We start from the raw sequence: 115,343 nt of genomic DNA on the forward strand, positions 1-115,343 counted from the left end.
AGAGAGGCGTGTGCCCTGACTCTGCCGGCGTTCGGCGAGGTTCGGGAACATCTCGTAGATCTCGGCTTCGCTCATCGGCTGCCGGGCCTCGGCACCCTGCACCTTCAACTGCGGCGGCAGCAGCAGGTTCTCTTCGCACGAGAGGCTCGAGAAGATGGCCCGCTCTTCCGGGCAGTAGCCGATGCCGTAGTGCGCGATCTTGTGCGTGGGCAGGCCGATGGTCTCGTGCCCGTTCACCTGGATCGAGCCCTTGCGCGTGCCCGTGAGGCCCATGATCGCGCGCAGCGTCGTGGTGCGGCCCGCGCCGTTGCGGCCCAGCAGCGTGACCACTTCACCGTGGTTCACGGTGAGGTTCACGCCGTGCAGGATGTGCGATTCGCCGTACCACGCGTGCAGATCGCGGATCTCGAGCGCGGCGGTCTTGTTGGTCGTGTCGTTCGCCATGTCGGGTCCCGTTGATCAGTGCGCGCCCTGGAGCTCGGCGTCCGCCGTGCCCATGTACGCTTCCATCACGCGCGGGTCCTTCGACACCTCCGCGTACGGGCCTTCGGCGAGAATCGCGCCACGCTGCAGGACGGTGATCTTGTCGGCGATCGACGAGACCACGTTCATGTTGTGCTCGACCATCAGGATCGTGCGGCCCGCGGAGACCTTCTTGATCAGCTGCGTCACGCGGTCCACGTCCTCGTGGCCCATGCCCTGCGTGGGCTCGTCCAGCAGCATCATTTCCGGTTCCATCGCGAGCGTGGTGGCGATCTCGAGCGCGCGCTTGCGGCCGTACGGCAGGTTCACCGTGACGGTCTCCGCGAACTCGGTCAGGCCGACCTGCTCCAGCAGTTCCATCGCGCGATCGTTCAGCACGTCGAGCGAACGCTCGCTGCGCCAGAACTGGAACGCGGTGCCGAGCTGGCGTTGCAGACCGATGCGCACGTTCTCGCGCACGGTGAGGTGCGGAAACACGGCGGAGATCTGGAATGAACGGATGACGCCGCGGCGCGCGATCTGCGCGGGCTTTTCACGCGTGATGTCGATACCGTTGAACAGGATCGTGCCCGTCGTCGGTTCGAGGAACTTCGTCAGCAGGTTGAAGCACGTGGTCTTGCCGGCGCCGTTGGGGCCAATCAGTGCATGGATCGATCCACGCTTCACGCGCAGGTTCACGTCGCTGACCGCGGTGAACCCCTTGAATTCCTTGGTGAGGTTCCTGGTCTCCAGGATGTTGTCCTCGGTATTGTCCGGCCTCATAAGTCTCCTGCCCGCCCTCTTGCTGCGTCACCGGGTTGTGCCCGGCACTGACAATGGTTGGATCCGCGGCGCGCTGTCGTCACGCTGTCGCCATGCTTGTCGCCATACTGCCGCTTCTAGTCCTTTCGGATTGTTTTTTTGTGCGGTGCGGCTACCGCCCGCATACGGTGGCATCCAACGCGCCGCACCACGTATGTGCAGGCTTGGGCACCGTATACCGGCGACTATTGTGTGCGCCTGCTGCGTCGCAAAACATCGGGGTTTGCACTAGGCGTAAGACACGCCTGTGGGATGCGACGCAGCGCCGCGCGAGCGCGCCTGGCGGTCGGCGCGAATCATGTCGCTCGCACGCTCCGCGATCATGATCGTGGGCGAGTTGGTATTGCCCGATGTGATCAGCGGCATGACCGATGCATCGACGACGCGCAGGCCGTCGATCCCGATCACGCGCAGGCGCTCATCGACCACGGCATCGCGATCGTCGGCGCGGCCCATGCGGCAGGTGCCGACCGGATGGAAGATCGTCGTGCCGATCGCGCCCGCGGCTTCGGCCAGTTGCTCGTCCGTCTCGAACGCGGCACCGGGCAGCCATTCCTGCGGGCGATATGGCGCGAGCGCCGGCGATGCGACGATGCGCCGCGTGAGCCGGATGGAGTCGGCCGCGACCTTGCGATCCGCTTCCGTCGACAGGTAGTTCGGCGCGATGAGCGGCGCGCGGCGAAAGTCCGCGTCCTCGATATGCACGCTGCCGCGCGACGTGGGGCGCAGATTGCAGACGCTGGCCGTGAATGCGTTGAACGCATGCAGCGGATCGCCGAACTTGTCGAGCGAGAGCGGCTGCACGTGGTACTCGAGATTGGGCCGTGCCTGGCTCGCATCGCTGCGCGCGAACGCGCCGAGCTGCGAGGGTGCCATGCTCATCGGCCCGCTCTGGTTGAACGCGTACTGCAGCCCGATGCCGAGCTTGCCCCACCAGTTGGCGACGCGCGTGTTCAGCGTGCGCACGCCCTCGACCTTCATCACCGTACGCAGTTGCAGATGGTCCTGCAGGTTCTCTCCCACGCCGGCCAGTGCGTGTCGCACGCGAATGCCGAGTGCCTGCAGCCGCTCCGGCTGTCCGATGCCGGATAGTTCGAGCAGCTGCGGAGAATTGATGGCGCCGGAAGCCAGGATGACTTCTTCGGTCGCGCGCGCTTCGCGCTCGACGCCGCCGCCCACATAGCGCACGCCCGTGCAGCGGCGGCCGCCCGCATCGTCGTCGAATGTCAGCGCGCTGACCTGCGCGCCCGTGACGATGGTGAGGTTCGGCCGGTCGGCCGCGCGGCGCAGGAACGCTTTCGACGTATTCCAGCGAATGCCGCGCCGCTGATTCACCTCGAAGTAGCCGACGCCGAAGTTGTCGCCGCGATTGAAGTCGTCGGTGCGCGGAATGCCGGCCTGTTCGGCGGCATCGATAAAGCGTTCGAGAATGTCCCAGCGCAGCCGCTGCGCTTCCACGCGCCACTCGCCGCCCGCGCCGTGGAACTCGCTATTGCCGCGGTAATGGTCCTCGCTGCGCCGGAACAGCGGCAGCACGTTGTCCCAGCGCCAGCCGTCGTCGCCCGTGATCCGGGCCCAGTCGTCGTAGTCCTCGCGCTGGCCGCGCATGTAGATCATCCCGTTGATCGACGACGAACCGCCGAGCACGCGGCCGCGCGGATAGCCGAGCGAGCGGCCGTTCAGCCCCGCTTCCGCCACGGTGCGGTACAGCCAGTCCGTGCGCGGATTGCCGATGCAATACAGATAGCCGACGGGGATATGGATCCAGTGATAGTCGTCCTTGCCGCCCGCCTCGAGCAGCAGCACGTTGACGTCGGTGTCCTGCGTGAGGCGATTCGCCAGCACGCAGCCGGCGGAGCCGGCACCCACGATGATGTAGTCGTATGTCTCCATGTCCCTTTGGTCCAGCATCGGTTTGTTTTCGGAATGCGGAGATCATCGCACGACTGGACCGGGGCGGCCGTCAGGGTCTTAACGGAGGGGCACGAGGTGCTGCCCCAGCCAGTCCGTCAGCGCCGCGAAGGCCTCTCCGCGGCGTGGCTCCGTTTCGTTGAACAGCTCGTGGTAGCCGTCCGCGAACCATTCCATGCGGCACAGATCGTCGGGCGCGTGGTCGTGGAAGGTGCGGCTGCCGGCGGGATCGACGATGCGATCGGCGCCCGCGACGAGCATCAGCGTCGGCACTTCAAGCCGCGCCGCATCGGCCTGCGCCTGCGCCATGCCGCGCACGAACGTTTCGAGCACGCCCGCGCTGATGGTGGACTGCACGAGCGGATCGGTCCGATATGCGCGCACGACCTCGGGGTCGTGCGACAGGCCGCTCGCATCGAGTTGCGTGGGCACGCGCAGACGTGGGGCCAGCGCCATCAGCACGCGCTGGAACGTAAGCATGCGCGGCGAAAGGAACAGCGCAAGCGCCGGCGAAGACAGGACCAGTGCGCGAATCGGCCGCACCCGTGCCGTCGCGAAACGCGCGGCGACGAGCCCGCCCATGCTGTGTCCGAGCACGATGGGAAGTTCGTTCCACTGGCGCACGGCGCCGTCATGGATCTCGGCCAGATCGTCGACATAGGCATCCGCATGGGGGACCACCATGCGCGGGCCGCCGCTGTGGCCATGGCCACGGTGATCGTAGGCGCGCACGCGCAGACCCAGTCCGCAAAGCACGTCGGCCACGTGCTGGTAGCGGCCGCAGTGCTCGCCAAGGCCGTGTACCAGCAGCAGCGTACCCAATGGTTCGGGGTAGCGGCGGGGATCGGGCGCCCACGTGCGCAGCGACAGCTCGGTGCCGTCGCGCATGCGCTGGCGGCTTTCGGTCGGGAGGATCGCGCCCGCCGTGGCAGCGCTCGCGGCCGCATTTGCGGCCACGCCATCTTCATTCGCCGAATGAATGTCGCGCTCGGTAATCGTCACAGGTTCATCCATCCCATTGTCTCCTCGCCGGGTGTGCCTGCTTTGGGTTATGACCGATACGTGTTACGGCTGCGTGTGACAACACGACGCCGGCGCGCCGTCCTCCCGTGCGAAATCGGTGAGGATCGGGCAATCGGGCCGATCGTCGCCGCTGCACGACTCGGCGAGCCCGCGCAGCGTATCGCGCATGGCCGTCAGCTCCGCGATGCGCGTCTCCAGTTCGTCGAGATGACGCAATGCGAGCGCTTTCACATCCGCGCTCGCGCGGGCACGATCGTGCCACAGCGACAGCAGCCCGCGAATCTCGTCGAGCGAGAATCCGAGATTACGGGCCCGCCGCACGAAGCGCAAGGTATGGACCGCGCGCGCATCGTAACGGCGGTAGCCGCCCTCCGTGCGCGGCGGGGTTTCCAGCAGCCCGATCGATTCGTAGTGCCGGATCATCTTGGCGGTGACGCCCGAGGCGTCGGCGGCTTCTCCGATATTCATGATGTGGCCTCCTGTACGGGGGACGAAGCATTGGGGGACGCGGCCGCCGCGCGCCAGCGGCGCAGCAGCAGCGCATTGCTGACGACGCTGACGCTCGAGAACGCCATCGCCGCGCCGGCCACCACGGGATTGAGCAGACCGGCCGCCGCGAGCGGGATGCCGATCACGTTATAGATAAAGGCCCAGAACAGGTTCTGGCGGATCTTGCGGACCGTGCGATCGGACACGGCGAGGGCATCGGGGACGAGCAGCGGATCGCCACGCATCAGCGTGATGCCGGCGGCGTGCATCGCCACGTCGGTACCGGTGGACATCGCGATACCCACGTCAGCGGCGGCGAGGGCGGGCGCATCGTTGATGCCGTCGCCGACCATCGCCACGACCGCTCCGCCCTGCTGCAACGCCTGCACGCGCGCGGCCTTGTGTTCGGGCAGCACTTCGGCCTGTACCTCGTCGAGACCGAGCGCATCGCCGATATGGCGCGCCGCGCCCGCGTTGTCGCCGGTCAGCATCACGGTGCGGATGCCCGCGGCGCGCAGGCGCGCCACGGCGGCGGCGGCCGTGGGCTTGAGCGCGTCGCCAAAGGCGACCAGGCCGAGCACGCGCCGCGCGCGCGCATCGAGCAGCCACGATACGGTCCGCCCTTCGCTACGCAGCCGGGTGGCCGACGCCTGGAGCGCATCGCCCGGTTCGGCGCCGAGCGATGCGCGGAGCCCCTCGCTGCCCAGCTGCAGCGCGACGCCACCGACCTGCCCTTCGATCCCGCGACCGGGCAGCGCACGCACATCGGTGGCGGCCGGCGCGGCGATGCCCCGCGCCTGCGCGGCCGCGAGCACCGCCCGCGCGAGCGGATGTTCGCTGCCGGCCTGCAGCGCGGCAAGCTGGGCCAGCAGGCCCGCCTCGTCGCCGTCCGCGGCTTCCAGCGCGACAACCTCGGGCTTGCCGATCGTCAGCGTGCCCGTCTTGTCGAAGGCGACCACCGAGACGCGGTGCGCCACTTCAAGCGCCTCGGCGTCCTTGATCAGAATGCCCGCGCGCGCGCCGGCACCGGTACCCGCCATGATCGCGGTGGGCGTGGCGAGCCCCAGCGCGCACGGGCACGCGATCACGAGCACGGCTACGGCATTGAGCAGCGCCGCGGACCAGTCGCCGCCCACGAATCCCCAGCCGAGCAACGTGGCCAGCGCCAGCACCAGGACGACGGGGACGAACACCGCGCTGACCCGATCGACGAGGCGCTGGATCGGCGCCTTGGCGGCCTGCGCATGCTCGACCATGCGAATGATGCGCGCGAGCACGGTTTCCGCGCCCACGGCCGTCGTGCGCGCGACGAGCAGCCCCTCGGCATTGATGGCGCCACCGGTGAGCGCATCGCCCACGCCGCGCGCAACGGGTACGGACTCGCCCGTGAGCATCGATTCATCGACGTGGCTGCTGCCTTCGATGATCCGCGCATCCACCGGCACGCGTTCGCCGGGGCGCACCACGATCTCGTCGCCCACGCGGACCTCCGCGAGCGGCACGGTGACGACCTGCCCGGCACGGCGCACCTGCGCGGTATCGGGCCGCAGCGCCGCCAGCGCGCGGATCGCGTCGGCGGTCTGGCGCTTGGCGCGCGTCTCGAGCCACTTGCCGAGCCGCACGAGCGTGATCACCACGGCCGCGCTCTCGAAATAGAGATGCCCCGCGTGGTGTTCGCCCGCGGTCGCCATCATCCACAGCGACAGGCCGTAGGCCGCGGACGTGCCGAGCGCCACGAGCAGGTCCATATTGCCGGCGCCCGCGCGCACGGCCTTCCACCCGGCCTTGTAGAAGCGCCAGCCGAACACGAACTGCACCGGCGTGGCCAGCAGCCACTGCACCCATGCCGGCAGCATCCAGTGCACGCCGAACCACTCGAGCACCATCGGCGCGACGAGCGGCAGCGACAGCAGCGCGGGAATCGCGACCGCATAGGGACTCGACCAGAAATCGTGCCGCGCCGGCGCCTCGGTGCCGACCGGCGCGGTGACGGCCGCGGCGCCGTACCCGGCCCGCGTCACCGCCTGGGTGAGCGCGTCGGTGGAGACCGCATCGCGCAGCACGGTCACGGCCGCGCGCTCGGTGGCGAGATTGACCTCGGCCCCGACGACGCCGGGCACCGCGCGCAGCGCGCGCTCCACGCGGCCCACGCACGACGCGCACGTCATGTCGGACACGGACAGTTCGACGGTTTCTCGCGGCACCTCGTAGCCGGCGTCGGTGACGGCCTGCGCGGCCGCCGACAGCGCGGCGCCCGCATCGGCACCGGGCGCGGCGCGCAGCGTGACATGCTCGGTGGCAAGGTTGACGGAGGCATCGCTGACGCCGGGCACTTTGGCCAGCGCGTTCTCGACGCGGCGCACGCAGGACGCGCACGTCATGCCATCGACGGGAAAACTCCACTCCGCGCCGGTGGCGGCGTCAAAAGCGACAGAAGGTTCGGCGGAAATCGACATGATGGACGGGCAATTGGCAGTGGCGACCACTGCATCGTGGACCTTACCATCATTGGAAGGTCAAGGTCGGCCCCCCACAATTTTCCGCTTGCGCTTCCCACGGTGGGAAGGTTCACACTCCATTCCGTGCAATCCCTCCATCTCAATCCGGAGCTCAAGATGATCCAGTTCGAAGTCGAAGGCATGTCCTGCAACCACTGTGTCGGCGCGATCACCCGCGCGGTCCAGGCAGTCGATCCGGCCGCCAGCGTCTCCGCCGATGTGCCCACGCAGGCCGTGAAGGTCGATAGCCAGGCCGACCAGGCCGCCCTGCGCAAGGCCATCGAGGAAGCCGGCTACCCCGTGAAGGCGGCCAGATAACAGGAAAGGGGCACCGAATGGTGCCCCTTCTTCCTTGCCGATGCCCCGCGGGTCGCGTCAGAAGCGGTAGCCGACGCTCAGGTACGTCACGACCGGATCGATGCTGATCTTGGTATGCGACTTCACGACCGCGCCGTTGGCCAGCGTGGTTTCGAAGTTGCCGCGCGTCGAGATCGGCACGTACGAGACCGACACCCCCACCGACCAGCGGTCGGTGATGTTGTAGTTGGCGCCGACGTTGAATACGGGGTTCCACGACGGCGTGGCGCTCGCGGTCATGCGCGAGCCCGGTCCGAACTCGTTGTTCACGAAATTCTGGTTCGTGACCGTTTCGCCCGTGAACCACGTGTAGTTCACGCCGACGCCCACGTACGGACGGAACTTGGTCTTGGCGTCGAAAAAGTGCCACTTGAACACGACGGCCGGGCTCCACTGGCGGACTTCGCCGAGCTTGCCGTACTTCTCGTATCCGCGATCGCCGCTCACGTCATGCTTCGGCGGCACGCCCAGCACGAACTCGGCCGAGATGTTGTCCGTGAAGAAGTGATCGAGCGCGAGACCCAGCGTATCGGCCGAATCGATCTTCGCGCCCGTGTTCGGACGCTGCTGGCCGACCGGACGGCCCGCGAGGCTGTCGATGGTCAGGTTCTCGCTGGACCCGGTGGGCATGACGCGGAACCAGCCCATGCTCACGACCGTGCTGCCCGCGGATTGTGCCTGGGCAAAGCCGCCGAGCGTCATGGCCGCGGCCGCCACCAGCATCTTTTTATAGATGTTCTTCATAGCTCCTCTTTACTCCTCTTGATGTGACCTACTCCAAGGCACGCATTATCCCGTGACGGAAGCGCCGACTGTTTCAAACATGAAAACGATGCGTAGAAGGAACGCCCTAAAGCCCGGGTTAACCCAATAAAACATCGGAAATTACCGGGTCTTTCTTAAATATCCGCTGCGTGCGCGCAACGGTTTTTGTCGGAAACGCAAAGACCCCTTCGGGTGAGGGGGTTTGCTGCATACGCACATTTGAAACGAAATGCCGGTCACGTGCGGAGCAAAAGCCATGTCAGGGCCGGCGCGGCCGGGCCGCCGGTGCCGCGTCGCGCACGCTTGCGCCACGGACCTCGATGGCGACGCGGTCCACGACGCGGCCGGTCCCATCGACGAGTTCCACCTGATGCCGGCCCGGCCAGGGCAGCCAGGCCACTTCGCCACCGCGTCCGAGCGGCTTGCCGTCCAGCCGCCAGCTGACGCCGGTGGCCACCTCGCCGGTGGAGGCCGACGCGTGAAACCACACGCGTTGCGCGCGTGGCGGGATATCGGGATCGAGCGCGAACACGGTGCCGTTGGCGGGACTGGCGATGGCCGGGCGGGCGCCGGCATCGCGGGGCGCCGCCGCGGCGACGCTCACGCGCGACATCTCGGTGCCGTCGAGAAACACCTCCTCGCGCGCGGGCTCGAGGTTCTGGTCGAACGTCAGGCCGATGCGCCGCACACCACCCGGCATGGCCGGCGCACGGCTCGGCATGGCGCCGTGCAGCGCCTCCATCACGTCGTGCCAGACCGGCGCGGCGCCGGTCACGCCCGAGACATCGTGCATGCTCGCGCCGCTCGCGTTGCCGACCCAGACGCCAACCGTGTAGCGCTGCGACCAGCCGATGCACCAGTTGTCGCGCATGTCCTTGCTGGTGCCCGTCTTCACGGCGGTCCAGAAACGCGTGGTGAGCGGGCTGTCGAGCCCGAACGTGCGCGCGCGCGCATGGCGGTCCGAGAGCACGTCGCCGATCACATAGGCCGCGGCCGGTTGCATCACCGCGCGCGGCGTGGCGCGAGGGTCGCCCGCGCGGAGCCTTGGCGCGCTATAGGCACCGCCATTGGCGAACGCGCGATAGGCATTCGTCAGCGACAGCAGCGAAACGTCGGCGCTGCCGAGCGCGAGGCTGTAACCGTAATAGTCGCCCGACTGCGTGAGCGGCAGGCCCAGCGCCACGAGCCGGCGATGAAAGCGATGCGGCGTGACCATGACCAGCGTGCGCACAGCGGGCACATTCAGCGATGCGCCCAGCGCCGCGCGCAGGCTGACCCAGCCCGCGTACTGGTGATCGTAGTTCTGCGGGATATAGAGCCCGCCGCCCGTCGGCAGATTGACGGGACGATCGTCGAGCAGCGACGCGGCCGTCACGCGCCGCTCCTCGAGCGCCTGCGCGTAGAGAAACGGCTTGAGCGTCGAGCCGGCCTGCCGCAGCGCGGCCGCGTGATCGACCTGCGCGGCCGCGGACAGCACGCCCGACGAGCCGACGTACGCGAGCACGTCGCCGCTCGCGTTGTCGATCACGATAACCGCACCATCCTCGACGTTGCGGCCCGCGAGTTCGCGCAGATGGCGGTCGAGGCTCGTCACCGCCACGCGCTGCACGCGCGCATCGAGCGTCGAGTCGATACGCGACACCGTGCCCATCGCCGCGTTGCCCATCGCCGCGTTGCCAATCGCCGCGTTGCCAATCGCCGCGTTGCCACTCGCCGCATGCTTGCCCGCCGCAGCCTGCGCCACGAGCAGCCGGCCCAGATGCGGTGCCAGACTCGCCCCAGCCGGCTTCATCGCGCCCGCACCGCTTGCGCGCAGCAGTGCCAGCTGCGTGAAGCCGTCGAGGCCATCGCACTCGCGCGGCAGCTGCATGTCCCGCAGGATGCCGCACGCGCGCCGCGAGACTTGCGCGGGGGTCGCGTTGGGCGCGCGCACGAGCGCCACCGCCACGGCCGATTCACGCGCATCGAGCCCGCTCGGCACCTTGCCGAACAGCGTCTGCGACATCGCCGACAGGCCGACCAGTTCGCCACGGAACGGCACGAGGTTCAGATACGCCTCGAGGATCTGGTCCTTGCTCCAGCCGCGCTCGAGCGACGCCGCGCTCACCGCCTGGCCGACCTTCTGCGTCATGCTGCGTCCGCCGGTCCGTCCGCCCCCCGCGCGCAGATCCTCGTCGAGCAGCCCCGCCAGCTGCATCGTCAGCGTGGACGCGCCGCGCGTGCGCGTGTTCCAGAGGTTCGCCCATGCGGCGGCGGCCACGCCCTGCCAGTCGACACCGCTGTGCGCATAGAAGCGGCGATCTTCGGAGAGCACGATGGCCGTGCGCAGCGCCGGCGAGGTATCGGCAAGGCCGACCCAGTCTCCGCGCCGCGCGCGGAAGTCGTCGCGGATGCGCGCGATCGTCTCCCCATGCCGATCGGCGACCACCACGTCCGCACTGCGCCATGCATCGCGCACGGCGCCGAACGTGGGCACCGCGAACGCGGCGGGCACGGCCAGCATCATCGCCACCGCAAGCACGGCGCGCCAGCAACGAGGGGACGATGACGCGCCGCGCATCGCCGGCTACACCTTTGCGTCCATCGGTTGCACACCGGGCGTCTCCCGCCCGCCCACGATGCCCGCGACGATCAGCACCTGCGCCGCGGCATAGAACCACCAGATGCCGAGCTGATACGTATCGAACGCGGAAAGAAAGCGCGCGGTGCCGATCAGCGCGTCCGAGATCACGAAGCAGATGGCACCGAGCGCGGTCAGCGGCGTCGGCAGGCGCGCGAGCAACGCCGCGCACGCCATGGCCGCCAGCACGCCGATATAGGCCACCACCGGCCACGCGAGCTCGCCGAGATTCGGCCAGAAGCGGCCGAGCAGCGCGCCGGCCGCGCCGATCACGAGCCCGCAGGCGACGAGGCGATGCGCGCGCAGGTCCGCGCCAAGCGGCGCGAACAGCCGCAGGTACGCGAGATGCGCGAGCAGAAACGCGCCGAGCCCGCCGATAAACGAGATGCGCAACGCGGGCAAGGCCAGCAGCAGGTCGCCGATCGCGGACAACACGAGCGCGATGACGAGCCACCGGCGCTCGAACAGCGGCCGGTGGAACCATGCCGCGCGCGCGAGCAGCAACGCCATCGCGCACTTCCACAACGGCTGGTACGAAACCACGCCGATCAGCGGCGCGCCGGGCGGGAGCACCATCGTGGCCTGCAGCAGCAGCACGCCATAGATGACACCCGCGATCGCACCCATGAACCACCATTCGCGCACGCGCGCGGGCATCCTGACGGCAAAGCGGATCACGGGCGCGCCCCCACGGTCAGACGTTCGACCGGCAATGCACCGAACACGTCGGGCGCATACATCGCCTCCGCGCGCACCGGGGGCAACGCGAACTCGCCCGCGTTGTTGAGCCGCACCGTGTATTCGACGGTGAAGCCGCCCTTCGGCACATAGTCGTAGTACGCGCGATAGGCCTCGGGCGTGCGCTCGACGAACGTCGCGTACGTGCCACCCTGCTGGCCACGCGTCGCGATGTCCGAATCGCGGCCCAGGCCGCTGCCGAGGATCGTCGCGCCGGTCGGCACCGGATCGCTGACCACGACCCACGTCATGTCGGCCTGCGCATCGACGTCGAGCTTCACGCGATACGTATCGCCGCGCGACCACTTGCCCGCCACGGCCTGTTCCACCGGCGTGACCGTGCGGCGGATGCGATAGCCCGCTGCAATGGGTTCGCGCAGCGGCACCGCCGCCAGCGCGCGCACCGTCGCCCACGGACGTCCGCCGCCCGCATGCTCGACCTGCAGCGCGGCCGGTGCGGCCACAGGCGTCGGCGACAGCTTCGGGGTCGCGCCCGCGGCGCCTCCGGGCCACGGCAGATCGACGGCGCCCGTCGCGATGCCGTCGCGCGTGGTCGCGCGGGCCCAGTCGAATGCGCGCGACTCGGCGCCGAGCGTGGCACGCGTGGTGCCGCTCACGGGCGTGCGCTCGTATGTCTGCGCGTAGCGCGCGATCGCGAGCACACCCCAGGCGTTGGCCGTCGTCGTGCTCCACGCGCCCCGCGCCTGCCGGCCGAGCAGACCCGTCACCAGCTGCGGCACATCGTCCTTCCATGCCGGCAGCTGCGAGGCCACCGCCAGCAGCCGCGCCGCGTTGACGTCACCGTTGGCCATGAGCCACCACCAGTTGTCGTCGCGCTCGGTGGAGAACACCAGGCGCGTGCCCTGCACCGTCAGCCGGCCACGCAGCAGCTGCTGCGCTTCGGCAACGCGCGCCTCGTGCTGCGGGATGTCGGGCATGCGCGACAGCAGCGACAGCCAGTCGATCAGCGCGGACGTGGGCCATTGCGCGGGCAGGATCTGGATGGAGCCGAGCATGCGCGCCTGCGCATGGCCCGTGCGCGAGAGCGCTTCGAGCGCGGCAAGCTTGCGCACCTCGAGGTCCATCGTCGCGGACTGCGGCGCCCAGCGCGGCGGCGTGATGCGGCCCTCCACGAATGCGGTGAGGCCACGCTCCATCTGCGCGCGCAGCGCATCGGGCACGCGCATCGGCAGTCCCGCGCGCGCGGCTTCGTCCGTCAGCGCAAGCAGGTACGCGGTCAGCGTCACGCTGCCCTGCGTCGCATCGCTCGACAGCGGGAAATACGACGCGAGGCCGTTGCTGTCGAGATACGACGGCAACTGCGCCATCAGCGCATCCCATGCGGCCGTATCGTTGAGGCCGATCGACTTCGACGTCCGCTGTTCGAGGCACGAGAACGGATACGCGCGGAACCACTCGCGCACGCCAGGCATGCCGCCCGCGAGCGACGATTGCAGTGACACCTGCAGGCCGCCGCGCAACTTGCCTGCGGGATCCGCCAGCGCATCGGCGGGTGCCTGAACCGGAATCGACAGCGAGGGCGACAGCTGCGCAAGCGTGGCCTGCTGGACCGTCACCGGCACGGCGGGCACGATCTGCTGCGACACCTTGAGGCGATCGCTCGCGTTGCCGCCGCCTTTCTCCACCGCCTGCACCTCCCATTGAATCGTTCCGCTGCGGCTATACGCGAGCAGCGCGGGCGCGGTCACGTCCCACCCGATCTCGCGCGACTCGCCCGCGGGCAACTGCACCGTCTGCGTCGGCAGTGCCTGGGTGTCGACGAGCGTGGCGCGCGCGCTCGCTTCCACCGTCATCGCGCGCTGCGTCGTATTGCGCAGCGTGAACATCGCGCGATAGCGGTCGTCCTCGCGCACCAGCAGCGGCAGGCCCGCGATCATCTGCAGGTCCTGCGTGGCGGCGATGCTCGCGCTGCCGGTACCGAAGCGGCCCACGCCGAGGTCCGCCACCGCGACGATGCGGAAGCTCGTCAGCGAATCGTTGAGTGGCACTTCGAGCGAGGCCTTGCCCTCGGCATCGAGCTGCACGCGCGGATTCCACAGCAGCAGCGTGTCGAACAGCTCGCGCGTCGGACTCTTGCCGCCGCCGCCGCCCGCGGGCACGGCCTTGCGCCCATAATGGCGCCTGCCGATGATCTCCATCTGCGCGGTCGATGTCTCCACGCCGTAGCTGCGCCGCTGCAACATCGCATCGAGCAGGTTCCAGCTCGTGTTCGGCATGAGCTCGAGCAGCGACTGGTCGACGGCGGCGAAAGCCACCTCCGCGTTCGCGGCGGGCTTGCCGTCGGGCAGCTTCACCTGCACGGCCACGCGCGCCTTGCCCCGCACGGGATACGTGGCCTTGTCCGGCGTGACGGTCACGTCGAGCCGGTGCGCTTCGTTACCCACGCGAATCTCGGCGAGGCCCAGCCGGAACGCGGGCTTGGACAGATCGACGAGCGGCGACGGCGCGACATACTCGCGCCCTTCGGTGCGGAACGCGCGCCACCAATCGACGGGCTGGCGCCATCCCCAGGTAAAGAACGAATACCAGGGCACGTCGCGCAGACGACCGCGCAGCGAGAGCACCGATACGTACACGTTCGGTCCCCACTCGGGCTTCACCTTCAGGCGGATCGACGGATCGTCGCCGCGCAATTCCACGACCTGCGTTTCGATCACACCCTCGCGCTCCACGGCCACGAGCGCGGTGGCGCGGCGGAACGGCATGCGCACCTGGAACACCGCGGTATCGCCGGGCGCGTACGACTTCTTCTCCGGAATCACGTCCATGCGGTCGTGGTTCTCGCCGCCGAACCATAGCTCGCCGGCACGCGTGACCCACACGGTGGTGGCCGCGCGCGACATGCGGCCGTCGCCGTCGCGCACGATGGCCACGAGCTCCACTTCGCCCGCCTGCGTCAGCGCGACATTGCAGTGCGCGCGGCCCTGCGCATCGGTGCGCGCCTCGCACACGGTACCCAGGTCCTTCATCTCGCTGCGGTTGTCGTACTGGTAGAAGCCGCCGACCACGCGCTTGCGTGCCGACGTATTGATACGCAGCCGCGCCTGGATCTGCACGGGCGTATCCGCAAGCGGCTTGCCCTGCGTATCGAGCGCGAGACCCTGCACGGCGATCTTCTGTGTCACCGATACCCAGCTGCCCGCGCGAATACCCGCCACGACGCCGGCCGGCCATACGGGCACGGTCTGCCGCAGCGTCTGGATCTCGCCGTTGGGGTCCGCAAAGCCCGCCTCGAGCACGAGGTCCGTCGGCAGGTCGATCTTCGGCAGGTCCTTGAGCGTGGTCTTTGCGTTGCCGTTGCGGTCGAGCGTGACGCGCACCTTGTCCGCGACGAGCCGCTCCGATTGCGCCGACGCGTCCTCGTCGTCGGCATCCTCGTCGCCGCCGCTGCCGGCCTGCTTGCGCTGGCGAGGCGCGTCGAACGAGAAATCGTCGTAATCGGCAAAGTTCACCGACTTCTGCCGCAGCAGCGCGGAGAGCTGCACGGGCAGTCCCGATGCGCCGCCACCGGACAGGTAATGGATCTCCATGCCCACCGGCACCGACGACGGCGCAATGAGCGCGTTGCCCTTCGCCTTCGGGTCCTTGTCGGCCTGCAGCGTGCCCGCGAGCACCGGCAGGCGAAATGCCTCGACGCGGAAGCCGCCGGTATCGAGCGACTGGCCGCTCGCATAGACGAGCGCCGTGCTGTACTGGCCAAGCTTGGCGGCCGGCGGAATCTGGAACGTATTTTCGGCACTGCGGCCGCCCGTTGCCGTGGCGCGCCATGCCAGCGGCATCTCGTAGGTCTGGCCGCTGCCCTCGTGCGTGACGACGAGTTTCGCGGGCATCGCGTTCTCGCCCGATGGCAGTCCAAAGCCCTGCAGCGTTTCGGTGCGCAGCAGATGCTTCATCGACACGGTCTCGCCCAGGCGCAGCAGCGTGCGATCGAATACCGTGTGCGCGCGCAGCGTCTGCGAGGCGCTCATATTGGTCGGCACGTTGAAGCGCCACGTCTCGATGCCGCGATTCCAGTCCGACATCACGAACGCCATATCGGCCTTGCCGCGCGCCTGCGGATGATCGGCCGCGATGCGCGCGGAGGCAAAGTAGCCGGACAGGCCGTTCGCGCAATCGTCGTGACGCGACGCGGGCAGCTTGTCGAAGCGTGCGACGCCCGTGGCATCGGTACGCGCTTCGCCGTAGAGCTTGCCGTTGCAATCGCGCACGGCCACCGCGGCGTTCGCCACGGGCTTGCCGTCGTCGAGCGTGGTGACCCAGACCAGCCCGCTCATGTCGCCATCGGTCGCCGCGCGCGCGATCTTCAGATGCACGCCGAGGTTCGTGACCAGCGCGGCGGTACGCACGTACATCGGCGCCTGCCGGCCGAGCAGCGCGGCACCGAGGCGCGGCGAGGCGATCTCCACCACGTGGAAGCCGGGCTCGGGCAGCGGAATGCCCACGACCTCGAACGGACGCGGATCGCCACCGGTCGGCTTCGGGATATCGAGCTTGCGCACACCGGCGGCCTTGTCGAGCAGCGAGACCGAACGCGTTTCGATCGACGGTGCATTGCGCGGATTGCGCACCTCGTAAGGTGACCTGCCAGCCAGCACGGCATCGAGTTCGCCGCGCGTCCATGAGGTCTCGTGCATGCGCTTGACCAGCCCGAGCCAGCGCAGCACCGCGCCGTCGTCATCGACCTTGAGCCGCGCCACGGTACCCGCCTGCGCGCGCACCGCGGTTGCCGGCAGATCGGCCTCCACATTGCGCAGCGTCACGGGCAACAGCGGCGGATAGTCGCCATCGGACTTGTTGCGCGGAACGTCCGCGAAGCGCTCGACCACCCCGAACGGCGCCGCCGCGAACTTCGCGAGCGGCGGCAGCGCGGCCATGGTGACCTTGAGCGGAAAGAGATCGGCGTTCGTCAGCGTACGGCCCGCATCGTCCTTCAGATCCTTCGGCGCCTCGATCGTCAGCGCGGCGTTCTCCGCGAACGGCGGCGGGAACGACACCGAGTCGACGGCGGCATCGGGGGAGAGGTCCGGATCGAACGTGGGCGCGCGGTCGCCCGACGGCGTCTTCAGCACCACGCGTTCGGCAACCTTGCGCGGCACCGGTGCCGTGAACGTGACGCGCAGCGGCCGCAGCGGCGTGCAGGGTGCCTCGGCGCGTTCGCGCTCGCAGGTGAAGCCGGCCGCGAAGGCCTCGCGTACCGTGAAGTCGAAGCGGCGCGCATCGCGGGTGGCCACGCCGGAGGGCGTGGCGATACCGGCGTCGAGCACGAGCTGCATGCGCGCGCCCGACGGCAGGCGCTGCTGGCAGGCAAGCAGATGGATCGCTTCAGGCGTCTGCTTCGCGAAGTCGGACCAGCGGATCGCCCCGAGCACGGTGTCGCGATCCTTGCCGGAGAGCAGCCGCACGGGGATGCGTTCGCCGAGGCCTTCGGCCTGGCACCATGCATGAGACTGGATGGAGCCCGCCGTGGCCGCACCGTTAAAGCGCAGCGCGAAGACCTGGTCCTCTTCGATCTGGCCACCCGACGGCCGCGCCGAGAGCACGGTGGGCCCCCCGGTCTCGAAGCGGTATTCGGGCTTGCCGCTGTACGCCTTGCCGGCCACGCTCTTGAGCCCGTTGGCCATGCGCACCGTGCAGCGCACGCCCGGGGGCAGGTCCTGCTCGAAGTCGAAGACCCAGTTGCTGGCATCGACCCAGCGGCCCTGGCCTGCCGAGCCACCGCCCTGGCAGGCCACCGCGGCGGGCGCGGCGGCCTTGAGGTCGCCCATCGGGACCATCGGTTCGTCAAAGCGGATGGCTACCTGCCGCACGCGCGGCACCACCCCTTCTGGCGAGAAACGCGTGATCTGCGCGGCGAGCGCCTGCGCGGCGCTCAGCGCGGCCAGCGACGCGAATCCGATGGCGACGATTCCCCTCATCCCTGCCTCTCCCGGTTTTGGCACCCGGCGAGCGTGACATGGGCCGATGGCAAGCGCAAGCCTGCGCACATTTCAGCCGCGAGGAGCTTGCTTTTCAGCGCAAATGCGACAGCGGCAACTGGCCTTCTCGCTTTAGCGCGGTCAGCACGATATTCGAGCGCACGCTTTCCACGCCGGGCACGCGCATGAGCTTCTTCATCGTGAAGTCCGCCAGCATCGGGAGGTCCGGCACGACCACACGCACCAGATAGTCGGCCTCGCCGGCCACGGCATAGCACTCCTGCACTTCCTCGAGCAGCAGGATTTCCTCGCGAAACCGCTCGACGGCGGTGTCGCCGTGGTGGGCGAGCTTGATACTGATAAAGACGACGACCCCCAGCCCCAGCGACTGGTGCGACAGGTTCACGCGGTAACCGGTGATCACGCCGTCCGCTTCGAGCCGCGCAATGCGCCGGCCTACCTGGCTTGGCGAAAGATGGACCCGGTCCGCCAGCTGCTGATGGGTCGAGCGACCGTCGTGCTGCAGCGCGGCAAGCAGCGCCAGATCGTACGCATCGAGTTCAACCATACGTGATTTCCGCACCGAATATTTATCTGATGCGGATTATATGCATCCTCGCCGCCGCCAGCGTCGATTTTGCGGCCTTATTGCGAGTGCGACTCCATAAACTGTGCAGTATTCCCGCATCGCTGGAGCGCACATGATCACCATGACCGAGAAGCTGAAGGAACAGTTCGACGCCGGCCTGCTGTCGGGGCAGGCGTTGCGCGACGACTTCACCATCGCACAGCCCGTGCATCGCTATACCGAGACCGATCATGCGATATGGCGCACGCTCTACGAGCGGCAGGCCACGATGCTCAAGGGCCGCGTCTGCAACGAGTTTCTCGCGGGACTGGACACCCTCGGCATGGACAAGCACCGCGTGCCCGACTTCGACGCGCTCAACGAACGGCTGATGCGCGCGACGGGCTGGCAGATCGTGGCCGTCCCCGGCCTCGTGCCCGACAAGGTGTTCTTCGAGCATCTGGCGAACCGCCGCTTTCCGGCCAGCTGGTGGATGCGCAAGCCCGAGCAGCTCGATTACCTGCAGGAGCCCGATTGCTTCCACGATGTGTTCGGGCACGTGCCGCTGCTGATCAACCCGGTCTTCGCCGACTATATGGAGGCGTACGGCAAGGGTGGCCTGAAAGCGCACGGACTGGGCGCGCTGGACATGCTCGCACGCCTCTATTGGTACACGGTGGAGTTCGGCCTGATCCGCACGCCCGAGGGCCTGCGCATCTACGGCGCGGGCATCCTGTCGAGCCAGGGCGAGTCGATCTACAGCCTCGACGCGGCCAGCCCCAACCGGATCGGCTTTGACGTGCGGCGCATCATGCGCACGCGGTATCGCATCGACACGTTCCAGAAAACGTACTTCGTCATCGACAGCTTCGAACAGCTGTTCGACGCGACGGGTCCCGACTTCACGCCACTGTACGACGCGCTGCGCGCGGAGCCCACGCTCGGCGCGGGCGATATCGCGGCGGGGGACGATGTGATCCATACGGGCACGCGCGAGGGCTGGGGCGACAGCGAAGACATCTGAAGCTGAAGCGCGCCCCCCTTTGTGGAACAATCACCTTCTCTTCCCTATCGATCGAGCCCACCATGACTCCCCTCTCGCAAGAGGCGCGCGCGAGCCTGCTCGCCGGCCTGCCCGGCTGGACCCCCGTGGACGGCCGCGACGCCATCCAGAAATCGTTCCGCTTCGCCGACTTCAATGCGGCATTCGGCTTCATGACGCGCGTGGCACTGCATGCGGACAAGGCGGACCATCATCCCGAATGGTTCAACGTGTACAACCGCGTGGACATCACGCTGTCCACCCACGATGCCGACGGCCTGACCCAGCGCGATATCGACCTGGCCACGTTCATCGAGAAGGCGGCGTCGGGGCTCGCGCGCTGATTTCCTCCGATTCCCTGTTAGGTCGCTGAAAGGCATGGCCCTGTACAATCGGCAGCATTGCCGACTTGCATGATGGTTGGCCCGAACCAGACCCTACATACAGAGCCATGCGCATCCTGCTGATCGAGGACGACCGTCAAATCGCCAGTGGCGTGGAAGCTGGCCTGTCGCGGGCAGGCCACCAGGTCCGCGTCGTGCACGACGGTGTCTATGCCACGGACCACCTGCTGCGCGACCAGCACGACCTCGTCATCCTCGATCTCGGCCTGCCCGGCATCGACGGCATGACGCTGCTGGCACGCTACCGCGCGCGCAACCGCACCACCCCGGTGTTGATCCTGACCGCGCGCGACGAACTCGAAGACAAGCTCTCCGGCCTCAATGCCGGTGCCGACGACTACCTCGTCAAGCCGTTCGCGCTGCCAGAACTGGAAGCACGCGTGCGCGTGCTGCTGCGCCGCAGCCAGCACGGCGAGGCCGCGCCGGAACGCGACGTGCGGCTCGGCCGTCTGCGCCTGTCCGGCAACGACCGCCGCATGTTCGTCGATGGCCGGCCGCTGGAGCTGTCGCCGCGCGAGTTCGCGGTGCTCGAGCTGCTGCTGCAGCGCCAGGGCCGCGTGGTCAGCAAGGCGCAGATGCAGGATCACCTCGCGACGTTCGCGCACCCCGCCGGCGAAGGCGGCGACACGGTCGGCGACACCGCGATCGAGGTGTACGTCCACCGCGTCCGCAAGAAGCTCGAGGACAGCGATGTGGAAATCGTCACGGTGCGCGGCTTTGGCTACCTGCTGCAGATCCGCGCCGGACACTGATGCCGCGGCGCGGCGCGCCGTCATCATGAGCATCGTCCGCTTCGCCTGAGCCGCCACCGCCAACACCGATCATGTGGCCGCGCCATCAACCGCCTCCGTCCACCCCACCCTCCACGCCGGGTGCCGGGCAACGCGCGCGCGGCGGGGTGCGCGGCACGTCCAACCCAAGCCTGCGCATCCATCTGCTGCGGGCGCTGGCCACGCCGCTATTCGCGCTCGTGCTGACCAGCGGTTCGCTGTCGTACTGGCTCGCCGCGCACTACACCACGCAGGTATTCGATCGCGCGCTCTATGGCGTGGCCAACAATATCGCGCAGCAGATCCGCATTGCGGGGCCCCGGCTCGAGCAGGACATTCCGATGATCGCGCAGACGCTCGTCGAGGCCGAGGGCAGCGATCGCATCTACTGGCGCATCCATGGTCCCGACGGACTGATCGGCGGCATGGACACCTGGCTCGGCTACGGCACGGGCCAGACCTCGCTGCATGACGCGCGGCTGTTTTATGCGTGGTTCAGCGGACGACAGGTCCGCGCGGTGCGGCTGCCGGTCACGCTGCCGAGTCCCGCCAACGATGAGTACGGGACGTCCACCAATGCCGCCGCCGGCAGCGGCACGCCAGAGACCGCCGCACCGCGCGGGCCCATCGTGGTCGAAGTGGCGGAGTTGCTCGATCGCCGCGAGACGGCCGCCAACGAGATCCTGCTGTCGGTGTCGGTACCGCTGCTGCTGTTGCTGCTGCTCGGCAGCCTGATCCTGTCGCACGTGCTCAAGGAAGAACTCGTGCCGCTGCAGATCCTGACGGACAAGCTCAACCGCCAGACCGCGCGTTCGCTGGCGGCGCTCGACGAGACGCAGGTGCCGGCCGAGGTCGAGCCGCTGATTCGCGGCCTCAACGCCTTGCTGTCACGGCTGCGCGACGCCCTCGATGCGCAGCGCAAGTTCATCGCCGATGCCGCGCATCAGCTGCGCACGCCGCTCACGGCCGTCAAGCTGCATGCCGACCGCGCGATGGAGGCGGACACGCTGGACGTGGCACGCCATGCGCTGCGCGAGGTGCAGACCGCCGCGGACCGCGCGGTGCGATTGTCCAACCAGCTGCTGTCGCTTGCGCGCGCGGAGCCGGGCCTCTCGCTCGAGCGGCTCGGGCCCGTCGAGCACTTCGACCTGGCCGAGCTCGCGTTCGAGATCGGCGCCGAGTGGGTTCCGCAGGCACTGGCACGGCGCATCGATCTTGGCTTCGAGGTATTGCCGGGCCCGACGTTCACGGGCGGCGCGCCCGCGCATGTGCGCGGCAACCGCCTGCTGATGCGCGAGGCGCTCAGCAACCTGATCGACAATGCAGTGAAGTATGTGCCGGCCGGCGGGCGCATCACGGTGCGCGCCGGTGGGGAGACCATGGGCCATCGCGGCATGGCCGTGGTGATGATCGAGGACAACGGGCCGGGCATTCCGCCCGCGCGCCGCGACGAGGTGTTCAAGCGCTTCTTCCGTGGCGACGATACGCCCGGTGTCGCGCGCCAGGCGGCGCCGAGCGGCGCGGGCCTCGGCCTGGCCATCGTGCATGAAATCGTGACGCTGCATCAGGGCACGATCCGCATCGAGGATGTGCCGGCACCGGTTCAGCCGCCCGCCGCGGCGGAAGCCGATCGGGTGCATGGGCGCGAGGCGGGTGCCGATGGCGTCGGCGCCGACGTCGCCAGCGTCGTCGACACCACCGTTCAGCGACGGCCGTCGATGCGGTTCGTGATTCGCATCCCGTGCGAGCCCGCGCCCGCGCCGACGGGCGTGCCGTTATCCCACGTCACGCACCGCGCCTGACGTCCCGCTTATTTCTTGCCGCCTTTTTCCTTCGGGGCCAGCATCGTGCCGCGGCACTCGGGGCTGCCGCAACGGCACTCGAACTCTTTCTTGAGCTTCTTGGTGTATCGCGCGTCGAGCACGAGGCCGTAGTCGTAAAAGAGCTCTTCGCCCTCGGCGATATCGCGCAGCGCGTGGATAAACACGCGGCCCTTCTTCTCGCGTGCCTCGCAGTTGGGCTCGCACGCATGATTGATCCAGCGCGCGCGGTTGCCGCCGTGCTTGGCATCGATCACGCTGCCGTCGTCGAGGCTGAAATAGAACGTGTGGTTGGGATCGTCCGGATCGTGCGGATGACGCTTGAGCGCCTCCTTCCACGAAATGTGTTCACCCTTGTATTCGATGATGCGCTCGTCCTCGGCGATATGACCGATGGCATAGACACCGCGGCCATGCACACCCGACTGCCTGACCTCGATACGATCGCTCGCGGTCTTCTTCTTCCCGCCTTCCTTCTTGTCGCTCTTCTTCACCTTCGCGTTGTCCGCCATATTCCTTCCCGAATGGAGAAATGCCGGGAGTCTCCGGCGCGAACGGAATGATACCCGCGTGTCGTGACAAAGAACGCATCGCACGCGCATTCACCATGCGTAAGTCACGCCCGCGCGCACGGCGGCCTGATGGAAATCGTTCGCGCCCCAGCTGCCCGCAACATGGGCCCAGCCCGTCCATCGGCGTCCGAACGCCGCGTCGACGCCGAGCTTCACTTCGTAGCGGCTCGACGGAAACAGGCTGCCGACCGGCACCTGGTTGAACGCGACGCCGCCGTCGGTGCGGCCATGCCACCAGTTCAGCGTCAGCGAGGGTTCCAGCCTGCTGCCGGCCGATCCTGGATGCGAGGGCGACCGACGCGCGATCCGCGCGCCTAGGCGCGTCACGACGCCATCGCTGCCCGTACCCTGCACGCGCGTGCCGTTGGGCTCGGTGATGTCGTCGTCGGTGACGCTCGCGTAGAGCCACTGCACCTGCGGCTGCACGATCCATCCCGCCGCCAGCGGCAGCGCATAACCCGCTTCGGCCGAGACGTTCCAGCCGCTGCCATCGTAGTGGACCGCGGGCAGCCGGTCGCCCTCCACGCGCTGGCGGAACCACCCGTGGCCGAACCAGCCATCGACGTAGGCACCGAGGCGGCTGTCGTCGTGCTGGTACCAGGTGCCATAGGCGCCGACCTGCCAGCCCTCCACGTTACCGCGCGCATGGGCCGCGTTGCCCGCCGCGTCGGCGTGACTGGTGGTCTGGCCATAGGCGGCCATGATGCCGACGTGCAGGGCACCCCCATCGGTTGCCGCGGCGGACGACTGCGGCCAGCGTGCCAGTTCGGCGCCACCGTGGAGCAGGAAGCCGTCGGCCCTGACGTGCAGGCTGGCGTCGCTGCTGGTGCCGCCGCTCCATTGGCCCGCCGCGCGCAGCCAGGCGGGACCCCGACGGCCTTCCGTGGCCGCTGTGGTCACAGCGGCCGTTGCCATCCCGGTGGGGCGATCGTGGAGACTGTGCACGAACATCGTTCCGGCAATGCGCTGGTTCGCGAGATAGGCGCCGACCTCGGGCCGGTAGAGCGGCACGGGCACCGCCGCGGGGGCGAGCGTGCGCGAGGGGGCCGGCTCGGCCGGAGCAGGCGCTGGGCCGGGTACGGGGGCCGGCGATGGCGCAGGGGTAGGTACGGGAGTCGGCCCGGGTGCGGGTGCGGGCGTGGGTGCGGGAGTGGGTACGGGTACCGGTGTGGGCGCAGGGCTGGGTACGGGAGCTGGCGCAGGAGTGGGTACGGGGGCAGGTGCCGGCCGCGCCGAGCGCAGGTACCACTGGCCGTCCGCGGGGTCGGCCACCCCGCCCTGATAAAGCAGGTACTCGTACGCCCCGGCCACCACGCGGCCATCGAGCACGAAGGTACTCGCCGCCGAACGATCGCGGCCGCCCACGGCAATCACGCGAATGCCGTCGCCCGGCGTCACGGCGCCGGCCCCGCCGGCCGACTGCACGCTGAGGCGCGTCGGCCCTCCACTCCCAAGCGCCGTCGCATCGGCTACGAGCAGGTCGCTGCGCGAACCCGCGCCGCCGGCATCGAGCACGCTTTCCACGCGCATCGTCCCGCCATTGGCCACATACGGCCCGCCAACGACAACCAGCCGATCCTCGGCGACGCCGTTGATCATCGTCACGATGCCGCGATGGTCGAGCGAACCCGCGATCGTGAAGACCGCATCGGGTCCGCCCGCCAGCGCGGGCAGCGCATTACCGACGCCGATCAGCCCCGCATTGACGACAGGCCCCGTGACCTTGCCATAGCCTCCCAGCGCGCCGTTGGCCCCCACAGACACCGGCCCGCCGCCGGACAGCTCCGCCGCCACGTCCGGCCGGTCGCCCACCACCAGCGTTCCCGCCTCGACCGTGGTGCCACCGGTATAGCCATGCGTGCCGCGGAACACGAGCTTGCCGGTACCGGCCTGCGTCACCGTACCCGTGCCGCTGATGATCGCTGCCTGGACCACCGTATCGGCGCGCCGGTACACGAGCGCCGCGTGATTGACGATCGGCCCCGCCACACTGCCGCTGGTCCCGCCGTTGCCCATCTGCAATACGCCACCGAGAATCGTCGTGCCGCCCGTATAGGTGCTGTCGCCCGTCAGCGTCAGCGTGCCCGCGCCGGTCTTGGTGATGCCGCCCGCGCCGGTCATCGCGCTGCGCAGTTCGGTCGAGAAGCCGTTGCTGTCGAACGTGCCGCCGCCGGCGCGTACCGTGATCGGCCGGCCGATGAAACCGAAGGATCCATTGAGGTATCGCAGCGTGCCGCCATCGAAGACGATGGCGTTGCCGAGTGTGCCGAGGTTGTTCGGGCTAGAGAACGCCAGCACGCCGCCTTCGAGGATCGTGGCGCCCGTGTAGGTGTTGCTGGCGGTCAGCCGCAGTTCGCCCGCACCACGCTTCGTCAGCGTGCCGCGGCCGCTGATGACGCCACCGACGGTCAGGGCGTCGCCGCGATCGAACACGAGCGAGGCATTGTTGGCGATATTGCCGGACAGGCTGCCAAAGTTCGCGCCATTGCCCACGCGTAACGTGCCCTCGGCAATCGTCGTGCCACCGGTATGGGTCGCCGCGCGCGAGAGCTGGAGCGTCCCCGCCCCGGACTTCTGCAGCGATCCCGCGCCATTGATGCCGCTGATCAGCTCGAGCGTGTCGCCCGTCGCCACGTCAGCGGTCACCGCACCGGTCAGCACGAGGTTATGCGTGTTGGCCAGCGTCCCATTGCCCGCGAGCCTCGCACCGCCCTGCAGCTCCGTCGCGAGCGCGTCGAGCGTGAAACGCCCCGCGGTCACGGCGATTGTGCCGCCGTCCTGCACGGTAAAGCGCCGCCCACGCAGTACGGCTTCATTGCCACCGCGCATCGTGGCGCCGCTCCCTATCGCGACCAGCCCCGCCGTCGTCCCGGAAATGCCGTCGGTGCGGCCAAAGCGCACCCCGTCGGCCAGCGTGAACATGCCGCCCGTGACAATCGTATTGGCGTGGATCGCGGAATCGAACGCGCCCTGCCCCGCGTTGCCATGGAACACGACCTCGCCCGCGCCGGACTTGGTCACGGTCACCACCGCGTCGTCCGCCGAATCGATCGGATCGCGAAACACGATGCGTTGCCCCGACGCGGCCTGGAGCACCAGGTTCGCGTTCCCCGCGAAGTGGATCGCATTGGGACGCGGTGCCCCGGCGGCCGCGCGGTCCCCGTTGCCGGCGAACTCGATCGGCCCGCCCTGCGCATCGAGCACGAGCGTCCCCGCGCGGACAAACATGGCGCCACCGCGGCCGGTGGCCGTATTGCCCGTGAACATGCCGCCGCCGGGTCCGGCGACGACACGCATCGCGGTGCCCGCGATATTGCCGGCCAGCGCCACGGCGGTGCCGTCGATGCCGCGCAGTCCCGTCATCGTTACGCCGCCGAGTCTCACCTCCGACGCACGGTCGCTGCCGAAGTCGTGAAAGACGGCATCGGCAGGCGCGCCGGCCTGGGTCAGCGTGAGTCCGGACAGCGATACGACGCTGCCCGCGACGGTCGCGCCATCGTAGTAGACCGCGGCATTCCGCCCACGCGTGACCGTATGACCGTTCCCCTGAATATCGAGATTCACACGCGCTCCGGTATTGGACTGCACCGGTATTTGCCATGTGACATCGTTTTGCAACGAGAAACTGAATCGTGCGGCATTCCAGTTCGGGATACCGCCGGACGTCCCGTTCAAATAGCCCCCGAGATCCTCGCCGGCCGGTACCACGACCTGGGCCGATGCCGTGGAAGCCAGCAGGCATGCGCCAAGGCGCGGCAGCAGGCCTGCTGTCGTGCGCGTATTCATCAATACCCTCCCGACGATAATGATCAGGGGCGTGAAGGGTATTAAATACGAAAATCCATTTCACACGCCATCGTAATGCGCGCCAATATCAGCCGAAAATAGATATCAAGTTTTCAGATATTTACGATGCACTTGACGCGTGACGGGGGCGACGCGGGCCGTTCTGTGGATAACCCCGCCTCTGACGGTGGATAAGCCTGCGTTTACGGTGTGGGTTTGCTGGGGCTGAGTTGGGGACGTATACGGAACAAGTCGGAGGTATACGTCGGGGGTCCTCATGCAAAAGGCTGAGTCATCCCCACGCGCCAACATGTCGTCCCTGTGGTTTCTGTATACCTAACCCGCTGATTCGATTGACGTATACGTGGTTATCCACAGAAAAAGGGGTCGTTTACCTATCACTACTATCTGTATACATGAAAGAAAGATGTAAACCCGGAAGCATGGGCATTGCCCCGGGTATCCCAGACCCGATGGGAAAAACCGAACCCAGTGCTGCGCACCGGGTGAGCGGCCGGGTGGGCCGTATACGCCTACGACAGCCACGACGGCCCCCCGATGGGTCCCAGACACGTCCAGAGGCGCTCAGGAGCCCCCAGGGCGCGTATACGGCGCAGGCACGCCCCAGCACACGTCCTGGACGCACTGAGGGCGCTCAGGCGCGTATACCGCCTTCCTGATCGCTCCACGGTCCACCAAAACCGCCCCCAAACGTATGGCAAACCGGACCGCTCCAGAAGGGCCGGATACCAATCCGTAACATTCTCGTCCCGGTGCGCCTTGCCCGACACGGTATGATGTTGCCCGCGGCGTCTTTGCCGAGGCGGGTTCCAGCCGGATCCGCCGGGGCGGGACGTCTGTGTTTTTTCAACTCGATACGGAGTGAAGCATGACGAAAACCGAACTGATCGACGCAATCGCAGCTGGCGTGGACGGTCTGACCAAGGCCAAGGCCGAGCAGGCACTGAACGTAACCCTGAACGCCATCATGGAAGCCGTGGCCAAGGGCGATACGCTGAGCCTGATTGGCTTTGGCACGTTCAGCCAGGGCGAGCGCGCCGAGCGCATGGCCCGCAACCCGCGTACCGGCGAGGAAATCAAGGTCGAAGCAGCAAAGACCGTGAAGTTCAAGGCTGGCCAGAAGTTCAAGGACGCCGTCAATCAGTGATCGCGGCTGGGCGGCTGATGCATGCCCATTCGCTTGACCCCGCCATGCCGCCACCGGATGCCTATCCGGCGCGGGTGTGCGCCAGGCGGGGAACGTTATCCACAGTGGTGGCCCGTGCGTCGCACGTGGACTACCGCACAGGCGGCAGCAGAGCTTCGGTGGCTGCCAACAATCGCCAGAAAACGGCGCTCGGACAAGGCCAGCACACGCCTCGCCGGGGGCCGCGCCAGAAGTGCCTCCCATGCTCCCGCGCCGTCCCGCAGCGACATTTCCACAGCGTTATTCACAGCGCTTTCCACATCGCCTTCCACAGCTTTCTCCACAGGCTGGGCGGTCCCCCCTGAGGGGGCTGTTGCAGGGGCTGACGGTCGCCGCCGCCGTGGCGGTGCTGGGCGGCTGCGCCACCGAAATCAAGCCCGCGCGCCCGCAGGCCGCGCCGCTGCCTGATACCGAACGCGTGCGTACCGCGCCGGGTGCGACGCAGCGCGAGCGGATCGTCGAGATCGCGCGGCAGGAGTGGCAGCGCTGGGGCGGACAGGTGGTGCGCATCGGCCGCGACGACACCGCATGCGTGACGCACAGTCCGCTGCCCCCTCCCGTGCTGCCCTCGGCGGATGCCGGCGGCGATCGCGCCGAAGGCGCCGATACCGCATCGGCCGATACGGAGTCCGATACCTCGGGCGACGCCAGCTGTCTCCGGTTTCCCGACGGCACCGGCATGGAGGCCACGCCGCAGGGCTGCGCGATGGCGCAGCGTTACTGGCATATCGTGGGCCGTTCGCCGGACTGCCAGCAGATCACGCAGGGCGCATGGGCCTGGTCGGCCGTGTTTATCTCGTGGGTCATGCGCAAGGCGGGGCTCGACGAACGCCAGTTCCTGACCGGCCAGTCGCATTCGATGTACGTGGTGGACGCGCGCGACGGCATCCTGCCCGCGCCGGCGTTCCATATCGAGCCTGTCCCCGCCCTGCCCCGCCCCGGCGACATCGTCTGCGCCGCGCGCGGCCGCGACAAATACCTCGAGAATCCCGCGGAAATCGGTTTCGGCACGACGCCCATGCATTGCGATATCGTGGTCGAGGTCGATCCCGCGAAGCGCGAGGTGCGGGCAATCGGCGGCAACGTGCAGCAGTCGGTATCGATGGACGTGATCGAACTCGGCGATTCGGGCAAGCTCGATGCCTTCACGAACTCGCATATGCCGTGGCTGCTGATCATGCGCAACGACCTGCAGTAAAACGGCATTCTCGGGAGTAATCGACATGTCGCATCGATCGATGAATCGATTACTCCCATGAATAATCATTCGTTTCGGGGGAACCCTCCATGGCTTCAATCTGCATCGTCGGCGCCGGCGCCGTAGGCGGTTTCATTGCGGCGCGCGTCGCACGCGCGGGACACACGGTCAACGTGCTCGCGCGCGGGAAAACGCTGGAAGCGCTGCAGGCGCACGGCATCACGGTGATCGACCGCGACGGGCGCGCCTCGTTTCCCGTGAACGCGGAAGCGGACCCCGCGCGCCTTGGCGTGCAGGACATCGTGATCCTCGCGGTCAAGGCGCCGGCGCTCGCGGAGCTGGCCGAGCGGCTCGCGCCGCTGATCGGACCCGAGACGATCATCGTGCCGGCGATGAACGGCGTGCCCTGGTGGTTCTTCGAGCGGCCGGGGCCGCTATCGGGGCTGCGGCTGCAGACCGTCGATCCCGACGGCCGCATCGGCCGTGCGCTGCCGGTACGGCAGGTGATCGGGGGCGTCGTGCACCTGTCCGCCTCGAGCCCCGAACCCGGCGTGGTGCAGCATGCATTCGGCCAGAAGCTGATTCTCGGCGTGCCGGCCGGTGGTCCCGATCCGCGTGTCGATCGCGTCGCGGACCTGTTGGCGCAGAGCGGGCTCGACATCGAGCGCAGCGAATCGATCCAGCGCGACGTCTGGTTCAAGCTCTGGGGCAATATGACGATGAACCCGGTTTCCGTGCTGACCGGCGCCACCTGCGACCGCATTCTCGACGATCCGCTCGTCAGTCGCTTCTGCCTCGACGTGATGGCCGAGGCGGGGCAGATCGGCGCGGCGATCGGCTGTCCCATCGCGCAGAGCGGCGAGGACCGGATGCAGGTCACGCGCAAGCTGGGCGCGTTCAAGACTTCGATGCTGCAGGATGCCGAGGCCGGGCGCGGGCTCGAGATCGATGCTCTGGTTGCATCGGTGCGGGAAATCGGCGGTCATGTCGATATTCGTACGCCGAATCTGGATGCGCTGCTCGGCCTTGTGCGTATGCATGCGCAGACACACGGGCTGGTCTGACCCGGTCAGTCTTCGGCCGAGAACGGCAGCTCTTCCTGCACCGGCTGATGTCCGGCCGCGCTGGCCGGCAGCAGCGCGCTGACGCGCACGCCGAGCAACCGGATGCGGCGGTCCAGCGCGATGCGCTTCAGGCATTCGGTCGCGCCGCGCCGGATGGCCGCCCCATCGGACGTATGCGCGGTCAGCGTGAGATCGCGCGTGACGGTCCGGAAATCGTCGAAGCGCAGCTTGATGCCGACCGTGCGGCCCACATAGCCCTTGCGGCGCAGATCTTCGCCCACGCGCAGGCACAGTTTCGTGAACGCTTCCGATAACGCCGGACGATCGTGTTTCGGGTGCAGGTCACGCTCGAACGTCGTTTCGCGGCTCATCGACTTGGGTTCGGACCGCACGACCACCAGCCTCTCGTCGTGACCCTGCGCCACGCGCGCCAGCCATTCCGCATAGTTGAGACCGAAGTGGGTCTGCAGCAGGCTCGGGTCCGCGTGCGCGACATCGCCGACGGTATGAATCCCTAGTGCGCTGAGCCGGTCCGCGGCCTTGGGTCCGATACCGTTGACCTTGCGCGCGGCCAGCGGCCAGATGCGCGTGGGTACATCCTCGGCAGTGAGAATCGTGAGGCCGTCCGGTTTGTCGAGTTCGGAACCGATCTTGGCCAGCAACTTGTTCGGCGCGACGCAGATCGAACAGGTGAGGCCCGTGGCGGCATGGACGGCGTGCTTGATCTGCGCCGCCACGTCGCGCACCTCGCCCGGTATATTCGTCAGATCGATATAGATCTCGTCGATACCCCTGTCTTCGATTTCTTGTGTGAATGTGCGGACGGCGGCCTTGAAGCGGCCCGAGTAGTGCCGGTAGGCGTCGAAGTCGGTCGGCAGCAGGATCGCGTCGGGCGCGAGGCGCGCGGCCTTCATCATGCCCATGGCCGAGAAGACCCCGAGCGCGCGCGCTTCGTAGGTGGAGGTGGTGACTACGCCGCGCCCCACGTAGTCGCGCAGCCGCGCATAGCGGCGCGAGCCATCGGGCAGGTCCTGCGGCTCGGCATCGCGGCCGCCGCCGATCACGACGGCCTGGCCGCGCAGTTCGGGATAGCGCAGCAGTTCGACGGACGCGTAGAACGCGTCCATATCGAGGTGGGCGATGCGCCGGTTGCCGAGGGTCATGACGAAATCAATCGAATACTGTATGTCCGTACAGTGCCGTGCGCGATGATATCGCCGGGATCTATCGATTGGCAACCGGTCCGCGCGGCGTCATTCCTTTTGTCGATACTCCGCGTCGATGGCAGCCGCCAGCGGGGTCCGCCGCGCGGCCCAGAAGCTTTCCGCCGCGTAGATGGCCAGCGAGATCCAGATCAGCGCATAGCCGAGCTGCTTTTGCGCCGGAAACGGTTCGTGCCAGAGCCAGATGCCGAGCAGCAGCTGCAGGGTCGGCCCCGTGTATTGCAGCAGGCCGAGCAGCGAGAGCGGAATGCGGCGCGCGCCGGCCGCGAAGAACAGCAGCGGGACGGCCGTGACCGGTCCCGCCATCAGCAGCAGGAATTGCGTACCCAGTGCTGCGCTCCGCGTGGTGTCCTGTCCGGTCATGATCAGGTAGCCGAGCGCGATGGTCGCGACGGGGAACAGGATCAGCGTCTCCAGCGACAGGCCCTCGAGCGCGCCCAGCGCGCCGGTCTTGCGCAGCAGGCCGTACCCGCCGAAGGTGCCCGCGAGCGCCAGCGCGATCCACGGCAACTGGCCCGCGCTCAGCGTCAGCCACAGCACGCCCGAGGCGGCCACGGCGATCGACAGCCACTGGCCGGGCCGCAGGCGCTCGTGCAGGAACACCACGCCCAGCAGCACGCTGAACAGCGGATTGATGAAGTATCCGAGGCTTGCATCGACGACCCGGTTCGCCGAGACGGCCCAGATATAGATGAACCAGTTGCCGCACAGGAGCGCCGCGCTCGCGGCAAATCCCAGGATCAGGCGCGGATTCGTCGCCACCTGCCGCAGCCAGCCGAAATGCCGGCGCCAGAGCAGGATCGCGCCGAGGAACACGAGCGACCACACCATGCGGTGCAGCAGGATCTCGAGCGGCGCCACGCCGTGGACGGATTTGATATAGAGGGGCAGGAGGCCCCAGATGATGTACGCGAGCAGCGCGTAGAGGATACCGAGTTGCATGGGGAGGACAGGGTCTGTGCGGCCTAGATTGTCGCCCAGAAACGGTGCAGGGCGTGCACCGTCCGACCATCCTCCCCGTGGGCGTTACAGCTTGTGGGTGAAGCTGAACTGCGCGAACGCCTGCTCGGCGACGTTGAACCACTGGGCCTCGTTGTTGCGGAACACGCGCCAGTCGTCATAGATCTTCTTGAACGACGGGTTCTTCGCGGTCTCGTCCGCATAGGCGGCCTGGGTGGCCTTGAAGCAGGCCTCGAGGATTTCGCGCGAGAACGGACGCAGCTTCACGCCGTTTTCGAGCAGACGCGCGAGCGCCTGCGGGTTCACGGTGTCGTACTTGGCCTGCATCGACGTGTGCGCCTCGATGGTCGCGGTCTCGAGCGCGGCCTTGTACAGCTTGGGCAGCTTCTCGTATTCGGGCGACGACACGTAGAACGACAGCTGCGCGCTGCCTTCCCACCAGCCCGGGTAGTAGTAGTACGGGGCCACCTTGTAGAAGCCGAGCTTTTCGTCGTCATACGGGCCCACCCACTCGGCCGCGTCGATCGTGCCCTTTTCCAGCGCCGGGTAGATATCGCCGCCGGCGATCTGCTGCGGCACCACGCCCAGGCGCGCGAGCACCACGCCCGCGAAGCCGGCCACGCGGTACTTCAGGCCCTGCAGGTCGGCCACCGACTTGATTTCCTTGCGGAACCAGCCGCCCATCTGGGCGCAGGTGTTGCCGCCCATGAAGTTGACGATGTTGTATTCCTTGAAGAACTCGCGCATCAGCTTCATGCCGTTGCCCTGCATCATCCACGCGGTCTGCTGGCGCGCGGTCAGGCCGAACGGGATGGTCGTGTCGAAGCACAGCGTCGGGTTCTTGCCGAAGTAGTAGTAGCCGGCCGTGTGGCCGATCTGCACGGTCTGGTTCTGCACGGCGTCCAGCACCTGCAGGCCCGGCACGATTTCACCGGCCGCGAAGACCTTGATGTTGAACTTGCCGTCCGTCAGTTCCTTCACGCGCGCGGACAGCGTTTCGGCGCCGCCGTAGATCGTGTCCAGCGACTTCGGGAAGCTCGATGCCAGGCGCCATTCCACGGCGGGATTGCTGCCGACCACGGCCGGTGCGGCCGGACCGCTCGCTGCGGCTGCCGGTGCCGCGGCCTTTTCTTCCTTGCCGCATGCGGCAAGACCTGCCCCGGTGGCGGCCACTGCACCCGCCTTCAAAAGGAAGGAACGACGTTCCATCAGATATCTCCTCGTTATAGATCTGTATTGACTGTCCGATGCACGAGACATCCAACGCACGTGACGGGCAGGGCCTGCCGATTATAGCGGTGGCTTTTTGGGCACGGAGCCCTGCATCGATGGGGGTTTTCGCTTACATCGGACGCCCGCGCGCGGGCGCCAGCGCACCGTTTCCGGGAAGTTGTCGCATACAAACGGCCGAGGGTTTCGTATCGTGAGAAGGTGGGCGGCCGACGGATTTTGTAACCCGGCTTGCGGTCCAACCGGGCGCCTGTTAAAAACTGAGCCCCGCCTCGAAGTTCGTCGCGCGGCCCCCATCGATTTCATGCAGCTTCCGGCACGTTTTCCCTCTCGTTTGCGTATCAATCGCCTCACATCCGCGCTGTTGGCGGCGTGGAGCGTCGGTGCGTGCGCGCAGGTCGGGCCGGACGTTGCGCGGCCGCCGCAGCTCGCCACGACGACGGTGCCGTCCACGGTCACGGCTTCGGCCACAACGACCGCCGCGGCCCCGCAGCCGGTGGCGTCCGCGGCACCGTTGCCATCGGGCAACGAGGACGTTGCCGCCGCGGATCCGCTCGGTGCGCTGATCGGCGCACAGGAGGGACAGCCTTCGGCGGCGCCCTCCGCCACCTCCCCGGCGGAGGCCGCCGCGGGCGTACCCGGTGCTGCGCCCCTGGCATCGAATCCGGACTTTATCGGCCCGCCCGACGAGCTCGCGCCGCCGCCGCCCCCACCCCCGCCGCTCGTGCTGTTTCCGAACCGGCTCGGGGAGTTTCCCGCGCATCCGGACAGCGCCGCCGCCGGGACGACGGTTGCCGAGGGCGAGGCCGGGGCCACGCCTTCGGACAAGCCGCCCGTGCTGCGTTCGCAACTGCCCGCCGACGATCCGGCCGGCGATTCGGTGTGGCGCCTCGGCTACAGCGGCCGCGTGGCGGCCGTGGACCAGCCACGCAACGCACGCGCCTGCGCCGGTGGCGGCACGCCCTCCACAGGACTCAATGGCGGCCTCGCGTGCAGCAGCACCGGCGAAGTGAAGGTACAGGAGTCGCTCGTCGATCTCGACGGCGGCACGCAGGTGCAACTGGTCGCGCAGGCAAAGGGCACCGATGCGACCTCGGTTAACGGGCGTCCCACGGCCGTGGATCCGTATGCGTTGCTGCCGCAGGTCTATACGTCGGTCAGCGGGTTCTCGCGCGGCGGCCTGCGGGTGCTCGACGATGCCAGCGTGTGGGCCGGCCGCCGCGACACGAATCCGTTCCTGATGTCCTCGGGACTGCTGCCGCCGAGCTCGCCGTCGATGCGCTTCGGCGTGGACAACGCGAAGGTCGGCGACTTCGGCCTCAACTATCAGTACACGGCGCGCAGCGACTTCAACGGCGCCAGCCTGCCGAGCTATCACACGGTCCGCACGGCGCCGATCGGCACCAACGACAAGGGCGCGGTGCAGGTGGGATTCACGCGCGTGGAGCCGCTCTCCGCGATGGAGAACACGGGCAGCGCGTGGTGGGCTTCGGCCATGCACGAACAGAAGGGCGTGCTCTATGGCATCAACCGCTTCGGCGTGCAGTATGGCCAGGGCTCGCGCACGGCCATGACGGGCTATACCGGCATGGGCAACGATCTGTCGCGCGTGCGGCTGGCCGAGTCCATGGAATGGAAGAGCACGTCGGGCATCGGCGGCTCGGTGGAATCGAGCCTGCAGCTCGATCGGTCCGCGGTCGGCACGCTCCAGTGGGCCGCCACGCGCGTGCGGCCGACGTATGTGGCCAGCGACCAGTTCAAACTCATGTTCGAGGTCGCGCACGACCAGATCTCGTCTGGGTTCGGCGTAGGCGGCCAGCGTACCGCGCTGACCGTTGCGCCGACGCTCACGCTGGGCAAGTCCGCGGGCAACGCGAACCTGCGCGCGTTCTACACGTATAGCCGCGCGAATGACGTGGACGGCATCACGTTCGCCGCGCCGGCCGAAGCGTGGGCCTCGCAGGCCAGCGGCTCGATCTTCGGCGTGCAGCTCAACCGCCGCTGGTAATTCCCTCGCCAGCCAGATTTTCGTTCCGCGCGTAAAATCGCGGGTCCAAGTGCATTCTCCTTGCGGCCGTTCCGATGCGCGACGACTAGATCGCCACGGCAGTCTCTCCGCAACCTCGCCGATGACCACCGTCACACCCGCTTCCGCCACTGCGCACCCTGCGCAGCCGGCCTGGATCACGCCGCTGCTCGCCGTTGCAGTCGGCATGATCGTGGCCAATCTCTATTACCCGCAGCCGCTCGTCGGCCCCATCGCGCACGCGCTCGCGCTGTCGCCCGGGACGGCCGGCCTCATCGTCACGCTGATCCAGATCGGCTATTGCGCCGGCCTGCTGCTGCTCGTGCCGCTCGGCGATATCGTCGAGAACCGGCGGCTGATCGTCACCCTCATCGTCGGCAATGCGGTGGCCCTCGTCGCGGCGGCCTTCGCCACGCATGCGGGCGTGTTCCTGCTGGCGGGCGCCGCCATCGGGCTGTGCTCGGTCGCGGCGCAGGTGCTCGTGCCATTCGCCGCGCATCTCGCGCCCGACCATGCGCGCGGACGCGCGGTGGGCAACGTGACGAGCGGCCTGCTCATGGGCATCATGCTTGCGCGGCCGGTCTCGAGCCTGTTCGCGGATTTTTTCGGCTGGCACACGATCTTCGCGGTGTCTGCCGTCGCGATGGTGCTGCTGGCCATCGTGCTCTCGCGCAAGCTGCCGCGTCGTCAGCCGCCACCGTCGGCCGGCTATGTGCCGACGCTCGCGTCGATGTGGGCGCTCGTGCGGACGCAGCCCGTGCTGCGCCGTCGCGCGCTGTACCAGGCCAGCCTGTTCGGCGTGTTCAGCCTGTTCTGGACCACCGCGCCGCTCTACCTTGCGGGGCCCGCGTTCCACATGTCGCAGAAGGGCATTGCGATCTTCGCGCTCGTGGGCGTGGCCGGCGCGATCGTCGCGCCGATGGCGGGCCGATACGCGGACCGGGGACATAGCCGGCAGATGACCGCGCTCGCGCTCGCGATCGGCGCGGGGTCGTTCCTGCTGAGCCGCATCGGCGCCGAGGGCTCGCTGCTGTCGCTGCTTTCGCTGACAGTGGCCGCGGTGCTGCTCGACTTCGGCGTGTCGTCGAACCTCGTCATCAGCCAGCGCGCGATCTTCGCGCTGAGCCCCGCGCATCGCAGCCGTCTGAACGGCCTTTTCATGGCGATCTTCTTCATTGGCGGCGCCATCGGCTCCTGGGCCGGCGCATGGGCCTTTGCCCATGGCGGATGGCCGCTCGCAAGCTGGATCGGCTTCGTGCCCCCGCTGCTCGCCCTGCTCTACTCCCGCACCGACCGCGCGCGTGTCCTACACTGAGCCGACGGGCACGCGCTGACCGGCCATCGCGGGCAGCGCCCACAACGCCGATGCCCACGGCGCTGAGGACGTCTGGTTCCGGACGTCCGCATCGGGAGTCCGCTCGATGGTCTGGCGCAAACTTCTGCCGCGGCCTCGCTGGCTGCCGCGCGCGGCAATCATGTACCCGCAGCGCGTCGTCGTGGTCTGCTTTGCCATCGTGATGCTGCTGACGCTCGTCATCGGCGCGCGCGAAGTCTGGAAGCTCCATGACCGCGTGATAGAGGAGCGCCAGCACAGCCTCGCGCTGCGCGCGCTCGGCGTGGGGACGGTATTCACCAACGAGCGGCAGCGGCTCGCGTACCTGCGCGACTACGCGGTGGCATCGTATGCGCGGCGCACCGGGCCGCAGGACGCATCCGACGCCGATATCGAGGCCGCTTACGCCGCGCGCAACGACGACACGTGGATGCTGCCGGCGGGTCCGAACAACGCGCCCGTCATCGGCGTGGGCGCGCAGCGGCTGGCCGGACTGTCAGGGTTTGCGCGCCGCGACGAGGCGCTGCGCGACGACCTGCGCGTGGCGCGCGCATTGAGTCAGATGCTGGGCCTGCTCGTGCGCGCCGACAAACTCCATCTCAACGTGCTGTTTATCTCGCGCAACGGGTTGTTCGTGGTCTATCCGGAACAGGATCGCGAACTGGCGCCCACGCTCGTGCGTCGCTTCGATGCCATGCCCTACTACCGCGACCTCCTGCCCGGTCGCGACACCGGCGACACCAGTGACGAAGGCCGCTGGATCGCCAACTACACGCAGTTCGGCGATGGCCAGCTGATCAGTACGCTGAGCATCCCGATTCGTACCCAGGGGCAGTTTCGCGGCGTGATCGCCGTGGACGTCGCGCAGACGCGCCTGCAGGCGATGCTCAACGCAGGCAATGCGCCCGACGAGACCGTCTACCTGATGAGCCGCGACGGCAGGCTCGTGTCCGCGTCGCAGGGCGCCGTCGCAAGCGGTCAGCAATGGCCCGCGGGGCCGCCCGGCGACTGGACGAACGTACCGCCCGCGCGGCTGTTCGAGCATCGTGCGGGGACGTTGCGCCAGGGCGCCTACACGCTCCTGTACCAGCAGACCGCGAATGGCAACTGGGTGCTGTTCGAAGCGATGTCGCCGAGGCGGTTGTTCGATGCGGCCGTCGCGCGCATGAGTCCGATCCTCGTCGTGGTATGGCTGCTGCTGCCATTGCTGATGTGGGTCACGCTGTTCGTGGTGACGCATGTGTTCGACCACTACCTCGCGCTCGGCGAGAAGCTGCAGGAACTGGCCGAGTACGATCCGCTGACGGGCCTCGCCAACCGGCGGCATTTCAAGCTGCTGTTCGATCAGGAGACCGAACGGGGGCTGCGGCATGCACGGCCGCTCGCGCTGATGATGGTCGATATCGACTTCTTCAAGCGCGTCAACGACAAGTGGGGGCACGCGAGCGGCGATCGCGTGCTTGCGGGCATGGCGACGCGGATGCGCGAGGCGCTGCGGACGATCGATGTGCCCGCGCGGCTCGGCGGCGAGGAGTTCGCGGTATTGCTGCCCGGCGCCACGCTCGAGGAAGCCGTGCGCGTGGCGGAACGCCTGCGCACGGCCATCGCCGGCTTTGCGGTGACGCCCGCGCCCGATGCGCCGGCCGTTGCCCGCGCCGAAGGCGATGGCAACATCCATTTCACGATTTCGATCGGTGTGGTGGAGGCTGGCGCGCGGGACGGCACCACGCTGGACGTGCTGCTCGCGAATGCCGACCGGCGACTCTACGCGGCCAAGGCAGGCGGCCGCAACCGCACCGTCAGCACGGACGAGGCGATGGCGGCGCAGGCGTGACGACTCAGCGCAGCAGGAAGGCGATGTCGTCGACGGTGATCACCGAAACGGGAATGCCCTTGCGCCGCTGGAACAGGATGTGCTGCTGCACGCGGCTACGCTGGTCGGCGAACAGTGCGGGCTCGATGACGGCGCCGGTGCGCGCGTAATGCTGGACCAGCAGCTTGTATGCGCGATGGCGGATCTGCAGCGTTTCGGATTCGGCGCGCAGGCGCTGCCATTCGGCGGGACTCAGGTCGAGCGTCTGGTTGAGCTCGTCGACGGTGCGCGAATGCAGATCGCGATAGAGATCGCGTTCCGCTTCGGCGCGATGCAGTTCTTCGCGCAGCGCCATGATCTTGCGCTGCAGCTTGAGCGTCTGCCCGACTGTCTGATGCATCCCCTTGGCGGCCTCGATCGCCTGACTCGCGGCGGCCACCGTGCTCTTCCAGATGCCGCGGTCCCCGTCCGCGCTTCCCGCCGCATCGAGCTCCGGCGGCCAGCCGTCCGCGGCCCTGATCGTTGTATCCATGCTTGACCCCTAATGACATCCGTGATGGCCACCCGCTTTGTTCTGCGCTGCGGATGTTCCTGGAAACTGTAACCAAGTGTTGCAGTCACGGAGCAATCCTAGTGACTTGTTTAACGGTAGCCAAGTCAAAGATGTTTAGATCTGCCTTGCCCGCGCGTCCTGTGGCATTCATGGCAAGACAAAGCAGACAACCGCAGGTAAACCCCGAGCGGATTGCAAGCAAATTGACAGGTGTTTGACAGTTAGCCCCTCCTAGAATCGGGCCATTCGAATCGCCTCATCAAAAATACACAGGAGACCGCGATGGACAAGTCGCTGCATCACCGTCATTCCCGCCATCCCTCGTTCAAGCGCATCGCGCATGTCGCGCTGGCCTCCGCCACGTTCGCGATGGCCGTCGCCGCGTCTCCGGCCTTCGCACTCGATACCGTCAAGGTGATGATCGGCGCCAACCCTGGCGGCGGCTACGACCAGACCGGCCGTTCGCTCGGCGCCGCGATGATCGCGGCGGGCGTGGCCAAGGGCGCGTCCTACGACAACAAGGGCGGTGCTGGCGGCACCATCGGCCTCACCCAGTTCGTGAACAGCGACAAGGGCAACCCGAACGCGCTCGTGGTGACGGGCGCGGTGATGGTCGGCGCGATCGAGACGAGCCATCCGCCGGTCACGCTGAAGAACGCCACGCCCGTCGCGCGCCTCTTCGCGGACACGATGGTGCTGACCGTCGCGGCCAATTCGCCCATCAAGACGCTCAAGGACCTGACCACGCAGCTCAAGGCCAATCCGGGCAGCGTCAGCTGGGGCGGCGGCTCGAAAGGTTCGATCGACCACATCCTCGCGGGCCTGATCGCCAAGGACATCGGCGTGGATCCGAAGAAGATCAACTACGTGCCGTTCGCGGGCGGCGGCGAAGCCTCGGCCTCGATTCTCGGCGGCCACGTGACCGTCGGTATCGCGGGCGTGTCCGAGTTCCTGCCGTTCATCAAGACCGGCAAGATGCGCGCGCTGGCCGTGACCTCGAAGGATCGCACCGCCGAGCTGCCCACGCTCAAGGAGCAAGGCGTGAACGTGGAGATCTACAACTGGCGCGGCGTGTATGGCGCGCCCGGCATCACCGCCGATCAACGCAAGGCGCTGATCGACGCCGTGGTGAAGGCCACCGAGAACAACGTGTGGAAGGAAGCGCTGCAGAAGAACGACTGGACGCCGTTCCTGCTGACCGGCGACGAGTTCGGCAAGTTCGTCGATGCCGAGTCCACGCGCCTTGGCACCACGCTGCGCGAACTGGGCGTCGCCAAGTAATCGAGCTCCCGTCGTACGAGCCCGGGCCCGCGCTGCCCGGGCTGTCTTCGTTGTCCCGCAGGAACCTCACATGAAACCCTCCCACGTCGTCATCGGCATTGCCGTGCTGGCCGTCTCGGTGTTCTTCTTCGCCGGCATTCCCGGTATCTCGGGCGAGGAAGGCTACGCCGGCCTCTCGCCGCGCTTCGTGCCCACGCTGGTCGGCATCGGCCTGGCCGTCTGCGGCGTACTGCTGACCTGGCAGGGCGTGCGCGGCGGCTTTCGCAATATGCCGGAAGAAGACGCCGAGCTGCCCGCGGCACCGCATAACTTCAAGGGCTTTCTGTGGGTCTCGGCCGGCCTCGTGCTCAACATGGCGCTGATCGGCACGCTCGGTTTCGTGCTTGCGTCGACGCTGCTGATGGTCTGCGTCGCGCGCGGCTACGGCAGCCGCCGCATTGCCCGCGATGCGCTCATCGGCCTGCTGATCACGCTGCCCATGTGGGCGCTGTTCGACTTCCTGCTCGGCATCAACCTGCCGCTGCTGCCCGTGGCCGGCTTCTGAGGACACTGACATGGACACACTCAACCAGTTGATGCACGGCTTTGCCGTCGCCATCACGCCCATCAACCTGCTGTGGGCGCTCGTCGGCTGTTTTCTCGGTACCGCCATCGGCGTGCTGCCCGGCATCGGCCCCGCCCTGACGGTGGCGATGCTGCTGCCGCTGACCGCCAAGGTGGAACCCACCGCCGCGCTGATCATGTTCGCGGGCATCTACTACGGCGCGATGTACGGCGGCTCCACCACGTCCATCCTGATGAACACGCCGGGCGAGTCCTCGACGATGGTCACGGCGATGGAGGGCAACCTCATGGCCAAGAACGGCCGCGCGGGCCCGGCGCTGGCCACGGCCGCCATCGGTTCGTTCGTGGCCGGCACGATCGCCACGGTGCTGCTGTCGATGTTCGCGCCCGTGGCGGCGGACGTCGCGCTGCAGTTCGGTCCGGGCGAGTACTTCATGATCATGCTGCTTGCGTTCACGACGGTATCGGCCGTGCTCGGCTCGTCGCTGCTGCGTGGCATGACGAGCCTGTTCCTCGGCCTCGGCATCGGCCTTATCGGCATGGACTCGCTGTCGGGCCAGACGCGCTACTCGATGAACATCCAGGAGCTGTACGACGGCGTGGATATCGTCGTGGTGGCCGTGGGCCTGTTCGCGGTGGGCGAGGCGCTGTTCAACGCGTTCTTCCCGCAGCCCGATGGTTCGTTCAACAAGCTGAGCTCCATCCACATGAACAAGTCCGACTGGCGCCGTTCGGTGCCGGCCTGGCTGCGCGGCACGCTGATCGGGTTTCCGTTCGGCCTGATTCCGGCCGGTGGCGCGGAGATTCCGACGTTCCTGTCGTACGCGACCGAGAAGAAGCTGTCGAACCACAAGGAAGAGTTCGGCAAGGTCGGCGCCATCGAAGGCGTGGCGGGTCCGGAGGCAGCCAACAACGCGGCCGTGACGGCCACGCTCGCCCCGCTGCTCACGCTCGGCATTCCGACCTCGAATACCACGGCGATCCTGCTCGCGGCATTCCAGAACTACAACCTGCAGCCCGGTCCGATGCTGTTCCAGACCTCGGGCGATCTCGTGTGGGGCCTGCTCGCGTCGCTGTATATCGGCAACGTGATGCTGCTCGTGCTGAACCTGCCGGCCATCGGCCTGTGGGTGCGCATGCTGCGCGTGCCCACGCCGCTGCTGTACGGCGGCATCCTGATCTTCGCGGGCCTTGGCGCCTATGGCATTCGCCAGTCGTGGTTCGACCTGCTGCTGCTGTTCGTCATCGGCCTGCTCGGCATGGCGATGCGCCGCTTCGACTTCCCCACGGCGCCGGTCATCGTGGGCCTGATCCTCGGACCGATCGCGGAGAAGCAGCTGCGCAACGCGCTGTCGATCGGCCAGGGCGACTGGAGCCTGTTCGTGAAGCAGCCGATCTCGGCGACGATCCTCGCGATGACCGTCGCGGTGGTGGTCATCCCCCGTTTGCTGCGCTGGCACGCCAACCGTTCGTCGGCACGCGCGGAGGCCGACAACGCCGCCTGATACCGGCGGACGGATTCGTTCCCGGAGACTCCGGTATGATGGCGCAAGCCCGGTTCCCGACGAGGAAGCGCCATGACACCGACCGCCGCAACCCGTGGCGTCTTTGACCAGATCGTTTTTGCCGGCGGCGGCAACCGCTGCTGGTGGCAGGCCGGATGGTGGGACGTCGTGGCGCCCGAACTCCGGCTCGCGCCACGCGTGATCGCCGGCATTTCCGCCGGCGCCGCCACCGCGTGCATGGTCTACACGCACGACTCGCACCAGACCATGGCGTACTACCGCCGCGTGCTGGCCGGCAATCGCCGCAATGCCTACTGGGGGAACCTGCTGGGCCGCGAGCGTGTCTTTCCTCATTACGGCATCTATCGCGGCGCACTGCTGTCCCTGCTCGGCGAGGACCGTTTCGCGCGGCTGCGCGATGCGCCCGAGATCCGCATCGGCGTCGCGCATATTCCGCGCTGGAGCGGACCGCGCCTTGCCGTGGCTGCGGGCCTGCTGGCGTACAACCTCGACAAGCACGTCTTCAGGACGCTGCATCCGCGGCTCGGCCGCAAGCTCGGCTTTCATCCTGAATTCGTGCGCGCGCAGGATTGCGCGTCGCCGGAGGCGCTGGCCGATCTGCTGCTGCAGTCGGCCTGCACGCCGCCCTTCACCCCCGTGCTGCGGCGCGAGGGACGCGCGGTGCTCGACGGCGGCCTCGTGGACAACGTACCCGTCGATGCGCTCGATGCCACGCCGGGGAACGTGCTGGTCCTCGTGACGCGCCTGTATCCGCGTCCGCGCCGTTTTGTTGTGGACCACGTGGTCGACCATGCGGTGGATCACCGCACGCAGCGCCGCCTGTATCTGCAGCCCTCGCAACGCGTGCCGATCTCGAGCTGGGACTACACGCGCCCCGATGCGATGGGCGATGCGTATGACCTCGGTCGTCGCGATGGGGAAACTTTTCTGCGCGAATGGCCGTCGATTGTTGAGCAGGAACTGTTGCCGGTGTCGTGACACCGGTGTCGCCATGTTTTTCTGAGCGGCCCGTCGCGCGTGTCATGGATGACCCGCGCGCCAGAACGGCCGCACGACAAGGGAGATATGCATGCCCAAGCGCCAGTCATCCGCCGCATCGAACGAGGCCGCGGCGGTCGCAGCACCCGTGAAGGAAAAACGCCGCGCGCGCGAGGTTGGCGCCGAGACGCCGATCGAGAACGTCCCCCGCCGCACGCGTGCGCGCCGTCCCGCCAAGCCGCGCGAAGTGGACTTCGTGGTGATCGGCGGCGGTTCCGGCGGTGTGGCCGCGGCACGCCGCGCGGCGGCGCTGGGCGCGCGCACGGTGCTCGTGGAACGCGATGCGATTGGCGGCACCTGCGTGCATCGCGGCTGCGTGCCCAAGAAGATGCTGTCGTATGGCGCGGGCTGGGCGTCGATTCTGGCGACGGGGCTGGCGAACACCGGTGGCAAGGAGGACTGGCGCGATGCCATCGTGCGCGTGAATGCGGAGGTCGCGCGGCTGACCGCGACGTTCTCGCAGCGGCTGCACGAATCGGGCGTGGAGATCCTGCACGGCGATGCCGAACTGTCGGCACCGGGCGAGATCCGCATCGGTAACGAGACCCTTCGCGCGCGCAAGATCCTGCTGTCCACGGGCGCGCACCCGCGTGCGCTCGCGGTGCCCGGCGGCGAGCTCGTCAGCACATCGGACGATATCTTCACGTGGCAGTCGCTGCCCGGATCGCTGGTGGTGATCGGGGGCGGTTATATCGCGGTGGAGCAGGCGTCGATCCTGTCGCGCTACGGCGTGAAGGTGGACCTGCTCGTGCGCGAGGACCGCCTGCTGCAGCGGTTCGATGCGGACATCTCGCGCGCGCTCGCGGAGGCGCTCGCGAACAAGGGCGTGCGCGTGCACCTGAACACCGAAGTCACGCTCGTCTCGCAGGCCAATGGCGCGTACGAGGTTTGCTATACGCAGCAGGGGCGCAAGCAGAGCGTGCGCGCGCAGGCCGTGCTCGCGGCGATCGGCCGCGATCCCAATGTCGAGGGGCTCGGACTCGAAGCCGTTGGCGTGGCGCTCGGCGAGGAACGCGGCATCGTCGTGGACAAGCAGTTCCGCACGTCGGTACGCGGCGTGTATGCGGTCGGCGATTGCACGGAGGGATTGCAGCTGACACCGGTCGCCGTATCGCAGGCGCGATGGCTGGCTGACCGGCTGTTCGGCAAGCGTGGCGATATGGTGGACTTCGATGTCGTGCCCACGGCGGTATTCAGCGAGCCGGCGATCGGCGCGGTGGGGCTGACGGAGGCGGAGGCGATCGAGGCGGCGGGCAAGCCCGAACGCATCCGCACGGAGATCCGGCGCTTTGTCTCGCTCGAGAATCGCTTCGCGGGCGTGTCGCGGCAATCGGTTTTCAAGCTCGTATTGAACGCGCGCAGCGGCCGTGTGCTGGGCGCGCATCTGATGGACAACGCGGCGCCGGAGATCATCCAGGTGTTTGCGCTGGCGATGCGGCTTGGCGTCAAGGCGTCGCATCTGAAGACGACGCTGCCGCTGCATCCGACCGTGGCGGAGGAGTTGTTCGGCTGACGTTGTTCGGCTGACGTTCGGCAGAACTTCGCCTGAACGTGGGGGGCATCGCGGGCGCCGATGGCAATGTCGGCAACATGGGCACATCGCGCGTCGCCGATCTGCCCGATAATGCGACCTCCCCCACGCGCTCCTCCATCTCATGCCAGCCAGTGCCAGTGTCGGCGCCAGACGCCTCGACGGGATTACGCTGCTCCTGCTTACCTTCCCGCCGCTGGCCTGGGCCGGCAACGCCATCGTCGGGCGTATCGCGGCAGGAGTGATTCCGCCGATCACGCTGAACATGGTGCGCTGGGCCATTGCGGGATTGTTGCTGGCGCCCTATGCATGGCGCGGCGTGGTCGAGCATCGCGCGATATTGCGCCGGCATGCGGGCGTGCTCACCGCGATGGGCGTGCTGTCCATCGCGAGCTACAACTCGTTCCAGTACCTTGCGCTGACGACATCGACACCGATCAACGTGACGCTGATCGGCGCGTCCACGCCACTGTTCCTGCTTGTGATCGGCGCGACGTTCTTTCGCGAACGCATCAAGCCCTGGCATGTGGCCGGGGCGCTGCTGTGTCTGGTCGGGGTATCGTTCGTGCTGCTGCGCGGGGACCTCGTCCACCTCGCCCAGTTGAACTTCGTGCCCGGCGATCTTTTCATGCTGACCGCCACCATCGCATGGAGCGGCTACACGTGGCTGCTGCGCAAGCGCCGCCCGGAGATTCCGCTGCCGACGCTGCTCTTCGCGCAGATCGTCATCGGCGTCATCGTGAACATCCCGTTCGCGTGGTGGGAGCTGTCGATGCTGGACCATGAACTCGCCTGGAGCGCCAAGGTGGCGGGCATCCTGCTCTACGTGGCCACGGTCCCATCACTGCTTGCCTACTTCGCCTGGGACCGCGCGATCGCGCGCGCGGGCGCGCAGCTACCGGTGTTCTTCATCACCCTGACGCCGATCTTCGCGGCGCTGCTCTCTTCGCTGCTGCTGGGCGATCCACCGCGCTGGTACCACTTCGTCGGCATGGCCACCATCGCGGTGGGGATCTGGTTCGCGCAGCGGCGATAGCTACCCCCTTGCGTTTGCTGCCTTACGCGGTAGCAGCCTCGTACGGCGCGTAATCGATATAGCCCTTCGAACCGCCGCCGTAGAACGTGCTGCGATCCGCGGGCGTCAGTTCCCAGCCGTTCTCGAGACGCGCCACGAGATCCGGATTGCTGATGAAGCTCGCGCCGAACGCCGCGAGGTCGATCACGCCGTCTTCGATCAGCTGCTCCGCGCGCTCGCGCGTCATGCCGCCCGCGAGGATCAGCGCGGTCTCGGGCAGCAACGTCTTCAGCTTGCCCAGCAGCGCGCTGAAGCCCGATGCTGCGCCGCCATCGACCGTCGTGGCGCCGACGATAAAGCCTGACTGGTCCATCAGATGCACGTAGGCGAGCTTGCGCGTGCCGATCTCCTTTGCCAGCGCGGTGTACGTGGCATCGATCTCCGGATGCAGCGGCATGTCGAACAGCTGGCCGTATGGCGAGATGCGAATGCCGACGCGCGATGCGCCGATGCGCGCGACCACGGCATCGATGACGGCCAGCGTGAAGCGCAGGCGATTCTCCATCGTATGGGCCGAGAACGCGTCGTCGCGATCGTTGACGAGCGGGTTCAGGAACTGCTCGTGCAGATAGCCGTTGGCACCGTGGATCTCCACACCATCGAAGCCCGCCGCGATGGCGTTCTCGGCGGCCTGCGCGAACTCCTCCACGATGCGATGGATCTCTTCGGTCGCGAGCTGGCGCGGTGCCGGCGGTGCGACGAGATTGGGCTTGCCCTGCTCGTCGTAGCCGAAGGCCTGCGCGCCGACCGGTTGCTTCGAGCTCGGGCTCACGGGCAGTCTGCCGTCCTGCTGGATCGACGGATGCGAGACGCGTCCCACGTGCCAGATCTGCGCGAACATATGGCCGCCGACGGCGTGCACGGAATTCGTGGTCAGGCGCCAGCCGGCGATCTGCGCGTCGGTAAAGATGCCGGGGTTGAACAGATAGCCCTGCCCTTCGCGGGAGATGGGCGTGCCTTCCGACACGATGAGGCCGGCGGTGGCGCGTTGCGTGTAGTAGAGCGCGACGCGTTCGTCGGCGACATCCTCGGGCGCGCGCGAGCGGGTCAGGGGCGCCATCACGACGCGGTTGGCCAGCGTCAGGCCGGCGAGGTCGAAGGGCTTGAAGAGGCGGGACATAAGCGTTTCCTTTGCTGCATCGTTGACAGTCTTCGGCGACCGGTTTGTTCACGGGGCCGACTGATTGGAGACCATCATAGGCAGATGCGAAAATCGCTACAATCCAGCGGCTGGACAAATCAATTTTGTCCAAATCGCAACCGAGCGCCGTTTGGGGCACGTAGAGACCCGCCATGAACCTGCAGGCCATCCGCTATTTCCTGATGGTGTCCACGACGGGCAGTTTCCAGGCGACCGCGCGCCACTTTCAGGTGCCCGCGTCGTCGGTATCGCGCTTCGTCGCCGCGCTGGAAAAGGAGCTCGGCCAGCAGCTGCTGTACCGGAACACGCGCGCGGTGCGCCTGACGGAGGCGGGCGAGCAGTACTTCCTGCAGGTGCGCGATGCGGTGGAGCTGCTCGACCAGGCGGCCGAAGGGCTGGTCCATCGCGACGCCGACATCAATGGCCTCGTGCGCATCAACGCCCCGGAAATGCTGGGACGGCTGCATATCGCGGGCATCGTCAATGCGTTGCAGGCACGGTATCCCGATCTTGTCGTCGAGCTCACGCTGACCGATGCCTATATCGATCCGGTACAGGAAGGTGCGGACATCACCATCCGCGTCAGTCCACTGCTCGACTCGGGCCTGATCGGCAAGGTCATCGGCTCGATGCGGCACGTCGTGGCGGCGAGTCCCGCTTATATCGCCGCGCACGGAAAACCCGAGAGCCCGCAGGATCTGCTCGCGCACCGCTGCCTCGTCTACAAGGGGCAGCTCGGCGCGCAGAAGTGGTACTTCCGGACGGCGCCCACCGAAGCCTTCCAGACGCTGAACGTCAGCGGTCCACTGCGCAGCAACAACGCCGAAACGCTGCTCGCGGCAGCGGTAGCCGGCCGTGGCATCGTGGTGTTCCCCACGTGGGTCTATCGCACCGACATGTTCAGGCAGGGCGAGCTCGTGGCACTGCTGGAAAACTGGGAGTTCGCGGCCTCGCCCGAGCCGTCCTACATCCAGATGCTCTCGCCAGAAAACCGCCTGCGCTCGCGCAAGGTACGAGAAGTCTCGACGTTCATCGTCGAGGCCATCGGGTCCCCGCCTTATTGGGATGGGCTCTGCGACAGCAAAGCCTCGAATACAGCTTTTGATTTGTAAAACGAAAATACAAATCAGGATTTGTATTTCCGTTTAATCGCGTGACATGCGACGCAGCTTCCAAGAGCCGGAAGAGTGGAAGGGGAAAATGAAAAAGCCCCGTGTCAGCTACATCGATGTCCCAAGTGGAACTTGGGCGTCCGCGACCCCGAGCGCGGCCGCCGCAATTTCGTAGATCGGCGCTGTATCCCCGCATCGCGCAGATCTATCATTTCGCGACGCATGGAACGCCCCCGCCATCGCAATCGATCTTCGCGCTTTCGCGTGCCGCGACCTATCCCACAATACATAGTGTGATGGCACTCCAGTTCGCCACCATCGAAACTTCGTGGCCGCCTCGTGAAAGCCGACCAGCTCTCGTATCTCCAGAAGCCGGAGACGACGGCTCTGAGGCGGTGTTGCGAGTCGCGAACAGCCCGAGGATCCGTCTTGCGCGATGTGTTAAGCAGCAGGTGCCGCAAGACGCGACTGTCTTGCTCCTCACAGCCTGCTTGGTTGAAAGTCAAACTACTATTGGATGGCACACATGAGAAGCGCCGCGACAAAACAGGACAGCGGAAATCGGTTGAATCCGGTCGCATTGGACAAGCAGCTCGCTGCTGAGGGTCCGTTGACTGCGGAGATTGTCATCGCGCTTTGCGGACCGATGGGTACGCCATTGCATGAGGTCGGCCACTCGTTCGAGATGCTACTAAAGGGCACGGATTACAACTACGAGAACGTTACCGTCATTCGACTGAGTGACGAGGTTCGAAGAATTGGCGGTCTGCACGCCGACTGCTCACGGAACGAGCTCATTGAGAAGGAAAACCAGCTCCGAGCCGTACACGGCAATGCGTACCTTGCTCGGGTCGCGATCAGAACTATCGCGTTGGCTCGTGAAAAGCTGAACGCTGGGCATTGTCGGCAGACAGCTATGTTCCATGGATGCGATGCCGATCCCTCCGCACCGATCTTCTCCAGGCGCACCTGTCACATCATCGACTCCATCAAGAACGTCGATGAGCTACGTCTTCTAAGGTCGGTGTACGGCGACATGTTGCACGTGATCGGTGTCTACGCGCCGATCGAGGTCAGGATCGATCGCTTGTCAAAGCGCGCGCATCGTGGCGAACACACGCATCTGCTGATCGATCGGGACTCTGGTGAAGAGGTCGATCACGGGCAGCAGGTCAGTGAGATCTTCCCGCAATCGGACTTCTTTCTTCGTGCCGACTCTGGTACCGATACGCAACTGCAATCAAGTGCAAGGAGGTTTCTGGATTTGATGATGGGCACGAAGATCGCGACACCCACCGCAAACGAGCGCGCCATGTATGCGGCGTACTCGGCCGCACGCAATTCCGCGTGTCTGTCCCGTCAGGTAGGTGCGGCTCTTCTGGACTCGGATGGAGAAGTTTTGTCTGTAGGGTGGAACGACGTACCGAAGCCGTTCGGCGGGCTCTATGAATCAGGCGCCAATGTTTCTGCCGACTACGATCGTCGATGCTGGAATCGCGATGGTGGTCATTGCTGCAACGATGAAGAGAAAGATCTGATTGCCAGCGATCTGGTCTGGCGCATGATAAGAGAGGGAATCGTGAGTGCAGAGAACAGGGAGCGCGCGGTCGAACTGATCCGGCACGGTAGTCAACTCAAAAGCTTGATCGAGTTCTCAAGAGCGGTGCATGCGGAGATGCATGCCCTGTTGAATGCGGGGGCCACAAACGGTGCCAAGATACGTGGGGGCCGGCTGTTTGTTACGACTTACCCTTGTCACTCATGCGCGCGTCATATTGTGGCAGCAGGCATCAGGGAGGTTTGCTTCCTCGAGCCATATCGGAAGAGCCTGGCGACAAAGCTGCATTCCGACGCCATTACAGAGCGCGAGGGAGACGGTAACAAAGTCCGAATTTTTCCTTACGACGGCGTAGCGCCGTCACGATTCCTCAAGTTCTTCTCCGCACGCTCGGAGGGCCGGAAGGATCCGAGAAGCGGAAAGATGCGAATGCACGCGGCCTACCCTGTTACTGCGATTACGTTGGAGGCCATACCGACGCTAGAGTCAGTCGCCATCCGGGGCCTCCGACCGGAAGCAGCGGCGGTTTGTCCCGACATCGTCGGGGGTCGGGACGCGTCGGGTGACGAGATGCAATTCAGGAGTTAGAAATGGGAATCGGCGAGCAGATCCAAATGCCCCTGGACTTGGGGATGCCTCAGGAACGTTCTTTTGATGCGTGCCAGGAAGACGCCAATGTTTTCGACATCGAGCGTCGGAGCGCCGTCGTGCTGCAATTCCCCAGCTCGCGAGTGCATCAGGCCGATCAGATGGAAGAGGCAATGCTGCTTGAGAGAATCCTGCGGCGCTCTGCCGGCTTTGGCGCTTGGTTCTAGAGGGCTATGTGTAGACCGGAGCGGTCGGGGGGCTGCACTGAACAGATTAGAGAGAACCTCGGCCGCGGTTATCGGCAGCATGTCCGGCGAGTTCCGACACAAGCTGGCACAGGTACGACACAGCTCGTTTCATTCACGCCACACAGCCTCTTCAGGCTTGCGCCAGTTTAGACCGTTCGATCCTTCCTTTTTCTACAACCGTCAGACCAAGCGCGCCCAGCATCGACACAACGATCTGCTGGAAGACCGCGCCCGCAACGACTGCGCCGTGGTTTGCATCTTCAAATTGACACTTTGTGCCTTTGTGGATGATGTCGTTTCTGAGTTGCTGAACCTTCTGGCACTCATCAACATCTATGTCAACTTTCACGCCATGTCTGGAGTGCCTCCGAACGGTGTCGTGCTCGTCGGCTTCGGCGACCAAGATGCGTTTCCTGGCGTGCTGGAGCTGCAATGTTACGGCCTTGTATTCGACAGGCTCATCACGGCTGGTCAAGGCAGCGTGACGAAGAAAGTGGACCATCGAAATAGCGTTCGGCGCTGTCGTCGAGGGCATGTCACTGGAACAGCTAGCCGAACTGGCCGAGGCATTGGTTATGCTCGAGGCGCTCAAGGAGCGTGCCACGCGACGTACCCATTCGGTTGGAGGTCCTGTGGATGTTGCCGTCATTACCCGATCGGAGGGCTTGGTCTGGATCAAGAGGAAACACCACTTCGATTCCACACTCAATCACCGATTTTCCATCGACAGTTCGAGGAGCAGACAACATGAGCTTTGGCCACAACCCACATCAACAGGAAAACGCCGGCGAGTTTGGTGTTTCCAACCCTCCGGCAAGACCCAGAACGCCAGCGGAGAAGTACGATGAAATGATGCGTCGACGCGCCTACTTCCGGCAACGGATCGCCGAGTACGATGCTAGTCGCGTGGAGCCTGAAGAGCCGTCTTGCGCGATGTGGTAGGGAGTGAGCAGGTGCCGCAAGACACGATACGGGGCGCGCAAAAACAAAAACAAACAAAAACGGACGCCGAAGCGTCCGTTTTTTTAATGCTGGTGGCCTGGGACGGAATCGAACCGCCGACACAAGGATTTTCAATCCTCTGCTCTACCGACTGAGCTACCGGGCCAAAGAAGCGAAACTATATCAGCCGTTTTTGCAGTGGTCAAGCGTTGCGTGCTTCACTGCTCGGTGGGCTCGGGCTTGTTGCGGCCCAGTTCGACGCCGAGCTGCTTGAGCTTGCGGTAGAGGTGGGTACGCTCGAGGCCCGTCTTCTCGGCGACGCGGGTCATGCTGCCGTGTTCGCGCATCAGGTGGTACTCGAAGTAGGCGCGCTCGAACAGGTCACGGGCTTCGCGCAGCGGCATGTCGAACGAGAAATGCATCTCCGCTTCGGGCACGCGCGTCGCGTTGCCGTTGGCCGTGGCATCCACCGGGATGTCGGCGGGCGCCGAGGGCGAGGCGGCATCGGGAGCGGTTGTCGCGGCCGGTGCGGTGCTGGCCGCGGCCGGTGCCGTGCGTGGACGCTCGATGCCGCGCGCGAGGCCCTGCTCCACCGCGGACAGCAGCTTCTGCAGCGCGATCGGCTTCTCGAGGAAATTCAGCGCGCCGATCTTGGTCGCCTCGACGGCGGTATCGATCGTGGCGTGCCCGGACATCATGATCACGGGCATCGTGAGATAGCCCTGCGCCGACCACTCCTTGAGCAGGCTCACGCCATCGGTATCCGGCATCCAGATGTCGAGCAGGACGAGGTCAGGCGTGCTGCCCGCGCGAAACTCGCGTGCCTGCTGCGCGTTCTCAGCCAGTTCGACCACATGGCCTTCGTCGCTCAGGATTTCCGAGAGCAACTCCCGAATACCCATTTCGTCATCGACTACGAGGATGGTTGCCATACTTGCCCTCTTAACCCCACCATGGCGCCGCCATGATGGACGGAACCTGATTGACTATGCCAGTTTAACGAACAGGATCGAGATCTGCGCTCCGACGATCTCGGCGCCATCCATGCGGTTCCGCAACTCGATGCGGGCGCCATGTTCGTCAATGATCTTCTTCACCATCGCAAGCCCGAGGCCAGTGCCCTTGGCTTTGGTGGTCACGTACGGTTCGAACGCGCGACTCAAAATTCGTGGCGCGAAACCCGGTCCGTTGTCCGCGATGGAGAGCTTGACGGCCTGCCGGTCTTCGCCGGCAGAATCTTTGTATTCTACAGTCTCGGTCCGGAGAGTGATACGGGGCGCCGCCCTCCCCGCCGCGACGTTATCCGCGACCGCATCCTGCGCATTCTGCAACAGGTTGTGGATAACCTGGCGCAGTTGTGTCGGATCGCCCTTTATTTCAGGCAATGCCTGACCCAGCGTCGGATGAATCACGGGGTGTTCGTGCACGGCCGGATCGTCGATCCCGTACAGATGCAGCACCTCGGACACGAGCCCATTGAGCTGGAGCAGCTGCACGACCGCCGGCGGCGTCCGCGCATAATCGCGGAAATCGTCGACCATGCGTTTCATTGCCGCTACCTGGTTAACGATCGTCGCGGCCCCGCGCTTTAGGACGTCCGCGTCGGTTTCTGTAAGTTTTGGCGACAATTTCATCTGCAGACGCTCGGCGGACAGCTGAATCGGCGTCAGAGGGTTCTTGATTTCATGGGCCAGCCGGCGCGCCACCTCGCCCCATGCGATCGAGCGCTGGGCCGAAATCACGTCGGAAATATCGTCGAACACGACCACATAGCCAGGTTCGTCACGGTTGGCCGCGGGCAGCCGCGCGCCACGCACCAACAGGGTGAGCGGCTGTTCCTCGTCGCCCTGCGGCAGTTCGATCTGCTTCTGCCAGTGCTGCGCGCCCCCGAGCACCTCGCTCGTGGTCTGCTCGGAAAACGCCTGCCGCACGATCTCGCCGAATTCCGCGAGGTTCGGAATCTGATCGAAACACTGACCGAGCACGGTCGCGAACGGCTGCCGGAAAATGCGCTCCGCGCCGGGGTTCGCGGTCAGCAGCACAAAGCGCCGGTCGAACACGAGCACGCCCGCCGTCAGGTTCTGCAGCACGCTCTCGAGGTACGCCTTCGATTGCTCGAGCGCGGCGCGGTTCTGCTCGACCGCGAGCCGCGCATCGGACAACTGGCGCGTCATCTGATTGAACTGCTGCGTGAGCATGCCCAGTTCGTCGCGGCTCTTGAGCTCGCGCTTCGGCGAGAGGTCGCCCTCCGCGACTTCCTTGGTCCCCTGCAGCAGCATCAGCAGCGGCCGCGCGAGCTGCCCGCCGAGCAGCAGCGCGAGCATCACGGCGATGAAGACGGCCAGGAACAGCGTGAGCGTCAGCGTGCCGATATACATCTTGCGCAGGCCCGTGCGGCCCAGCGCCTTCTCCTGGTATTCCTGGTACGCCCGCTGGACCTCGTCCGCATTGCGCGCGAGCGCCGCGGGCACGGGCTGGATGACCTGCAGATAGCGTTCCTCGCGGACCGTGTCGCCGACGAGCCCGAAGCCCGCGGGCGGCGCGTCCTCGGGCCGGCGTTCGACCGACAGCCCGGAGCCCGCCCACTTGTCGCGCGTGGGCCCGAGCGCGATGCGCGGCGGGCGCTGCGCGGCCGCGCCGCTCGCGGTGGCACCCTGCCCGTTCGCGCCGTCCTGCTGCGGCACGGGGGCGACGCCGAGCGGAATGATCACGCGTACCCGATACAGCGGCGTCCCTTCGACATGCCGCGTCCCGCCGCTGGCCGGCTCGGTACCGCCCTCCACCGAGGCGTACCCGCCCGCCAGCCGCGCCTGCTCGGCCAGCGCGCCCGACGGGAGATCCGGCACGAGCGAGGCATAGCTGCTCGAGGCCGTGGCCAGCACGCGGCCGCTGCCCGTGAAGATCGCGGCTTCCTGCACGCCGTACTGCTCGCGCAGCCGGTTGAGCTGCAGCGACGTGGCCATGCCGGAGGACCCCGTGAGCTGGTCCGCCATCGAACGCGCGCGGCTCTGCACGTCGCCGAGCGTGCTGTCGATGGTCGTGCGGCCGAGGTTCAGGCCCGCTTCGAGCGCGGTTTCCACGCGCACGTCGAACCACGACTCGATACTGCGGGAGACGAACTGCAGCGACACGAGGTAGATCAGCACGCCGGGCAGCACGCCCACCACGCCGAAGAACACCGCGAGCTTGGTCATCAGCCGCGTACCGAACTTCCCGCGGCGGTAACGCAGCCACAACGTGAACGCGAGCGCGCCGATCGTCAGGATCAGCAGCACCCCGACCACGAGGTTGATCTTGAACAGCAGCGTGAAATAGCGATCGAAGAACTCGGTGTTGGCCGACGCGCCGGCCAGCAGTCCCACGAGCACGAGCGCGAGGAAGACGATGATGCTCGCCACGATGCGATACAGCACGCGGCGGAACCTGCTATCCCAGAGGCTTCCCTTCATGGCTGGCTCGCGGGCGGCTGAACGAGCTGACTGGGGGACAGCACGGTGGACACGGTCTGCGCGAACGGCGTGCGCGCCTCGTTATTGCTGGCCGCGGGCGCGGAGGCCGAAGACGGCGTCGAAGCCGGCACCGCGGCGGGCGACGATGCCGGGGCCTGCGGGGCGGGCAGCGAAGCGGGTGGCACGGCGGGCACGATCGGCACGTTTGGCGTCGCGGGCGCCACCGGCACGGGCGGCGGCGCATCGAGATTCGTCGGCACGGTGTAGTTGAAGTGCCGCCATTCGGACGACAGGTTCCACTCGCGCGTGTTCACCGCATTGATCTGGAAGGGCTTGGGCAATTGCGAAAGGTCCAGGCGCATGCGCACCTGGGCCTGATAGGTTTCGCCGGGCTTGACGGCATTACGCTCGAACACGCGCCATCCCCGCACATGCTGGATGAACTGCAGCGCGCTCTTGAGCCGCGTGAACGGCAATTGCAGGCCACCGGTGGAGACACGGTACTGTCGCGTGAGCGGCTGGTAGGACAGGCGCACGCTGCGCGTGGTGTTGACGGGCTTGTCGTCGAACCAGTACCAGCGCGGCCGCGTGAGCTGGAACTCGACGACGAAGTACAACGAGATGCCCTTGTGCAGCGCGTCCTCGAGTGCGGGCGGCAGATCGAAGTCGAACGATGCGGCGAGGTCGAACCCGCCGTCCTGATACTCGATGCGGTTCTCGGTGGTTTCGATCAGCTGCGCATCGCCGCGTCCGGGATGGCAGAGCAATGCCAGCAGCAAAAGCATCGCGACGAGCCACCAGCGCATGGCCCGCGACCGCAGGATGCGCGGGGCATGCAGGGACGAGGGCATCCCCGCGGAAAGCTCGCGCGCTGCGTCGCCATGGGCACGGAGGACGGACAAGCGCGGCGAGCTCGGCATCGGTCTGGGTCAGGCGCGTTTCTGGAAGCGGGCGTAGTAGAAGCCATCGTGGTCCGATGGCAGGCTTGCCTCGCCGGCAGCCGTCGCGGTATCCACCGCGGTGCCGCCGACCGGTTCAGGCGCCTTCACACCGGGCAGCAGTTGCCCCGGCGCCTGCAATCGTATCGCATCTGGTAGCTGCGCACCAAACCAGCGCGCCTGCTCTTCGCCCTCCGTTGGGAAAATCGAACAGGTTACATAGACGAGAATGCCGCCAGGCTTGAGCAGCGGCCAAAGCTGCGAAACGATGCGACGTTGCTCGTTGACGAGCTTGCCGATATCTGATTCGCGGCGCAGCCAGCGAATATCGGGATGCCGCCGTACGATGCCCGACGCGGAACATGGCACATCCGCGAGGATGCGATCGAACGGCTGACCATCCCACCAGTCCTTCGGACGGCTCGCATCGCCGGTAATCACGTTGGCCTGCTGGCCCAGGCGCGCAAGGTTGTCGTGAATGCGCGCCACGCGCTGCGCGTCGCTCTCCACCGCGGTCAGATCGATATCGGCGAGTTCCAGCAGATGGCCGGTCTTGCCGCCCGGTGCCGCGCACGCATCGAGGACACGCATCCCCGCGCGCATGCCGTCAGGACCTGCGAGCAGTTGCGCGGCCAGTTGCGCGCCGGCGTCCTGCACCGACACGTCGCCCTCGGCAAACCCGGGAATCTGCGACACCGGGAACGCACGCACGAGGCGCACGGCCTGCGGGCCCACCTGCACGCCCGCCAGTCCCGCATTGGCCAGACGCGTCAGATACTCCTTGACGGTGCCGCGCGCGGTGTTCACGCGCAGCGTCATCGGCGGACGCGCATTGACGCCGGCCGCGAGCGACGACCATTGATCCGGGTACGCGTCGCGCAGCATGCGCAGCCACCAGGCCGGCAGGTTCCAGCGCGCCTCGTCTTCCTGCGCGATACGCGCGAGCAGCGGCTTGCGCTCGCGCAGGAAACGGCGCAGCACCGCGTTGACGAGCCCGCGCGCATGCGCGGTCTTGGGTTCGGACGCGGCCGCGCTGACGGCCTGGTCCACCACGGTGAAGTCGCTGTAGCCCCGTCCCGGCTGATCGGCATCGGGCTGCTCGCCGTCGAGCAGCAGCGCGAGCGCGACGGCCAGCAGCGAGTCGACGAGCGCGCCGGGCGGACGCGTCACGAGGTGCGTGACCAGCGCGCGCGTGGCACCGAACTGGCGCATCGTGCGATAGGCGAGATCCTGGATGGCGCCGCGCGTGGCGGCATCGCGCACGCGGTCCAGCCGCAGATGCGCGGCGGCCTCGTCGATGGCCTGCGGCAAGGCGGTGCCCTCGTTGACGCCGCGCACCGCGGCAGCGGCGCCAAGCATCTGGAAGGCGAGTGAATCAGGTTGCAGGCGCATACGATCGAAAACTCAAGAAAAACGGTACCGGGTACGGAAAGCGCGGGCCGGCGGCGGTGAAAAAATGCCCGCCGGCTCCGAAGAAGAACACGGCGGGCAGTTTACCCGTTGGCGTGCATGCGCCGGATTTTACAGCGCAGCGGCCGGCACGCCGCCGAAGGCGGCTCAGGGGGCGCCGGCGGACCCTCAGGAGGGGTACGCGCCCGTCTGCGCCATCTGCATCAGGCGCGCGATGCGTTCCTCGGTGGCCGGGTGCGTCGAGAACAGGTTCGCGATGCCGCCGCCGGCCAGCGGGTTCATGATCATCATCTGCGCGGTGGCCGGATGCTCCTCGGCCGCCTGGAACGGAATGCCCTGCGCGTAGCGATGGATCTTGTCGAGCGCGCTCGCGAGCGCCTGCGGATCGCCGCTGATCTCGGCACCGCCGCGGTCGGCTTCGAACTCGCGCGCGCGGGAGATCGCCATCTGGATCAGCGAGGCCGCCAGCGGCGCGAGGATCGCCACCGCGATACCGGCGATCGGGTTGGTACGGTTGCCGTTCTCGTCGCGGCCGCCAAAGAACATCGCCATGTTGGCGAGCGCGGAGATCGCGCCGGCCATCGTCGCCGCGATGGTGGAGGTCAGGATGTCGCGGTGACGCACGTGCGCGAGCTCGTGCGCCATCACGCCGCGCAGTTCGCGGTCGGACAGCACGCGCAGGATGCCCGTCGTGGCGGCCACCGCGGCGTTCTCGGGATTGCGACCCGTGGCGAACGCATTGGGGGCGTCCTCGTTGATCAGGTACACGCGCGGCATCGGCAAACCCGCGCGTTGCGCGAGGTCCTGCACCATGCCGTAGAACTGCGGGGCGGTACTCGCATCGACTTCCTGCGCGTTGTACATGCGCAGGACCATCTTGTCCGAGAACCAGTAGGAGAAGAAGTTCATCCCCAGGGCGATCAGCAGCGCGATCATCATGCCGCCGCGTCCGCCGATCATGCCGCCGATGACGATGAACAGCGCCGTGATGGCGGCCATCAGCATGAAGGTCTTGACCCAGTTGAACATGGCAGTGAGCTCCGTGGATATCGGTCAACGCGCCAGGCGCGCGTTCTCTCGTTAGATAGGGTTACCGGCCCGGAAATTCAATGTCCGCGGCAGGGTTTTTCGTGACGCGCTCAGCGCGGCAGCAGGGCCAGCCGCGCGCCCAGGCCGATAAAGGCGGTACCCACCACGCGATCGAGCCAGCACTTGAGGCGCGGCGCCTGGCTGACCCGCCGGGTCAGCGTACCCGCGAGCCACGCGACGAGCGTGTTCCAGACGGTGGTCATGACGATCATGATCGCGCCGAGCACGAGGAACGCCGCCGCCTGGTGCCCGGCCTTCGGGTCCACGAACTGCGGGAAGAACGACAGGAAGAACAGGATGACCTTCGGGTTCAGCACGTTGGTCAGAAAGCCCTGCATGAACAGCGCGCGCAATCCACGCGCCTCCCGCGGGCGGCCCGCGTCTCCCGGCGCGGATACCGCCACGCCAGCCGGGCGGAACGTCGTGGCGATCATGCGCAGGCCGAGCCAGCACAGGTAAGCCGCGCCCGCGTACTGGATGACCGAGAACGCGATCGGCGAGGCCGCCAGCAGCGCGGTGAGCCCGAATGCCGTGGCGAGGGCATGCACGCAGCAGCCCGCGCTGACCCCAAGCGACGACATGACGCCGGCCATCCGGCCCTGCGCGACGCTGCGGCCGACGATATAGGCGGTGTCGGGGCCGGGGGTCACATTGAGCAGGAAGACCGCGCCGACGAAGAGCGGCAGATCCGTGATGCCGAGCATGATGGGGTAGCTGGAGTAACGAAGGAGGCGGAGGACGCGTCCTGACCGCCGCCGATTATGCCTGCGCGGCCGCCTTTGCCGCGATCTCCGCCGGCAGCAGGCAGCGCGTGCCCGGCACCAGTGGCATCGACTGCAGGAACTGCTGGGCCGGCTGCCGGCGCCCGCCCGGCTTCTGTAACTCGGTCACCTGCAGCGCGGTGCCGTCGCCGCAGGCGATGATCACCCCCGTGGCGTCCGCCGACAGCACGGTGCCCGGCGGATGCGGCAGCGGCGAGCCCCCGGCCGCGAGCGCCAGCGCCTGCCAGCACTTGATCACGGTCTCTCCCACCTGCACGGTCGCACCGGGAAACGGATTGAACGCGCGGACCTGCCGGGCGAGCGGCGCGGCCGGCCGCGACAGGTCGAGCGGCGCCTCGTCCTTGCCGATCTTCTCGGCATAGGTGATGCCCGTCTCGGGCTGCGGCGTGGCAACCAGCGCGCGGCCGGCGGCCAGTTCGCGCAGCGCGTCAACGATGAGGCGGCCACCCATCGCGGCCAGCGCGTCGTGCAGCGAGCCCGTGGTGTCCAGCGGCCCGATGGGCACGCTGTCCCGCGACAGCATCGCGCCCGTGTCGAGCCCTTCGTCCATCTGCATCAGCGTGATGCCGGTTTCCGTATCGCCCGCCTCGATGGCGCGGTGGATCGGCGCGGCGCCACGCCCCCGGGGCAGCAGCGAGCCATGGATGTTCAGGCAGCCATGGCGCGGCAGCGCCAGGACCTCGGCCGGCAGGATCAGCCCGTATGCGGCCACGACCATGACGTCGGGCGCGATGGCCGCGAGCGTGTCCACGGCCGCGCCCGCCTCTTCGGGGTACTTGCCCTGGCGCCGCAGCGAGCGGGGCTGGAGCACCGGTCCGAGATCATGCGCCACGGCGAACTGCTTGACGGGGCTGGCCTGCAGTTGCATGCCGCGCCCGGCGGGGCGATCGGGCTGGGTCAGCACGGCCACCACCGGGAACCCGGCGGCATGGATGGCCTCGAGAGCGACGCGGGCGAATTCAGGCGTCCCGGCGAAGGCAACGCGCAGGGGCTGGGCTTGTGTCATGGCGGCGTTCCGCTAAAAAGCACTCCGGCCGCATGGCGGCCGGTAGTGGATCGACTGTAGGCAGGGACTGCGGGAGGGCGAACGGTCCTCTCACGATAGCAGACCCGGCGCGCGGGCCGGGCGCATCGCGGCGGACTGTTACATCCGCGAACGTCCGCGCTTCTGCAGCTTGGACTTGATGCGGTTGACCTTGAGGGGCGACAGGTACTCGACGAAGACCTTGCCCTTCAGGTGGTCCATCTCGTGCTGTATACATACAGCGAGCAGTTCGTCCGCGTCGAGCTCGAATGTCTCGCCGCGCTCGTTGAGCGCGCGCACGCGCACGCGGTCCGGCCGTTCCACGCGGTCGTAGACCTCGGGCACCGACAGGCAGCCCTCTTCCCACACCTTGCGGTTGTCGCTGGCCCAGACGATCTCCGGATTGATAAAGACCTGGAGCGCGTCGCGCGTCTCGGACAGGTCGATCACGATCACCTGCTCGTGCACGTCCACCTGCGTCGCGGCGAGGCCGATGCCGGGCGCCTCGTACATGGTTTCGGCCATGTCCTTCACGAGCTGGCGGATGCGGTCGTCCACGGCCGCAACAGGCTTTGCAACGATGTGGAGACGGGGATCGGGGTAGGTCAGGATGTCCAGTTTTGCCATGATGCTCGGGCGCAACGCCGGCTGCGTGCAACGAAGCCGTCGCGTTGCGGCGACGGATGTTTACATGCAGAATCGGGGCGCTAGTACAAAAATTCAAGGCGCGCCGCAGCAGGCACGCTCTATCCAGGGTCAATCCGGTCGTCACGCCGACCGGTCAGGAAAATGCGCGATCTTACCAAAGAACAGGCGGCGTTCGGCCGCAGGCTGCACGCGTTCACCTTCGCCATGCTGAGTGTCGCGGGCGTCACTGCCACAGCGAGCATGGCCGCCCAGGCCGCGGAGCAAGTGGTCACACCGACGCAACAGGCCGAAGCCAACCGCACCGCCCAGCAGGGCATCCCCATCTCCGATCTCGCACAGGACGCACCGTCGCAGTACACGGTACGCCGCGGCGACACGCTGTGGGGCATCTCGGGCCGCTTCCTGCGCCAGCCGTGGCGCTGGCCTGAGCTCTGGGGGATGAACAAGCAGCAGATCCGCAATCCGCACCTGATCTACCCGGGCCAGGTCCTGTACCTGGTTCAGCGTGACGGCCGCGCGTTCCTGTCCACCACGCCGCCGGGCGGCGCGGGCAGCGACACGGTGCGCCTGTCTCCGCGCGTGCGTGGCGACGAGGCCGATGGCGGCGCCATCCTGACCATTGCGGCCAAGGACATCGAGCCGTTCCTGATTCGCCCGCTCGTGGTGGATGAAGGTACGCTGGCCACGTCGGCGCGCCTCGTCGCGCTGCCCGAGTCGCGCGTGTATATGGGCCGCGGCGATTCCGCCTATGCGCGGGGCATCAACCCCGAGGACGCGCGGATCGGCAGCGACTGGCAGGCCTTCCGGCCCGTGCAGCCCGTGAAGGATCCGGTCACGCAGAAGGTCATCGGCTATGAGGCCGAGTATCAGGGCAACCTGCGCGTGACGCAGGGCCCGCAAGGCCCCGACGCCGTCACGACGGTCGAGGCCACGGCCGCGCAACAGGAGATCGGCGTCGGCACGCTGATGCTGCCGCAGCCGCCGCGCGAACTCGTGCGCTACGTCCCGCATGCGCCCGATGTCGAGGTCGATGCGCGCGTGGCCAAGGTCTACGGCGGCGTGCAATACGGCGGCGCCAAGCAGGTGGTGGTGCTGAACGCGGGCGGCAATGCGGGCCTCGAGCCGGGCCATGTGGTGGCGCTGTCGCGCGACGGCGGCCAGGTCAAGGACACGACCGAGAACAACCGGCTGATCACGCTGCCCGACGACCGCTATGGCCTCGCCTTCGTGTTCCGCGTGTTTCCGGGCATCTCGTATGCGCTCGTGACCGACGCGTCCAACACGATCATGGTCGGCGACCGCGCGCAGACGCCGCACTGACGCGCCGGCCAGCCGGCATCTCTCATTGCGTGACCATCGCGCGGGCTTGCCCGCGCTCTCCTCTCCCGTACCCTCCGCCCCCACGACCGCTCTCGGCGCCCATCCGGATGCCGGGGTCGCGGCGTGGCTGCGTCTGGTCGCCACGCCGGGGCTCGGTCCCGTCGGTGTGCGGCAGCTGCTGGCCGTCTTCGGCCCGCCCGAGCATGTGCTCGCGCAGGATGCGGCGCGGCTGGGCGAATACCTGCCGCCCGGGATCGTGCGGGCGCTGCTGGCCGCGCCGGACGACGCCATGGCCGCGCTGATCGCACGGACGCTCGCCTGGTGCGAGGCGCCCGGGCACCATCTGCTGACGCTGGCGGATGCCGCGTACCCGGCGCGGCTGTTCGATCTCCATGACCCGCCGCCCCTGCTCTATGTGAACGGGCAGCTGGAGGCGCTCGCACGCCCGTCGCTGGCCGTGGTCGGGGCGCGCAAGGCCACGGATCAGGGCCGCCGCGATGCCCAGTCGTTTGCCGCCGCCTTCTCGCGGGCCGGGCAGGCCGTGGTGTCGGGGCTGGCGCTCGGCGTGGATGCCGCCGCGCACGCGGGCGGCCTGAGCGGGCCCGGTGGCACCGTGGCGGTCATCGGTACGGGTGTGGACCTCGTCTATCCGGCCCGGCACCGGGACCTTGCGCACGCGGTGGCGGCGCATGGGGCGATCGTGAGCGAGTTTCCGCTGGGGGTCCGCGCGGTGGGGCATCACTTTCCGCGGCGCAACCGGATCATCGCCGCCCTGTCGCGCGGCGTGCTCGTGATCGAGGCGGCCGAGCGGTCGGGATCGCTGATTACCGCGCGCGTGGCCGCCGAACTCGGGCGGGAGGTGTTCGCGGTACCGGGGTCGATCCATTCGCCGCTCTCGCGCGGCGGCCACCGGTTGATTCGCGATGGCGCGAGGCTCGTGGAGGCGCCACAGGATGTACTCGAGGAGTTCGGGGATCTGGCACCCCCCGCGTCCGGCACCCCCGCCGGCGAGGGCGTGGGCGCGGCGGCGGCGCGTACCCGGTGCAGCGATACGCTCGGCACCGCCCTGGCCTATGATCCTGTCACGCTGGACGACATCTGCCTCCGGAGCGGAATGCGCCCGGATATGGTGACGACCGCACTGCTGGAACTGGAACTGGCGGGGGCCGTCGAGCGTCTACCGGGAAATCTCTATCGGCGCTGCGGATGACCGAAGGGATGTTCCGGATCCAGGCGCGAGTTTGCAAAGCCCCGATACAATGTCCTGCATTGTGTGCGCCAACAGGCTCATGTTTACCTCGCCATGACCGTTTACTTCCCCGAGCGGGATGCCGCCGCCCTTCGCCGGGCCCTTCAGGACCGTCCGGACGGACGGCTCGTCGCATGCCTGTGCGCGGCGTGGTGTGGCACCTGCAAGGATTACGAGGCCGGCTTCGCGGCGTTGGCCGCGCGCCACCCGGCCGACTGTTTCGTCTGGATCGACATCGAAACCCATGCGGATTACCTGGGCGAAGACGTCGATATCGAGAATTTCCCGACGCTGCTGGTGCAGCGGGTGGCAGGCGGCGCGCCGGATTTCTACGGCACCGTGCTGCCTCATCTGGAGGTTCTGGAACGCATGCTGGTGCGGGGGGCCAAGATGCCGGCCCCCGCCGAGGACATGCCAGAAGTGCTCGAGTGGCTGCTTGGTGAAGGTGCCGCGCGATAGGGAGCGTGCCCCGACGGGCGTTCGAGGCCGGCCAGCGCTGGCTTGCACCGCCGTCTGAGTCGCGCTTATTATTGGCGCCTCAAAGCCCAGGCACGCCACATATATAGTGTGCAGTGCATTTTCAAGAGGTGCTGGCTTCTCATTCATGAAGCCATGCCCGCAAGGACCGCTCAATGTCAAAAGCTCTCATCATCGCGGAAAAGCCGTCGGTCGCCGCCGATATCGCGCGCGCCCTCGGGGGCTTTACCAAGCACGACGAGTACTTCGAGAGCGACGACTACGTGCTGTCCTCGGCCGTGGGTCACCTGGTCGAGATCGCGGCGCCCGACGAGTATGAAGTCAAGCGCGGCAAGTGGAGCTTCACCAATCTGCCGGTGATTCCGCCCCATTTCGACCTGCGCCCGATCCCCAAGACCGAATCGCGCCTGAAGGTGCTCAACCGCCTGATCAAGCGCAAGGACGTCACCGCGCTGATCAACGCCTGCGATGCGGGGCGCGAAGGGGAACTGATCTTCCGCCTGATCGCGCAGCAGGCCAAGGCGAAGCAGCCGGTGCGCCGGCTGTGGCTGCAGTCGATGACGCCGCAGTCGATCCGCGACGGGTTTGCGAGCCTGCGCGAGGACATCGACATGATGCCGCTCGCCGATGCGGCCCGCTGCCGTTCCGAGGCGGACTGGCTCGTGGGGATCAACGGCACGCGTGCCATGACCGCGTTCAACAGCAAGGGCGGCGGCTTCTTCCTGACCACCGTGGGCCGTGTGCAGACGCCGACGCTGTCGATCGTCGTGGAGCGCGAGGAGAAGATCAAGCACTTCGTGTCGCGCGACTACTGGGAAGTCCACGCGGAATTCATCGCGGCCGCCGGCCTCTACGAAGGCCGCTGGTTCGACCCGAAGTTCAAGAAGAACGAGTTCGACCCCGAGGCGCGCGAGTCGCGGCTGTGGAGCGAGGCCGAGGCCAAGAGCATCGTCGCGGCGTGCCGCGACAAGCCGGGCACCGTGACCGAGGAGTCGCGCCCGTCCACGCAGCAGTCGCCGGCGCTGTTCGACCTGACCACGCTGCAGCGCGAGGCCAACGGGCGCTTCGGCTTCTCGGCCAAGAACACGCTGGGCCTGGCGCAGGCGCTGTACGAAAAGCACAAGGTGCTGACGTACCCGCGTACCGATGCGCGCGCGCTGCCCGAGGACTATATCGATACGGTCAAGCAGACCATGGACATGCTCGCGGACAGTTCGCCGAACTATCTGTCGCATGCCAAGAAGATCATGAAGAACGGCTGGGTCAAGCCGAACAAGAAGATCTTCGACAACAGCAAGATCAGCGATCACTTCGCCATCATCCCGACGCTGCAGGCGCCGAAGAACCTGTCCGAGCCCGAGCAGAAGCTGTACGACCTCGTCGTGCGCCGCTTCCTCGCGGTGTTCTTCCCCGCGGCCGAGTTCCAGGTGACCACGCGTATCACCGAGGTGGCCGGCCATCATTTCAAGACCGAGGGCAAGGTGCTCGTGAACGCGGGCTGGCTCGAGATCTATGGCCGCGAGGCGCAGGGCAGCAAGGACGGCAAGGAAGATTCGAAGGACAGCAAGGACGCGACGCTCGTGCCGGTGGCCAAGGACGAGAAGGTCCGCACCGACAAGGTCGAGTCCGTGGGCCTGGCCACGCGGCCGCCCGCGCGCTACAACGAAGCGACGCTGCTGTCGGCGATGGAAGGCGCGGGCAAGCTCGTCGACGACGACGCGCTGCGCGAAGCCATGGCCGGCAAGGGCCTTGGCACGCCGGCGACACGCGCGGCCATCATCGAAGGCCTGCTGACCGAGAAGTACCTCGTGCGCGAAGGCCGCGAACTGATTCCGACGGCCAAGGCGTTCCAGCTGATGACGCTGCTGCGCGGCCTCGGCGTGCAGGAACTCACGCAGGCCGAGCTGACCGGCGAGTGGGAACACAAGCTGTCGCAGATCGAGCGCGGCCGCCTCAAGCGCGACGAGTTCATGCGCGAGATCGCGCAGATGACGCAGCAGATCGTGAAGCGCGCGAAGGAGTACGACAGCGACACGATTCCGGGCGACTATGCGTCGCTGGACACGCCGTGCCCGCAATGCGGCAGCCAGGTGAAGGAAAACTACCGCCGCTTCGCGTGTACCGCATGCGATTTCTCGATCAGCAAGATTCCGGGTGGCCGCCAGTTCGAGATCGAGGAGGTCGAGGAACTGCTGCTCAAGAAGGAAATCGGTCCGCTGCAGGGGTTCCGCAGCAAGATGGGCCGGCCGTTCGCGGCCATCCTGAAGCTCGCGAAGGACGACGAAGGCCATTGGAAGATGGAATTCGACTTCGGCCAGAACGATGACGACAACGATGGCGAACCCGTGGACTTCAGCGAGCAGACGCCGGTCGGCACCTGCCCGAAGTGCGGTGGCTCGGTCTACGAGCACGGCATGAAGTACGTGTGCGAGAACGCGGTGGGCAGCGCCAAGACCTGCGACTTCACGAGCGGCAAGATCATCCTGCAGCAGGAAATCTCGCGCGAGCAGATCGGCAAGCTGCTGACCGACGGCCGCACGGATCTGCTGACGGGCTTCAAGTCGTCGCGCACGGGCCGCAACTTCAAGGCGTTCCTCGCCAAGCAGCCGGACGGCAAGATCGGCTTCGAGTTCGAGGCGCGCGAGCCCAAGGCCGGTGCCAAGGGTGCCGCGGCCAAGACGAGTGCCAAGACCGCCGCCGGCAAGGGCGATGCGGACGCACCGGCCGAGCAGGCAGCGGCGAAGGCGCCCGTGAAGTCGGCTGCGAAGACGACCACTAAATCGGCGGCCACCAAATCGGCGGCCAAGAAGGCGCCGGCCAAGGCGCCCGCGAAGACTGCGGCCAAAAAGGTGCCCGCGAAGGCCGCCGCGAAGAAGACCAAGGCCACCGCCGAGGTTGACGAGTAATCGTCGCGGGCGGGATAAAAAAAACCGGGGCTCGACCCCGGTTTTTTTTTCGCCTCGCTTGTTGATACCCGGTCTTATCGCCCTTCGCCGGCCAGCGCGCTCGCGCGCTTGTGCGCTTCCGCTTCCACCGCGCGCTGCTTGCCTTCCTCGAGCAGGAAATCGATAAACGCGCGCACCTTCGTGGGCAGGAACTTGCGGCTCGGGTAGACCACGCTGATATCGCGCCGGGGCAGTTGGTACTGCGGCAGGATATGGGTCAGCAGGCCAGCCTCGATATTGGGCCGCGCGAGGTACGAGGACAGCATGGCGATGCCCATGTCGGCCAGCGCGGCCTGATGGGCGAGCTCGGCATTGCTGCACAGCAGCCCGGGGCGGATCGGCACGGTCACCTCGCCCTCCGGCCCGGACAGCGTCCACTCGTGCTCCGCGTTGGGCAGGCGCATGGCGATGCAGCGGTGATGCGAGAGGTCGTGCGCGTGGCGCAGCGGCGCGTGTTCGCGCAGATAGCCCGGCGATGCGCAGAGGATTATCTCCGCCGAGATCAGCGGGCGCGCCACCAGATGGGAGCCGAGCCCGAGGTCGGACAGCATCACGGCGACGTCCCTGCCCTCTTCCACGATATCGACGTTCCGATCGGACAGCAGCACGTCGAACACCACATCGGGATACAGGCGCTGGAAGCGCGCGAGCGTATGCGGCAGCAGATGGAGGCCGAACATCACCGGCGTGACGAGCCGCAGCGTGCCCGATAGCGACTGGCTGCGCGCGGTGACGACCGCCTCCGCTTCTTCCACGTCTTCGAGGATCTGGGAGCAGCGCAGCAGATAGGTTTCGCCGGCGTCGGTCAGCGACAGGCTGCGCGTGGTGCGGTTGAGCAGCCGGGTGCCGAGGTGGCTTTCCAGATCGGCCACGTAGCGCGTGACGACGGCATTGGACATCTCCAATTGCTGCGCCGCACGGGCGAAACTGCCAAGTTCGACCACCTTGGCGAACACGCGCATCGATTGAAGCCGATCCATGACACAGTCTCCCGTTTCAACCGTGGACTTTTACACGATCTGCGTGATTTATTGTTGAAATCACAATCAATCATTGTGGATAGGCTTGTTTATGCATATCCGGGAAACGCCTAATATCGGCGCGGTACGGTGTCGCGGTGCAGCATGGGCGACAAGTTCTTATCCACAGGATCCATCATGAAGCGCCTTGCCCTCGTTCCCGCCCTCCTCGCCCTCGTCGCCGCCCTCTTTACCGCCCCCGCGTTTGCCAAGGCCGGCCAGTTCGATGTGTTCACCGATGGCATGAAGGCGAAGTTCGACGTCTTTACGGACGGCGCCTCGCGCTGACCGACTGCGCAGCGCCGAATGCAAAAAGGCCGTACCCATGGGGTACGGCCTTTTTGCTTGCCACGGGTCCTGACGGATCAGTCGTGACGATGCTTACGATGCTTGCTGCGCTTGTAGTAGCGGCGATCGTCGTCATAGGAGTTGCTGCGCGACACGTTGCCGCCGAGCGCCGCGCCAGCCGCGCCGCCGAGGCCCGCGCCCACGAGGCCGCCGGTGCGGCCGCCCATGGCATTGCCCGCCGCGGTGCCGGCACCGCCGCCAAGCGCGCCGCCGATGATCGCGCCGGTCCGTTCGCGACGGTTCGACGTGATCGCGCCACCCGCGCCACCGCCGACCGCGCCGCCGATCACGGCACCGGTGCTGCCGCCGAGCGCGCCGCCGACCGCCGCGCCGGCTACGCCGCCGAGACCGCCGCCAAGGGCGTTGTTCAGGTCACCGCCTGCGAGGGCCGGCAGTGCGGAAGCCGAAAGGATCAGAGCCAGGCTCAGGCTGCGAACGGTTTGGATAGACATCGTATTTTCCTTGATTGATTGTCTGGAACGGAGTGTAGATAAGGTGCCAAATCGTTGCTGTAACGGGGTGTAAGCCCTGTAACCCTACTCCAGAAACGTTGTTTCCACGCCGCTTTGCGCTTGGATGTCCACACAAAAAAACAACGGCGGCCGTGGCGGGCCGCCGTTTTCCAGGCGCGAGGGCCGTTACAGGCTCAGCAGCATTTGCCCTGTCCGCCGCCGTACCGGGCCTCCTGACGTTCGCGGAAGAACGCCTCGTACGTCATCGGTTCGCGGTCCGGGTGCGTCGCTTCCATGTGGGCCACGTACGTCTGGTAGTCGGGCAGGCCGACCATCAGCCGCAGCGACTGGCCGAGGTAGCGGCCCATGGTGCCGAGTTGCTCGAGCATGATGGCCCTCCGCTCAGGACTGCGACGAGGCTGCCGCGGGCAGCGGTTCGAACGGCGTTTCGCGATCGGTCGGACGCGCGGCCTGGCGGGCCTGCATCGCCGTCTTGAAGCCGTACGCGACGATCGAAAGCACCACGAAGATGAACAGCGCGCAGAGGCCGGCGTCCAGGTAGTCGTTGAAGACGATGCGGTGCATTTGCTCCATCGACTTGGCCGGCGCGAGCACCTTGCCCTGCTCGATCGCTTCGCTGAACTTTGCCGCGTGGGTCAGGAAGCTGACCTTCGGGTCGGCATGGAACAGCTTCTGCCAGCCGGCAGTCAGCGTGCAGACGAGCAGCCAGACGGTCGGCACCAGCGTGACCCACGCGTACTGGCCGCGCTTCATCTTGACCAGCACGCACGTGCCGAGCACCAGCGCCACGGCGGCCAGCATCTGGTTCGAGATGCCGAACAGCGGCCACAGCGTGTTGATGCCGCCGAGCGGATCGACCACGCCCTGATACAGGAAGTAGCCCCAGGCCGCCACCGTCAGCGCCGTGGCGATCAGGTTGGCCGGCAGCGATTCCGTGCGCTTGAGCGACGGCACGAAGCTGCCGAGCAGATCCTGCAGCATGAAGCGGCCGGCGCGCGTGCCCGCATCGACGGCGGTGAGGATGAACAGCGCTTCGAACAGGATCGCGAAGTGATACCAGAACGCCATCATCGCCTGGCCACCGACCACCTGATGCAGGATGTGGGCGATGCCGACGGCCAGCGTCGGCGCACCGCCGGCGCGCGAGATGATGGTGTGTTCGCCGACGTCCTTGGCGGTCTGTACCAGCACGTCGGGCGTGATCACGAAGCCCCAGGTGGATACGGCCTGCGCCACCGCTTCCGGCGTGGTGCCGATGACGGCCGCCGGGCTGTTCATCGCGAAGTAGACGCCCGGCTCGATCACCGAGGCGGCGACGAGCGCCATGATCGCGACGAACGATTCGGCCAGCATCGCGCCGTAACCGATGAAGCGCGCGTGCGATTCGTTCTCGAGCAGCTTGGGCGTGGTGCCCGACGAGATCAGCGCATGGAAGCCGGAGACGGCGCCGCACGCGATGGTGATGAACAGGAACGGGAACAGGTTGCCCGACCACACCGGACCGTTGCCCTGCGCGAACTGCGTGAACGCGGGCATCTTGAGTTCGGGCGCGACGATCACGATGCCGATGGCCAGCGCGATGATCGTGCCGATCTTCAGGAACGTGGACAGGTAATCGCGCGGCGCGAGCAGCAGCCACACGGGCAGCACGGCGGCGATGAAGCCGTAGATGATCAGCATCCACGTGAGCGCCTTGCCGTCGTACGTGAACAGCGGCGCGAGCGTGGCGCTTTCATGCACGTACTGGCCGCCGATGATGGCGAGCATCAGCAGCACGAAGCCGATGACGGACACTTCGCCGATGCGGCCCGGACGCAGGTAGCGCGTGTAGATGCCCATGAACAGCGCGATGGGAATCGTCACGGCCACGGTGAACGTGCCCCACGGCGAGCCGGCCAGTGCCTTCACGACGATCAGGGCCAGCACCGCGAGGATGATGATCATGATCATGAAGCAGCCGAACAGCGCGATCAGGCCGGGCACGGTGCCCATCTCCGACTTCACGAGGTCGCCCAGCGAGCGGCCGTCGCGGCGCGTGGAGATGAACAGGATCATGAAGTCCTGCACCGCGCCGGCGAACACCACGCCCGCGAGAATCCACAGCATGCCGGGCATGTAGCCCATCTGCGCGGCCAGCACGGGACCGACGAGCGGGCCGGCGCCGGCGATCGCGGCAAAGTGGTGGCCGAACAGCACCGCCTTGTTGGTGGGTACGTAGTCGAGGCCGTCGTTATGGCGCCAGGCCGGCGTCATCCGCCTGGGGTCGAGCTGCATCACCTTTTCGGCGATGAAGCGGCTGTAGTAGCGATAGGCGATCAGGTAGATGCAGATCGCGGCCACCACGATCCATAGTGCGCTGACGGCCTCCCCGCGCGACAGCGCGACCGTGGCGAAGGCAAAGGCGCCGATGACGGCGACTGCCAGCCACATGAGGTGTTCCGAGATGCGATTCATGTGTGAAAGGTCTCCTCTTTTTACGGCGTGTAGTATTGATACCCGCCCCTGCCCACACAAGCGCGTAACTACGCAGCGCGCCTGCGTAGTACTACGCAGGCCGACGATGACACGCGGCCTTGCGGGCGTCGGTGTTTACCCCCGGACCCATGAAACTGCGTCAGAAGATCCTCTTGCTCGCCGTTGCGCCCCTCGCGGTGGCGATGCTCGGCATCGCGCTGGCGGTGCGCTATCAGGCCACCGCGCTCGCCCGCCACGAGCGCGCGCTGGTGGAGGCCGCGTACCTCCAGAGCAAGGAAATGGAACTCCGGCATTACGTGGAGCTGGCGCAGAGCACGATCGCGCCGATGTTGCGCTCGGGCCGCAACGACGCGGCCACGCGCCAGGCCGCGATGGAGGCGCTGGCGCGCCTCGACTACGGTCCGGACGGCTACTTCTTCCTCTACGACATGCAGGGCCGCAACCTCATGCATCCGCGCCAGCCAGAGCTCGTGGGGCAGGACCTCTGGCTGATGCGCGACCCCGAGGGCGCGCTGACCATCCAGAGGCTCATCGAGGCCGCGTCGAAGGGCGGCGGCTCCGTGCGATACCTGTGGAAGAAGCCGTCGTCGCAGCAGGTGGCGCCGAAGCTCGGCTACGTGGTGGCCGTACCCGAATGGAACTGGATGGTCGGCACCGGCATCTACCTCGACGACGTCGAGGAGACGTTGCGGCGCCTGGACGCGCGCGCGGCGATCGATATCCGCGACACCATGGCATGGATCGGCGTGATCGCGGCCATCAGCATCCTGCTCGTCGCCGCGAGCGGGCTGGCGCTGAACGTGAGCGAGCATCGCGAGGCCGACGCCAAGCTGCGGCAGCTTGCGCAACGCGTGGTGCAGTCGCAGGAACAGGAACGCGCGCGGCTCTCGCGCGAGCTCCATGACGGCGTGAGCCAGTTACTGGTGTCGGTGAAGCTCGTACTCGAGACCGCGGCCAACCGGCTGCGCCTCGCGCCCGCCGAAAGCGCGTCCGTGGTGCCCGTGCTCGGCATGGCGCTGAACCGCCTCGACACCGTGTTCAACGAAGTGCGCCGCGTCGCGCGCAACCTGCGCCCCGCCCTGCTCGACGATCTGGGCCTGCACGCGGCACTGCAGCATCTGGCGCGCGAGATGCAGGAAGGCAGCGCGCTGCAGGTCGAGGTGACGCAGCACGGCACGCCGCGCGAGCTGCCCGAGGAGCAGGCCACCGCGCTGTTCCGCATCGCGCAGGAAGCGCTGACCAACGTCGAACGCCATGCGCATGCGCGTCGCGTGTTCGTGACGCTCGATTTCGCGGACGATGCCACGCGCCTCACGGTCCGTGACGATGGCGCGGGTTTCGACGTCGCGCGCATGCAGATGGACCCGAACCGCGGCATCGGCCTGCGCAACCTGCGCGAGCGCATGGCCGCGCTCGGCGGGTCGTTCGACATCGCCTCCGGTCTCGCGGGGACGCGCCTCGTGGCGTCGCTGCCGCGCGTCACTCCCGTGGCGGCCGTGACACCCTCCCCAGAATCTTCCGATATCTCGCCGTCATGAATGTGTTTTCGGATGCCGCCGCGCCGGCGCGCGTACTGCTGATCGACGACCACGCGCTCGTGCGCGACGGCATGCGCATGCATCTGACGCTGCAGCCAGGGCTCGAAGTGGTCGGCGAGGCCGACGATGGCGAGGCCGCGCTCGCGTGGCTCGCGCGGGCCGGCGAGGCGAACCTGCCCGAACTCGTGATTACCGATATCGGCATGCGCGGCATGGGCGGGATCGCGCTGGCGGGCGCGCTTCACGATGCGTACCCCGAGCTGGCGGTGCTGATCGTATCGATGCACGACAACCTCGAGTACGTGCGGCAGGCGGTGCGCGCGGGCGCGCGCGGCTACGTGCTCAAGGACGCGCCGGCCGACGAACTGCTCGCGGCAATCCAGGCCGTGCTCGCGGGACGCGTGTTCTACAGCGCGCGTATCGCGCGCGCGATGGCGGAGCAGTCGGGAAGCCCGCTCGACGCGCTGACGCCGCGCGAGCGCGACATCCTCAACGGCATCGGGCGCGGCCTCGCCAACAAGGAAATCGCCGCGAATCTCGGCGTCTCCGTGCGCACGGTCGAGACCCATCGACTGAACCTCAAGCGCAAGCTCGGCATCGAAGGCCGCGCCGGTCTCGTCAAGTATGCAGTGCAGCAATTAGGCACGAGCGGGACCCCCGAAAACGAGAGCAGTCAGGTCTGAAGGGTATTCCCTACATTGTTGACGTGATGCGCGCTTCCTAAGATCAATACAACCAAAGGCCAAGGAGATTGCCTCTAATGTCTCCACGCGTCGCAGACATGCGGCGCGCATGCGCCTCGCACCGATTCTTTCCGTTCCATTGTTGACGTTTGCCAGCGGCGTGGGCGCTTTCGCCCGCGCGGCATGGCGACGGCCAGGCATTTCGTGTCGGTCCAAACCAACAGCAGGGGAGACAGTCATGGCAGCAAGGCGCAAAGGCAGCAAGGTCGTTGTCGTGGAGGGAACGGGTACGGGCGCCGCGGCGCCATCGCGCCGCGGATTCCTCGGAGGCGCCGCCGCCGCGGCGACGGGCGTGGCGACGATGGGTTTCCCCGCGATCGTGAAGGCACAGGGACCGGTGAGCATGCGGTGGCAGAGCACCTGGCCCACGAAGGACATCTTCCACGAGTTCGCCGGCGACTTCGTCAAGAAGGTCAACGACATGTCCGGCGGCGAGCTGCGCATCGAGCTGTTGCCGGCCGGTGCCGTGGTCAAGGCGTTCGACCTGATCGACGCGGTGAACAAGGGCACGCTCGACGGCGGCCATGGCGTGATCGCCTACTGGTACGGCAAGAACTCGGCGCTGGCGTTGTGGGGGTCCGGTCCCGCCTGGGGCATGGACGGCAACATGGTGCTCGCGTGGCACAAGTTCGGCGGCGGCAAGGAGCTGCAGGAGGAGATCTACCGCAGCCTGAACCTCGACGTGGTCTCGTTCATGTACGGACCGATGCCGACGCAGCCGCTAGGCTGGTTCAAGAAGCCGATCACGAAGCCCGATGACTTCAAGGGGCTCAAGTTCCGCACGGTGGGCCTGTCGATCGATATCTTCACGGGTCTCGGCGCGGCCGTGAACGCGCTGCCCGGCGCGGAGATCGTGCCGGCGATGGACCGCGGCCTGCTCGATGCGGCCGAGTTCAACAACGCGAGCTCCGATCGCGCGCTCGGCTTCCCCGACGTGTCCAAGGTCTGCATGCTGCGCAGCTTCCACCAGTGCTCGGAGCAGTTCGAGGTGCTGTTCAACAAGAAGCGCTACGACGCACTCTCGCCGAAGCTGCGCGCGGTCATCGCCAATGCCGTCGATGCGAGCTCCGCGGAGATGTCGATGAAGGCGATCGACCGGTACTCGAAAGACTATCGGGCCTTGCAGGAACAGGGGGTGAAGTTCTACGCGACGCCGAACTCGGTGCTGCAGGCGCAGCTGAAGGTCTGGGACGAGATCGTCGCGCGCAAGGAGAAGGAAAACCCGATGTTCAAGAAGGTCAACGACTCGATGAAGGCGTTCGCGCAGCGCAGCACGCGCTGGCAGAACGACACCAACGTCGATTACCGGATGGCCTCGTCGTATTACTTCTCCACGAAGAAGAGCGGCTGACTTTTCCTTCCTGCCCTATCTGGGGAGCGGTCTCGTGCAAACACTGCTGCTGGGTATCGACAAGATCAGTACCCTCGTGGGACAGGCCGCCTCGTGGCTGATCATCGCGCTTACGCTGATGATCAGTTACGAGGTGTTCTCGCGCTACGCGCTCGGGACGCCGCACGCGTGGGTGTTCGACGCGAGCAACATGCTGTACGGCGCGTTGTTCATGCTCGGCGGCGCGTACACGCTGGCCAAGCGCGGGCATGTGCGCGGCGACATCCTGTACGGGTTTCTGTCACCGCGCGCGCAGGCCGCGATCGACCTCGTGCTGTATCTCGTGTTCTTCTTTCCCGGCGTGATCGCGCTCGCCTGGGCGGGCCTCGATTTCTTCGAGGTCTCGCTCGCGCAAAACGAGCACTCGTCGATCGCCGCCGACGGTCCGCCGATCTATCCGTTCAAGGCCGTGATACCGGTGGCGGGCGCGCTGCTGTTGCTGCAGGGCGTGGCCGAGGTCATCCGTTGCGTGCTCTGCCTCATGCATGGCGACTGGCCGCGGCGGGAAGAGGATGTCGAGGAGGTCGATGTCGACAAGCTCAAGCAGATGGTCGGCAAGGAAGAATCGCTGGCCGCCAGGGCGGACCCTACCGTGGAGAGCACCGCGCGATGAGAAAGGAACTGTGGTTCGGTATCACGCTGATGGTGCTGATCGTCGGCGCGGTCGTGTGGTTCATGCCCGCGCCCTCGATGTGGACCAACGGCCATCTCGGCCTGCTGATGCTCGCGCTGATCGTGGTCGCGATCATGCTCGGCTTTCCCACCGCGTTCACGCTGATGGGCATGGGCGTGCTGTTCGCCTGGCTCGCGTACCGGCACGCGAACCCCGATATCGCGGTGGAGCAGACCCTCGACCTCATGGTGCAGCGCGCGTACGCGGTGATGACCAACGACGTGCTGATCTCCATTCCGCTGTTCGTGTTCATGGGCTATCTGGTCGAGCGCGCGAACCTGATCGAGAAGCTGTTCCGCAGCCTGCATCTGGCGCTTGCATGGCTGCCGGGCTCGCTCGCGGTGGCCACGCTCATCACGTGCGCGGTGTTCGCCACCGCCACCGGCATCGTCGGCGCGGTGGTGACGCTGATGGGGCTGCTCGCGTTTCCGGCGATGCTGCGCGCGGGCTACAGCACGCAGCTGTCGGCGGGCGCGGTGACGGCCGGCGGCTGCCTCGGCATCCTGATTCCGCCATCGGTGCTGCTGATCGTCTACGGCGCGACGGCCGGGGTCTCGGTCGTGCAGCTCTACGCGGGCGCGTTCTTCCCTGGCCTGATGCTGGCGGGGCTCTATATCCTCTACGCGATCCTCATCGCCAGGATCAAGCCGTCGCTCGCGCCGCCGCTGGCCGCCGAGGACCGTGTGATTCCGCTCACGACGTTCGCCGCCACGCTGCGCGATACCGTGAGCCGTCGCGCGCTGCCCGCGTTGCTCGGCGCGCTCAAGGGCCGTCGCAATGCCGACGTGCCCGTGGGCTACGTGATGCGGCAGCTCGGCGTGGTGCTGATGCCCGCGTTGGCGGTGGCGGTGGCGATGAGCCTGATGTACGCGGCGGTCACCGCGCCGAAGTCCGTCGCGAGCGTCGGCGGTGCCGTGGAAATGGGCGCGGTCGGCGAGAGCGAGACATCGTCGTTCGATTCGCTGCAGGCCCCGCCGGGCGAGAGCGATGCCTCGGCCCTGTCTCCCGCACCGGACGCCGCACCCGCGGTCACGCCGAAGCCCGTCACGCCGCAGGACATGGCGCCGGCCGTGTCCACGCCCGCGGCCGAGGCAGATGCCCCGGCGACGCCGGCACCGATGTGGTTCTGGATCACGCTGGCCGTGGTCGCGCTAGGCCTCGTGGTGTTCTACTGGTACTTCAGTTTCGCGCGGCTCGAGATCTTCAAGCTGCTGCTGTCCTCGTTCTTCCCGCTCGCGGTGATGATCATCGCCGTGCTTGGCTCCATCGTGTTCGGCCTTGCCACGCCGACGGAGGCCGCGGCGGTGGGGTCGCTCGGCGGCGCGCTGCTGGCAGCCGCGTATGGGCAGCTCAACTACAACGTCGTACGCGAGTCGGTGTTCCTCACCGTCAAGACGAGCGCGATGGTGTGCTGGCTGTTCGTGGGGTCGTCGATCTTCTCGGCAGCGTTCGCGCTGCTGGGCGGGCAGGCGCTGGTCGAGGCGTGGGTGCTGTCGATGGACCTGACGCCCGTGCAGTTCATGATCCTCGCGCAGATCATCATCTTTCTGCTGGGCTGGCCGCTCGAATGGACGGAGATCATCATCATCTTCATGCCGATCTTCATCCCGCTGCTCGATAACTTCGGCATCGATCCGCTGTTCTTCGGGCTGCTCGTCGCGCTGAACCTGCAGACCGCGTTCCTCTCGCCGCCGGTGGCGATGGCGGCGTTCTACCTCAAGGGCGTGGCGCCGCCGCACGTGACGCTGAACCAGATCTTTGTCGGCATGCTGCCGTTCATGGGCATCCAGCTGATCGCGCTCGCGCTGCTCTATATTTTTCCGGGCATCGGGTTATGGTTGCCCGAGGTACTGTACCGGTAGACGTCCGCGCCAATAAAAAACGGCCCCCGAAGGGGCCGTTTCGTTTCCTGCGTCGCGATGCCTTAACCGAGGCGCTTTTCCAGCGCGGCCTTGGTGTCCACGAGTTCCTGCGGCAGATGGTGCTTCAGCTGCGTGAACAGTTCCTCGTGCAGGGCCAGCTCACGCTTCCATGCATCGGCGTCGATCGATGTCACCTGGTCGAACTGGGTCGTGTTGAAGTCCAGGCCGTTCCAGTTCAGGTCGTCGTAGCGCGGCGAGGTGCCGAACACGTGCTCGGCGCCCTGGCCCTTGCCTTCCACGCGGTCGATCATCCACGACAGCACGCGCATGTTCTCGCCGAAGCCCGGCCACACGAAGTTGCCGTCGGCGTCCTTGCGGAACCAGTTCACGCAGTAGAACTTCGGGAGCTTCGCGCTCGAGGCTTCCAGCTTCTTGCCCAGCGCGAGCCAGTGGCCGAAGTAGTCGGCCATGTTGTAGCCGCAGAACGGCAGCATCGCGAACGGGTCGCGGCGCACCACGCCCTGCTGGCCCGCCGCCGCGGCGGTCGTCTCGGAGCCCATGGTCGCGGCCATGTACACGCCTTCGGTCCAGTTGCGCGCTTCGGTCACCAGCGGCACCGTCGTCGAGCGGCGGCCGCCGAAGATGAACGCGTCGATCGCGACGCCGGCCGGGTTGTCCCAGTTCTCGTCGATGGACGGGCACTGCGATGCGGGCGCGGTGAAGCGTGCGTTCGGGTGCGCGGCCTTGGCACCGGTCTCCTTCGCGATGGCCGGCGTCCAGTCCTTGCCCTGCCAGTCGATCAGGTGCGCGGGCGCTTCCTTGGTCATGCCTTCCCACCACACGTCGCCATCGTCGGTCAGCGCGACGTTGGTGAAGATGACGTTCTCCTTGAGGGTCGCCATCGCGTTGTAGTTGGTCTTCTCGCTCGTGCCCGGTGCCACGCCGAAATAGCCGGCTTCCGGGTTGATCGCGTAGAGGCGGCCGTCCTGGCCCGGCTTGATCCAGGCGATGTCGTCACCAATCGTGGTGACCTTCCAGCCCTCGAAGCCCTTGGGCGGAATCAGCATCGCGAAGTTGGTCTTGCCGCAGGCCGACGGGAATGCCGCGGCCACGTGGTACTTCTTGCCTTCGGGCGACGTCACGCCGAGGATCAGCATGTGCTCGGCCAGCCAGCCTTCGTCGCGGCCCATCGTGGAGGCGATTCGCAGCGCGAAGCACTTCTTGCCCAGCAGCGCGTTGCCGCCGTAGCCCGAGCCGAACGACCAGATCTCGCGCGTGGTCGGGAAGTGGACGATGTACTTGGTCGGGTTGCACGGCCACGGCACATCCTTCTCGCCGGCGGCGAGCGGCTTGCCCACGGTGTGCACGCACGGCACGAATTCGCCATCGGTGCCCAGCACGTCGTACACGGCCCGGCCCATGCGGGTCATGATGCGCATGTTCACGGCGACGTAAGGCGAGTCCGACAGTTCGACGCCGATATGCGCGATCGGCGAGCCCAGCGGGCCCATCGAGAACGGCACCACGTACAGCGTGCGGCCGCGCATGCAGCCGTCGAACAGGCCATTGAGCGTCTGGCGCATCTCGGCCGGCGCGGTCCAGTTGTTGGTGGGGCCGGCGTCTTCCTGCTTGTCGGTGCAGATGAAGGTACGGTCTTCGACGCGCGCGACGTCCGACGGATCGGACAGCGCGAGGAACGAGTTCTTGCGCTTGGCGGGGTTCAGGCGCTGCATCGTGCCGGCCTCGACCATCAGGTCGCAGAGGCGGTCGTATTCTTCCTGCGAACCGTCGCACCAGTAGATGTTGTCGGGTTTGGTCAGCGCGGCGATTTCAGCGACCCAGGAGATGAGCTTCTGGTGCTTGACCCAGGCCGGGACATTCAGAGCCGGGGTGCCTTGCATTGCGGGGTGGTTCATTGTGGTTACTCCAAAGCGACTAAAGAATTCTGGCAAAGCCACGCCGGTGTTTGGCATGATGCACATCGCCTCAATCGTCACATCCCGTTACAACTCCGGGACGGCGAATTCCCAGCAAAATATCGCGGCGGTCGCTGCGGCTGCGATAAAGTTGCGCTTCGCCCGTCCTCGGGTGCGGCGCGGCTTTGTCCGGCGACAGTCCACACACTTCACAATGGGAGCATGGCTCGACCATCGCGTGTGTAGGTGTCGACAGGAGCGGGCAAGGATACCACTGCTGCACCTCGCTGTTTTTTGCTGCGCAGCATTGCCAAAGACAATATTGTCGATGAGATTGCTGCGCGATCTGGATGCCAACCATACTGTCCGGCGCGCCGCGGCTCTGTTGCCGCGCGCACCAAGCTTCGCTGAAGTCAAAGAGTCACCGATGAAGATTGCCGTTCTCGACGATTACCAGGACGCCGTGCGGAAGCTGCCCTGCTTCGCGCTGCTGGAAGGCCACGACGTCAAGGTCTTCAACAATACCGTGAAGGGCGTGGGCCAGCTGGCCGCGCGCCTGTCCGACGTGGAAGCGCTCGTGCTGATCCGCGAGCGCACGCGTGTCACGCGCCAGCTGCTGGAGAAGCTGCCCAAGCTCAAGATCATCAGCCAGACCGGCCGCGTGGGCGGCCAGGGCGGGCATATCGACCTCGAGGCCTGCACCGACCGCGGTGTGGTGGTGCTCGAAGGCACGGGCTCGCCGGTGGCGCCGGCCGAACTGACGTGGGCGCTGATCATGGCCGCGCAGCGGCGGATTCCGCAGTACGTCGCCAGCCTCAAGCACGGGGCGTGGCAGCAGTCGGGCCTCAAGTCGACGACCATGCCGCCGAACTTCGGCCTCGGCCAGGTCCTGCGCGGGCAGACGCTCGGCATCTGGGGCTACGGCAAGATCGGCAAGCTGCTGGCCGGTTACGGCCGCGCGTTCGGCATGAACGTGCTCGTGTGGGGCCGCGAGGGCTCGCAGCAGTCGGCCCGCGACGACGGCCTCAACGTGGCCGAGTCCGCCGAGCAGCTGTTTGCGGACAGCGACGTGCTGACCCTGCATCTGCGGCTCAACGACGAGACGCGCGGCATCGTGCGTCTGGCGGACCTGCAGCGCATGAAGCCGACCGCGCTGTTCGTCAATACGAGCCGTGCCGAGCTGATCGAGGAGAACGCGCTGGTGGCGGCGCTCAATCGCGGCCGGCCGGGCATGGCGGCCGTCGATGTGTTCGAGTCGGAGCCGATCCTGCAGGGCCATGCGCTGCTGCGCATGGAGAACTGCATCTGCACGCCGCACCTCGGCTACGTCGAGCGCGACAGCTACGAGCTCTACTTCCGCACCGCGTTCCAGAACATTCTGGACGTGCTCGCGGGCAAGCACGACAGCATCGCGAACCCGAAGGCGCTGACGCCCGCGCTCTCGCGGTAGGACGCATCCGGGTACGCCCGCGCGTCGGCGCCCGCCGACGCACGGGCGCGTGGGTTCGCCCACATTCAAACGTGCACTTCCGTCGCTACACTGGTCGCATCCTCGATCCGTCGATGTCGTTCCGGAGTGCAACGATGACCGAATCCGCCCGTGTTCTCGCTGTCAGCGTGGGGACCGCCCTGCCGCTGGTCGTGGCCGGGGCCGGTACCGAGGCCATCGTCCGGTCCGCCATCCGCAAGCATCCGCTCAGCACGCAGTTGCGCCCGATCGCCGTGCAGGTGCATAGCCTGGGCCTGGCCGGCGACGAACAGGCCGACCGGACCGCGCACGGTGGTCCCGACCGCGCGGTCTATCTCTATCCGTTCGAACATTACGCGTGGTGGAATGCGCTGCGGCGCGAGGCCCGGGTGCCGGAGTCCAATCGGCCGCTCGGCTTCGGCGCGCTCGGCGAGAACCTGACCGTGCAGGGCCTGTTCGAGAGCGAGCTATGGGCCGGCGATGTCCTGGGCATTGGCAGCGCACTGCTGGAGGTCGCGCTGCCCCGGCTCCCGTCCGCGAAACTCAACGCGGCGATGGGTTACGGCCGCGCGGTGCGCGACATGGTGCAGAGCGGCAATACGGGCGTCTATCTGCGCGTGCTCAAGCCCGGCGAGATTCAGGCCGGCGATGTCATCTCGGTGACCCCGGGGCCACGCAAACTGTCGGTGGAAAACATCAACCACCGACGCAGGGATGGCTGGCGCGTGCTTTTCTGATATGTTTCCCTTTTAATACAAGGGTATCGACGCCCGACCCCGCCGGCCGCCCGTCAAGGGGCGCGGCCGGCATTGGCATGTCTGCCGCTGTAATGCGCTGTAATAAGGCGCGCTAGCCTGAAACGCGCCAGCGCTGTACTTATACAGGCTCGATACCGGGCAGATACGCGGACGGAGCGGCTCCAAGAAGCCGCCGGACGCACGGGGAGCAGCGTTTGACGTTCGCAGTGGAGAAGGGTCCTCACATGAAAACAGACGGGATCGACCGGCCCAAGGGGTTTGTCGATGGCAACTGGAGCGCGGCCGCCGGTACGGGGCGCGGCCGGATTTCGCCGTGGGTTGCCGTAGTCGTGGTACTCGTGGCCGGCGGTGCCGCCTGGTTCGGCTGGAAGATGTGGTACGTCCCGAAGCACGAGGTCAAGGCGCCCGCCGCGATCATGGTGGCGACGGCGGCCGTGCAGCAGGGTGACGTGCCGCTGGAGGTCAACGCCAACGGCAACGTGACCGCGCTGCAGACCGTGGAGGTGCGGCCGCAGATCTCGAGCACGGTCCAGTCCGTGCATATCAAGGAAGGCCAGACCGTCAAGCCGGGCGACCTGCTGTTCTCGCTCGACACGCGCATGGACGAAGCCAATATGGCGCGCGCCCGCGCGCAGCTGTTGCGCGACCAGGCCGATCTTGCCGATGCGCGGCGCACGCTGTCGCGCAGCCAGGAACTGCTCGAGCGCAACTTCATCTCGCGCAGCGCGGTGGACACCGCCCAGGCGAAGGTGGACGGTTTCGAGGCGACGATCCGCGCCGACCAGGCCGCGATCGAAGCCAGCCGCGTGGCCATCAGCTATGGCTCCATCCGTGCCACGATCGGCGGCCGGACCGGCGTCATCAATGTGTTTCCTGGCTCGCTCGTCACGCCGACGGCGACCGCCGTCTCGATGGTCACCGTCGCGCAGATCTCGCCGATCGCCGTCACGTTCACGCTGCCCGAGCGGCAGCTGGCCGCGTTGCGGGAGGCGTTGCGCATCGGTCCCGTCAAGGTGACCGCGCTGCCCAACGACGGCAGCAAGACGCCCGTCGTCGGCCGTATCACGTTCATCGACAACACGGTGGACCCGCAATACGGCAGCATCCGCATCAAGGCGCAGTTCGATAACGAGGAAACGCGGCTCTGGCCGGGCACCTATGCCAACGTCAACGCGGTGGTGCAGACGCTCAAGGGCGCGCTGACGGTACCGCCGCAGGCGGTGGTAACCGGTCCCGACGGCCGCTTCGTGTACACCGTGCAGCCCGACAGCACCGTGGCGCGCGTCCCGGTGAAGGTCATCGCCACGACGGCCGCCGCGGCGGTCATCGAGGGCGTGCAGCCCGGCGCGCGCGTGGTGACGGAAGGCACGCAGAACCTGCGCCCGGGCTCGCGCATTCGCGAAGGCAAGGCCGGAGGGGCATCCGCGCCGGCAGCTGGCAACGGCGGGCACTGACATCATGACGCTGTCCGAGCTCTGTATCCGGCGGCCCGTGATGACGGTGCTGCTGTGCCTGGCCGTCATCGTGACCGGTATCGTGCTGTACCCCACGATTCCGATTGCCGCGCTGCCCAGCTTCAACTCGCCGGTGATCCAGGTCACGGCGACGCTGCCGGGCGCGAGTCCGGAGACCATGGCCGCGTCCGTGGCCATCCAGCTCGAGAAGCAGTTCGCGACGATTCCCGGCGTCACCGTCATCAGCTCGTCGAACACGCTCGGCAACTCGAGCATCACGATCGAGTTCAACAACGACCGCGAGATCGATGCGGCTGCCGTCGACGTGCAGGCCGCGCTGTTCCGCGCGCAGCGCACGCTGCCGATCGAGATGACGCAGCCGCCGTCGTACCGCAAGGTGAATCCGGCGGATGCCCCCGTGATCCTGCTGGCGATCAACTCGCCGGCGATGAGTCTCGCCGAGCTGAATGCGTTCGGCGATAACCTGATCTCGCCGACGCTGGCCACGCTGCCGGGTGTCGCGCAGGTGCAGGTGCTCGGACAGAAGCGTTTTGCGGTGCGTGTGCGCGCGCGGCCCGACGCACTGGCCGCGCGCGGGCTGACGCTTGACGAACTCGCGGTCGCGCTCAATCGTGCCAATACCAACACGCCGGTGGGCACGCTCGACGGCGCGCGCCAGACGCTGACCATCCAGGCCAACCGGCAGCTGTCGAACGCCGATGCGTTCCGCAACATCATCGTCGCGAGCCAGCCGAGCGGCGCGATCGTGCGCCTCTCCGACGTGGCCGAGGTGGAAGACAGCGTCGAGACGATCAAGACCGGCAGCTGGCTCAACAACGAGCGCTCGATCGTGCTGACCGTGCTGCGCCAGCCCGATGCCAACACGGTGGCCGTGGTGGACTCGATCAAGGCGACGCTGCCGCGCCTCGTGCAGCAGATGCCGGGATCGGTCAACGTGGCCGTGGTCAACGACCGGTCGGTGTCCATCCGCGAGTCGATCCACGACGTGCAGTTCACGCTGGCGCTCACGGTGGCGCTCGTCGTGATGGTGATCTTCCTGTTCCTGCGCCGCGCGGCCGCCACGCTGATCCCGACCGTATCGGTGCCCATCTCGCTGATCGGCACCGTGGCGCTGATGAAGGCGCTCGGCTACAGCCTCGACAACGTGTCGCTGCTGGCCATCACGCTGGCCGTGGGCCTGGTCGTCGACGATGCGATCGTGATGCTCGAGAACATCGTGCGCCATATCGAGGAAGGCGTGCAGCCGCTCAAGGCCGCGCTGATCGGCTCGCGCGAGATGGGTTTCACGATCCTCTCCATCTCGATCTCGCTGGTGGCGGTGTTTATCCCGATCTTCTTCATGCCGGGCGTCATCGGCCTGCTGTTCCACGAGTTCGCGGCGGTGGTGTCGCTGTCGATTCTCGTGTCGGCGCTGGTGTCGCTCACGCTGATCCCGATGCTGTGCGCGCGCTTCCTGTCGGCGGACAACGTGCCGATCGACGAATCGCAGCATGCGTATGGCGATCACAAGGGTGCCGCCGTCGCGCACGCTGCGCCCCACCACGCGCCAAAGAAGGCATCGATCGGCCTGCGCTCGACGCAGTGGTTCGAGGACCTGTTCAACTGGACGCTGCGCAAGTATGCGAACGGCCTCGACTGGTGCCTCGCGCACCGGCGCTTCGTGCTCGCGCTCGCGGGCCTGACGTTCGTGCTCACGGCGGTGATGTTCGCGAAGATTCCCAAGGGGTTCTTCCCAGAGGAAGACATCGGCCAGATCCAGGTCAACGCGGAAGGTCCGCAGGACATTTCGTTCGAGGCGATGTCCGAGCGGCTGCGCGACGCGGCCGAGCGCATCCGCGCGAATCCCTCGGTCAAGTCGGTGGTGGCCTCGATCGGCGGCGGCAACTCGCCCGCCATCAATACGGGCCGGATGTTCGTGGAGCTGAAGCCGTTGGGCGAACGGCCCAAGATGCCGCAGGTGGTGGAGTCGCTGCGCAAGGACGTGTCGGTCGTGCCCGGCCTTGCCGTGTATTTCTCGCCCGTGCAGAACCTGCGCCTCGGCGGCCGCCAGAGCAAGAGCCGCTACCAGTACACGCTGCAGAGCGTGAAGGCCGGCGAGCTCCAGTCGTATTCGGACCGCCTGATGGCGAAGATGCGCGCGGAGCCGATCTTCCGCGACGTGACCAGCGACTCGCAGCAATCGGGCCTCGAGGCGCAGCTCACGATCGACCGTGACAAGGCCAACGCGCTCGGCGTGCAGATCCAGGATGTGCGCACGGCGTTGTACACGGCGTTCGGCGAGCGGCAGGTATCGACGATCTACACACCGATCGACAACTACTACGTGATCCTGCAGGCCGCGGAAGTCGATCGTACCGACGAGACCGCGTTCTCCAAGCTCTACGTGCGCAGCAAGACGGGCCAGATGGTGCCGATTTCCGCGTTCGCGACCACGGAGCGGCGCGTCGGTCCGATCGCGGTCAATCACCAGGGGCAGCTGCCGTCCGTCACGGTGTCGTTCAACCTCGCGCCCGGCGCGGCGCTGGGCGATGCGTCCAGCAAGATCGATCGCTTCCGTACCGAGATCGAAATGCCGAGTTCGATCTTCACGAGCTGGGGCGGCGACGCGGCGGTGTTCCAGTCGTCGCAGGCCACGCAGATCGTGCTGCTGGTCGCCGCCATCGCGGTCATCTACACGCTGCTCGGCGTGCTGTACGAGAGCTATATCCACCCGCTGACGATTCTGGCCGGCCTGCCCTCGGCGGCCATCGGGGCGCTGCTCACGCTGTTCATCTTCAACGTGGAGCTGTCGCTGATCGCGACCATCGGCGTGCTGATGCTGATCGGCATCGTGAAAAAGAACGCGATCATGATGATCGACTTCGCGCTTGCCGCGCAGCGCGAGCAGGGCATGGCGCCGGCCAAGGCCATCCGGCAGGCGTGCCTGCTGCGTTTCCGCCCGATCATGATGACGACGTTCGCGGCGGTGATGGGTGCCCTGCCCCTCGCGCTCGGCCTGGGCGCCGGTGCGGAACTGCGCCAGCCGCTCGGCCTCGCGGTGGTGGGCGGCCTGCTGTTCTCGCAGGTCATCACGCTGTTCATCACGCCCGTGATCTACCTCGCGCTCGACCGCTTCTCGGGCAGCGGCCCGCTGCAGATCGACGCGGAAGGCAATCTGCTCGCGGAACCGGAAGCGCTCGCGCAGCGGTAGCGGCCTCGGTCATGGCGTTTGGCTTAGAATCCAACGCCATGACACCCACCTCGCTCGAAACTCTTATGTACGAGGTCGGACAGCTGTTCCTGTATCCGACCCTCGCGCTGATCGGCATCCTCTTCGTCCACGCGTTCTGGGCGCTCGGCGACTTTGCCATGCAGGCATGGCTGCGCGCGCGGCATCCGATCGATAGCGGGCGCGGCTATGCGCTCGTCGCCTGGGCGCGCCGGCACGGTGAGGACGACGCCGATGCGCTCGACGTGGCCGCCCACCGGTTGCTGGAGCGCGCGCGCATCGCCACGCGCGTGGCGCCCATGCTCGGACTCGTTGCGACCATGATCCCGATGGGTCCCGCGCTCAAGAGCCTGTCCGGCGGCGATCTCGCCAACGTGGGCGAGAACCTGACCATCGCGTTTTCGGCGGTGATCCTCGCGCTGATCGCGGCCAGCATCACGTTCTGGGTGGTCAACGTGCGCCGTCGCTGGCTGGCCGAGGAGCTGGTCTGGCTCGGCCGCGCGCGGCAGGCCCGGAGCGCGGACGCATGAAGTTCCTCGACGAGAGCGAAGCCGACGATCCGATCCTGTCGGTGGTGAACCTCATCGACGTGTTCCTCGTGGTGATCGCCGCGCTCCTCATCGCCATTGCGCGCAACCCGATGAACCCGTTTACGCACGACGACGTCACCGTCATCACGCGCCCCGGCAAGCCCGATATGGAGATCGTGTCGCGGCAGGGACAGAAGGTCGTGCGCTATCAGGGCACGGGACAGCCGGGCAGTGGCGACGGCGTCAAGGCCGGCGTCGCCTATCGCATGAAGGATGGATCGATCGTGTACGTGCCGGAGACCGACAAACCATGATCATTCGCATAGCGGCGCTGGCCTGCGCGCTCGCCCTGACCGGCTGTGCCAGCCAGTTCTTCAACCAGTCGCCGCAGCCGGAAGCGGTCAGCAAGACTTTCGCCGGCAAATCGTATGTGCTGCTGGGCGAGGTCCACGACAACGCGCAGGGCCAGCAGCAGCGGCTCGACGCGCTGACGCGCGCGGTGCAGGCCGGCTGGCGGCCCGCCATCGCGATGGAGCAGTTCGATCGCGAGCGCCAGGCGGACATCGATCGCGCGCGGCGCGAGCGGCCCGACGACCCCGACTACGTGATAGCGCAGGCGACGGGCGATCGCAACGCATGGCAATGGCCGCTCTACCGCCCCGTGGTGGCGCTGGCCTTGCAGTACGACCTGCCGCTGCTTGCGGCGAACCTCTCGCGTGCCGACGCGAGCCGGATCGTGCGCGGCGGGCTGGGCAGCGTGTTCAGCGCGGGCCAGCAGAAGGCGCTGGGCCTCGACAGGCCGTTGCCGGCCGATCTCGTTTCCGCGCAATCGACGGAGCTCGATGCCGGTCACTGCGGGCTGTTTCCGCGCCAGATGCTGCCGGGCATGCTGAGCGCCCAGGCCGCGCGCGATGCGATGATGGCCGCGACGATGCAGCCCTACGCGGACCGCGGCGTGGTGCTGATCGCGGGCAACGGCCATGTGCGCCGCGATCTCGGCGTGCCGCGCTGGATTGCCGGCGACAAGGGCAAGGTGCTCAGCATCGGCTACCTCGAAGAGAGCAATACGGTGGCGAACGGTTTCGATGCCGTGATCCGCGTGCCCGCGATCGCACGCAAGGATCCCTGCGACGATGCGGTGGTGCGCAGGTAGCCGGCGCGCCCGGCGTGCTACGCCAGCTTCAGTGCCAGCACCGCGCGCACGCCCCGCCCCTGCGTGGCATCCCTGAGCGTCACGCTGCCGCCGAATCGCGCCGCCATCTCGCGCGAGATGGCGAGGCCAAGACCCGAGCCGGGCTCGGTGTGGCCGACCCGCCGGTAGAACCGCGCGAATACCTTCTCGCGCTCCTCGGGCGGAATCCCCGGTCCGTCGTCCTCCACCACCAGCAGCGCCTCGTCGCCCGCGAGCCGCGCGGAAAGCGTGATGCGGCTGCCGCGCGGCGAATACTGGATGGCGTTGTGCACGAGGTTGGCCAGCGCCTCGCGCAGCAGCGCGCCGTCGGCGCGTACGGGCAGCGAGAGCCCCGCGGGCCGCTCCCAGCCAAAGTCCTGCTGCTTGCCGCGCGCCAGCGGCAGATAGTCGAGTGCGACCTGCTCCGCGACGGCTACCGCATCGATGACATCCACGGCCTCCGCCGGCACCGCGCCATCGCGGCGTACGCGCGCGAGCGCCAGCAACTGGTTGGTCAGCCGCGCGGCCTGGCCGAGCTGCGTCTCGATCGCGCCCACGGCTTCGCGCGCGGCCTGAATATCGCCGTGGTCGCCATGCAGCGTCAGCTGGCGTTGCGCGAACTCGGCCTGTGTCTTGAGGATCGCCAGCGGCGTGCGCAGCTGGTGCGCGGCATCGGCGATGAACTGCGCCTGCGCCTGGCCCATCGCTTCCGAGCGCGCCACGTGCGTGTTCACCGCATCGACGAGCGGACGGACTTCGACCGGTACGTGGTCGAACGCGAGCGGCGTGAGGTCGTCCGGCGAGCGCGCGCGAACCTCGTCGCGTACCCGCGCCAGCGGACGCAGCACGTACGTGATGCCGCCGACGAGGATCAGCGCCGACAGCACGATCAGCACCGTGTCGCGCGCGAGCGCGCTGCGCCACACGCGCGCGATCAGCATCGTGCGCGGCTCCGCGGTTTCCGCCACCTGGATGATCACGCGCAGATGCGCATCGGGCCGGTAGACGGGCCTTGCCATGGCGGCAATCCGCACGGGCTCGTCGCGATAGGTCGCGTCGTAGAAGCGTGTCTCGTTGTTGACGAGCGTACCCGCGGGCAGCGGCAGATCGTCATAGCCGGTGATGGTCTCGACCACGCCCGCGCGCTCGATCGACACGCGATAGAACACATGCGTCTGCGCGGCGGTCTCGAACATCTCCATCGCGGCATCGGGCAGCGACAGCTGCACGCTTTCGCCGGCCATGCCGATCGCATTGTCGATGGTCCGCACGGACCCGTACAGCGAGCGGTCGTATGCGGTGTTGGCCGCGTCGCGCAGCGTGTCGTACGTGAACCACGAGTCGATCGCGGTAATCGCGATCAGTGCGGGAACCAGCAGCAACAGCAGCTGGCGGCGCAGGCTGCCACGCAGCCAGAGCCGCAACGGCAGCCGCGCGGGGGCGCGCAGGTGGCGTCGCCACATGTCAGGTCTCGGCCTCGGGTTCCAGCAGATAGCCGAAGCCGCGCAGCGTCACGATGGTCACGCCATGCCCGGCGAGCTTCTTGCGCAGGCGGTAGACCAGCACCTCGATCGCGTCGGGGCTCACGTCGGCGTCGAGCGAGAAGACCTTGTCGAGCAGCTGCGCCTTGGTCAGTGGCTGGCCGCTGCGCGCGAGCAGCGCGCCCAGCAGCGTCGATTCGCGTGGCGTCAGCGCGAGCGGCGCGCCGCCGAGCGTGAAGCTGCGCGTCTCGCCATCGAACACGAGCGCGCCGCATTGCAGGCGCGGATGGGCGCGCCCGCGGCTGCGGCGGATGAGCGCGAGAATACGGGCCTCGAGTTCGGCGATGGCGAAGGGTTTGGGCAGGTAGTCGTCCGCGCCGAGGTTCAGGCCGCGCACGCGTTCGTCGAGCGTGTCCTGCGCGGTGAGGATCAGCACGGGCGTGCGGTCGTCGCGCCCGCGCATCGCCTTGAGCACGGCCAGCCCGTCCTTGCCGGGCAGCCGCAGGTCCAGCACCACGGCGTCGTATTCCTCGGCCATCAGCCGGGCTTCGGCCTGCAGGCCGTCCGCCACGTGCTCGATGACGAAGCCGCCCTGCTCGAGCGCGCGCGCGACCCAGCGGGCCAGTTCCACTTCGTCTTCCACCAGCAGGATGCGCATGCGGGACCTCCTCCACCCCCATCGGCCCGGATGCGGGACGCGTCCGGGGGCGCCTATAATAACGCCGCCCCGCTCCGGGTGTCGCCTCTGCCGCCATGCCGCCCAAGCCGCTCTCCGAATCGCGCCCCTTCTGCCCAGCCGCGGACGCCGCCTCGCCCGCTCCGCATCCCGCAAGGCGCCGCCTGCTCGAAGCCGGCGCGGCCGCGGCGGCGCTGGCCGCGATGCCGGCCTTTCCCACGGTCGCGCGCGCGCAGGCCGCCGGTTCCCGCACTACCTCGCCCACCGCGCCCGCCGGGTATCCGGCCGAGTACGAAGGCATCGTCTCGCGCGCGCTGCACGAGGGTGCGGTCACGGTGTACGCGTCGACGGACAGCGATATCGTGCGGCCGCTGATCGACGGCTTCGAGGCGCGCTTTCCCGGCGTGCGCGTCAACTACCGCGACCTCAATACGGTCGAACTCAACGATCGCTTCCTCGCCGAAACGGCGAAGCTCGGCGGCGGCCGTCCGGCGCGCGACGCCGACTACGCGGACGTGCTCTGGAGCACGGCGATGGACCTGCAGATCAAGCTCGTCAACGATGGCTACGCGCAGCGCTACGAATCGCCCGAGCGCGGCGCGCTGCCTGCGTGGGCCGTATGGCGCGACGAGGCCTGGGGCACGACCTTCGAACCCGCGGTCATCGTCTACAACCGCCGGCACTTCACCGATACGCGCATGCCGGGCAGCCGTAGCGGTCTGGCTCAGCTGATGCAGGAGCACGCGCCGCTGTGGCGCGGGCGCGTGGTGACCTACGACATCGAACGCTCGGGCATCGGCTACCTGTTCGCGCAGCAGGACGCGCGCATGGGCAACGAGTTCTGGTATCTCGCGCAGGCCCTCGGGCGTGCGGGCGCCAAATTGTCGGTATCGTCGGTGGACATGATCGAGCGCATCGCGCGCGGCGAGTTCGTGCTCGGGTACAACGTGCTGGGGTCGTATGCGCTGTCGCTGATGGAGCGCGGCGCGGAGATCGGCGTGATCGCGCCGCGCGACTATACGCTGGTGATGTCGCGCGTGGCCTTTATCGCGCGCAAGTCGCCGCGGCCCAATGCGGCGCGGCTATGGCTGGACTTCCTGATCTCGCGGGAGGGGCAGGCCCTGCTGGCCCGCTCGACGTCGCAGCTCTATACGATCCGCAGCGACATCACGAGCGGGCAGACACCAGGGGCGCTTGCCGAACGGCTTGGCTATACGCTCAAGCCGATCAGCGTCGGGCCGGGCCTGCTGGCCGCGCAGGACGCGCTGCGCAAGCGCGCGTTTCTCGCGCGATGGTCGGAGGCGCTGCGCGGGTAGCCAGGGGTAGCCGCGGGTAACTACTCCGCGAGCGTTTGCTGCCGGGCCTGCGCTTCGCAGAACGTCGCCACCTCGGCGTCGAGCTCGGCTTCCGCCAGCGGCCGCGCGACGTAGCCGTGCCGGAGCGCCGGCGAATGGCGCAGCGTGTCGATGAACACGTCCGCCATACGCTCGGCCTGGCCCGCCAGATCGAAATCGGTGGGGCAAAACAGCCAGTGCGCGAGCACGCCGCCGATGGCCGCATGGAACGCGTTGACCGCGAAGTCCAGATCGAGGTCGGCCGGCAGCTGGCCGCGCTCGGTCGCGAGCCGCAAGTGCTCGCGGATCTTGGCGATGCCTTCCTGATGCGACTGCCGCTGGCGCTCGAAGATCGCGCCGTTATCCTGCACCATCTCGCACTTGTGGAACAGGATCTCGAAGATCCGCCGCCACTGCGGGTTCACCACGGTCTGGCGAAACACGAACGCGCAGATATCGCGCACCCCGCCGAGCGGGTCCTCGTGCCGCGCGATCCGCTCGGGATCGCACAACGCTTCCACGGGCAAATGCACGCGATCGACCATCGCCGCGAACACGTCGCTCTTGTTCTTGAAGTGCCAGTAGATGGCGCCTCGGGTGACACCGGCCGCCTCGGCGATATCGGCAAGCGACGGGCGCGCCACGCCGCGCGTGTGGAAAACCGTTTCCGCCGCATCGAGTATCCGGTTGCGCGTCTCGAGTGCTTCTTCCTTGGTGCGTCTGACCATGTCCTTTTCCTATCGCGGAATCACCGCGATTAACGGCCGGCATCGTACCGCGCCCGCCGCAATTGTGCTCGCCAACTGTATGTCGCCCGCGCACCACATCTGGGCATAAGTGCGCCAAAAAGCAACGCGCTGTGTAAAACGCTTAACATACATGCTTGAATGTATATATACTACGCGCTTGTTCGCCGTCCGGCCACCCCCGGTCCCGACGGCTACCCGCCTGACGTCTCCGCTCGCGCTCCCCGCCCCCCCGCACGCCGTTGCTGTCCATGGGGGACGTGTGCCGCAAGCGACCGCAGTCCATATCAGAACCAAAACGCCAAGATGGGGTGATCGATGAGCAAGACCCGACGTATTCACTATCTCGCCGCCGGAGCAGCGGTCCTGTTGCTCGCCGCCTGCGGCGAGAAAGCGCCGCAGGCAGGCGCGATGCCGCCCGCCGAGGTCGGCGTGGTCACGGTCACCCCGCGCCCCGTCGCCGTGATCAACGAGCTGCCCGGTCGCCTCGAGGGTGTGCGTACCGCCGAGGTGCGCGCCCGCGTGGAAGGCATCGTGCTGTCGCGCAACTACACCGAAGGCGGTGAGGTGAAGGCCGGACAGGTGCTGTTCCGCATCGATCCCGCGCCCTATCAGGCGCAGCTGGCATCGGCAAAGGCGTCGCTCGAGCGCGCCGAGGCCAACGCCGTGTCCGCGCGCCAGAAGGCCGAGCGCTACAAGCCGCTCGTGGCCGCGAACGCCGTGAGCAAGCAGGAGTACGACGAGGCCGTGGCCGCGGCCGGCCAGGCCAATGCCGATATCGCATCGGCCAAGGCCGCCGTGACCACCGCGCAGATCAATCTCGGCTACACCACGGTCACCGCCCCGATCTCGGGCCGCGTGGGCCGTGCGCTGGTCACCGAGGGCGCGCTGGTCGGCAAGGGCGAGGCCACGAAGCTGACGCTGGTCGAGCAGGTCGATCCGATCTGGGTCACGTTCACGCAGCCCGCGGCCGACGTGGCGCGCCTGCGCCGCCAGATCGAGTCGGGCGAGGTCAAGAGCATGAACGGCGGCGCGCGCGTGCACCTGTTCGTCGAGGGCAGCGATCGCGAGTACGCGCAGACCGGCAAGCTGCTGTTCTCCGACATGACCGTCGATCCGACCACGGGCGCGATCACGCTGCGCGCGGAATTCCCGAACGCGAAGCGCGAGCTGCTGTCGGGCACGTTCGTGCGCGTGAAGGTGGAACAGGGCATCGACGAGAAGGCACTGACCGTGCCGCAACGCGCGCTGATCCGCACGGCACAGGGCGCGAGCGTGATGGTCGTCGGTCAGGACGGCAAGGTTGCCAGCCTGCCGGTGACGGCCACGCAGGCGGTCGGCGACAGCTGGGTGGTATCGGAAGGCCTCAAGGGCGGCGAGCAGGTGATCGTCGAGGGGCTGCAGAAGGTACAGGCGGGCGCGCCGGCCAAGGCCGTGCCGTTCCAGCAGCCCAAGACCGCAGACGCCACCGCGGCAAAGCAGGGCTGACCGTAGCCCTCGCAGACGCCTCTATCGGGACCCAATAAGAAGGGAGCCAGTTCCATGGCCAAGTTTTTCATCGACCGGCCGGTGTTCGCGTGGGTGCTCGCGCTGATCATCGGACTGGGCGGGTTACTGTCGATCCTGCAGTTGCCGATCGCGCAGTACCCCAATATCGCGCCGCCGATCATCACGGTCACGGCGACGTACCCCGGCGCATCCGCCAAGACGCTCGAGGAATCGGTCACCACGGTGATCGAGCAGGAGCTCAACGGCGCGCCCAACCTGCTGTACTACGAATCGCAGAGCGAGGCCACGGGCCTCTCCACGATCAACATCGCGTTCTCGCCCGGCTCCAACGCCGACCTGAACTCGGTGGAAGTGCAGAACCGCCTCAAGCGCGTGGAAGCGCGCCTGCCGGCGGAGGTGCGCCAGCAGGGCGTGCGCATCGACAAGGCCGGGAACAACTACATGATGTTCATCACGGTCCAGTCGAAGTCGGGCAACTCCGATGCGATCGCGCTTGGCAACTTCGTCTCGGCACAGGTGGTGGACTCGATTCGCCGCGTGCCCGGCGTGGGTGCGGCCGATCTGTTCGGCACCGAGTACGCGATGCGCGTGTGGCTCGACCCGGCCAAGCTGACGGGCTACAACCTGACGCCGCTGGACGTCACGGCCGCGGTGTCCGAGCAGAACATCCAGGTCGCCGTCGGCGAACTGGGCGGTACGCCGTCGCCGAAGGGCACCGAGCTCAACGCGACCGTCAACACCGAGAGCCGGCTGACCACGCCCGAGCAGTTCGCGAACATCCTGCTGCGCGTGAACCCCGACGGTTCGTCGGTGCGCATCAAGGACGTCGGCCGCGTGGAACTCGGGGGCGCCGATTACTCGACGCTCGCGCGCACCAACGGCAAGCCCGCTTCGGCCATCGCCATCAAGCTGGCGCCCGCCGCGAACGCGCTGGCCACGGCCAACGCCGTGCGCGCGCGCATGGACGAGCTGGCGAAGTACTTCCCGTCCGACTACGAGTACAGCGTGCCGTACGACACGTCGGCATTCGTGAAGATCTCGATCGAGGAAGTCATCAAGACGCTGCTGGAAGCGGTGCTGCTGGTGTTCCTCGTGATGTACCTGTTCCTGCAGAACATCCGCGCGACGATCATTCCGACGCTCGTGGTGCCGATCGCGCTGCTCGGCACGTTTGGCGCGATGCTCGCGTTCGGATTCTCGATCAACGTGCTGACGATGTTCGGCATGGTGCTTGCGATCGGTATCCTCGTGGACGATGCGATCGTGGTCGTGGAGAACGTCGAGCGCATCATGAGCGAGGAAGGCCTGTCGCCGCGTGAAGCCACGCGCAAGGCGATGGGGCAGATCACGGGCGCCATCGTCGGCATCTCGCTGGTGCTGGTGGCCGTGTTCATCCCGATGGCGTTCTTCTCGGGTTCGGTCGGCAATATCTACCGCCAGTTCTCGCTGTCGCTGGTGTCCTCGATGGCGTTCTCGACGCTGCTCGCGCTGACGCTCACGCCGGCGCTCTGCGCCACGCTGCTGAAGCCGGTGCAGGCGGGCCATCATCACGAGAAGAAAGGCTTCTTCGGCTGGTTCAACCGCACGTTCGCGCGCGCGTCCACCGGCTACCAGGGCGTCGTGGCCCGCGTGATTCGCCGCTCGGGCCGCTACCTCATCATCTACGCGCTTATCGTCGCGGGTGTGGTGCTGCTGTTCCAGCGTCTGCCGTCGTCGTTCCTCCCCGACGAGGACCAGGGCTACATGATCACGGTCGTGCAGCTGCCGCAGGGCGCCACGCAGGACCGCACGATCGGCGTGCTCAAGCAGATCGAGGACTACTACCTGCAGAAGGAGTCGAAGGTCGTCGACCAGATGATCACGGTGGCGGGCTTCTCGTTCTTTGGCCGCGGCCAGAACGGCGGTATCGCGTTCGTGCGCCTCAAGGACTGGAAGGAACGGACCGGTGCCGACGAGACCGCGCAGGCGCTGACGGGCCGCGCATTCGGCGCGCTGTCGTTCATCAAGGACGCGATCATCTTCCCGCTGAATCCGCCGGCGATCTCGGAACTCGGCAACTCGTCGGGCTTCGACTTCCGCCTGCAGGACCGCACGGGCCAGGGGCACGAGAAGCTGATGGCCGCGCGTAACCAGATGCTCGGCATGGCGGCGCAGTCGCCGGTGCTCGCGGGCGTGCGTCCGGAAGGCCAGGAAGACGCGCCGCAGCTGCGTATCGATATCGACCGCGAGAAGGCGCGCGCGCTGGGCGTGTCCGTGGCCGACATCAATGCCACGCTGTCCATCGCGTTCGGCTCGTCGTATGTGAACGACTTCATCTACGAAGGCCGCGTGCGGCGCGTGATCGTGCAGGCGGAAGGCGAGGATCGCAAGCTGCCCGACGACCTGAGCAAGCTGCGCGTGCGCAACGGCAATGGCGACATGGTGGCCTTCGCGGCGTTCTCCACGTCGAAGTGGATCATGGGTTCGCCGCGTCTGGAGCGCTACAACGGCATGCCCGCGGTGAAGATCGCCGGCCAGGCCGCGCCCGGACAGAGCACCGGCGAGGCGATGCGCGTGATGGAGGCGAACTTCGCGAAGCTGCCGCCGGGCTTCGGCTTCGAATGGTCGGGCCAGTCGTACGAAGAACGTCTGGCCGGCGCGCAGGAGCCGATCCTGTACACGCTGTCGCTGATCATCGTGTTCCTGTGCCTGGCCGCGCTGTACGAAAGCTGGTCGATTCCGGTGGCCGTGCTGCTCGTGGTGCCGCTTGGCGTGCTCGGCGCGCTGGTCGGCGTGACGCTGCGCGGCATGCCGAACGACGTGTACTTCAAGGTGGGCCTGATCGCGACGATCGGCCTGTCCGCGAAGAACGCCATTCTGATCGTCGAGTTTGCGAAGGATCTGCAGGCGCAGGGGCGCAGCCTCATCGATGCGACGCTCGAGGCGGTGCATCTGCGGTTCCGCCCGATCCTGATGACGTCGATGGCCTTTATTCTCGGCGTGCTGCCGCTGGCTATCGCCACGGGCGCGGGCTCGGGCAGCCAGCGCGCGATCGGCACGGGCGTGATGGGCGGTATGATCGCGGCGACGCTGCTCGCGATCTTCCTGGTCCCGGTGTTCTTCGTGGTGGTGCGCAAGCGCTTCCCGGGCAGCAAACGTCAGCATGAGATGGAAGCAATGCGGGAACAGTCGCGGCTCGACCCGAAAGAGGAAATCTGACATGACCAAGACCCTGACCACACTTCTGCTGGTGGCCGGCGTGCTCTCGGGTTGCACGCTGGCGCCGCACTACGACCGCCCGGCCGCGCCAGTGGCCGCCACCTTTCCGGCGGCGCCGGAGGGCTATGCGACGGCCGAGGTCAAGACCGGCGAGACGCGCCGCGCGAGCGATATCGGCTGGCGCGAATTCTTCCGCGACCCGCGGCTGCAGGCGCTGATCGCCACGGCGATCGACAACAACCGCGACCTGCGTACCGCCGCGCTGCGCATCGAGGAAGCGCGCGCGCAGTACCAGGTGCAGCGCGCGGACCTGCTGCCGACCGTCAACGGCAATGCGGGATATCAGCGCGGCCAGTTCTCGTCGCTGTCGGTCGTACCCGGTTCGGGCAATGCCCAGACGTTCACGGGCAGCACCTATCAGGTGGGGCTGAGCATCTCGCAGTACGAACTCGACTTCTTCGGCCGTGTGCGCAGCCTGTCCAACGCGGCGCTCGCGCAGTACTTCTCCACCGAGGAGGCGCGCCGCGCGGCGCATATCTCGCTGGTGTCGGAAGTGGCCAAGGCCTATCTGTCGGAGCGCGCGCTGGCCGAGCAGTACGACATCGCGCGCGACACGCTGGCGGCGCGCCAGAGCACGTACGACCTCGCCAGGCGCCGCTTCGATGCGGGCGCCACATCGGCGCTGGACCTGCGCGACAACGAATCGCTGGTGGCGCAGGCGCGGGTCTCCGCGGCGCAGCTCGCGCGTCAGCGCGCGCAGGCGCAGAATGCGCTCGAAGTGCTGGTGGGCAAGCCCATCGCCGGGATCGCGGATCTGCCGGCGCCGATGAAGCTGTCGGACGAACGCATCATCAGCGATATCCCGGAGGGGCTGCCGTCGGATCTGCTCGAACAGCGTCCGGATATCCGGCAGGCGGAGCAGCAGCTGCTGTCGGCCAATGCGAATATCGGCGCGGCGCGCGCGGCGTTCTTCCCGCGCATTACGCTGACCGCGAACGCGGGCACGATCAGCCCGTCGTTCTCGGGGCTGTTCGATGCGGGTACCAAGACGTGGTCGTTCGCGCCGCAGCTGGTGCTGCCGATCTTCGACACGGGCCGCAACCTGTCGAACCTCGATCTGGCCAACGTGCGCAAGAGCATCGAGATCGCGAACTACGAGAAGACGATCCAGGTCGCGTTCAGCGAAGTGGCGGACGCGCTCGTGGCGCGCGGCACGCTCGAGGAGCAGGTCGCGGGGCAGGCGCAGCAGCGCGATGCCGAGGCGGCGCGCTTCGAACTGTCGCGCATGCGGTTCCGGTCGGGTGTGGCCAGCTATCTGGACGAGCTCGATGCGCAGCGGCAGCTGTTCAATGCCGAGCAGGCGCTCGTGCAGGCGCGGCAACTGCGGCTCGTGAACGCGATCGACCTGTATCGCGCGCTGGGCGGCGGACTCAACGAGACCGCCACGCAGTAAGGCCGTCGTGTTCCCTCTCCCCTGCGGGAGAGGGATCTTCCTAGAACTTGTAGGACGCGGCGAGGAAGAAGATCAGCGGTTTCGGATCCATCTTCGTCTTCGACGTGGACAGCGTGGTGCCATCCGATGCCTTGATGGTCATCGTCGACGTCGTCTTGAGCGGAATGTAGGTCACCGCCGCCGTCACCCCCCAATGCTCGTCGAAGTTGTACGTGCCGCCCACATTGAACACGGGCGCCCAGGACGACGACGCATCCGCATGCACGCTGGTCGGCCCCGGAATTCCGGCACCCGCCGCCAGAATCGCCCCCAGGTTGTTGTTGACCGAAGCCGCGAACGCCGGATTGATGCGGATGTCGGTAAAGAAGTTGTACGACACGCCCACGCCGAGGAACGGGCGCAGCCGCGAACCCGGATCCATGAAGTGATACTGCACGATCGCCGCGGGACTCCACTGCCGCGCCCGCGTGATGATCGGGTTCAGCGACGGATCGCCGAGGCTCTGGTGCCCGAGCGCGCCGGCCGGACCCGGCGGAATGAGCTCGCCATGACCGTAGATCTTGAACTCGGGTGGAATGCCGCCCACGCCCGTGACCGCGATATGGTCGGTGAAGAAGTGGCTGAACGTCAGGCCGAGCGTGTTCGCGTTCGACGTCGACAAGCCGCTGCCGGGCGCGGAGAACGTGCTGGGGAGGCCGAGCGGATAGTTGATCGGCACGTCCACGACGTTGGTCGTGAGCGGCGGGCTCACGCCACGCGTCTGGATATAGAACCAGCCGGCGGAGACCACGTTGTCGCCGGCCTTCTGCGCGAGCGCCGGCGCCGCGAACGTGGTGCACAGCGCGAAGCCGGCAGCGACGCGCGCGAGTTGACGCATCCATTGCGGAGACCGCATGCGGAGTTGCAGAGTCATCGACATGTCTCCGGTCATTCGACGAACGCGCCGATGGTGAAGTAAGGCGAGCCGCCGCGCGTCTCGAGGAAGCCGAACACACCGCCCGTGAACATGAACTTGCCGGTCGGGGTGGTGGCGTTGCCGTCCTTGCGCGTGGTGGTGATGACGCCGGCCGTGGTCTGCGAGTAGTCGAGCTTGAGCGCGATGGCGAGCGTGGCGTCGGACGCGCGGAACGGGTCGAGCATCGCCGCGTCCACGCCCACGAGCGCCGTCGTGCGGTACTCGAAGTTGCTGTCTACGCCGATGTATTCGCCGTTGATCGCACCCTGCGTCGCGGAGACCGCGGGCGCCATCATGCCGATGCCGATCTCGTCGTCGGCGCCGATGGGCTGCAGGTTCGTGAACGACGCGTTGGCATACCCCACGCGGATCATCACCGGCACCAGCGCGCCACGAAGCTTGCCCACGATGAGGTACGCGCGCCCCTGCGTGCCGCCGAGCGTCGGCGCGAGCTCGCCTTCGTAGTTGGTGGAGAGCAGCGCGCCGCTCGGATGCACGGCGAACTTGTTGCCCTTCTGGCGGCACGAGCCGCCCGCCTTGTTGTCGCACACCGTGAACGAACCATCGGCCGCAAGCGACATGCGATAGTCCTGCGCGACCCACTGGAAGTTCTTCGACGGTACCTCGTGGAAACCGGACCCGTTGTACGTGCCCGCGACCTTGGTGAGGTCGCTCTCGATCTGCGAGAAGCCGATGAACTGGAAGTACGGGAACGTGGTGTCGGGCACCGCGCCCGCGCCGGCCACACCGTTGAACTGGATGCGCGCGCCGGGAATCGTGCCGCCCATCACGCCCTCGCCCAGGAACAGGCGCGCGGGGCGCGCGGGGTCGAGGCTCGCGCCGTTGAGCCGGAATGCGCACTGGTTGAGCTTGTCGGTCGGCAGGCCCGTCTCCTGCGTCAGCGTGCCGGACATCACGTTGGAGCCGCTGACGGTGTCCGAGCGTGTCGGTTGCACCGTGCCCGTCGTGCGCGGGACCGAGGAGTCGAGGAACGTCACCGCCCACGTCATCCGCTTCGTGTCGATCTGCACTTTCACGAGCTCGCCCGAGCCCGTGCCGCCGAGGTACGGCGTGGAGTAATCGACCGCGGCGGGACACAGGCGCACCACGGCCGATGCCGGCGCGGCGGATCCCCCGCCGCCGCCTTCACCGCCGCCGCACGCGGCAAGCGCGAGCACGGTACCCGCCGCGAGCATCGCGCGCGGCAGCCATCGCCGCGCCGTGGCGAAAGCGGTTTGCTTCGTTGCGGGGCAGCGCGATGCGACATGCGGCTGCATGGCTTCTCTCTCCATGGCGAGTCTCCTTGTGTGGCGTACGTCCGGGGCGCCCGTGCGGGGATTCCCTGCGGGCGCTTCTGTTATGGGCGGTGGTACTCTCGAATGGCGCTCAGCGGCTTGCCACCACGCTCACGCGGAACGTGGGACTGGCGGCATTGCCGTACAGATGCGCGAACACGGGGCCGGTGGTGATCATCTGGCCGGCCTGCCCGCTGTTATCGACGGTGTTGACGAAGCCGGGCGCGTTCTGCGTCAGGTCCATCTGGTAGGCACCGATCGGATGCAGCGACGAATCCTGCGGATCGATCAGCGCCACGATGTTGTTCTGCACGATCGACGACACGTACTTCAGGTCGCTGCCCGAGCCGATATAGCTGCCGTTGAGCACGCTGTTCGTCGTCCTGACGTTCGGGGCGAGCAGCGCAAGGCCGGACTCGTCGTCGATGACGATCTCGAACGTGCTCAGGTCCGCGATCGCGTAGCCGACGCGGATCAGCAGCGGCACGAGCTTGCCTTCGAGCTTGCCGACCACGAGCACGCCCTTGGCCTGGCTGCTCTGATCCGTCGTGACGGACTCCTTCCAGAAGTACGGGTAGTGCTTCGTCTTGTCCTTGTTCGTGCTCTCGAACGCGCCATCGTTCTGCGCGCGGGGCTTCCATGGCTGGCCCGTCGAGAAGCAGTCCGCGCCCGAGGCCGGTGTGCAGGTGCCATCCGCATGGATGGTTTCGGTGGACGTCTTCGTCGCGGCGATGAACTTGTCGCCGGGGAGGATCGACGCGCCCGACGGCACGATGTGATAGCCGATCATGTTGTACGCACCGGCCACCTTGCTGAAGTCCGTCTCGGTCTGCGCGAAGGCCAGGACCGGATAGACGGGAAACGTCTTGGGCGGAATGACGCCGATGCCGAAGATGCCGTCGAACGAGATCGTCGCACCCGGAATGCCGCCGCCGGCCACGCCGTTGCCGACGAAGACGATCGGCGGATTGGCGGGATCGATCAGCGCCTGCGATACGCCATCGGACGCCGAGACGGTCTTGAGCTGGAGCGCGCAGGCATTCTGCGCCGGCGTCGGCAGCGGCTTGTCGGGATGCGTGAACGTGCCTTCGAGCGTCACGCCCGCGCGCGTGGGCTGCACCTCGCCGGTCCGCTTGGGCACCGGCGATTCGATGATCTGGATGCGGTATGTGCCCGCCGTGGTGTCGAACTGCATCTTCACGAATTCGCCGGCACCGGAGCCGCCCGTGTAGACGGTCTTGTAGTCCAGCGAGGCGGGGCACAGCGCGGCGACGGGATCGTTCTGCGCGGGGCCGGAGTCGGGGCAGCTGTTGGTCTGTCCGCACTGCTGGCCCGCGGCGGCCGGCGAACTGGTGGGCTCGCCTTCACCGCCGCCGCATGCGGCGAGTGCGAGTGAAAGGCTTACCCCTGTGACAAAAAGGAAGGCGCGTCGACGCGACGGCTGGTGCATGGCTTGTCTCCATTTCTTATGCCGGCGACCCGGTTTCTCCGGATCTTGCTCGGTGGTCGGACTCTGGCCGGTGGGACGCCACAGCGCAATAGAGCGCACGTTCCAAACATGGCCGGTCCGGTCGATACGGGTACTGCATGGCCGTTCGCGGCGTCGTTCAAACCGCGCGACGCGGCGCGCGAGCGCGAATTCAAACGCACGGACTTTCGCGTACGAACTGCACGGCGGAACCCGATCGGAATCTGAACCTGCGAATCAGAACTTGTATTCGCTGTTGGCCGGATCGAACGCGGAAGCATCGAAGTTCTTCTTCACGGCCTTCTCGAAGACGATCTTCTCCACCATGAAGCCGTCGGCATCCCACGCGGTTTCCACACGCGGAAACGGGTTCCTGAGATCGAACATCAGCTGCACCTTCTTCGCGTAATACTTCGGTGCGCCTTCGGGCAGGTCCCAGGTGAGCGCGACCATGCGCGTGCCGTGTTCGCGCACGATCTCCGCGCGCGTGTATTTCTCGCTGAGGCCGGCGGCACGCAGCGTGCGCGCGTCGCGTTCGAGCGTGGAGACGACGAACTGCAGCCCGAGATCGCGCACGGTGTGATTGGACTGCGCCCGTGCGAGCGAGCCGTCGAGCGCGAGCCAGATCGACGTGAAGCCGAGCATGCCGCCGAGATGGCCGTACATCTCGTCCTTGCGCTTCGTCTCGTCGTAGATGATCTCCTGCCCCGCCTGCACACCATTGGGCAGCCATTTCGCGTAGAGCTGCCGCGGCAGATGGCGATAGCGGACCTGCATGCGCGCGGGCGTGTCCTGCCACTGTCCGTTGAGCCGCTCCTGGCGCGTCATCCAGTATTCGTACTCGGGATAACGGTTGACCTCCGCACGCGCCCACTGGAGCAGCGCCTCGGGCCGCATCGCATCGAACGTCGCCAGCACCTGCTCGTCGGAGAGCGCGGCCAGTTCGCCGCTGGCGGTCTGTTTCGAGAACAGCGCGGCCTGCTGGGCTGCCGGCAGTTCGTCGTAAGGCGTGGCCGCGCGGGTCAAGGCGGCCGGCGCGGACGCGGACTGCGCGACGCCCGGCGGCGCCGCCAGCAGGCCGAGCATGCCGCCAGCGAGGGCGAGCAGCGTGAGGGGAATGGAAGAGGAAGCGGACGACAGGATCGGGGGGGCCTTCATGGTGTCTCCTCGTTTCTAGTTATGTGCGGCCGGACGGGGCGCGCGCGAACGCGCGCCTCGCTCTCGCGATTCGGGAACAGCGATCGGAACAACGATCGGGAAGGGGTTGGAGGAGAGCGGCCCCGGCCAGGGCCGCCCTCGTACTACGGTGCCGCTACGTCCTGGGACGCGTGCGCATCCAGTCGTCGAGCGGGTTGCTCGGGAAGGGCGCGCAGTGCTCGCGGCGCACGGCCATGCTGGCCGTGGCGGATCGGGAGGTGCCCTCGTTGCGCACCGTGCGCGCGGCGCCGCGGCGCGCGCGATTCACGGCGGCGGCGGTCGCCGCGGCGACCGTGTGGGCTTCGTCCTCGACGGTGGCGGCGAGCGCGGCCATATGCTCCTGCCTGGCGCGTTCGTCCGCATGCTGGTCTTCGCCGATGTCGAAGACGTCCTGCAGCGCGCCGAGCTGATCGGACGACGGCGCGGGCGCCTGGAGGGCGGCCACGACCATCGACGTCAGTTGCGCGAGTACGTGCGCATCGCTCATCTGCTGGCCTTGCGTGAACGTCGGCATCAGGTTGCCGAGTTCATCGCCGGCCAGCACGCCCGCCAGCGCCTTGAGCGCGAAATGCAGGCGCCAGCCCAGTTCCTGGCGTGGGACATCGGGCAGCGCGCGGGCGAACGCTTCGAAGAAGCGGCCGAACACCGGCGCGTAATGGCCGACCAGATAGGACTGGATGAACGGAGAGGTATCGGAATACACGCGGCCGAGCAGCCGCAGGAACGACGGACCGCCGATATCGGGCTCGCGCGCCATCTGGAGCGCGGGCACGAACAGCGCGCCCATCACGTGTTCGCAGCGGATGTCATGGCCTGGCCACCGTGCCTCTACGGCATCGAGTAGCGCAAGCCTGCGCTCGTTGAGCGGATCCAGACGGCGCCCCAGCACCGACTGCATCATCATTTCCTTGCTGCGGAAGTGGTAGTTGACTGCTGCCAGGTTCACGATGGCCCGTGAGGTGACTTGACGCAGGGAAGTCGCCTCGTAGCCGACCTCGATGAACAACTTTTCAGTTGCATCGAGAATGCGGGCCTTCGTGTCTCCTGCCGTGCTTCTGCCGGTCTTCATGGGTGTCTCTCGCAAAAAAAACCTGCTGTGGACCCCTGCAAAAAATATCCACTACCATTTGGCTCCGAGCTCTGACGGCTGACGGTTGCTTGAAACGGTTGTACGAAGCCTATCTATGGCTTCGAGCGTTTCACAAGCCAAATATTCGAAGAGTTGCTCTAATGAGACAAAACGGATTGTCACCCCGGTCAGGGGTTGTCCGTCCGCGTGGCCCGGTCCGGTCGCCGATTGCCGCAAAGTCCCGTCACGCAAGGGTTTGCGAACGATCGCCGCCATCTGTTGTGTGGCACGCCCTCCTCCGGCTCCGCCCCCCGACAGAGCCCACTCTCTTACCTTGCAGCGCCGCCACGCTCATCACGCCGTGATGTTTCGCCGCAGCTGTGACACATTTTGCAATGTCAGTGCGAATACTGACAACTGCGGATTCGCCCCTATGCTGGTGGGGAAGACAGATCCGTCGAATACCCATAGATTTCGTAGTTCATGATGACGTCCCTGGCTATCCACCACGCCGGCAGTAGGGTCATCGCTCATCCCGCAGCCGCCCATCAGGTGGGCCGAGAACAGCAGCGTGCGAAACGGCCGTAGCGGCAGCGCGCCGATGGCCTCGCGCGCGGCGGGCCAGTTGTCGTGCCAGGCGCCGTCCAGATGTGCCGCGCGGACGCGCCGCGCGCCCGCGGCAAACTGGGCCTCCGCCATGCTCAGGTACGCGCGGCGCACGCCGTCCCATACATAGTCGCTGACCGCATAGTCCAGGACCGGACTGCCGTCGGCGGCAATGCGCACGCGTCCCCCTTCGCTCTCCGGCACGAACCCATCGCGCAGCAGCGCCAGCATCGCGTTGGTATGGGGCAAGGCCGCCATCGCCCGGCGCAGCTCGTCGCCGAGCGCGTTGAACACGCCCGCGCTGATGCCCGGAAACATCGGTGGCACTTCGAGCTTGTAACCCATCGGGCCTGTCGCGCCATCGCGCCACTGGAAATGATCCGAGGCGACCGACTGCGGTGCGCCATAGTAAGGATCGATACGCTCGGGCATTTCCGCGATGGTGAGATTGACCGGATGAATAAACGTACGCTTGCCGATGCGCGCATGCGGATCTGGGATGCGTGAGCGCAGCAGCAGCGCGGGCGTATTGATCGCGCCGCCGGCCGCGATCACGTAGCGCGCGTGCACGATGACCGGAACGCCGGTCGCGGTGTAACCGTCGCCGCCCAGTGCCTCCGCCGTCAGGCCGCTTGCATGTTGCCCGACGTGGTCGATCGTGCGGACGCGCACGCGGTGGACGAGCGTGGCGCCATGCGCGAGCGCGGCGGGGATCGTCGAGACCAGCATCGACTGCTTGGCGTTGACCGGACAGCCGAGGCCGCAATAGCCCGAGTTCCAGCAGCCCTTCACGTTGCGCGGAATCACGTGCGACTCCCAGCCGAGCCTGTCGCAGCCGCGCTTGAGCACGCTGTTGTTCGCGTTCGGCGCCATCGCCCATGGCGACATGCCGAGCCGGGCCTCCACCTGTTCGAACCATGGCGCCATCTCGCGCTCGCCGTGGCCGCTCACATGATGGTGCGCGGCCCAGTGCGCGAGCGTCTGCGGCGGCGTGCGAAAGCTCGACGACCAGTTGACCGTGGTGCTGCCGCCCACGGCCCTGCCCTGCAGGATCGCGATGGATCCGTCGCCGGTCGCGCGCGCGGCCGCTTCCTGATACAGCTCGCGATAGGCGCGTGCCTCGTCCATGTCGCGGAAGCTGTCGGAGGTGTGCAGGCCGCCCTCCTCGAGCAGCAGCACGCGCAGTCCCGCCTGCGCGAGCACCTCCGCGCTGATGCCGCCGCCGGCCCCGCTGCCGACGATGGCGACGTCGGTCTCGAAGGTGCGCGGCGACGTGAACGTGGAGGCGTCATGCACGCGCCAGCCGGCCGCGATGCCGGCGCTGTAGAGATCGTCGATGGGCATGGTCGGTTCACGCGTGGAGCGCGCGATAGATGGCGGGATTGGGTCCCGGATAGCCGCTGGCGGCCCAGGTCTCCGGCAGCACGAAGTAGCTGACGCTCGCGAGCTTGACGAGCACGACGCCGCCCGCGTTGAGCGTGGCGAAGCGGCTCGCCCGCCAGCGCGCGAGGAACGCGCGCGCCTGCCCGGGGGTGGTGTGCTCCCAGGGCGTGGCAATGCCCGCCAGCATCCAGCGCAGCGGCCGGCTGGCCAGCAGGTCCAGCAGTTTGCGTAGCTCGCCGCGCGACTGCGATCCCATGGCCGCGATGGTCGCGTCGATATTGCGCACGGCCTTGTCGAGCCGCACGTCGCGCTGCGCGGTATCGAGCGTCGCGAGGTCGCTGGCGATCGCGGGCAGCAGCGCGCGGAACATCGCCACGTCGGCGGGTTGCAGGAAATCCAGACCGGGCAGCGCCGGACTGGCACCCGCGCATCCCGTCAGCGCGGGGAGGATCGCGGCGCAGGCGAGTGCGGCGGTGAAGCCGGCGCCGACCTTGAGCACGTGGCGGCGCGCGGGGTCGCGAGGGGGCATGGCGGTCTCCGTGGATGTTGTCGTTCTCGTATCGCCCGCAGCTTTGGGCGATCGGCGTTGCGATTCTGCCGAAGCCGCCCGCGCGCGCCAGCAATCGCTCACCGGTTTCAAACGCACGGCAGCGGTCCGTACCCAGCGCTGCGATCCCGCCACTAACGCCGTTTAATGTGATGCCAACATCGCTGGAAATCGGCCAAAAATAGAGCAATCCTTCAAACCAGCGCGTTGACCGACGCCGGGGCGGGTGCCTACGATGACATCGATCAATGTAAAGATCGACGCCAGATCGATGCCACCACCATGGAGAGACGCCCCCGATGAATGCCCCACCGAGAAGTGCCTCGGAGACCCGTGCCGACGGGCATTGCGACGTTGCCATCATCGGCAGCGGGTTCGCCGGACTTGGCATGGCCATTCGCCTCCGGCAGTCCGGTGTCGAGGATTTCGCGATCTTCGAGAAGGCCGACTCGCTGGGCGGCACCTGGCGTGACAACCACTACCCCGGCTGCGCGTGCGACGTGCAGTCCCACCTCTATTCGTTCTCGTTCGCGCCGAACCCGGACTGGTCGCGGATGTTCTCGCCGCAGCCAGAGATCCGCGCCTACCTCGAACGTTGCGCGGACCGCTTCGGCCTGCGCCCCCACCTGCGCTTCGGCCACGAACTGCGCCGTGCCAGCTGGGACGAGCATGAGGGCGTCTGGCGGCTTGAGATGGCCAATGGCGCGCGGATCAGCGCGCGCGTGCTGGTCTCGGGCATGGGTGGGCTGAGCCGTCCGTCGATTCCCGATATCCCGGGCCTCGAATCCTTTGCCGGCACCTGTTTCCACTCGCAACAGTGGCGGCACGACTATCCGCTGGCCGGCAAGCGCGTGGCGGTGATCGGCACCGGCGCGAGCGCGATCCAGTTCGTGCCGCAGATCGCGCCGCAGGTCGCGCAACTCGATCTGTACCAGCGCACCCCGCCATGGATCATGCCGAAGCCGGACCGCGCCGTGAGCGCGCGCGAACGCTGGCTGTTCCGCCATCTGCCATTGACGCAGGCGCTGTGGCGCGCGGGGCTGTACTGGGCGCTCGAGGCGCGCGTGCTCGGCTTCGTGATCCATCCGAAGCTGATGAAAGCGGTGGAACGCATCGCGCGCCGGCATCTCGCGCGGCAGGTGCCCGATGCCGCGTTGCGCCGCACGCTGACGCCCGACTACACGATCGGCTGCAAGCGCGTGCTCATCTCCAACGACTACTACCCGACGTTGTCGCGTCCCAACGTCGACGTGGTGACCACGGGCATCGCGCGCGTGGAGCCCGATGCGATCGTCATGCGCGACGGCACGCGGCGGCCCGCGGACTGCATCATCCTCGGCACGGGCTTCCACGCCACCGATCCGCTGCCGCGCGGCGTGATCGTCGGCCGCGACGGGCGCGACCTGCTCGACGCGTGGCGCGATGGCGCGCAGGCGTACCTGGGCACCACGGTCGCGGGCTTTCCGAACCTGTTCCTCGTGGTGGGCCCGAACACGGGCCTCGGCCATAGCTCGATGGTGTTCATGATCGAATCGCAGGTGGCCTACATCCTCGACGCGCTGCGCCATATGGACAAGCGCGGCCTGCATGCGGTGGATGTGCGGCCCGAAGTGCAGCGGACCTTCAATGCGGATATCCAGAACAGGCTCGGCCACGCGGTGTGGTCGGCCGGCGGCTGCGCGAGCTGGTACATCGATCCGCGCAGCGGCCGGAACACCACGCTGTGGCCGGGCTTCACCTTCCAGTTCCGCCGCGCGACGGCCTCGTTCCGGTTGAACGACTACGAGACGTGGCCCCGGCGCGCGCATGCGCCCGATGCGAGGGACATGCAGGACGCGATGCACGACGCGCAGGACGCCTACAACAACGAACGGAGACCCGCATGAAGGTATTTCGAGACAAGGTGGCGGCCATTACAGGCGCCGCGTCCGGCATGGGCCGCGCGCTTGCGCTGGACCTCGCGCGCGAAGGCTGCCACCTCGCGCTGTCCGACTGCAATGCCCATGCGCTCGCGCAGACCGTCGCGGACGTGGGACGCATCGCGTCGCGTAGCGCGCCGATGCTGCGCGTGACAAGCGCCGTCGTCGATGTCGCGCAACGCGATGCCGTGCATGCGTGGGCCGATGGGACCGCCGACGCGCATGGCTGCGTGAACCTGATCTTCAACAATGCGGGCGTGGCGCTCTCGAGCACCGTCGATGGCATGACGTACGACGATCTCGACTGGATCATCGGCATCAACTTCTGGGGCGTCGTGCATGGCACCAAGGCATTCCTGCCGCATCTGAAGGCGACCGGCGAAGGCCATATCGTCAACACGTCGAGCGTGTTCGGCCTGTTCGCGCAACCGGGCATGGGCGCCTACAACGCGAGCAAGTATGCGGTGCGCGGCTTTACCGAAGCGTTGCGGCAGGAGCTCGACCTGATGAACTGCGGCGTGTCGGCGACGACCGTGCATCCGGGCGGCATCAAGACGAACATCGCGCGCGCGAGCCGCGTGTCGCCGAGCGTGAACGGGCTGCTCGTGCGCGACGCGCAGCAGGGCCGCGACGAGTTCGAGAAGTTCTTCATCACCTCCCCGGAGAAAGCCGCGCGCGTGATTCTCGATGGCGTGCGCGCGAACCGGCGGCGCGTGCTGATCGGACCCGATGCGGTGGCCGCCGATGCGATGGCGCGCCTGCTGCCCGCCGCGTACCAGTCGCTGGTCGTGCGCGAAACCCGGCGCAAGCGCCGCAAGCTGCTGGGCGATGCCGCGCCGGCCCCCGCGCACGACGGAGAGCGCGCGTGAGCGCCGCGCTGCCGCGCGAGGCGGCACTGCAATCGCCACCGGGATGGTTCACGCGCTGGTTCGGCCAGGGCCGCATCGGACTGTTCGGCGTCTCGCAGCAGACGCTCGCCCGACGCTATGCGCTGCCGCAGTCGCGCTGGGCCGCGGTCACGCTGCCGGACTGTGCCGGGGCTCGCCTCCACTACACCGACGAGGGCGTGCCGGACGGCGAACCGCTCGTGCTGATTCACGGCTTCGGGGCATCGCTGCATACGTGGGAAGGCCTGATGCCCGCGCTCCGCCGGCACTATCGCGTGTTGCGCTTCGACCTGCCGCCGTTCGGGCTCAGCGGGCCACTGCGCGACGCGCAGGGGCGGATCGTGACGATGGATGTCGATCGGTATCGCGCGGTCATCGACGGCTTTCTTGCCGCGGTGGGTATCGGGCGCGCGACGTTCGTCGGCAGTTCGCTCGGCGGGCTCATCGCATGGGATCTTGCTGTGCGCGCGCCCGCGCGCGTGCAGCGGCTCGTGCTGATCGGCGCGGCGGGGTTCCCGATGAAGCTGCCGATCTGGATCGACCTGTTCCGTCATGCGCCGGTGCGCTGGTCAGCGCCGTGGATGTTGCCCGAGGCGATCGTGCGGGCGGCCACGCGCGATGTGTACGGCGATGCGTCGCGTATCTCGGAAGCGACCTTCCGTCGCTATGTGGACCTGTTCCATGCCGCGGGCGTGCGCGAGGCCGTGGGACGCATGGTGCCGAAGCTCGACTTCGACACGCTGCCGACCGAGGCGCTGCACACGGTGCGCGCGCCCACGCTCGTGATGTGGGGCGAGCACGACCGGTGGATTCCCCCCGCGCATGCCGATGCCTTCGTCCAGCGCATAGCGGGCGCGCGGCTGCGCCGTTATGCGGGGCTCGGCCATATCCCGATGGAAGAAGATCCGCGGCCCGTCGCGGCCGATCTGTTGTCATTCCTCCAGGAGACGTCATCATGATGCCTGTCCGACGCGACGTGCATCCCCATCTGCCGCCCGATCGCATCTGCGACTGGCACGAGCGGGGGCGCCATGTCACCCACTACATCAACGCGCTGTCGATCTTTTTTCCGGCCGGCGAGCGCTTCTTCATGGACAGCGTGCGCAACTATCGCGACCGCATCACCGATCCCGTGCTCAAACAGGCCGTGGCGGGCTTTATCGGACAGGAGGCGATGCACACACGCGAGCACATCCTCTATAACCGGTTGCTCGACGACGCGGGCCTGCCCGCGTCAAAGCTCGACAACGCGGTAGCGAAGCTGCTGAACCTGCTGCGCCGGATCCTGCCGAAGTCGTGGCAACTCGCGCATACGATCGCGCTCGAGCACTACACCGCGATGCTCGCGGGCGGCCTGCTCTCCGACGCGCGCCACATGGGCGACTCCGAGCCCGGCTACCGGCAGGTGTGGACGTGGCATGCGCTCGAGGAGACCGAACACAAGGCCGTGGCCTACGACGTGTGGAACGCGGTGATGAAGCCGGGTCCCTACCGCTACCTGCTGCGCGCATTCACGATGCTGACCACCACGGTCACGTTCTGGGCGATGGTGTTCGTGTTCCATATCCGCCTGGTCATGGCGGACCGCGGCTGCCCGAACAAGCTGCTGGGGTTTGGACGCGTGATGAACTTCCTGTGGGGCTCCCCGGGCGTCCTGCGGCGCATGATCCCCGAATGGCTCGACTACTTCCGACCGGGCTTCCATCCATGGGACGAAGACAACCGCGCGCAACTCGCCCGCATCGATCCGCTCGTGGCGGAAATCGAGGAAACGGCGATCCGGGCGGGGGCGAGCACGCGCGCGCCGTCTATCCGCGGGGTGTCGGCAGGCGCGTGACCGCGGCAGTTGGCATCACTTGCCCGCCTTGCCGCCGGGCCCGTCGTGCAGGTGCTCGAGTATCGCCGCCACGCGGTCGCCCAGGTACTTGTTGGCCGAGATCTCGAGCGCACGCATCATTTCCGTTTCCACGGCAACCATCGCCAGCGGGCGAATGCGCCAGAGGATATCGACGAGGCGCGGCACGTCCTGGGGCGGCGGCAGGTTGCCGTCGCCGAACTTGTCGAGTTCCCGCACCACCATCGCCACGATGCGGTCGGACACCGCCTGGAAGTGGCTGCGCGCGTGTTCGATGATGCCGAGCACATCCTCGAGCGGGAATCCCGCGCGTGCGATCTCCGCGCCGGCTTGCAGGGCGCGCGGGCTCCGGGCGAGATAGCCGAAGCCATCGGGCTCGAGCAGCCCCAGGGCGATGGCCTTGGCGAGCGCCGGGCGCGAGACCGCCCGACCGAACAGGCGGGCGAGGGCCAGATAGGAGTAGTGCCGCGGGGACTCGCTGGTCCATGGACTGCTGATCGCGCTCTCGAGCCCGAGGATCGAGCGCAGGTCATGGCCTTCCACGATGGCCTTGAGCAGCTCCATGATGTTCGCGAGCGTGTACCCGCGTGCCAGCAGATGGTTGATGAGCCGCAGGCGCCCGAGGTGGGTCTGCGTATAGATGCCCACGCGCCCGCGCCGCTCGGGCGGATCGATCAGCCCGCGATCCTGATAGGACCGGATATTCCGCACGGTCGTCCCGGCCGCGCGCGCGAGTTCGTCGATCGTGTACTCGGGATAGGCGGGGGTACCGCGGGCGGTCGGCTTGGGAGCGGGCATGGGCAGATTCTAGACCGTTTCGCCGTCCCCCCTCTTCAGACAAAGCGATACATATAAAACCGGTTCATCTGTAAAGCATTTCCTAAAGTCGATCCCCCAAGTAACCGTAATAGCTCCGGTGACGACCGGCCCGAAGAGCAGGCGTCGCCCACGCGCCGGGATGGCGTGTGGTCACTCCACGGAGCGCCCCCTTGTCAGAACTCATCATCCATAGTCCGAACCTTGCCGGCCGCGCACGGGAGCGCGCCAGCAACTGGAGCATCGGCACGCGCGTCGCACTCGTCGTGCTCGTCGTGCAGGTCATCGCCTTCGGCGCCTTCTCGCTTGCCATCTCCGTCGCCAGCATGCGGCAACTGGAAACGCAGGCGCGCGACGCCATCACCGCCGAGAGCCAGACCCTGCGGGAACTGGTCGGCCAGCTCGACGACACCATGCTCCAGGAAGCCGACCGCTTCATGCTGAGCTTCGCGGCGGTCCTCCCCGGCCCCTACGCGGTGGATCCGTCGCAGACCATCGAGGTATCCGGCAAACCGACCCCCGCCTTCCTGAGCGGCGACCTGCAGCTGAACAACAGCTTCGAGATCCCCGACCGCTTTCTCGCCACCACCGGCGGCACGGTGTCCACCGTGTTCGCCCGCACCGGCGACGATTTCGTACGCGTGACCACCTCGCTGAAGAAGCAGGACGGCGAACGCGCCGTCGGCACGCTGCTCGACCGTTCGGGCGCCGCCTACGCCGCCATATCCGCGGGCCGTTCGTATCGCGCCCTCACGTGGTTGTTCGGCAAGCCCTATATGAGCAAGTACGAGCCCGTGAAGGACGTTGGCGGCAAGATCGTCGGCGCGCTGTACGTGGGCGTGAACGTCGAAGCCGAGCTCGCGTCGCTGAAGAACCGCATTCGCCGCAAGACGATCAACGGCACGGGCCACTTCATGGTGATCGATGCCAAGGCCGGCGCGGATCAGGGCAAGGTGATGGTGGACAAGCTGGGCAGCGAAGGCACCTCGCTGCTCGACGCGAAGGATGCCGACGGCGGCACGTGGGTCCGCGACATGATCGCCGCCAGGGACGGCACGCTGACCCACACCATCGCGCTCGGCGGCACGTCGCCGACCGAACGCCTGACCGCCTTCGTCACCTACCCCGAATGGCAATGGCTGATCGCGGGCTCCGTGCCGATGGCCACGCTGCGCGACGAACTGGTGGCCAGCCGCAACCGGTTCCTGATCGGCGGCCTGCTGGCCGCGCTCGCGGTATCGGCCGCGTTCTGGTGGCTGCTGCGCCGGATGGTGAGCCAGCCGCTCGCGCATGCGGCCGAAGCGGCCTCGCGACTGGCGGCCGGCGACCTCACCACGCGGCTGGACAGCCAGCGCGGCGACGAGATCGGCGAGCTGATGCGGGCGATCGATGGCGTGGGCCAGGGCCTCACGGGCATCGTCGACAAGGTCCGCGCAAGCATCGGCGCGATTGCCGGCAGCACGAGCCAGATCGCCAGCGGCAACGCCGATCTGTCCGCGCGCACGGCCGCACAGGCAGGGAGCCTCGAACGCACGGTGGCCAGCCTCGAGCAACTGACCACGACGGTGCAGCAGAACGCCGAGAACGCGCAGGACGCCGACGGAGCCGTGACCAGCGCCGCCGAGGCGGCACGCGCGGGCGGCGAAACCGTCGGCCGTGTGGTCACCACGATGGCGGATATCCACAAGAATGCGCAGCAGGTCGTGGACATCATCGGCATGATCGACGGCATCGCGTTCCAGACCAATATCCTCGCGCTCAATGCGGCCGTGGAAGCGGCACGGGCGGGCGAGCATGGCCGCGGCTTCGCGGTCGTGGCCGGCGAGGTGCGCAGCCTCGCGCAGCGCAGCGCCAACGCGGCCGGCGAGATCAAGCAGCTGATCGAGCGCACGGTAACGGACCTGAAGTCGGGCAACGAGGCCGTGCAGCAGGCCGGCAACGCGATCGACGACATGGTTCGCCGCGTGGAAGGCATTGCGGCACTGATGGGCGATATCAGCGTGGCGTCGCGCGAGCAGTCGCAGGGGCTGACGCAGATCAGCGGCGCGGTGGCGGAAATGGACATCACCACGCAGCAGAACGCCGCGCTGGTCGAGGAAGCCGCCGCTGCCGCGGAAAGCCTGCACTATCAGGCGCAGGAACTGCGGCAGGCGGTGGAAGTGTTCCGCCTCGCCTAATGGGCGGAAAGGCGGAAAGGCGGAAAGGCGGAAAGGCGGAAAGGCGGAGAGGGGCGGGATAAGGCGGGATGAGGCGGCCGTACCGGCTCCCCCCTCCCCCCACTCCGCCTGTCAGGCCGCCGGCGGCGTGGCGGCGGCGTCCGTGGCCTGCGGCGCGGGCTGCGGCTTCAGGCCCGGGAACAGACGTTCCACGAGCATCTCGATGGTCTGGTCGGCCGGCACGAGGTGGCTGAAGTTCAGGCCACCCGAGCTGCGGTTGGCGTTGTACACGGCCTTGCCCACGCGTTCGCCGCTGCGGTACACGGTGATATCCGCCGCGTTCACGAACGGCATCCAGTAGGTCTGCTCCTGCACCGTGTACGTCACGGTAAGGGGACACGACGCGATCGACGAGTCGGGCGGCAGCATCTTCACTTCGAAGTTGCGCGCGCGCAGCGACGAGCGGAACGCATTCAGATAGGCGTTACCGTTGGCCGTGTTGGCGATCACACACAGCAGCGTGCCGTCGGCACCGATCACGCGCGTACCGTTGATGCGGTACTGCGGGACGCCGTTCGGCGTCTGGAACGCGAGCAGCGGGTCGGATTGGTCGGGTCGATC

91 protein-coding genes and 1 tRNA gene (1 of these 92 running past the window's edge) are annotated in these 115,343 nt (G+C 67.2%); 47 read left to right on the plus strand and 45 right to left on the minus strand.

From position 1 onward, the window contains the following. The 6 genes from AAHB16_RS18880 to AAHB16_RS18905 form a co-directional block, all read right to left on the minus strand. The coding region (locus AAHB16_RS18880) for an ABC transporter ATP-binding protein (protein WP_342051708.1) at nt 1-444 on the minus strand (444 nt) is incomplete at its 3' end. A gap of 15 nt (nt 445-459) precedes the next feature. Continuing rightward, nucleotides 460-1,245, minus strand: coding sequence for an ABC transporter ATP-binding protein (locus AAHB16_RS18885; protein WP_150373371.1), 786 nt, complete (start codon nt 1,243-1,245; stop codon nt 460-462). A 267-nt stretch (nt 1,246-1,512) separates the two neighbouring features. Then, nucleotides 1,513-3,177 carry a GMC family oxidoreductase gene (locus AAHB16_RS18890; protein ID WP_342051709.1) on the minus strand — a complete coding sequence of 555 codons (1,665 nt, stop codon included), beginning with the start codon at nt 3,175-3,177 and terminating at the stop codon, nt 1,513-1,515. Between the two features lie 78 nt (nt 3,178-3,255). Beyond that, a complete protein-coding gene (locus AAHB16_RS18895) occupies nt 3,256-4,209 on the minus strand; it encodes an alpha/beta hydrolase (RefSeq protein WP_342051710.1) in 954 nt (317 codons plus the stop codon). Between the two features lie 51 nt (nt 4,210-4,260). Next, nucleotides 4,261-4,686: a Cu(I)-responsive transcriptional regulator gene (cueR, locus tag AAHB16_RS18900; RefSeq protein WP_150373368.1), complete on the minus strand. Its 426-nt coding sequence runs from the start codon at nt 4,684-4,686 to the stop codon at nt 4,261-4,263. Further along, on the minus strand, nt 4,683-7,163 hold the full coding sequence (locus AAHB16_RS18905; protein ID WP_342051711.1) for a heavy metal translocating P-type ATPase: 2,481 nt from the start codon (nt 7,161-7,163) through the stop codon (nt 4,683-4,685). Before AAHB16_RS18905 ends, cueR begins: the two co-directional genes overlap by 4 nt. A 159-nt stretch (nt 7,164-7,322) precedes the next feature. Here AAHB16_RS18905 and AAHB16_RS18910 point away from each other — a divergent pair, with 159 nt between their 5' ends. Further along, nucleotides 7,323-7,523: a heavy-metal-associated domain-containing protein gene (locus AAHB16_RS18910; protein WP_150373366.1), complete on the plus strand. Its 201-nt coding sequence runs from the start codon at nt 7,323-7,325 to the stop codon at nt 7,521-7,523. 57 nt (nt 7,524-7,580) lie between these two features. On the opposite strand, the gene AAHB16_RS18915 is transcribed toward AAHB16_RS18910, so the two are convergent. The 5 genes from AAHB16_RS18915 to AAHB16_RS18935 form a co-directional block, all read right to left on the minus strand. Then, nucleotides 7,581-8,306 (minus strand): OmpW/AlkL family protein, encoded by a 726-nt coding sequence (locus AAHB16_RS18915; RefSeq protein ID WP_150373365.1) that lies wholly within the window; start codon nt 8,304-8,306, stop codon nt 7,581-7,583. A gap of 280 nt (nt 8,307-8,586) precedes the next feature. Continuing rightward, nucleotides 8,587-10,833 carry a penicillin-binding protein 1C gene (gene pbpC / locus AAHB16_RS18920; protein ID WP_446718116.1) on the minus strand — a complete coding sequence of 749 codons (2,247 nt, stop codon included), beginning with the start codon at nt 10,831-10,833 and terminating at the stop codon, nt 8,587-8,589. 60 nt (nt 10,834-10,893) lie between these two features. Beyond that, complete coding sequence (locus AAHB16_RS18925) at nt 10,894-11,604, minus strand: lysoplasmalogenase (RefSeq protein ID WP_446718117.1); 711 nt, start codon at nt 11,602-11,604, stop codon at nt 10,894-10,896. Between the two features lie 17 nt (nt 11,605-11,621). Continuing rightward, nucleotides 11,622-17,621 carry an alpha-2-macroglobulin family protein gene (locus AAHB16_RS18930; RefSeq protein ID WP_342051714.1) on the minus strand — a complete coding sequence of 2,000 codons (6,000 nt, stop codon included), beginning with the start codon at nt 17,619-17,621 and terminating at the stop codon, nt 11,622-11,624. 94 nt (nt 17,622-17,715) lie between these two features. Continuing rightward, a complete protein-coding gene (locus AAHB16_RS18935; protein WP_150373361.1) occupies nt 17,716-18,189 on the minus strand; it encodes an Lrp/AsnC family transcriptional regulator in 474 nt (157 codons plus the stop codon). 133 nt (nt 18,190-18,322) lie between these two features. Here AAHB16_RS18935 and phhA point away from each other — a divergent pair, with 133 nt between their 5' ends. The 4 genes from phhA to AAHB16_RS18955 all read left to right on the plus strand — a co-directional run bounded on the left by phhA (nt 18,323) and on the right by AAHB16_RS18955 (nt 22,207). Next, on the plus strand, nt 18,323-19,213 hold the full coding sequence (gene phhA, locus AAHB16_RS18940) for a phenylalanine 4-monooxygenase (protein WP_342051715.1): 891 nt from the start codon (nt 18,323-18,325) through the stop codon (nt 19,211-19,213). Between the two features lie 62 nt (nt 19,214-19,275). Beyond that, the gene (locus AAHB16_RS18945; RefSeq protein WP_342051716.1) at nt 19,276-19,575 is read left to right on the plus strand and encodes a 4a-hydroxytetrahydrobiopterin dehydratase; all 300 of its coding nucleotides are present in this window, start codon (nt 19,276-19,278) and stop codon (nt 19,573-19,575) included. Between the two features lie 107 nt (nt 19,576-19,682). Beyond that, the gene (locus tag AAHB16_RS18950; protein ID WP_109582532.1) at nt 19,683-20,387 is read left to right on the plus strand and encodes a response regulator transcription factor; all 705 of its coding nucleotides are present in this window, start codon (nt 19,683-19,685) and stop codon (nt 20,385-20,387) included. Nucleotides 20,388-20,458: 71 nt separating this feature from the next. Beyond that, the gene (locus AAHB16_RS18955) at nt 20,459-22,207 is read left to right on the plus strand and encodes a sensor histidine kinase (protein WP_342051717.1); all 1,749 of its coding nucleotides are present in this window, start codon (nt 20,459-20,461) and stop codon (nt 22,205-22,207) included. A gap of 8 nt (nt 22,208-22,215) precedes the next feature. Here the strand turns inward: AAHB16_RS18955 and AAHB16_RS18960 are convergent, their stop codons facing one another. After that, a complete protein-coding gene (locus AAHB16_RS18960) occupies nt 22,216-22,737 on the minus strand; it encodes an SET domain-containing protein (RefSeq protein ID WP_150373357.1) in 522 nt (173 codons plus the stop codon). Between the two features lie 90 nt (nt 22,738-22,827). Next, nucleotides 22,828-26,583: an autotransporter outer membrane beta-barrel domain-containing protein gene (locus tag AAHB16_RS18965; protein ID WP_342051718.1), complete on the minus strand. Its 3,756-nt coding sequence runs from the start codon at nt 26,581-26,583 to the stop codon at nt 22,828-22,830. Nucleotides 26,584-27,472: 889 nt separating this feature from the next. Between AAHB16_RS18965 and AAHB16_RS18970 the strand changes: the two genes are divergently transcribed. From AAHB16_RS18970 to AAHB16_RS18980, 3 genes are all read left to right on the plus strand, one after another. After that, complete coding sequence (locus tag AAHB16_RS18970; RefSeq protein ID WP_150373355.1) at nt 27,473-27,751, plus strand: HU family DNA-binding protein; 279 nt, start codon at nt 27,473-27,475, stop codon at nt 27,749-27,751. A 241-nt stretch (nt 27,752-27,992) separates the two neighbouring features. Next, on the plus strand, nt 27,993-28,988 hold the full coding sequence (locus AAHB16_RS18975; RefSeq protein ID WP_342051719.1) for a DUF2272 domain-containing protein: 996 nt from the start codon (nt 27,993-27,995) through the stop codon (nt 28,986-28,988). A gap of 89 nt (nt 28,989-29,077) precedes the next feature. Further along, nucleotides 29,078-30,052 carry a 2-dehydropantoate 2-reductase gene (locus AAHB16_RS18980; RefSeq protein WP_150373353.1) on the plus strand — a complete coding sequence of 325 codons (975 nt, stop codon included), beginning with the start codon at nt 29,078-29,080 and terminating at the stop codon, nt 30,050-30,052. A gap of 5 nt (nt 30,053-30,057) precedes the next feature. On the opposite strand, the gene dinB is transcribed toward AAHB16_RS18980, so the two are convergent. From dinB to AAHB16_RS18995, 3 genes are all read right to left on the minus strand, one after another. After that, on the minus strand, nt 30,058-31,215 hold the full coding sequence (dinB, locus tag AAHB16_RS18985; protein ID WP_342051720.1) for a DNA polymerase IV: 1,158 nt from the start codon (nt 31,213-31,215) through the stop codon (nt 30,058-30,060). Between the two features lie 90 nt (nt 31,216-31,305). Next, nucleotides 31,306-32,217, minus strand: a complete 912-nt coding sequence (gene rarD / locus AAHB16_RS18990) for an EamA family transporter RarD (RefSeq protein WP_342051721.1) — start codon at nt 32,215-32,217, stop codon at nt 31,306-31,308. An 84-nt stretch (nt 32,218-32,301) separates the two neighbouring features. Beyond that, nucleotides 32,302-33,444 carry a TRAP transporter substrate-binding protein gene (locus AAHB16_RS18995; protein WP_150373350.1) on the minus strand — a complete coding sequence of 381 codons (1,143 nt, stop codon included), beginning with the start codon at nt 33,442-33,444 and terminating at the stop codon, nt 32,302-32,304. Between the two features lie 325 nt (nt 33,445-33,769). On the opposite strand from AAHB16_RS18995, the gene AAHB16_RS19000 reads away from it, so the two are divergent. The 3 genes from AAHB16_RS19000 to AAHB16_RS19010 all read left to right on the plus strand — a co-directional run bounded on the left by AAHB16_RS19000 (nt 33,770) and on the right by AAHB16_RS19010 (nt 38,658). Continuing rightward, nucleotides 33,770-35,473 carry a carbohydrate porin gene (locus tag AAHB16_RS19000; RefSeq protein ID WP_150373349.1) on the plus strand — a complete coding sequence of 568 codons (1,704 nt, stop codon included), beginning with the start codon at nt 33,770-33,772 and terminating at the stop codon, nt 35,471-35,473. Nucleotides 35,474-35,594: 121 nt separating this feature from the next. After that, entirely contained in the window at nt 35,595-36,806 is a 1,212-nt protein-coding gene (locus AAHB16_RS19005) for an MFS transporter (protein WP_342051722.1), read from the plus strand. A 106-nt stretch (nt 36,807-36,912) separates the two neighbouring features. After that, entirely contained in the window at nt 36,913-38,658 is a 1,746-nt protein-coding gene (locus tag AAHB16_RS19010; protein ID WP_342051723.1) for a diguanylate cyclase, read from the plus strand. 4 nt (nt 38,659-38,662) lie between these two features. On the opposite strand, the gene AAHB16_RS19015 is transcribed toward AAHB16_RS19010, so the two are convergent. Next, a complete protein-coding gene (locus tag AAHB16_RS19015; RefSeq protein WP_150373346.1) occupies nt 38,663-39,169 on the minus strand; it encodes a hypothetical protein in 507 nt (168 codons plus the stop codon). Nucleotides 39,170-39,472: 303 nt separating this feature from the next. On the opposite strand from AAHB16_RS19015, the gene AAHB16_RS19020 reads away from it, so the two are divergent. The 6 genes from AAHB16_RS19020 to AAHB16_RS19045 all read left to right on the plus strand — a co-directional run bounded on the left by AAHB16_RS19020 (nt 39,473) and on the right by AAHB16_RS19045 (nt 46,166). Next, entirely contained in the window at nt 39,473-40,471 is a 999-nt protein-coding gene (locus AAHB16_RS19020; protein WP_150373345.1) for a Bug family tripartite tricarboxylate transporter substrate binding protein, read from the plus strand. Between the two features lie 70 nt (nt 40,472-40,541). After that, on the plus strand, nt 40,542-41,015 hold the full coding sequence (locus AAHB16_RS19025; RefSeq protein ID WP_150373344.1) for a tripartite tricarboxylate transporter TctB family protein: 474 nt from the start codon (nt 40,542-40,544) through the stop codon (nt 41,013-41,015). A gap of 10 nt (nt 41,016-41,025) precedes the next feature. Next, nucleotides 41,026-42,540, plus strand: coding sequence for a tripartite tricarboxylate transporter permease (locus tag AAHB16_RS19030; protein WP_150373343.1), 1,515 nt, complete (start codon nt 41,026-41,028; stop codon nt 42,538-42,540). 72 nt (nt 42,541-42,612) lie between these two features. Further along, nucleotides 42,613-43,539, plus strand: a complete 927-nt coding sequence (locus tag AAHB16_RS19035) for a patatin-like phospholipase family protein (RefSeq protein WP_342051724.1) — start codon at nt 42,613-42,615, stop codon at nt 43,537-43,539. Nucleotides 43,540-43,630: 91 nt separating this feature from the next. Further along, entirely contained in the window at nt 43,631-45,112 is a 1,482-nt protein-coding gene (locus AAHB16_RS19040) for a dihydrolipoyl dehydrogenase family protein (RefSeq protein WP_342051725.1), read from the plus strand. Between the two features lie 142 nt (nt 45,113-45,254). Continuing rightward, the gene (locus tag AAHB16_RS19045) at nt 45,255-46,166 is read left to right on the plus strand and encodes a DMT family transporter (RefSeq protein ID WP_342051726.1); all 912 of its coding nucleotides are present in this window, start codon (nt 45,255-45,257) and stop codon (nt 46,164-46,166) included. 22 nt (nt 46,167-46,188) lie between these two features. Here the strand turns inward: AAHB16_RS19045 and AAHB16_RS19050 are convergent, their stop codons facing one another. Beyond that, on the minus strand, nt 46,189-47,325 hold the full coding sequence (locus tag AAHB16_RS19050) for an alkene reductase (RefSeq protein ID WP_342051727.1): 1,137 nt from the start codon (nt 47,323-47,325) through the stop codon (nt 46,189-46,191). A 173-nt stretch (nt 47,326-47,498) separates the two neighbouring features. Between AAHB16_RS19050 and AAHB16_RS19055 the strand changes: the two genes are divergently transcribed. The 3 genes from AAHB16_RS19055 to AAHB16_RS19065 all read left to right on the plus strand — a co-directional run bounded on the left by AAHB16_RS19055 (nt 47,499) and on the right by AAHB16_RS19065 (nt 50,831). Then, nucleotides 47,499-48,458, plus strand: a complete 960-nt coding sequence (locus tag AAHB16_RS19055) for a LysR family transcriptional regulator (RefSeq protein ID WP_150373338.1) — start codon at nt 47,499-47,501, stop codon at nt 48,456-48,458. A 526-nt stretch (nt 48,459-48,984) separates the two neighbouring features. Next, nucleotides 48,985-50,604, plus strand: coding sequence for an anti-phage dCTP deaminase (locus AAHB16_RS19060; protein ID WP_342051728.1), 1,620 nt, complete (start codon nt 48,985-48,987; stop codon nt 50,602-50,604). Between the two features lie 2 nt (nt 50,605-50,606). After that, nucleotides 50,607-50,831 carry a hypothetical protein gene (locus AAHB16_RS19065; RefSeq protein ID WP_150373336.1) on the plus strand — a complete coding sequence of 75 codons (225 nt, stop codon included), beginning with the start codon at nt 50,607-50,609 and terminating at the stop codon, nt 50,829-50,831. Between the two features lie 151 nt (nt 50,832-50,982). On the opposite strand, the gene AAHB16_RS19070 is transcribed toward AAHB16_RS19065, so the two are convergent. After that, nucleotides 50,983-51,387, minus strand: a complete 405-nt coding sequence (locus AAHB16_RS19070; protein ID WP_342051729.1) for a hypothetical protein — start codon at nt 51,385-51,387, stop codon at nt 50,983-50,985. A gap of 212 nt (nt 51,388-51,599) precedes the next feature. On the opposite strand from AAHB16_RS19070, the gene AAHB16_RS19075 reads away from it, so the two are divergent. Beyond that, the gene (locus AAHB16_RS19075; protein ID WP_150373334.1) at nt 51,600-51,794 is read left to right on the plus strand and encodes a hypothetical protein; all 195 of its coding nucleotides are present in this window, start codon (nt 51,600-51,602) and stop codon (nt 51,792-51,794) included. A 90-nt stretch (nt 51,795-51,884) separates the two neighbouring features. On the opposite strand, the gene AAHB16_RS19080 is transcribed toward AAHB16_RS19075, so the two are convergent. The 9 genes from AAHB16_RS19080 to def all read right to left on the minus strand — a co-directional run bounded on the left by AAHB16_RS19080 (nt 51,885) and on the right by def (nt 61,113). Beyond that, nucleotides 51,885-51,960, minus strand: a tRNA-Phe gene (locus AAHB16_RS19080). Between the two features lie 52 nt (nt 51,961-52,012). After that, nucleotides 52,013-52,726: a response regulator gene (locus AAHB16_RS19085; RefSeq protein ID WP_342051730.1), complete on the minus strand. Its 714-nt coding sequence runs from the start codon at nt 52,724-52,726 to the stop codon at nt 52,013-52,015. Nucleotides 52,727-52,780: 54 nt separating this feature from the next. Then, entirely contained in the window at nt 52,781-55,243 is a 2,463-nt protein-coding gene (locus AAHB16_RS19090; RefSeq protein ID WP_150373332.1) for a sensor histidine kinase, read from the minus strand. Further along, nucleotides 55,240-56,163 (minus strand): DUF4390 domain-containing protein, encoded by a 924-nt coding sequence (locus tag AAHB16_RS19095; protein ID WP_342051731.1) that lies wholly within the window; start codon nt 56,161-56,163, stop codon nt 55,240-55,242. The genes AAHB16_RS19090 and AAHB16_RS19095 overlap by 4 nt, the downstream gene beginning before the upstream one ends. Nucleotides 56,164-56,172: 9 nt before the next feature. Continuing rightward, nucleotides 56,173-57,573: a 16S rRNA (cytosine(967)-C(5))-methyltransferase RsmB gene (gene rsmB / locus AAHB16_RS19100; RefSeq protein ID WP_342051732.1), complete on the minus strand. Its 1,401-nt coding sequence runs from the start codon at nt 57,571-57,573 to the stop codon at nt 56,173-56,175. A 186-nt stretch (nt 57,574-57,759) separates the two neighbouring features. Next, nucleotides 57,760-58,620: a zinc metalloprotease HtpX gene (gene htpX / locus AAHB16_RS19105; protein ID WP_150373329.1), complete on the minus strand. Its 861-nt coding sequence runs from the start codon at nt 58,618-58,620 to the stop codon at nt 57,760-57,762. A 110-nt stretch (nt 58,621-58,730) separates the two neighbouring features. Beyond that, nucleotides 58,731-59,384: a LysE family translocator gene (locus AAHB16_RS19110; protein ID WP_342051733.1), complete on the minus strand. Its 654-nt coding sequence runs from the start codon at nt 59,382-59,384 to the stop codon at nt 58,731-58,733. A 55-nt stretch (nt 59,385-59,439) separates the two neighbouring features. Next, nucleotides 59,440-60,468, minus strand: a complete 1,029-nt coding sequence (gene fmt, locus AAHB16_RS19115; RefSeq protein WP_342051734.1) for a methionyl-tRNA formyltransferase — start codon at nt 60,466-60,468, stop codon at nt 59,440-59,442. A gap of 138 nt (nt 60,469-60,606) precedes the next feature. Beyond that, a complete protein-coding gene (gene def / locus AAHB16_RS19120; RefSeq protein WP_150373326.1) occupies nt 60,607-61,113 on the minus strand; it encodes a peptide deformylase in 507 nt (168 codons plus the stop codon). Between the two features lie 162 nt (nt 61,114-61,275). Between def and AAHB16_RS19125 the strand changes: the two genes are divergently transcribed. From AAHB16_RS19125 to AAHB16_RS19140, 4 genes are all read left to right on the plus strand, one after another. Next, the gene (locus AAHB16_RS19125) at nt 61,276-62,454 is read left to right on the plus strand and encodes a LysM peptidoglycan-binding domain-containing protein (protein WP_150373325.1); all 1,179 of its coding nucleotides are present in this window, start codon (nt 61,276-61,278) and stop codon (nt 62,452-62,454) included. Nucleotides 62,455-62,479: 25 nt separating this feature from the next. Next, complete coding sequence (gene dprA / locus AAHB16_RS19130; RefSeq protein WP_342051735.1) at nt 62,480-63,664, plus strand: DNA-processing protein DprA; 1,185 nt, start codon at nt 62,480-62,482, stop codon at nt 63,662-63,664. Between the two features lie 93 nt (nt 63,665-63,757). Then, entirely contained in the window at nt 63,758-64,162 is a 405-nt protein-coding gene (locus tag AAHB16_RS19135; RefSeq protein ID WP_150373324.1) for a thioredoxin family protein, read from the plus strand. A 173-nt stretch (nt 64,163-64,335) separates the two neighbouring features. After that, nucleotides 64,336-67,086 (plus strand): DNA topoisomerase III, encoded by a 2,751-nt coding sequence (locus AAHB16_RS19140; protein WP_342051736.1) that lies wholly within the window; start codon nt 64,336-64,338, stop codon nt 67,084-67,086. A 74-nt stretch (nt 67,087-67,160) separates the two neighbouring features. Here AAHB16_RS19140 and AAHB16_RS19145 read toward each other — a convergent pair whose 3' ends face one another. Next, the gene (locus tag AAHB16_RS19145; protein WP_150373322.1) at nt 67,161-68,105 is read right to left on the minus strand and encodes a LysR family transcriptional regulator; all 945 of its coding nucleotides are present in this window, start codon (nt 68,103-68,105) and stop codon (nt 67,161-67,163) included. 177 nt (nt 68,106-68,282) lie between these two features. Between AAHB16_RS19145 and AAHB16_RS19150 the strand changes: the two genes are divergently transcribed. Then, nucleotides 68,283-68,432: a hypothetical protein gene (locus AAHB16_RS19150; protein ID WP_191002260.1), complete on the plus strand. Its 150-nt coding sequence runs from the start codon at nt 68,283-68,285 to the stop codon at nt 68,430-68,432. 77 nt (nt 68,433-68,509) lie between these two features. Here AAHB16_RS19150 and AAHB16_RS19155 read toward each other — a convergent pair whose 3' ends face one another. The 3 genes from AAHB16_RS19155 to AAHB16_RS19165 all read right to left on the minus strand — a co-directional run bounded on the left by AAHB16_RS19155 (nt 68,510) and on the right by AAHB16_RS19165 (nt 71,419). Then, nucleotides 68,510-68,944, minus strand: coding sequence for a hypothetical protein (locus AAHB16_RS19155; RefSeq protein WP_150373321.1), 435 nt, complete (start codon nt 68,942-68,944; stop codon nt 68,510-68,512). A 194-nt stretch (nt 68,945-69,138) separates the two neighbouring features. Next, nucleotides 69,139-69,333 (minus strand): YbdD/YjiX family protein, encoded by a 195-nt coding sequence (locus AAHB16_RS19160; protein WP_006162283.1) that lies wholly within the window; start codon nt 69,331-69,333, stop codon nt 69,139-69,141. A 13-nt stretch (nt 69,334-69,346) separates the two neighbouring features. After that, nucleotides 69,347-71,419: a carbon starvation CstA family protein gene (locus AAHB16_RS19165; protein ID WP_342051737.1), complete on the minus strand. Its 2,073-nt coding sequence runs from the start codon at nt 71,417-71,419 to the stop codon at nt 69,347-69,349. Between the two features lie 149 nt (nt 71,420-71,568). On the opposite strand from AAHB16_RS19165, the gene AAHB16_RS19170 reads away from it, so the two are divergent. The 5 genes from AAHB16_RS19170 (at nt 71,569) to AAHB16_RS19190 (ending at nt 77,646) form a co-directional block, all read left to right on the plus strand. After that, nucleotides 71,569-72,978, plus strand: coding sequence for a cache domain-containing protein (locus AAHB16_RS19170; RefSeq protein ID WP_150373319.1), 1,410 nt, complete (start codon nt 71,569-71,571; stop codon nt 72,976-72,978). Beyond that, nucleotides 72,975-73,661 (plus strand): response regulator transcription factor, encoded by a 687-nt coding sequence (locus AAHB16_RS19175; protein ID WP_342051738.1) that lies wholly within the window; start codon nt 72,975-72,977, stop codon nt 73,659-73,661. Before AAHB16_RS19170 ends, AAHB16_RS19175 begins: the two co-directional genes overlap by 4 nt. A gap of 361 nt (nt 73,662-74,022) precedes the next feature. Beyond that, complete coding sequence (locus tag AAHB16_RS19180; protein ID WP_342051773.1) at nt 74,023-75,072, plus strand: TRAP transporter substrate-binding protein; 1,050 nt, start codon at nt 74,023-74,025, stop codon at nt 75,070-75,072. A gap of 34 nt (nt 75,073-75,106) precedes the next feature. Beyond that, nucleotides 75,107-75,724 carry a TRAP transporter small permease subunit gene (locus AAHB16_RS19185; protein ID WP_342051739.1) on the plus strand — a complete coding sequence of 206 codons (618 nt, stop codon included), beginning with the start codon at nt 75,107-75,109 and terminating at the stop codon, nt 75,722-75,724. Then, nucleotides 75,721-77,646, plus strand: coding sequence for a TRAP transporter large permease subunit (locus tag AAHB16_RS19190; RefSeq protein ID WP_342051740.1), 1,926 nt, complete (start codon nt 75,721-75,723; stop codon nt 77,644-77,646). The genes AAHB16_RS19185 and AAHB16_RS19190 overlap by 4 nt, the downstream gene beginning before the upstream one ends. Before the next feature lie 62 nt (nt 77,647-77,708). On the opposite strand, the gene AAHB16_RS19195 is transcribed toward AAHB16_RS19190, so the two are convergent. Beyond that, nucleotides 77,709-79,562 (minus strand): phosphoenolpyruvate carboxykinase (GTP), encoded by a 1,854-nt coding sequence (locus AAHB16_RS19195; protein WP_150373315.1) that lies wholly within the window; start codon nt 79,560-79,562, stop codon nt 77,709-77,711. Nucleotides 79,563-79,989: 427 nt separating this feature from the next. On the opposite strand from AAHB16_RS19195, the gene AAHB16_RS19200 reads away from it, so the two are divergent. The 7 genes from AAHB16_RS19200 to AAHB16_RS19230 all read left to right on the plus strand — a co-directional run bounded on the left by AAHB16_RS19200 (nt 79,990) and on the right by AAHB16_RS19230 (nt 88,154). Next, a complete protein-coding gene (locus AAHB16_RS19200; protein WP_150373314.1) occupies nt 79,990-81,012 on the plus strand; it encodes a D-2-hydroxyacid dehydrogenase family protein in 1,023 nt (340 codons plus the stop codon). A 134-nt stretch (nt 81,013-81,146) separates the two neighbouring features. Continuing rightward, nucleotides 81,147-81,767 carry an MOSC domain-containing protein gene (locus tag AAHB16_RS19205; RefSeq protein ID WP_150373313.1) on the plus strand — a complete coding sequence of 207 codons (621 nt, stop codon included), beginning with the start codon at nt 81,147-81,149 and terminating at the stop codon, nt 81,765-81,767. Between the two features lie 245 nt (nt 81,768-82,012). Then, the gene (locus tag AAHB16_RS19210; protein WP_150373312.1) at nt 82,013-83,242 is read left to right on the plus strand and encodes an efflux RND transporter periplasmic adaptor subunit; all 1,230 of its coding nucleotides are present in this window, start codon (nt 82,013-82,015) and stop codon (nt 83,240-83,242) included. Between the two features lie 4 nt (nt 83,243-83,246). Continuing rightward, the gene (locus AAHB16_RS19215) at nt 83,247-86,453 is read left to right on the plus strand and encodes an efflux RND transporter permease subunit (RefSeq protein WP_342051741.1); all 3,207 of its coding nucleotides are present in this window, start codon (nt 83,247-83,249) and stop codon (nt 86,451-86,453) included. A 38-nt stretch (nt 86,454-86,491) separates the two neighbouring features. Further along, nucleotides 86,492-87,001 (plus strand): MotA/TolQ/ExbB proton channel family protein, encoded by a 510-nt coding sequence (locus AAHB16_RS19220; protein ID WP_223851352.1) that lies wholly within the window; start codon nt 86,492-86,494, stop codon nt 86,999-87,001. After that, nucleotides 86,998-87,315 carry a DUF2149 domain-containing protein gene (locus AAHB16_RS19225; RefSeq protein WP_150373310.1) on the plus strand — a complete coding sequence of 106 codons (318 nt, stop codon included), beginning with the start codon at nt 86,998-87,000 and terminating at the stop codon, nt 87,313-87,315. The genes AAHB16_RS19220 and AAHB16_RS19225 overlap by 4 nt, the downstream gene beginning before the upstream one ends. After that, nucleotides 87,312-88,154 carry a ChaN family lipoprotein gene (locus AAHB16_RS19230; protein ID WP_342051742.1) on the plus strand — a complete coding sequence of 281 codons (843 nt, stop codon included), beginning with the start codon at nt 87,312-87,314 and terminating at the stop codon, nt 88,152-88,154. The genes AAHB16_RS19225 and AAHB16_RS19230 overlap by 4 nt, the downstream gene beginning before the upstream one ends. A gap of 17 nt (nt 88,155-88,171) precedes the next feature. Here AAHB16_RS19230 and AAHB16_RS19235 read toward each other — a convergent pair whose 3' ends face one another. Beyond that, nucleotides 88,172-89,635 (minus strand): sensor histidine kinase, encoded by a 1,464-nt coding sequence (locus tag AAHB16_RS19235; protein WP_342051743.1) that lies wholly within the window; start codon nt 89,633-89,635, stop codon nt 88,172-88,174. Nucleotide 89,636: 1 nt separating this feature from the next. Beyond that, entirely contained in the window at nt 89,637-90,311 is a 675-nt protein-coding gene (locus AAHB16_RS19240) for a response regulator (RefSeq protein ID WP_150373307.1), read from the minus strand. 95 nt (nt 90,312-90,406) lie between these two features. On the opposite strand from AAHB16_RS19240, the gene AAHB16_RS19245 reads away from it, so the two are divergent. Next, nucleotides 90,407-91,645, plus strand: coding sequence for an ABC transporter substrate-binding protein (locus AAHB16_RS19245; protein ID WP_446718114.1), 1,239 nt, complete (start codon nt 90,407-90,409; stop codon nt 91,643-91,645). A gap of 20 nt (nt 91,646-91,665) precedes the next feature. Here AAHB16_RS19245 and AAHB16_RS19250 read toward each other — a convergent pair whose 3' ends face one another. Beyond that, nucleotides 91,666-92,391 carry a TetR family transcriptional regulator gene (locus AAHB16_RS19250; RefSeq protein ID WP_150373306.1) on the minus strand — a complete coding sequence of 242 codons (726 nt, stop codon included), beginning with the start codon at nt 92,389-92,391 and terminating at the stop codon, nt 91,666-91,668. Nucleotides 92,392-92,727: 336 nt separating this feature from the next. On the opposite strand from AAHB16_RS19250, the gene AAHB16_RS19255 reads away from it, so the two are divergent. From AAHB16_RS19255 to AAHB16_RS19265, 3 genes are read left to right on the plus strand one after another with little or no spacing between them, the layout of a single operon-like run. Further along, on the plus strand, nt 92,728-93,897 hold the full coding sequence (locus AAHB16_RS19255; protein ID WP_150373305.1) for an efflux RND transporter periplasmic adaptor subunit: 1,170 nt from the start codon (nt 92,728-92,730) through the stop codon (nt 93,895-93,897). Nucleotides 93,898-93,951: 54 nt separating this feature from the next. Continuing rightward, nucleotides 93,952-97,116, plus strand: coding sequence for an efflux RND transporter permease subunit (locus AAHB16_RS19260; RefSeq protein ID WP_150373304.1), 3,165 nt, complete (start codon nt 93,952-93,954; stop codon nt 97,114-97,116). A gap of 1 nt (nt 97,117) precedes the next feature. Further along, nucleotides 97,118-98,569 (plus strand): efflux transporter outer membrane subunit, encoded by a 1,452-nt coding sequence (locus AAHB16_RS19265; RefSeq protein ID WP_150373303.1) that lies wholly within the window; start codon nt 97,118-97,120, stop codon nt 98,567-98,569. A 40-nt stretch (nt 98,570-98,609) separates the two neighbouring features. Here AAHB16_RS19265 and AAHB16_RS19270 read toward each other — a convergent pair whose 3' ends face one another. The 7 genes from AAHB16_RS19270 to AAHB16_RS19300 form a co-directional block, all read right to left on the minus strand. Further along, on the minus strand, nt 98,610-99,446 hold the full coding sequence (locus AAHB16_RS19270) for an OmpW/AlkL family protein (RefSeq protein WP_223851531.1): 837 nt from the start codon (nt 99,444-99,446) through the stop codon (nt 98,610-98,612). 50 nt (nt 99,447-99,496) lie between these two features. Further along, the gene (locus AAHB16_RS19275; protein ID WP_223851530.1) at nt 99,497-100,720 is read right to left on the minus strand and encodes a DUF2957 domain-containing protein; all 1,224 of its coding nucleotides are present in this window, start codon (nt 100,718-100,720) and stop codon (nt 99,497-99,499) included. 190 nt (nt 100,721-100,910) lie between these two features. Next, nucleotides 100,911-102,269, minus strand: coding sequence for a DUF2957 domain-containing protein (locus AAHB16_RS19280; protein ID WP_150373302.1), 1,359 nt, complete (start codon nt 102,267-102,269; stop codon nt 100,911-100,913). Between the two features lie 255 nt (nt 102,270-102,524). Further along, nucleotides 102,525-103,445 carry a DUF1571 domain-containing protein gene (locus AAHB16_RS19285; protein ID WP_446718115.1) on the minus strand — a complete coding sequence of 307 codons (921 nt, stop codon included), beginning with the start codon at nt 103,443-103,445 and terminating at the stop codon, nt 102,525-102,527. A 154-nt stretch (nt 103,446-103,599) separates the two neighbouring features. Next, nucleotides 103,600-104,553, minus strand: a complete 954-nt coding sequence (locus tag AAHB16_RS19290) for a TetR/AcrR family transcriptional regulator (protein WP_342051744.1) — start codon at nt 104,551-104,553, stop codon at nt 103,600-103,602. Between the two features lie 354 nt (nt 104,554-104,907). Continuing rightward, nucleotides 104,908-106,503 (minus strand): GMC family oxidoreductase, encoded by a 1,596-nt coding sequence (locus AAHB16_RS19295; protein ID WP_342051745.1) that lies wholly within the window; start codon nt 106,501-106,503, stop codon nt 104,908-104,910. A gap of 7 nt (nt 106,504-106,510) precedes the next feature. Continuing rightward, the gene (locus tag AAHB16_RS19300) at nt 106,511-107,071 is read right to left on the minus strand and encodes a hypothetical protein (RefSeq protein ID WP_342051746.1); all 561 of its coding nucleotides are present in this window, start codon (nt 107,069-107,071) and stop codon (nt 106,511-106,513) included. A 317-nt stretch (nt 107,072-107,388) separates the two neighbouring features. Here AAHB16_RS19300 and AAHB16_RS19305 point away from each other — a divergent pair, with 317 nt between their 5' ends. Genes AAHB16_RS19305 through AAHB16_RS19320 form a run of 4 tightly spaced genes read left to right on the plus strand, consistent with a single transcriptional unit; the run spans nt 107,389 to nt 111,732 of the window. Then, nucleotides 107,389-108,975 (plus strand): flavin-containing monooxygenase, encoded by a 1,587-nt coding sequence (locus AAHB16_RS19305; RefSeq protein ID WP_342051747.1) that lies wholly within the window; start codon nt 107,389-107,391, stop codon nt 108,973-108,975. After that, nucleotides 108,972-109,877 (plus strand): SDR family NAD(P)-dependent oxidoreductase, encoded by a 906-nt coding sequence (locus AAHB16_RS19310; protein ID WP_342051748.1) that lies wholly within the window; start codon nt 108,972-108,974, stop codon nt 109,875-109,877. Before AAHB16_RS19305 ends, AAHB16_RS19310 begins: the two co-directional genes overlap by 4 nt. After that, nucleotides 109,874-110,854, plus strand: coding sequence for an alpha/beta fold hydrolase (locus AAHB16_RS19315; RefSeq protein WP_342051749.1), 981 nt, complete (start codon nt 109,874-109,876; stop codon nt 110,852-110,854). The genes AAHB16_RS19310 and AAHB16_RS19315 overlap by 4 nt, the downstream gene beginning before the upstream one ends. Beyond that, the gene (locus AAHB16_RS19320) at nt 110,851-111,732 is read left to right on the plus strand and encodes a metal-dependent hydrolase (protein ID WP_342051750.1); all 882 of its coding nucleotides are present in this window, start codon (nt 110,851-110,853) and stop codon (nt 111,730-111,732) included. The genes AAHB16_RS19315 and AAHB16_RS19320 overlap by 4 nt, the downstream gene beginning before the upstream one ends. Before the next feature lie 15 nt (nt 111,733-111,747). Here AAHB16_RS19320 and AAHB16_RS19325 read toward each other — a convergent pair whose 3' ends face one another. Continuing rightward, nucleotides 111,748-112,548 (minus strand): MerR family transcriptional regulator, encoded by an 801-nt coding sequence (locus AAHB16_RS19325; RefSeq protein WP_342051751.1) that lies wholly within the window; start codon nt 112,546-112,548, stop codon nt 111,748-111,750. Nucleotides 112,549-112,739: 191 nt separating this feature from the next. Between AAHB16_RS19325 and AAHB16_RS19330 the strand changes: the two genes are divergently transcribed. Continuing rightward, nucleotides 112,740-114,743, plus strand: a complete 2,004-nt coding sequence (locus AAHB16_RS19330) for a methyl-accepting chemotaxis protein (RefSeq protein ID WP_223851350.1) — start codon at nt 112,740-112,742, stop codon at nt 114,741-114,743. Between the two features lie 111 nt (nt 114,744-114,854). Here the strand turns inward: AAHB16_RS19330 and AAHB16_RS19335 are convergent, their stop codons facing one another. Next, nucleotides 114,855-115,343, minus strand: the 3' portion of a protein-coding gene (locus AAHB16_RS19335) for an Sbal_3080 family lipoprotein (RefSeq protein ID WP_150373293.1). It continues 78 nt past the right edge of the window; the window shows 489 of its 567 coding nt (coding positions 79-567); its start codon lies off the right edge, out of view — the gene reads right to left on this strand; it ends in the stop codon at nt 114,855-114,857.

The sequence above is a fragment of the Cupriavidus sp. OTU4054 genome (genome assembly GCF_038440175.1).
In the GTDB taxonomy this organism is placed as follows: Bacteria; Pseudomonadota; Gammaproteobacteria; order Burkholderiales; family Burkholderiaceae; genus Cupriavidus; species Cupriavidus pauculus_D.

Coding starts and splice junctions, on each gene's coding strand:
- AAHB16_RS18885 (WP_150373371.1), bottom strand. CDS start 1,245: ATGAGGCCGGACAATACCGAGGACAACATCCTGGAGACCAGGAACCTC.
- AAHB16_RS18890 (WP_342051709.1), bottom strand. CDS start 3,177: ATGGAGACATACGACTACATCATCGTGGGTGCCGGCTCCGCCGGCTGC.
- AAHB16_RS18895 (WP_342051710.1), bottom strand. CDS start 4,209: ATGGATGAACCTGTGACGATTACCGAGCGCGACATTCATTCGGCGAAT.
- cueR (WP_150373368.1), bottom strand. CDS start 4,686: ATGAATATCGGAGAAGCCGCCGACGCCTCGGGCGTCACCGCCAAGATG.
- AAHB16_RS18905 (WP_342051711.1), bottom strand. CDS start 7,163: ATGTCGATTTCCGCCGAACCTTCTGTCGCTTTTGACGCCGCCACCGGC.
- AAHB16_RS18910 (WP_150373366.1), top strand. CDS start 7,323: ATGATCCAGTTCGAAGTCGAAGGCATGTCCTGCAACCACTGTGTCGGC.
- AAHB16_RS18915 (WP_150373365.1), bottom strand. CDS start 8,306: ATGAAGAACATCTATAAAAAGATGCTGGTGGCGGCCGCGGCCATGACG.
- pbpC (WP_446718116.1), bottom strand. CDS start 10,833: ATGATGCTGGCCGTGCCCGCCGCGTTCGCGGTGCCCACGTTCGGCGCC.
- AAHB16_RS18925 (WP_446718117.1), bottom strand. CDS start 11,604: ATGCCCGCGCGCGTGCGCGAATGGTGGTTCATGGGTGCGATCGCGGGT.
- AAHB16_RS18930 (WP_342051714.1), bottom strand. CDS start 17,621: ATGAGGGGAATCGTCGCCATCGGATTCGCGTCGCTGGCCGCGCTGAGC.
- AAHB16_RS18935 (WP_150373361.1), bottom strand. CDS start 18,189: ATGGTTGAACTCGATGCGTACGATCTGGCGCTGCTTGCCGCGCTGCAG.
- phhA (WP_342051715.1), top strand. CDS start 18,323: ATGATCACCATGACCGAGAAGCTGAAGGAACAGTTCGACGCCGGCCTG.
- AAHB16_RS18945 (WP_342051716.1), top strand. CDS start 19,276: ATGACTCCCCTCTCGCAAGAGGCGCGCGCGAGCCTGCTCGCCGGCCTG.
- AAHB16_RS18950 (WP_109582532.1), top strand. CDS start 19,683: ATGCGCATCCTGCTGATCGAGGACGACCGTCAAATCGCCAGTGGCGTG.
- AAHB16_RS18955 (WP_342051717.1), top strand. CDS start 20,459: ATGTGGCCGCGCCATCAACCGCCTCCGTCCACCCCACCCTCCACGCCG.
- AAHB16_RS18960 (WP_150373357.1), bottom strand. CDS start 22,737: ATGGCGGACAACGCGAAGGTGAAGAAGAGCGACAAGAAGGAAGGCGGG.
- AAHB16_RS18965 (WP_342051718.1), bottom strand. CDS start 26,583: ATGAATACGCGCACGACAGCAGGCCTGCTGCCGCGCCTTGGCGCATGC.
- AAHB16_RS18970 (WP_150373355.1), top strand. CDS start 27,473: ATGACGAAAACCGAACTGATCGACGCAATCGCAGCTGGCGTGGACGGT.
- AAHB16_RS18975 (WP_342051719.1), top strand. CDS start 27,993: ATGCTCCCGCGCCGTCCCGCAGCGACATTTCCACAGCGTTATTCACAG.
- AAHB16_RS18980 (WP_150373353.1), top strand. CDS start 29,078: ATGGCTTCAATCTGCATCGTCGGCGCCGGCGCCGTAGGCGGTTTCATT.
- dinB (WP_342051720.1), bottom strand. CDS start 31,215: ATGACCCTCGGCAACCGGCGCATCGCCCACCTCGATATGGACGCGTTC.
- rarD (WP_342051721.1), bottom strand. CDS start 32,217: ATGCAACTCGGTATCCTCTACGCGCTGCTCGCGTACATCATCTGGGGC.
- AAHB16_RS18995 (WP_150373350.1), bottom strand. CDS start 33,444: ATGGAACGTCGTTCCTTCCTTTTGAAGGCGGGTGCAGTGGCCGCCACC.
- AAHB16_RS19000 (WP_150373349.1), top strand. CDS start 33,770: ATGCAGCTTCCGGCACGTTTTCCCTCTCGTTTGCGTATCAATCGCCTC.
- AAHB16_RS19005 (WP_342051722.1), top strand. CDS start 35,595: ATGACCACCGTCACACCCGCTTCCGCCACTGCGCACCCTGCGCAGCCG.
- AAHB16_RS19010 (WP_342051723.1), top strand. CDS start 36,913: ATGGTCTGGCGCAAACTTCTGCCGCGGCCTCGCTGGCTGCCGCGCGCG.
- AAHB16_RS19015 (WP_150373346.1), bottom strand. CDS start 39,169: ATGGATACAACGATCAGGGCCGCGGACGGCTGGCCGCCGGAGCTCGAT.
- AAHB16_RS19020 (WP_150373345.1), top strand. CDS start 39,473: ATGGACAAGTCGCTGCATCACCGTCATTCCCGCCATCCCTCGTTCAAG.
- AAHB16_RS19025 (WP_150373344.1), top strand. CDS start 40,542: ATGAAACCCTCCCACGTCGTCATCGGCATTGCCGTGCTGGCCGTCTCG.
- AAHB16_RS19030 (WP_150373343.1), top strand. CDS start 41,026: ATGGACACACTCAACCAGTTGATGCACGGCTTTGCCGTCGCCATCACG.
- AAHB16_RS19035 (WP_342051724.1), top strand. CDS start 42,613: ATGACACCGACCGCCGCAACCCGTGGCGTCTTTGACCAGATCGTTTTT.
- AAHB16_RS19040 (WP_342051725.1), top strand. CDS start 43,631: ATGCCCAAGCGCCAGTCATCCGCCGCATCGAACGAGGCCGCGGCGGTC.
- AAHB16_RS19045 (WP_342051726.1), top strand. CDS start 45,255: ATGCCAGCCAGTGCCAGTGTCGGCGCCAGACGCCTCGACGGGATTACG.
- AAHB16_RS19050 (WP_342051727.1), bottom strand. CDS start 47,325: ATGTCCCGCCTCTTCAAGCCCTTCGACCTCGCCGGCCTGACGCTGGCC.
- AAHB16_RS19055 (WP_150373338.1), top strand. CDS start 47,499: ATGAACCTGCAGGCCATCCGCTATTTCCTGATGGTGTCCACGACGGGC.
- AAHB16_RS19060 (WP_342051728.1), top strand. CDS start 48,985: ATGAGAAGCGCCGCGACAAAACAGGACAGCGGAAATCGGTTGAATCCG.
- AAHB16_RS19065 (WP_150373336.1), top strand. CDS start 50,607: ATGGGAATCGGCGAGCAGATCCAAATGCCCCTGGACTTGGGGATGCCT.
- AAHB16_RS19070 (WP_342051729.1), bottom strand. CDS start 51,387: ATGCCCTCGACGACAGCGCCGAACGCTATTTCGATGGTCCACTTTCTT.
- AAHB16_RS19075 (WP_150373334.1), top strand. CDS start 51,600: ATGAGCTTTGGCCACAACCCACATCAACAGGAAAACGCCGGCGAGTTT.
- AAHB16_RS19085 (WP_342051730.1), bottom strand. CDS start 52,726: ATGGCAACCATCCTCGTAGTCGATGACGAAATGGGTATTCGGGAGTTG.
- AAHB16_RS19090 (WP_150373332.1), bottom strand. CDS start 55,243: ATGAAGGGAAGCCTCTGGGATAGCAGGTTCCGCCGCGTGCTGTATCGC.
- AAHB16_RS19095 (WP_342051731.1), bottom strand. CDS start 56,163: ATGCCGAGCTCGCCGCGCTTGTCCGTCCTCCGTGCCCATGGCGACGCA.
- rsmB (WP_342051732.1), bottom strand. CDS start 57,573: ATGCGCCTGCAACCTGATTCACTCGCCTTCCAGATGCTTGGCGCCGCT.
- htpX (WP_150373329.1), bottom strand. CDS start 58,620: ATGTTCAACTGGGTCAAGACCTTCATGCTGATGGCCGCCATCACGGCG.
- AAHB16_RS19110 (WP_342051733.1), bottom strand. CDS start 59,384: ATGCTCGGCATCACGGATCTGCCGCTCTTCGTCGGCGCGGTCTTCCTG.
- fmt (WP_342051734.1), bottom strand. CDS start 60,468: ATGACACAAGCCCAGCCCCTGCGCGTTGCCTTCGCCGGGACGCCTGAA.
- def (WP_150373326.1), bottom strand. CDS start 61,113: ATGGCAAAACTGGACATCCTGACCTACCCCGATCCCCGTCTCCACATC.
- AAHB16_RS19125 (WP_150373325.1), top strand. CDS start 61,276: ATGCGCGATCTTACCAAAGAACAGGCGGCGTTCGGCCGCAGGCTGCAC.
- AAHB16_RS19135 (WP_150373324.1), top strand. CDS start 63,758: ATGACCGTTTACTTCCCCGAGCGGGATGCCGCCGCCCTTCGCCGGGCC.
- AAHB16_RS19140 (WP_342051736.1), top strand. CDS start 64,336: ATGTCAAAAGCTCTCATCATCGCGGAAAAGCCGTCGGTCGCCGCCGAT.
- AAHB16_RS19145 (WP_150373322.1), bottom strand. CDS start 68,105: ATGGATCGGCTTCAATCGATGCGCGTGTTCGCCAAGGTGGTCGAACTT.
- AAHB16_RS19150 (WP_191002260.1), top strand. CDS start 68,283: ATGAAGCGCCTTGCCCTCGTTCCCGCCCTCCTCGCCCTCGTCGCCGCC.
- AAHB16_RS19155 (WP_150373321.1), bottom strand. CDS start 68,944: ATGTCTATCCAAACCGTTCGCAGCCTGAGCCTGGCTCTGATCCTTTCG.
- AAHB16_RS19160 (WP_006162283.1), bottom strand. CDS start 69,333: ATGCTCGAGCAACTCGGCACCATGGGCCGCTACCTCGGCCAGTCGCTG.
- AAHB16_RS19165 (WP_342051737.1), bottom strand. CDS start 71,419: ATGAATCGCATCTCGGAACACCTCATGTGGCTGGCAGTCGCCGTCATC.
- AAHB16_RS19170 (WP_150373319.1), top strand. CDS start 71,569: ATGAAACTGCGTCAGAAGATCCTCTTGCTCGCCGTTGCGCCCCTCGCG.
- AAHB16_RS19175 (WP_342051738.1), top strand. CDS start 72,975: ATGAATGTGTTTTCGGATGCCGCCGCGCCGGCGCGCGTACTGCTGATC.
- AAHB16_RS19180 (WP_342051773.1), top strand. CDS start 74,023: ATGGGTTTCCCCGCGATCGTGAAGGCACAGGGACCGGTGAGCATGCGG.
- AAHB16_RS19190 (WP_342051740.1), top strand. CDS start 75,721: ATGAGAAAGGAACTGTGGTTCGGTATCACGCTGATGGTGCTGATCGTC.
- AAHB16_RS19195 (WP_150373315.1), bottom strand. CDS start 79,562: ATGAACCACCCCGCAATGCAAGGCACCCCGGCTCTGAATGTCCCGGCC.
- AAHB16_RS19200 (WP_150373314.1), top strand. CDS start 79,990: ATGAAGATTGCCGTTCTCGACGATTACCAGGACGCCGTGCGGAAGCTG.
- AAHB16_RS19205 (WP_150373313.1), top strand. CDS start 81,147: ATGACCGAATCCGCCCGTGTTCTCGCTGTCAGCGTGGGGACCGCCCTG.
- AAHB16_RS19210 (WP_150373312.1), top strand. CDS start 82,013: ATGAAAACAGACGGGATCGACCGGCCCAAGGGGTTTGTCGATGGCAAC.
- AAHB16_RS19215 (WP_342051741.1), top strand. CDS start 83,247: ATGACGCTGTCCGAGCTCTGTATCCGGCGGCCCGTGATGACGGTGCTG.
- AAHB16_RS19220 (WP_223851352.1), top strand. CDS start 86,492: ATGACACCCACCTCGCTCGAAACTCTTATGTACGAGGTCGGACAGCTG.
- AAHB16_RS19225 (WP_150373310.1), top strand. CDS start 86,998: ATGAAGTTCCTCGACGAGAGCGAAGCCGACGATCCGATCCTGTCGGTG.
- AAHB16_RS19230 (WP_342051742.1), top strand. CDS start 87,312: ATGATCATTCGCATAGCGGCGCTGGCCTGCGCGCTCGCCCTGACCGGC.
- AAHB16_RS19235 (WP_342051743.1), bottom strand. CDS start 89,635: ATGTGGCGACGCCACCTGCGCGCCCCCGCGCGGCTGCCGTTGCGGCTC.
- AAHB16_RS19240 (WP_150373307.1), bottom strand. CDS start 90,311: ATGCGCATCCTGCTGGTGGAAGACGAAGTGGAACTGGCCCGCTGGGTC.
- AAHB16_RS19245 (WP_446718114.1), top strand. CDS start 90,407: ATGCCGCCCAAGCCGCTCTCCGAATCGCGCCCCTTCTGCCCAGCCGCG.
- AAHB16_RS19250 (WP_150373306.1), bottom strand. CDS start 92,391: ATGGTCAGACGCACCAAGGAAGAAGCACTCGAGACGCGCAACCGGATA.
- AAHB16_RS19255 (WP_150373305.1), top strand. CDS start 92,728: ATGAGCAAGACCCGACGTATTCACTATCTCGCCGCCGGAGCAGCGGTC.
- AAHB16_RS19260 (WP_150373304.1), top strand. CDS start 93,952: ATGGCCAAGTTTTTCATCGACCGGCCGGTGTTCGCGTGGGTGCTCGCG.
- AAHB16_RS19265 (WP_150373303.1), top strand. CDS start 97,118: ATGACCAAGACCCTGACCACACTTCTGCTGGTGGCCGGCGTGCTCTCG.
- AAHB16_RS19270 (WP_223851531.1), bottom strand. CDS start 99,446: ATGCGTCAACTCGCGCGCGTCGCTGCCGGCTTCGCGCTGTGCACCACG.
- AAHB16_RS19275 (WP_223851530.1), bottom strand. CDS start 100,720: ATGCTCGCGGCGGGTACCGTGCTCGCGCTTGCCGCGTGCGGCGGCGGT.
- AAHB16_RS19280 (WP_150373302.1), bottom strand. CDS start 102,269: ATGCACCAGCCGTCGCGTCGACGCGCCTTCCTTTTTGTCACAGGGGTA.
- AAHB16_RS19285 (WP_446718115.1), bottom strand. CDS start 103,445: ATGAAGGCCCCCCCGATCCTGTCGTCCGCTTCCTCTTCCATTCCCCTC.
- AAHB16_RS19290 (WP_342051744.1), bottom strand. CDS start 104,553: ATGAAGACCGGCAGAAGCACGGCAGGAGACACGAAGGCCCGCATTCTC.
- AAHB16_RS19295 (WP_342051745.1), bottom strand. CDS start 106,503: ATGCCCATCGACGATCTCTACAGCGCCGGCATCGCGGCCGGCTGGCGC.
- AAHB16_RS19300 (WP_342051746.1), bottom strand. CDS start 107,071: ATGCCCCCTCGCGACCCCGCGCGCCGCCACGTGCTCAAGGTCGGCGCC.
- AAHB16_RS19305 (WP_342051747.1), top strand. CDS start 107,389: ATGAATGCCCCACCGAGAAGTGCCTCGGAGACCCGTGCCGACGGGCAT.
- AAHB16_RS19310 (WP_342051748.1), top strand. CDS start 108,972: ATGAAGGTATTTCGAGACAAGGTGGCGGCCATTACAGGCGCCGCGTCC.
- AAHB16_RS19320 (WP_342051750.1), top strand. CDS start 110,851: ATGATGCCTGTCCGACGCGACGTGCATCCCCATCTGCCGCCCGATCGC.
- AAHB16_RS19325 (WP_342051751.1), bottom strand. CDS start 112,548: ATGCCCGCTCCCAAGCCGACCGCCCGCGGTACCCCCGCCTATCCCGAG.